Origin of the sequence: Actinoplanes teichomyceticus ATCC 31121 (assembly GCF_003711105.1) — a bacterium.
Lineage (GTDB): Bacteria > Actinomycetota > Actinomycetes > Mycobacteriales > Micromonosporaceae > Actinoplanes > Actinoplanes teichomyceticus.
Map to the genome: position 1 here is coordinate 8093665 of NZ_CP023865.1, position 111973 is coordinate 8205637.

Annotated in this window: 110 protein-coding genes, 3 tRNA genes and 2 pseudogenes (2 of these 115 running past the window's edge); 57 read left to right on the forward strand and 58 right to left on the reverse strand. The window is 71.6% G+C overall.

All coding sequences use genetic code 11. From position 1 onward, the window contains the following. Window positions 1-2, reverse strand: partial view of a hypothetical protein gene (locus ACTEI_RS35715; RefSeq protein WP_145830774.1) — a 2-nt sliver only. Its footprint begins 715 nt before the window's first position; only 2 of the gene's 717 nt are visible here; its start codon straddles the left edge of the window (only 2 of its three bases are visible, at window positions 1-2); the stop codon falls past the left edge of the window. Window positions 3-89: 87 nt separating this feature from the next. Continuing rightward, entirely contained in the window at window positions 90-1358 is a 1269-nt protein-coding gene (locus ACTEI_RS35720; protein ID WP_122981672.1) for a glycoside hydrolase family protein, read from the reverse strand. A 239-nt stretch (window positions 1359-1597) separates the two neighbouring features. Here ACTEI_RS35720 and ACTEI_RS35725 point away from each other — a divergent pair, with 239 nt between their 5' ends. Continuing rightward, on the forward strand, window positions 1598-3139 hold the full coding sequence (locus tag ACTEI_RS35725; RefSeq protein WP_122981673.1) for a serine/threonine-protein kinase: 1542 nt from the start codon (window positions 1598-1600) through the stop codon (window positions 3137-3139). A gap of 272 nt (window positions 3140-3411) precedes the next feature. Next, entirely contained in the window at window positions 3412-5910 is a 2499-nt protein-coding gene (locus tag ACTEI_RS35730; RefSeq protein ID WP_145830776.1) for an Ig-like domain-containing protein, read from the forward strand. 149 nt (window positions 5911-6059) lie between these two features. Here the strand turns inward: ACTEI_RS35730 and ACTEI_RS35735 are convergent, their stop codons facing one another. Further along, window positions 6060-7094, reverse strand: a complete 1035-nt coding sequence (locus ACTEI_RS35735; RefSeq protein ID WP_122981675.1) for a zinc-binding dehydrogenase — start codon at window positions 7092-7094, stop codon at window positions 6060-6062. 217 nt (window positions 7095-7311) lie between these two features. Here ACTEI_RS35735 and ACTEI_RS35740 point away from each other — a divergent pair, with 217 nt between their 5' ends. Then, complete coding sequence (locus tag ACTEI_RS35740) at window positions 7312-7878, forward strand: hemerythrin domain-containing protein (protein ID WP_122981676.1); 567 nt, start codon at window positions 7312-7314, stop codon at window positions 7876-7878. Between the two features lie 245 nt (window positions 7879-8123). Here ACTEI_RS35740 and ACTEI_RS35745 read toward each other — a convergent pair whose 3' ends face one another. Next, complete coding sequence (locus tag ACTEI_RS35745; protein WP_244940659.1) at window positions 8124-8711, reverse strand: class I SAM-dependent methyltransferase; 588 nt, start codon at window positions 8709-8711, stop codon at window positions 8124-8126. Window positions 8712-9099: 388 nt separating this feature from the next. On the opposite strand from ACTEI_RS35745, the gene ACTEI_RS35750 reads away from it, so the two are divergent. From ACTEI_RS35750 to ACTEI_RS35760, 3 genes are all read left to right on the forward strand, one after another. Further along, window positions 9100-10134 (forward strand): alpha/beta hydrolase, encoded by a 1035-nt coding sequence (locus ACTEI_RS35750; protein WP_122981678.1) that lies wholly within the window; start codon window positions 9100-9102, stop codon window positions 10132-10134. After that, on the forward strand, window positions 10131-11264 hold the full coding sequence (locus ACTEI_RS35755) for an acyltransferase family protein (protein WP_122981679.1): 1134 nt from the start codon (window positions 10131-10133) through the stop codon (window positions 11262-11264). The genes ACTEI_RS35750 and ACTEI_RS35755 overlap by 4 nt, the downstream gene beginning before the upstream one ends. A 313-nt stretch (window positions 11265-11577) precedes the next feature. Beyond that, complete coding sequence (locus tag ACTEI_RS35760) at window positions 11578-12912, forward strand: Rieske 2Fe-2S domain-containing protein (protein ID WP_164466245.1); 1335 nt, start codon at window positions 11578-11580, stop codon at window positions 12910-12912. Window positions 12913-13008: 96 nt separating this feature from the next. On the opposite strand, the pseudogene ACTEI_RS39495 reads toward ACTEI_RS35760, so the two are convergent. The 14 genes and pseudogenes from ACTEI_RS39495 to ACTEI_RS35830 all read right to left on the reverse strand — a co-directional run. Beyond that, a pseudogene (locus ACTEI_RS39495) lies at window positions 13009-13602 on the reverse strand (AfsR/SARP family transcriptional regulator); the annotation flags it as partial. 117 nt (window positions 13603-13719) lie between these two features. After that, entirely contained in the window at window positions 13720-14970 is a 1251-nt protein-coding gene (locus ACTEI_RS35770) for a cation:proton antiporter (RefSeq protein WP_122981681.1), read from the reverse strand. A 78-nt stretch (window positions 14971-15048) separates the two neighbouring features. Continuing rightward, a complete protein-coding gene (locus ACTEI_RS35775; protein WP_122981682.1) occupies window positions 15049-15825 on the reverse strand; it encodes a HalD/BesD family halogenase in 777 nt (258 codons plus the stop codon). A gap of 13 nt (window positions 15826-15838) precedes the next feature. Further along, window positions 15839-17080, reverse strand: coding sequence for an MFS transporter (locus ACTEI_RS35780; protein ID WP_122981683.1), 1242 nt, complete (start codon window positions 17078-17080; stop codon window positions 15839-15841). After that, a complete protein-coding gene (locus tag ACTEI_RS35785; RefSeq protein WP_122981684.1) occupies window positions 17067-18317 on the reverse strand; it encodes an ATP-grasp domain-containing protein in 1251 nt (416 codons plus the stop codon). Before ACTEI_RS35785 ends, ACTEI_RS35780 begins: the two co-directional genes overlap by 14 nt. Before the next feature lie 51 nt (window positions 18318-18368). Then, on the reverse strand, window positions 18369-19376 hold the full coding sequence (locus ACTEI_RS35790) for an isopenicillin N synthase family dioxygenase (protein ID WP_122981685.1): 1008 nt from the start codon (window positions 19374-19376) through the stop codon (window positions 18369-18371). A 59-nt stretch (window positions 19377-19435) separates the two neighbouring features. Beyond that, window positions 19436-20734, reverse strand: a complete 1299-nt coding sequence (locus ACTEI_RS35795; RefSeq protein ID WP_372443210.1) for a methylaspartate mutase — start codon at window positions 20732-20734, stop codon at window positions 19436-19438. An 8-nt stretch (window positions 20735-20742) separates the two neighbouring features. Then, window positions 20743-21219, reverse strand: a complete 477-nt coding sequence (locus ACTEI_RS35800) for a cobalamin B12-binding domain-containing protein (protein ID WP_239082194.1) — start codon at window positions 21217-21219, stop codon at window positions 20743-20745. A gap of 64 nt (window positions 21220-21283) precedes the next feature. After that, window positions 21284-21883 carry a GTP cyclohydrolase I gene (folE, locus tag ACTEI_RS35805; protein ID WP_122981687.1) on the reverse strand — a complete coding sequence of 200 codons (600 nt, stop codon included), beginning with the start codon at window positions 21881-21883 and terminating at the stop codon, window positions 21284-21286. 1 nt (window position 21884) lies between these two features. Next, window positions 21885-22514, reverse strand: a complete 630-nt coding sequence (locus ACTEI_RS35810) for a 7-carboxy-7-deazaguanine synthase QueE (protein WP_170206152.1) — start codon at window positions 22512-22514, stop codon at window positions 21885-21887. 145 nt (window positions 22515-22659) lie between these two features. Beyond that, window positions 22660-23022: a 6-pyruvoyl trahydropterin synthase family protein gene (locus ACTEI_RS35815; protein WP_122981688.1), complete on the reverse strand. Its 363-nt coding sequence runs from the start codon at window positions 23020-23022 to the stop codon at window positions 22660-22662. After that, entirely contained in the window at window positions 23019-23699 is a 681-nt protein-coding gene (locus ACTEI_RS35820; protein WP_122981689.1) for a 7-cyano-7-deazaguanine synthase, read from the reverse strand. The genes ACTEI_RS35815 and ACTEI_RS35820 overlap by 4 nt, the downstream gene beginning before the upstream one ends. An 80-nt stretch (window positions 23700-23779) precedes the next feature. Continuing rightward, entirely contained in the window at window positions 23780-25027 is a 1248-nt protein-coding gene (locus tag ACTEI_RS35825; RefSeq protein ID WP_122981690.1) for an ATP-grasp domain-containing protein, read from the reverse strand. Window positions 25028-25089: 62 nt separating this feature from the next. Then, window positions 25090-26322, reverse strand: a complete 1233-nt coding sequence (locus ACTEI_RS35830) for an ATP-grasp domain-containing protein (protein ID WP_203723557.1) — start codon at window positions 26320-26322, stop codon at window positions 25090-25092. Between the two features lie 350 nt (window positions 26323-26672). Between ACTEI_RS35830 and ACTEI_RS39500 the strand changes: the two are divergent. The 6 genes and pseudogenes from ACTEI_RS39500 to ACTEI_RS35850 form a co-directional block, all read left to right on the forward strand. Next, window positions 26673-26819, forward strand: a pseudogene (locus ACTEI_RS39500) (helix-turn-helix transcriptional regulator); the annotation flags it as partial. 270 nt (window positions 26820-27089) lie between these two features. Next, window positions 27090-30122 carry an AfsR/SARP family transcriptional regulator gene (locus ACTEI_RS35835; protein ID WP_239082195.1) on the forward strand — a complete coding sequence of 1011 codons (3033 nt, stop codon included), beginning with the start codon at window positions 27090-27092 and terminating at the stop codon, window positions 30120-30122. A gap of 104 nt (window positions 30123-30226) precedes the next feature. Then, the gene (locus ACTEI_RS39105; protein ID WP_262384556.1) at window positions 30227-30358 is read left to right on the forward strand and encodes a hypothetical protein; all 132 of its coding nucleotides are present in this window, start codon (window positions 30227-30229) and stop codon (window positions 30356-30358) included. 50 nt (window positions 30359-30408) lie between these two features. After that, the gene (locus ACTEI_RS35840) at window positions 30409-30984 is read left to right on the forward strand and encodes an SdpA family antimicrobial peptide system protein (RefSeq protein ID WP_122982626.1); all 576 of its coding nucleotides are present in this window, start codon (window positions 30409-30411) and stop codon (window positions 30982-30984) included. Window positions 30985-30986: 2 nt separating this feature from the next. Continuing rightward, window positions 30987-31910, forward strand: a complete 924-nt coding sequence (locus ACTEI_RS35845) for a sporulation-delaying protein SdpB family protein (RefSeq protein WP_164466247.1) — start codon at window positions 30987-30989, stop codon at window positions 31908-31910. Next, complete coding sequence (locus ACTEI_RS35850; protein WP_239082198.1) at window positions 31882-32877, forward strand: GNAT family N-acetyltransferase; 996 nt, start codon at window positions 31882-31884, stop codon at window positions 32875-32877. Before ACTEI_RS35845 ends, ACTEI_RS35850 begins: the two co-directional genes overlap by 29 nt. 228 nt (window positions 32878-33105) lie before the next feature. On the opposite strand, the gene ACTEI_RS35855 is transcribed toward ACTEI_RS35850, so the two are convergent. From ACTEI_RS35855 to ACTEI_RS35920, 14 genes are all read right to left on the reverse strand, one after another. After that, window positions 33106-34392, reverse strand: coding sequence for a hypothetical protein (locus ACTEI_RS35855; RefSeq protein WP_145830777.1), 1287 nt, complete (start codon window positions 34390-34392; stop codon window positions 33106-33108). A gap of 128 nt (window positions 34393-34520) precedes the next feature. After that, window positions 34521-34763, reverse strand: coding sequence for a hypothetical protein (locus ACTEI_RS35860; protein WP_145830778.1), 243 nt, complete (start codon window positions 34761-34763; stop codon window positions 34521-34523). 347 nt (window positions 34764-35110) lie between these two features. Further along, window positions 35111-35212 (reverse strand): hypothetical protein, encoded by a 102-nt coding sequence (locus tag ACTEI_RS39505; protein WP_203723558.1) that lies wholly within the window; start codon window positions 35210-35212, stop codon window positions 35111-35113. Window positions 35213-35354: 142 nt separating this feature from the next. Next, on the reverse strand, window positions 35355-36158 hold the full coding sequence (locus ACTEI_RS35870; RefSeq protein WP_122981698.1) for an alpha/beta fold hydrolase: 804 nt from the start codon (window positions 36156-36158) through the stop codon (window positions 35355-35357). A gap of 45 nt (window positions 36159-36203) precedes the next feature. Then, window positions 36204-36908 carry an alpha/beta fold hydrolase gene (locus ACTEI_RS35875; protein WP_122981699.1) on the reverse strand — a complete coding sequence of 235 codons (705 nt, stop codon included), beginning with the start codon at window positions 36906-36908 and terminating at the stop codon, window positions 36204-36206. A 12-nt stretch (window positions 36909-36920) separates the two neighbouring features. After that, entirely contained in the window at window positions 36921-37874 is a 954-nt protein-coding gene (locus ACTEI_RS35880; RefSeq protein WP_122981700.1) for an alpha/beta hydrolase, read from the reverse strand. A 27-nt stretch (window positions 37875-37901) separates the two neighbouring features. Beyond that, window positions 37902-38363, reverse strand: a complete 462-nt coding sequence (locus ACTEI_RS35885) for a RidA family protein (RefSeq protein ID WP_122981701.1) — start codon at window positions 38361-38363, stop codon at window positions 37902-37904. 219 nt (window positions 38364-38582) lie between these two features. Next, on the reverse strand, window positions 38583-39056 hold the full coding sequence (locus tag ACTEI_RS35890; RefSeq protein ID WP_122981702.1) for a hypothetical protein: 474 nt from the start codon (window positions 39054-39056) through the stop codon (window positions 38583-38585). Between the two features lie 72 nt (window positions 39057-39128). Further along, the gene (locus tag ACTEI_RS35895; RefSeq protein ID WP_122981703.1) at window positions 39129-39779 is read right to left on the reverse strand and encodes a response regulator; all 651 of its coding nucleotides are present in this window, start codon (window positions 39777-39779) and stop codon (window positions 39129-39131) included. Further along, complete coding sequence (locus ACTEI_RS35900) at window positions 39772-40911, reverse strand: sensor histidine kinase (RefSeq protein WP_122981704.1); 1140 nt, start codon at window positions 40909-40911, stop codon at window positions 39772-39774. The genes ACTEI_RS35895 and ACTEI_RS35900 overlap by 8 nt, the downstream gene beginning before the upstream one ends. A gap of 3 nt (window positions 40912-40914) precedes the next feature. Beyond that, window positions 40915-41652 carry an ABC transporter permease gene (locus tag ACTEI_RS35905; RefSeq protein ID WP_122981705.1) on the reverse strand — a complete coding sequence of 246 codons (738 nt, stop codon included), beginning with the start codon at window positions 41650-41652 and terminating at the stop codon, window positions 40915-40917. Next, window positions 41649-42563, reverse strand: a complete 915-nt coding sequence (locus ACTEI_RS35910) for an ATP-binding cassette domain-containing protein (protein WP_122981706.1) — start codon at window positions 42561-42563, stop codon at window positions 41649-41651. Before ACTEI_RS35910 ends, ACTEI_RS35905 begins: the two co-directional genes overlap by 4 nt. Window positions 42564-42618: 55 nt before the next feature. After that, window positions 42619-43431: a MerR family transcriptional regulator gene (locus ACTEI_RS35915; RefSeq protein WP_122981707.1), complete on the reverse strand. Its 813-nt coding sequence runs from the start codon at window positions 43429-43431 to the stop codon at window positions 42619-42621. A gap of 33 nt (window positions 43432-43464) precedes the next feature. Further along, on the reverse strand, window positions 43465-44745 hold the full coding sequence (locus ACTEI_RS35920; RefSeq protein WP_203723560.1) for a serine hydrolase domain-containing protein: 1281 nt from the start codon (window positions 44743-44745) through the stop codon (window positions 43465-43467). Window positions 44746-44844: 99 nt separating this feature from the next. Between ACTEI_RS35920 and ACTEI_RS35925 the strand changes: the two genes are divergently transcribed. After that, entirely contained in the window at window positions 44845-45639 is a 795-nt protein-coding gene (locus ACTEI_RS35925) for a helix-turn-helix transcriptional regulator (protein ID WP_122981709.1), read from the forward strand. A gap of 178 nt (window positions 45640-45817) precedes the next feature. On the opposite strand, the gene ACTEI_RS35930 is transcribed toward ACTEI_RS35925, so the two are convergent. Together ACTEI_RS35930 and ACTEI_RS35935 are read right to left on the reverse strand one after the other, a co-directional pair. Continuing rightward, window positions 45818-46957, reverse strand: coding sequence for a hypothetical protein (locus tag ACTEI_RS35930; protein ID WP_145830779.1), 1140 nt, complete (start codon window positions 46955-46957; stop codon window positions 45818-45820). After that, window positions 46954-47526: an RNA polymerase sigma factor gene (locus ACTEI_RS35935; RefSeq protein WP_122981711.1), complete on the reverse strand. Its 573-nt coding sequence runs from the start codon at window positions 47524-47526 to the stop codon at window positions 46954-46956. Before ACTEI_RS35935 ends, ACTEI_RS35930 begins: the two co-directional genes overlap by 4 nt. 546 nt (window positions 47527-48072) lie before the next feature. On the opposite strand from ACTEI_RS35935, the gene ACTEI_RS35940 reads away from it, so the two are divergent. From ACTEI_RS35940 to ACTEI_RS35950, 3 genes are all read left to right on the forward strand, one after another. Further along, entirely contained in the window at window positions 48073-48651 is a 579-nt protein-coding gene (locus ACTEI_RS35940; protein ID WP_307837875.1) for a SigE family RNA polymerase sigma factor, read from the forward strand. Then, window positions 48651-49403 (forward strand): hypothetical protein, encoded by a 753-nt coding sequence (locus tag ACTEI_RS35945; RefSeq protein WP_122981713.1) that lies wholly within the window; start codon window positions 48651-48653, stop codon window positions 49401-49403. The genes ACTEI_RS35940 and ACTEI_RS35945 overlap by 1 nt, the downstream gene beginning before the upstream one ends. Before the next feature lie 154 nt (window positions 49404-49557). Beyond that, complete coding sequence (locus ACTEI_RS35950) at window positions 49558-50376, forward strand: NAD(P)H-dependent oxidoreductase (protein ID WP_122981714.1); 819 nt, start codon at window positions 49558-49560, stop codon at window positions 50374-50376. A 479-nt stretch (window positions 50377-50855) separates the two neighbouring features. Here ACTEI_RS35950 and ACTEI_RS35955 read toward each other — a convergent pair. Further along, window positions 50856-50928, reverse strand: a tRNA-Arg gene (locus ACTEI_RS35955). Window positions 50929-50967: 39 nt separating this feature from the next. After that, window positions 50968-51058: transfer RNA gene (locus ACTEI_RS35960), tRNA-Ser, on the reverse strand. Window positions 51059-51883: 825 nt separating this feature from the next. Between ACTEI_RS35960 and ACTEI_RS35970 the strand changes: the two genes are divergently transcribed. Continuing rightward, window positions 51884-52639, forward strand: a complete 756-nt coding sequence (locus ACTEI_RS35970; RefSeq protein ID WP_145830781.1) for a hypothetical protein — start codon at window positions 51884-51886, stop codon at window positions 52637-52639. On the opposite strand, the gene ACTEI_RS35975 is transcribed toward ACTEI_RS35970, so the two are convergent. After that, on the reverse strand, window positions 52588-53367 hold the full coding sequence (locus ACTEI_RS35975) for a CPBP family intramembrane glutamic endopeptidase (RefSeq protein ID WP_122981717.1): 780 nt from the start codon (window positions 53365-53367) through the stop codon (window positions 52588-52590). The two genes, ACTEI_RS35970 and ACTEI_RS35975, sit on opposite strands and share 52 nt — an antisense overlap. A 117-nt stretch (window positions 53368-53484) precedes the next feature. Here ACTEI_RS35975 and ACTEI_RS35980 point away from each other — a divergent pair, with 117 nt between their 5' ends. Next, window positions 53485-54594 carry a globin domain-containing protein gene (locus ACTEI_RS35980; RefSeq protein WP_122981718.1) on the forward strand — a complete coding sequence of 370 codons (1110 nt, stop codon included), beginning with the start codon at window positions 53485-53487 and terminating at the stop codon, window positions 54592-54594. Between the two features lie 4 nt (window positions 54595-54598). Here ACTEI_RS35980 and ACTEI_RS35985 read toward each other — a convergent pair whose 3' ends face one another. After that, window positions 54599-56131 carry a peptide deformylase gene (locus ACTEI_RS35985; protein ID WP_122981719.1) on the reverse strand — a complete coding sequence of 511 codons (1533 nt, stop codon included), beginning with the start codon at window positions 56129-56131 and terminating at the stop codon, window positions 54599-54601. A gap of 315 nt (window positions 56132-56446) precedes the next feature. Between ACTEI_RS35985 and ACTEI_RS35990 the strand changes: the two genes are divergently transcribed. Beyond that, window positions 56447-57163, forward strand: coding sequence for a hypothetical protein (locus tag ACTEI_RS35990; protein WP_122982627.1), 717 nt, complete (start codon window positions 56447-56449; stop codon window positions 57161-57163). A 132-nt stretch (window positions 57164-57295) separates the two neighbouring features. On the opposite strand, the gene ACTEI_RS35995 is transcribed toward ACTEI_RS35990, so the two are convergent. Continuing rightward, on the reverse strand, window positions 57296-59152 hold the full coding sequence (locus ACTEI_RS35995; RefSeq protein ID WP_164466337.1) for a DUF6311 domain-containing protein: 1857 nt from the start codon (window positions 59150-59152) through the stop codon (window positions 57296-57298). A 395-nt stretch (window positions 59153-59547) separates the two neighbouring features. On the opposite strand from ACTEI_RS35995, the gene ACTEI_RS36000 reads away from it, so the two are divergent. After that, the gene (locus ACTEI_RS36000) at window positions 59548-60261 is read left to right on the forward strand and encodes a class I SAM-dependent methyltransferase (RefSeq protein WP_122981721.1); all 714 of its coding nucleotides are present in this window, start codon (window positions 59548-59550) and stop codon (window positions 60259-60261) included. Window positions 60262-60327: 66 nt separating this feature from the next. On the opposite strand, the gene ACTEI_RS36005 is transcribed toward ACTEI_RS36000, so the two are convergent. The 4 genes from ACTEI_RS36005 to ACTEI_RS36020 form a co-directional block, all read right to left on the reverse strand. Then, entirely contained in the window at window positions 60328-60858 is a 531-nt protein-coding gene (locus ACTEI_RS36005; RefSeq protein WP_122981722.1) for a YbhB/YbcL family Raf kinase inhibitor-like protein, read from the reverse strand. 450 nt (window positions 60859-61308) lie between these two features. Further along, complete coding sequence (locus ACTEI_RS36010) at window positions 61309-61791, reverse strand: C40 family peptidase (protein WP_239082199.1); 483 nt, start codon at window positions 61789-61791, stop codon at window positions 61309-61311. A gap of 665 nt (window positions 61792-62456) precedes the next feature. Then, window positions 62457-63068 carry a DUF4352 domain-containing protein gene (locus tag ACTEI_RS36015; protein WP_239082200.1) on the reverse strand — a complete coding sequence of 204 codons (612 nt, stop codon included), beginning with the start codon at window positions 63066-63068 and terminating at the stop codon, window positions 62457-62459. Between the two features lie 153 nt (window positions 63069-63221). After that, window positions 63222-64184 (reverse strand): NAD(P)H-quinone oxidoreductase, encoded by a 963-nt coding sequence (locus tag ACTEI_RS36020; protein WP_122981723.1) that lies wholly within the window; start codon window positions 64182-64184, stop codon window positions 63222-63224. Between the two features lie 76 nt (window positions 64185-64260). Here ACTEI_RS36020 and ACTEI_RS36025 point away from each other — a divergent pair. Beyond that, a tRNA-Ser gene (locus ACTEI_RS36025) sits at window positions 64261-64345 on the forward strand. A 73-nt stretch (window positions 64346-64418) separates the two neighbouring features. Here ACTEI_RS36025 and ACTEI_RS36030 read toward each other — a convergent pair. The 3 genes from ACTEI_RS36030 to soxR form a co-directional block, all read right to left on the reverse strand. Beyond that, the gene (locus tag ACTEI_RS36030) at window positions 64419-65420 is read right to left on the reverse strand and encodes a PKD domain-containing protein (protein WP_122981724.1); all 1002 of its coding nucleotides are present in this window, start codon (window positions 65418-65420) and stop codon (window positions 64419-64421) included. A gap of 109 nt (window positions 65421-65529) precedes the next feature. Beyond that, the gene (locus ACTEI_RS36035) at window positions 65530-66534 is read right to left on the reverse strand and encodes a PKD domain-containing protein (RefSeq protein ID WP_122981725.1); all 1005 of its coding nucleotides are present in this window, start codon (window positions 66532-66534) and stop codon (window positions 65530-65532) included. A gap of 48 nt (window positions 66535-66582) precedes the next feature. Further along, a complete protein-coding gene (gene soxR, locus ACTEI_RS36040) occupies window positions 66583-67026 on the reverse strand; it encodes a redox-sensitive transcriptional activator SoxR (RefSeq protein ID WP_122981726.1) in 444 nt (147 codons plus the stop codon). Window positions 67027-67074: 48 nt separating this feature from the next. On the opposite strand from soxR, the gene ACTEI_RS36045 reads away from it, so the two are divergent. Together ACTEI_RS36045 and ACTEI_RS36050 are read left to right on the forward strand one after the other, a co-directional pair. Then, window positions 67075-67728 (forward strand): thiamine pyrophosphate-dependent enzyme, encoded by a 654-nt coding sequence (locus ACTEI_RS36045; protein WP_122981727.1) that lies wholly within the window; start codon window positions 67075-67077, stop codon window positions 67726-67728. Between the two features lie 2 nt (window positions 67729-67730). Next, window positions 67731-68633: a transketolase family protein gene (locus ACTEI_RS36050; protein ID WP_122981728.1), complete on the forward strand. Its 903-nt coding sequence runs from the start codon at window positions 67731-67733 to the stop codon at window positions 68631-68633. On the opposite strand, the gene ACTEI_RS36055 is transcribed toward ACTEI_RS36050, so the two are convergent. Further along, window positions 68592-69023 (reverse strand): hypothetical protein, encoded by a 432-nt coding sequence (locus ACTEI_RS36055; protein WP_122981729.1) that lies wholly within the window; start codon window positions 69021-69023, stop codon window positions 68592-68594. The genes ACTEI_RS36050 and ACTEI_RS36055 overlap by 42 nt on opposite strands. 88 nt (window positions 69024-69111) lie before the next feature. Here ACTEI_RS36055 and ACTEI_RS36060 point away from each other — a divergent pair, with 88 nt between their 5' ends. Further along, complete coding sequence (locus tag ACTEI_RS36060; protein WP_122981730.1) at window positions 69112-69513, forward strand: PH domain-containing protein; 402 nt, start codon at window positions 69112-69114, stop codon at window positions 69511-69513. Between the two features lie 221 nt (window positions 69514-69734). Here the strand turns inward: ACTEI_RS36060 and ACTEI_RS36065 are convergent, their stop codons facing one another. The 3 genes from ACTEI_RS36065 to ACTEI_RS36075 all read right to left on the reverse strand — a co-directional run bounded on the left by ACTEI_RS36065 (window position 69735) and on the right by ACTEI_RS36075 (window position 72251). Further along, window positions 69735-70055 (reverse strand): beta/gamma crystallin domain-containing protein, encoded by a 321-nt coding sequence (locus ACTEI_RS36065; RefSeq protein WP_164466249.1) that lies wholly within the window; start codon window positions 70053-70055, stop codon window positions 69735-69737. A 736-nt stretch (window positions 70056-70791) separates the two neighbouring features. Next, window positions 70792-71703, reverse strand: a complete 912-nt coding sequence (locus tag ACTEI_RS36070) for a rhomboid family intramembrane serine protease (protein WP_122981732.1) — start codon at window positions 71701-71703, stop codon at window positions 70792-70794. Window positions 71704-71726: 23 nt separating this feature from the next. Continuing rightward, window positions 71727-72251: a peptidylprolyl isomerase gene (locus ACTEI_RS36075; protein WP_122981733.1), complete on the reverse strand. Its 525-nt coding sequence runs from the start codon at window positions 72249-72251 to the stop codon at window positions 71727-71729. Window positions 72252-72422: 171 nt separating this feature from the next. On the opposite strand from ACTEI_RS36075, the gene ACTEI_RS36080 reads away from it, so the two are divergent. Then, a complete protein-coding gene (locus ACTEI_RS36080; protein ID WP_164466251.1) occupies window positions 72423-73016 on the forward strand; it encodes a hypothetical protein in 594 nt (197 codons plus the stop codon). Window positions 73017-73018: 2 nt separating this feature from the next. Here the strand turns inward: ACTEI_RS36080 and eccB are convergent, their stop codons facing one another. From eccB to ACTEI_RS36095, 3 genes are all read right to left on the reverse strand, one after another. Then, window positions 73019-74305 (reverse strand): type VII secretion protein EccB, encoded by a 1287-nt coding sequence (gene eccB / locus ACTEI_RS36085; RefSeq protein ID WP_122981734.1) that lies wholly within the window; start codon window positions 74303-74305, stop codon window positions 73019-73021. Between the two features lie 31 nt (window positions 74306-74336). Then, the gene (corA, locus tag ACTEI_RS36090) at window positions 74337-75461 is read right to left on the reverse strand and encodes a magnesium/cobalt transporter CorA (protein ID WP_122981735.1); all 1125 of its coding nucleotides are present in this window, start codon (window positions 75459-75461) and stop codon (window positions 74337-74339) included. Between the two features lie 166 nt (window positions 75462-75627). Then, the gene (locus ACTEI_RS36095; protein ID WP_122981736.1) at window positions 75628-76722 is read right to left on the reverse strand and encodes an aminotransferase-like domain-containing protein; all 1095 of its coding nucleotides are present in this window, start codon (window positions 76720-76722) and stop codon (window positions 75628-75630) included. A 144-nt stretch (window positions 76723-76866) separates the two neighbouring features. On the opposite strand from ACTEI_RS36095, the gene ACTEI_RS36100 reads away from it, so the two are divergent. Genes ACTEI_RS36100 through ACTEI_RS36110 form a run of 3 tightly spaced genes read left to right on the forward strand, consistent with a single transcriptional unit; the run spans window position 76867 to window position 79353 of the window. Next, entirely contained in the window at window positions 76867-77598 is a 732-nt protein-coding gene (locus ACTEI_RS36100) for a phosphocholine cytidylyltransferase family protein (RefSeq protein WP_122981737.1), read from the forward strand. After that, complete coding sequence (locus tag ACTEI_RS36105) at window positions 77586-78647, forward strand: iron-containing alcohol dehydrogenase family protein (RefSeq protein WP_122981738.1); 1062 nt, start codon at window positions 77586-77588, stop codon at window positions 78645-78647. Before ACTEI_RS36100 ends, ACTEI_RS36105 begins: the two co-directional genes overlap by 13 nt. Then, complete coding sequence (locus tag ACTEI_RS36110; RefSeq protein ID WP_122981739.1) at window positions 78622-79353, forward strand: CDP-alcohol phosphatidyltransferase family protein; 732 nt, start codon at window positions 78622-78624, stop codon at window positions 79351-79353. Before ACTEI_RS36105 ends, ACTEI_RS36110 begins: the two co-directional genes overlap by 26 nt. A 140-nt stretch (window positions 79354-79493) precedes the next feature. Here the strand turns inward: ACTEI_RS36110 and ACTEI_RS36115 are convergent, their stop codons facing one another. Next, window positions 79494-80678 (reverse strand): glycosyltransferase, encoded by a 1185-nt coding sequence (locus ACTEI_RS36115; protein WP_122981740.1) that lies wholly within the window; start codon window positions 80676-80678, stop codon window positions 79494-79496. Between the two features lie 24 nt (window positions 80679-80702). On the opposite strand from ACTEI_RS36115, the gene ACTEI_RS36120 reads away from it, so the two are divergent. From ACTEI_RS36120 to ACTEI_RS36165, 10 genes are all read left to right on the forward strand, one after another. Then, window positions 80703-81566: an Fpg/Nei family DNA glycosylase gene (locus ACTEI_RS36120; RefSeq protein WP_122981741.1), complete on the forward strand. Its 864-nt coding sequence runs from the start codon at window positions 80703-80705 to the stop codon at window positions 81564-81566. Between the two features lie 178 nt (window positions 81567-81744). Beyond that, window positions 81745-83340 (forward strand): sugar transferase, encoded by a 1596-nt coding sequence (locus tag ACTEI_RS36125; RefSeq protein WP_122981742.1) that lies wholly within the window; start codon window positions 81745-81747, stop codon window positions 83338-83340. Window positions 83341-83597: 257 nt separating this feature from the next. After that, a complete protein-coding gene (locus tag ACTEI_RS36130) occupies window positions 83598-84791 on the forward strand; it encodes a sensor histidine kinase (RefSeq protein WP_122981743.1) in 1194 nt (397 codons plus the stop codon). Then, complete coding sequence (locus ACTEI_RS36135; protein WP_122981744.1) at window positions 84788-85525, forward strand: LytR/AlgR family response regulator transcription factor; 738 nt, start codon at window positions 84788-84790, stop codon at window positions 85523-85525. The genes ACTEI_RS36130 and ACTEI_RS36135 overlap by 4 nt, the downstream gene beginning before the upstream one ends. A 386-nt stretch (window positions 85526-85911) precedes the next feature. Then, window positions 85912-86616: a response regulator transcription factor gene (locus ACTEI_RS36140; RefSeq protein ID WP_122981745.1), complete on the forward strand. Its 705-nt coding sequence runs from the start codon at window positions 85912-85914 to the stop codon at window positions 86614-86616. Then, the gene (locus ACTEI_RS36145; RefSeq protein WP_239082201.1) at window positions 86613-87665 is read left to right on the forward strand and encodes a HAMP domain-containing sensor histidine kinase; all 1053 of its coding nucleotides are present in this window, start codon (window positions 86613-86615) and stop codon (window positions 87663-87665) included. The genes ACTEI_RS36140 and ACTEI_RS36145 overlap by 4 nt, the downstream gene beginning before the upstream one ends. Window positions 87666-87721: 56 nt before the next feature. Beyond that, window positions 87722-89281, forward strand: a complete 1560-nt coding sequence (locus ACTEI_RS36150) for a DUF4153 domain-containing protein (RefSeq protein ID WP_122981747.1) — start codon at window positions 87722-87724, stop codon at window positions 89279-89281. A gap of 31 nt (window positions 89282-89312) precedes the next feature. Next, complete coding sequence (locus tag ACTEI_RS36155) at window positions 89313-89696, forward strand: hypothetical protein (protein ID WP_122981748.1); 384 nt, start codon at window positions 89313-89315, stop codon at window positions 89694-89696. Next, on the forward strand, window positions 89693-91318 hold the full coding sequence (locus ACTEI_RS36160) for a sodium/solute symporter (RefSeq protein WP_122981749.1): 1626 nt from the start codon (window positions 89693-89695) through the stop codon (window positions 91316-91318). The genes ACTEI_RS36155 and ACTEI_RS36160 overlap by 4 nt, the downstream gene beginning before the upstream one ends. A gap of 65 nt (window positions 91319-91383) precedes the next feature. Then, entirely contained in the window at window positions 91384-92070 is a 687-nt protein-coding gene (locus ACTEI_RS36165; RefSeq protein WP_122981750.1) for an RlpA-like double-psi beta-barrel domain-containing protein, read from the forward strand. A 541-nt stretch (window positions 92071-92611) separates the two neighbouring features. On the opposite strand, the gene ACTEI_RS36170 is transcribed toward ACTEI_RS36165, so the two are convergent. Then, entirely contained in the window at window positions 92612-92890 is a 279-nt protein-coding gene (locus ACTEI_RS36170; protein ID WP_122981751.1) for a hypothetical protein, read from the reverse strand. A 99-nt stretch (window positions 92891-92989) separates the two neighbouring features. Here ACTEI_RS36170 and ACTEI_RS36175 point away from each other — a divergent pair, with 99 nt between their 5' ends. From ACTEI_RS36175 to ACTEI_RS36215, 9 genes are all read left to right on the forward strand, one after another. Next, a complete protein-coding gene (locus ACTEI_RS36175; RefSeq protein ID WP_122981752.1) occupies window positions 92990-93505 on the forward strand; it encodes a flavin reductase family protein in 516 nt (171 codons plus the stop codon). Between the two features lie 108 nt (window positions 93506-93613). Continuing rightward, a complete protein-coding gene (locus ACTEI_RS36180) occupies window positions 93614-93967 on the forward strand; it encodes a DUF485 domain-containing protein (RefSeq protein ID WP_122981753.1) in 354 nt (117 codons plus the stop codon). Further along, complete coding sequence (locus tag ACTEI_RS36185; protein ID WP_122981754.1) at window positions 93967-95640, forward strand: solute symporter family protein; 1674 nt, start codon at window positions 93967-93969, stop codon at window positions 95638-95640. The genes ACTEI_RS36180 and ACTEI_RS36185 overlap by 1 nt, the downstream gene beginning before the upstream one ends. Window positions 95641-95795: 155 nt before the next feature. After that, complete coding sequence (locus ACTEI_RS36190; protein WP_122981755.1) at window positions 95796-96956, forward strand: LCP family protein; 1161 nt, start codon at window positions 95796-95798, stop codon at window positions 96954-96956. A 139-nt stretch (window positions 96957-97095) separates the two neighbouring features. Further along, window positions 97096-98283 carry an LCP family protein gene (locus ACTEI_RS36195; RefSeq protein WP_122981756.1) on the forward strand — a complete coding sequence of 396 codons (1188 nt, stop codon included), beginning with the start codon at window positions 97096-97098 and terminating at the stop codon, window positions 98281-98283. A gap of 20 nt (window positions 98284-98303) precedes the next feature. Further along, entirely contained in the window at window positions 98304-98639 is a 336-nt protein-coding gene (locus ACTEI_RS36200) for a rhodanese-like domain-containing protein (protein ID WP_122981757.1), read from the forward strand. After that, window positions 98636-99424 (forward strand): glycerophosphodiester phosphodiesterase, encoded by a 789-nt coding sequence (locus tag ACTEI_RS36205; RefSeq protein WP_122981758.1) that lies wholly within the window; start codon window positions 98636-98638, stop codon window positions 99422-99424. The genes ACTEI_RS36200 and ACTEI_RS36205 overlap by 4 nt, the downstream gene beginning before the upstream one ends. A 49-nt stretch (window positions 99425-99473) precedes the next feature. Further along, window positions 99474-100673 carry a sensor histidine kinase gene (locus ACTEI_RS36210; protein ID WP_122981759.1) on the forward strand — a complete coding sequence of 400 codons (1200 nt, stop codon included), beginning with the start codon at window positions 99474-99476 and terminating at the stop codon, window positions 100671-100673. Between the two features lie 82 nt (window positions 100674-100755). After that, window positions 100756-101631 carry a DUF5926 family protein gene (locus ACTEI_RS36215; protein ID WP_122981760.1) on the forward strand — a complete coding sequence of 292 codons (876 nt, stop codon included), beginning with the start codon at window positions 100756-100758 and terminating at the stop codon, window positions 101629-101631. Window positions 101632-102005: 374 nt separating this feature from the next. Here ACTEI_RS36215 and ACTEI_RS36220 read toward each other — a convergent pair whose 3' ends face one another. Further along, window positions 102006-103226, reverse strand: a complete 1221-nt coding sequence (locus ACTEI_RS36220; RefSeq protein WP_122981761.1) for an arginine deiminase — start codon at window positions 103224-103226, stop codon at window positions 102006-102008. Window positions 103227-103517: 291 nt separating this feature from the next. Here ACTEI_RS36220 and ACTEI_RS36225 point away from each other — a divergent pair, with 291 nt between their 5' ends. The 6 genes from ACTEI_RS36225 (at window position 103518) to ACTEI_RS39110 (ending at window position 107303) form a co-directional block, all read left to right on the forward strand. Further along, the gene (locus tag ACTEI_RS36225) at window positions 103518-104258 is read left to right on the forward strand and encodes a hypothetical protein (RefSeq protein WP_122981762.1); all 741 of its coding nucleotides are present in this window, start codon (window positions 103518-103520) and stop codon (window positions 104256-104258) included. Between the two features lie 83 nt (window positions 104259-104341). Further along, window positions 104342-104803, forward strand: a complete 462-nt coding sequence (locus tag ACTEI_RS36230) for a PAS domain-containing protein (protein ID WP_122981763.1) — start codon at window positions 104342-104344, stop codon at window positions 104801-104803. A gap of 83 nt (window positions 104804-104886) precedes the next feature. Beyond that, the gene (locus ACTEI_RS36235) at window positions 104887-105273 is read left to right on the forward strand and encodes an ACT domain-containing protein (protein ID WP_122981764.1); all 387 of its coding nucleotides are present in this window, start codon (window positions 104887-104889) and stop codon (window positions 105271-105273) included. Between the two features lie 40 nt (window positions 105274-105313). Beyond that, entirely contained in the window at window positions 105314-105967 is a 654-nt protein-coding gene (locus ACTEI_RS36240; RefSeq protein ID WP_122981765.1) for a hypothetical protein, read from the forward strand. Window positions 105968-106016: 49 nt separating this feature from the next. Continuing rightward, window positions 106017-106967: a prephenate dehydratase gene (pheA, locus tag ACTEI_RS36245; protein ID WP_122981766.1), complete on the forward strand. Its 951-nt coding sequence runs from the start codon at window positions 106017-106019 to the stop codon at window positions 106965-106967. A 207-nt stretch (window positions 106968-107174) separates the two neighbouring features. Beyond that, window positions 107175-107303 carry a hypothetical protein gene (locus ACTEI_RS39110; protein WP_262384557.1) on the forward strand — a complete coding sequence of 43 codons (129 nt, stop codon included), beginning with the start codon at window positions 107175-107177 and terminating at the stop codon, window positions 107301-107303. Window positions 107304-107327: 24 nt separating this feature from the next. Here the strand turns inward: ACTEI_RS39110 and ACTEI_RS36250 are convergent, their stop codons facing one another. Beyond that, entirely contained in the window at window positions 107328-107675 is a 348-nt protein-coding gene (locus ACTEI_RS36250) for a metallopeptidase family protein (protein WP_187645870.1), read from the reverse strand. Window positions 107676-107869: 194 nt separating this feature from the next. After that, on the reverse strand, window positions 107870-108298 hold the full coding sequence (locus ACTEI_RS36255; protein WP_122981767.1) for an OsmC family protein: 429 nt from the start codon (window positions 108296-108298) through the stop codon (window positions 107870-107872). 66 nt (window positions 108299-108364) lie between these two features. Here ACTEI_RS36255 and ACTEI_RS36260 point away from each other — a divergent pair, with 66 nt between their 5' ends. From ACTEI_RS36260 to ACTEI_RS36275, 4 genes are all read left to right on the forward strand, one after another. After that, window positions 108365-109060 carry a hypothetical protein gene (locus ACTEI_RS36260; RefSeq protein ID WP_122981768.1) on the forward strand — a complete coding sequence of 232 codons (696 nt, stop codon included), beginning with the start codon at window positions 108365-108367 and terminating at the stop codon, window positions 109058-109060. A gap of 52 nt (window positions 109061-109112) precedes the next feature. Further along, a complete protein-coding gene (gene serS, locus ACTEI_RS36265; RefSeq protein WP_122981769.1) occupies window positions 109113-110369 on the forward strand; it encodes a serine--tRNA ligase in 1257 nt (418 codons plus the stop codon). A gap of 108 nt (window positions 110370-110477) precedes the next feature. Next, window positions 110478-111290 carry an HAD family hydrolase gene (locus ACTEI_RS36270; protein ID WP_122981770.1) on the forward strand — a complete coding sequence of 271 codons (813 nt, stop codon included), beginning with the start codon at window positions 110478-110480 and terminating at the stop codon, window positions 111288-111290. Further along, a protein-coding gene (locus ACTEI_RS36275; RefSeq protein WP_122981771.1) for an HAD family hydrolase crosses the window boundary here: on the forward strand, window positions 111290-111973 show its 5' portion. The gene runs 135 nt beyond the window's last position; the window shows 684 of its 819 coding nt (coding positions 1-684); its start codon is at window positions 111290-111292; its stop codon lies off the right edge, out of view. The genes ACTEI_RS36270 and ACTEI_RS36275 overlap by 1 nt, the downstream gene beginning before the upstream one ends.

Consider the following 111973-nt stretch of genomic DNA (forward strand, 5'->3'; position numbering starts at 1 on the left):
ATCGCCCCACCGTAAGGATCCCGGGGGGATGAACCACGCAGATCGCTATAAGTCCGACTTAGCCGGTGACAAGTCGGTTCGGCCGCCGGTCAGCCGCCCGCGGCCCGGTACGCCTTGCCGGCCTCGGTCGGCGTGGTGGCGTCGCGGTACAGGCCGTAGTCCACCGAGTCACCGACCGCCGGCAGCGAGAACCAGGCGTAGCGCTCGACATACGAGGCGCTCTCCAGCTGCGCGGTGGCGTTGCGGATGAACGCGGTGATCTGCGCGGTGCTCGGGTACTTCGGGGCGCCGGAGAAGTTCATCAGGCCGAACTCGGTGATCCAGATCGGCAGCCGGTAGCGGTCGTGCACCGCCTTGACGTAGCCCATGAACTGGCTGACCGCGGCGTCGCTGAAGTCCGAGCCGTACCAGTGCAGGGTGATGAAGTCGACCCGCAGATTGCGCTGCCGGGCCCCGGTCATGAACCGGTCCAGCCACCCGCCCGCGGTGTTCCCGCCGAACGCCACCGCCGGGCTGCCCAGCCGCATCCCGGTGGCCTGCAACTGCGGCCACAGGTCGAGCGCCTGCTCGACGGTCATCTCCGCCTGGCCGGCCAGGTCCGGCTCGTTGAAGCCGAGCAGCGTGCTGCCCTCGGTCCTGACCTTGGCGAGGTTCGCGGCGGTGACGACGTTCTCGTCCCAGATCATCGGGACGAACTCCGCGTTCGCCGGCATGCTGTCGTTGTTGGTGCCCCAGTTGTAGTACCACTTGGCGCCGACGTCCTGGACCGCGCCGGCCAGGCCGGTGAACTGCCAGGTGCTGACGCCCTTCTTGGCGCCGGCCGGCGGTCTGGCGGTGGGCGCCGTGGTGGTGGGCGCCGTGGTGGTGGGCGCCGTCGTGGCGCCGGGCAGCTGCCACGCCTGGTTGGCGGCGCCGGTGCACGTCCAGATCTGCAACCGGGCGCCGTTCGCCGGACTCTGCCCGGTCGCGTCGAGGCACTTGCCGGAACCGGTGTTCACCAGCCGGCCGCCCTGCGCGGACCACTTCTGCGCGCCGGTGCCGTTGCAGTCGTACAGCTGGACCTTCGCACCGTCGGTGGTGGACGCCGCCGTGACGTCGAGGCACTTGCCGAGCGCCTGGATCCGGTCGCCGTCCACGGTCCAGCGCTGCGCCCCCGTGCCGTTGCAGTCGTAGAGCTGCACGGCCGTGCCGTTGGCCGGGTTGGCGCCGGCCACGTCGACGCACTTGCCGCCGATGCCTGTGATCGGGCCGGCGTCCGCGGCCATCGCGGTGGTGACGCCGAGGACGCCGAGACCGGCGACCACGGTGCAGGAGAGGGTGACGGCCAGGATTCGCCGCCGGGAACGAGCTGCTGACATGGGCCGAAACTAATCGGACGCGCGGCCGGCCGGCGGGCCGCCACAGCGGACTTAATCGGCTGCTAAGGACATCCGGCCGAACGGCCGGTTCTCGCTTCCGGTACCGGAAAACGGTTATCGCCGGCAGCGCCCCGGCACGTGAATTGATGCCGCTGTCCGGCAGCGCCCGGGCCGGGCCGGGCGCGGGTAAACTCCGCAGGTCGCGGCGACCGGTGCCGGCGGAGGGGGAACGGGTCGACATGAGCATGCCGCTACGCCCGGGCGACCGGACCCGGCTCGGCCGGTATCAGCTGACCGGGCGGCTCGGTGAGGGTGGCATGGGCACCGTCTTCCAGGGTCGTGACCCGGACGGGCGGCTCGTCGCGATCAAGATGGTCCGGCCCGAGTTCGCGCACGAGAGCGAGTTCCGGGCACGCTTCCGCAGCGAGGTGAACCGGGCCAAGCAGGTGCCGCCGTTCTCCACCGCGGAGGTGCTCGACGCCGACCCGGACCACGAGCCGCCCTACCTGGTGGTCGAGTACGTCGACGGCCCCAGCCTGGCCACCGAGATCCGGGACCGGGGCCCGCTGCCGGAGACCGCGCTGCACGGCGTCGCGGTCGGCATGGCCACCGCGCTGACCGCGATCCACGGCGCCGGGGTGATCCACCGCGACCTCAAACCGAGCAACGTGCTGTTCGCCCGGGGCGGCATCAAGGTCATCGACTTCGGCATCGCCCGCGCGTTCGAGGCGACCAGCCAGCACACGCGCACCGACCAGCTGGTCGGCACGGTGGCCTACATGGCGCCGGAACGCTTCGATCCGGCCGGCGGACGGCCGGTCACCTCGGCCGCGGACATCTTCGCCTGGGGCGCGGTCGTCGCGTACGCCGCGACCGGGCGCACGCCGTTCGCGGCCGAGTCGACGGCCGCCACCGCGATGCGCATCCTCACCCAGCCGCCGGAGCTGTCCGGGCTGCCGGAGTCGCTGCGCCGGCCGGTCGAGCGGGCGCTGGCCAAGGACCCCGCGGCCCGCCCGACCGCGCGTGAGCTGCTGGACCTGCTGCTGGCCGGCGACGCCCGGCCGCCCGAGCCGGTGGCGGCGGACCCGGCGCCACAGCGGGCCGCGCGCCGGCGCCCCGGGCTGCTCGCGCTCACCACGGCCGGGGTCGTGCTGCTGACCGCCGCCGGGGTCGCCGTGGCCCGCTACCTGCCGCGGGGCACCGATGCCGGGGCCGATCCGGGCGCCGCCGCGAGTTCCGACACCAGCCCGGGCGCGACGCCCGGCTCACCCGCGCAAGCGACGGCATCCCTGAGCGCCGCCGAACGGTTCGCGTCCATCATGCGGGGCACCCGCCGTACCCTCATCCACATCGCCGAAGCGGACCGGGACCTCGCCCTGGACTCGGACTACACCGAGGTCACCGCGGGCAACGGCACCGGCGCCAAGTCCGAGTTCGCCCTCGTCCCGGTGGGTGTCGACTTCCTGATCCGGTCGCTGCACGACCCGGCCGCCGAGCGGGAGACCTGCCTCGGCGTGAAGATCATTCCGGACGAGTCGGCGCGGCTGGTCGCGGCCGAGTGCGCCACCACCAAGGCCACGGTCTTCTCGCTGCTGCGCGCCCCGGAGACCGACGACAAGAAGCGGCCGACCTACTGGATCTACAACGAGGCGTACGGATACGTGCAGTGGAGCCCGGCCGACCGGGTCCTGTTCGTGGAGGAGGTCGGTGACGCCCCGCCGCTGTCCACCTTCAGCTTCGTCGACCGCGGCCCGCTGCCGTCCCCGTCACCCGGTCGCTGACCGCGCCCGGCCACCGCAGCGGCGCGCCGGCGGCGCGCGGACCACCCAGGAGGCCGCGGACGACCTGTCCCGCCTGGCCGGAGAACTCACCGCCCTGGTCAACGGATTCCGCCACTGACCCGGTCGTGGCCCGCGGCGCCGGCCCGGGCACCGCGAGGTCACGACGATGCGCGGGCGGCTCGTCCTTTCGCATGATCCATTCCCGGCGTTTCGGCAGGTACCGTCGCGCACGGATCTCGACGCGTGCACGCGTCTCGCCCACGGGGGAAACCATGCGAAACAGAAGGATCGGTGCGGCGACCGTCGCCGTGCTGACCGGCACCGCCGCGCTGGCGGTCGGCGCCGCCGCGCCGGCGCTGGCCGACTCCGGCGAAGTCGTCTCCATCACATCGGTCGGCGACGTGCTCATCGACGGCGCGCACCAGCGCGTCTTCGTCAGCGACCCGGCCGGTGGCAAGGTCGTCGTCACCGATTACCGCGGCGCCCAGATCGGCAGCGCGCCGGTGAACGACGCCACCAACCTGGAACTCTCCGCCGACTCGTCCCAGCTCTACGTGACCTCGCCGAACGGCCTGGCGATCTTCGCGCTGGACACCACCACGCTGGCCCCGACCGCGAAGTACGCCACCGGCGGCTTCCCGCCGAAGGACGTCGCCGTGGCCGGGGGCCGGCTCTGGTTCTCCTACGCCGACGGCTCCAGCGGCAACCTCGGCACGATCGACCCGGCCGCCGAGACCCCGGTGCCCCGGCTGAACCGGCTCGTCACCGGCTGGACCGGCGTCGCCGAACTCGCCGCCGCCTCCGGCGCCCCGAACCGGCTGGGCGTGGCCAGCCACGGGCTGAGCGCGATCCTCGACGTGTCCGGCGACTCGATCACGACGGTGGGGTCGGTCACGACCAACCAGGAGGTCACCGACCTGGCGATCGCCCCGGACGGCACCCGGATCGCCACGGTCTTCCCGGGCGACTACGTGGTCACCCTGCGCGACGCCGACGATCTGGCCGCCGCACGGCGGCTGCCGGTCGAGCCGTACCCGACCGCCGTGGACATCGCGACCGACGGCACCGTCGTCAGCGGCAGCTCCTCCACGTACGGCGATCCGAACGTGCACGTCTTCACGCCGGCCGGCGACCTGATCAAGCAGTTCACGCTCCCCGACCTCGGCGACATGCAGCGGCACGCGGTGGCCTGGGAGCCGAACGGCGACCGCCTGTTCACCGTCTCGAAGAGCGGCGTGGACACGTTCACGCTGCGCACCCACACGGACCCGAAGCACGCGCCGTCGCGCCTGAGCCTGTCCGGCCCCGGATCGGCGCCGGTGCCGGGCGCGGCGATCACGATCCGCGGCACGCTGACCTCGTCGGTGCCGCTGCCCGCCGGCACCTCGGTCACCGTCTCGCGGGCCGGCACCGCCCTGGGCGCCAGCCCGGTCGGACCGGACGGCGCGTTCACCTTCACCGACACCCCACCGGCCGCCGACACGGTGACCTACCAGGTGTCGTACGCCGGGGACGGCAACCACTCCCCGGTCACCGAGACCATCCTGGTGGGGATCGCCCGCGCCGCGTCGGCGCTGACCGTCTCCGGCCCGTCGGCGACGGTCCCGGGCGCGGCGATCACCCTCACCGGCACCCTCACGTCGCCGGAGCCGCTGCCCGCCGGCACCTCGGTCACCCTCTCCCGGGCCGGCACCGCCCTGGGCACCGGCCCGGTCGGACCGGACGGCGCGTTCACCTTCACCGACACCCCACCGGTGACCGGCACGGTGACCTACCAGGTGTCGTACCCCGGGGACGACACCCACCTGCCGGCCAGCACGACCGTGTCGGTCCAGGTCTCCCGGACCGCCTCCACCCTGACGCTGACCGGGCCGTCCGCGGCGACCCGGGCCAAGCCGCTCACCCTCACCGGCAAGCTGTCCTCGCAGCAGCCGCTGGCCGCCGGCACGACCGTCTCGGTCAGCCGGACCGATCTCGATCACCCCGCCGGGACGTCGCTGGGCACCAGGACGGTCGGCGCCGACGGCTCGTTCACGGTCACCGACACCCCGGCGGCCGGCGGCACGGTGACCTACCGGGTGTCCTACGCCGGCGACACCACGCACACCCCGGCGACGGCGACCAGGGCGGTCGCGGTCTCCCGGAGCACGCCGGCCCTGACGCTCACCAACCACGGCAAGGTCTACGCCTACGGCCAGACGGTCTCCTTCACCGCGCACCTGGGCTCCACCTACCGGAACCGGACCGTGGAGATCTGGGCCGACCCGAGCGGCGGCGACCAGGCCCGGCGGCTGCTCAAGCGCGGCGTCGTGAACAGCGCCGGCAACCTCACGGCAAGCCTCAAGCTGACCCGCGACACCACCCTGAGCGCGGTGTTCACCGGCGACTCGCGGACCGCGCCGCGGACCGTGACCGCGACGGTCGGCGCGAAGGTCAGCCTCTCGCTGAAGCTGTCGAGGTACTACAAGACCGCGAAGATCAGCGGTACGACCTACCGCTACTACCACGCCAAGACGGACGCGCGTTTCAGCACGTCGATGACCGCCGGCGCCACGCGCAAGGTGTACATCACGCTCCAGCGCTACTCCGGCGGCAAGTGGCGGGACCTGGACAACGGCTACTTCGAGGCCACCGACCAGCTCCTGCTGAGCAGCTCCGGCCTGACCGGGGTCAAGCTGCGCGTCCGCACCGCGTACGTCAAGGGCGGCTCCGGCGACAGCCTGAACTCCACCACCTGGACGCCGTACCAGTACCTCTACTTCACCAAGTAGCACCCGGGCGCCACGCGGCCGGGCCTGCCACCGCGGGCCCGGCCGCGCGCCGTTGAACGGGGCCGCCCTGCCGCGCGCCGTTGAACGGGGCCGCCCTGCCGCGCGCCGTTGAACGGGGTCGCCCGGACCGGCGCGGCCCCGGTTGCCGGTCACGGGCGGATCAGCACCTTCAGCACCTGGCGCCGGTCCATCGCCCGGTACGCCTCCGGCGTCTCGTCGAGGCCGACGGTGCGGTCGAAGACCCGGCCGGGTTCGAGCGTGCCGTCGAGGATGTCGGGCATCAGCTCCTCGATGTAGTTGCGCACCGGCGCCGGCCCGCCGGTGAGGGTGAGGTTGCGGCCGAACATGGTCCAGCCGATCGGCGCGTCGTCGTACTGCGGGACCCCGACCCGGCTGATCACCCCGCCGGCCCGGACCGCGCCGAGGGCCTGTTCCCAGGCGGGCAGGTGCCCGACGCACTCCAGCACGGCGTGCGTGCCGTCGCCGCCGGTGAGCTCACGCACCTTCGCGATGCCCTCGGCCCCGCGTTCGGCCACGACGGCGGTGGCGCCGAACTCGCGGCCCAGGTCGGTGCGGTCCCGGTGCCGCCCCATCAGGATGATCTGCTCGGCGCCGAGCCGCTTGGCGGCCATCACGGCGAGCAGGCCGACCGCGCCGTCGCCGATCACCGTGACCGTGGTGCGCGCGTCGACGGCGGCCCGGACCGCGGCGTGGTGGCCGGTGGCGAACACGTCGGAGAGGGTGAGCAGCGAGGGCAGCAGGGCGGAGTCCCGCGGGACCGGCAGCTTCACCAGGGTGCCGTCGGCGAGCGGCACCCGTACGGCCTCGGCCTGGCCGCCGCCGACCCCGGGGGCGTTCCAGAAGCCGCCGTTGCGGCAGGAGGTCTGCACGCCTTCGCGGCAGAAGTCGCAGGTGTTGTCCTGCCAGGCGAACGGGGCGACGACCAGGTCACCCGGCCGGACCGTGGACACGTCCGCGCCGACCTGGTCGACCACGCCGAGGAACTCGTGGCCCATCGACGAGCCGTTCTCGGAGGCCGGCATGTTGTGGTACGGGTGCAGGTCGCTGCCGCAGACACAGGCCTGCACGACCCGCACCAGGGCGTCGCCGGATTCGTGCAGGACCGGATCCGGCACGTCGATCACGCGTACGTCGCCGGCGCCGAACATGTAGGTGGCACGCATCGCCGAGTTCCGCTTTCCTGCTCGCCGGACGGGTCCCGGGCGCTCGCCGTGCCGGCGAGCCGAGCCCTCCTACCAGCTAACCCTGTGCTGAACGGGAAGGGGCGGGACTGGCGGAATCGGCGGCAGCGTCCGCGCAGCCGGGCGTACGCCCAGGAATACGCGGGCGTACGCCGGGTATCCGGCCGGGGTCTCGTCGACGAGAACGTGGAGGTTCGCCATGACGACGACACAGCAGGACCAGGACGTGATCGACCTGCTCCTCACCCAGCACCGCCAGATCAGGGACCTGTTCGCCGAGGTGCGCAACGCCACCGGCGAACCCCGCCAGCGGGCCTTCCACCGGCTGGTACGCCTGCTCGCCGTGCACGAGAGCGCGGAGGAGCTGGTCGTGCACCCGGCGTCCCGGCACGACGCCACCAACACCGTGGTCGACGCGTGCCTGCGCGAGGAGAACGACGCGAAGCGGGAGTTGACCAACCTGTACGCGCTGGGCACCGACGCGCCCGGCTTCGACGAGAGGTTCGCCCGGTTCGAGCGGGCCGTGCTCGCCCACGCCGCGCACGAGGAGCAGCAGGAGTTCCCGATGCTGCGGCGCCGGACGGACCCGGCGAAGCTGCGCCGCATGGCGGGCGCCGTACGCGCCGCCGAGGCGGTCTCGCCCACCCGCCCGCACGCCGGAGTCGGCGAGAGCGCGACGACGATGATGCTGGCCGGGCCGCCGATGGCGCTCTTCGACCGGATGCGCGACGCCATCCGGGACTGGCACCGGACGGACAACGACTGAGCGCATCGCCCGCGCCGCCGGTCGCCGGCCCGGCGGGCAGCACCTGCCGCGCGAGCCCGCGCCGCCGATCGCCGGCCCGGCGGGCAGCACCTGCGCGCGAGCCCGCGCCGCCGTCGACCGCACGGCGGCGCCGGTCGCGCCCATCGGCCGCTATGTTGTCTGCCGTCCGATAGTGGCCGGCCCGGGAGGGGCACCCGTACCTGCCGATCGATCCGGCCCGGGCCCGTGCGTACCCGGACGCGCGATCAGGGCATCCGGAAGAACAGCATCGGATCGTCGCGCCCGTCGTGGACCGGCTCCAGCAGGCCCAGGTGCCGCTTGAGCTCCCTGAGCTCCCGGTTGACCGGCGCGGCGGCGAGCCGGGACGGGGTGAAGTGCCCGGCGCCGTGGTCGGCCAGCCAGGACAGCACCACCCGGCCCTCGCTGACCGGCCAGGGCCGCCGCCCGTGGAAGACGTCGTGCACGCTGACCGTGGCCCCGGCCGGGACCGTCGGGAAGAGGTCGCCGACGAACCAGCGGGCGAAGGACGCGGTGTGCGCGGCGTCGATGAAGAGGTGGTCGATGCCGTGCCGGTGGCCGCGCAGCGTCTCCCGGGCGTCACCCGGCACGAACGTCCAGCGCCCTTCGGCGAGCTCGGCGGGCACGTTGCGCCGGGCGTTGTCGATCAGGTCGTGGGTGATCAGCGCGCCGGCCCGGTTGTCGCGCAGCGCCCGCAGGATCCACGTGGTGGACCAGCCGTGCAGCGACCCGATCTCCACCACGGTCGCGGGCCGTTCCTGACGGATCAGCAGGTAGGTGATCTCCGCCTCCAGGTCGTCGAGCTGGGTGCGCATCCCCGGACACGTGGCCCGCAACTCGCGCTGTTCCGTTCTGACCGCATCCAGATCGTCGCGGTATCTGCGGTACAGATCAGAGACGTACCGCAGGGTTATCTCCGTACGTGACGATCGCTCGGCCGCCGATGAATGGGTCAACGTTTCCTCCGTGGCAAGAATGGCTCGGATGCCGAATCTAGGCAGCGCCCGATCCACTGTCGTCACCCCTCGGTACGATCCCCGTCCTGTTCCATATGCGCTGTTCAGAGCACGTTGGAGCGATTAGGCGAGCAATCCCGTAGCTCTGCGGTACTACGGGCCTCCCCCCTCTGTGGAGGGACGACGCCGGGCCATTCCCGCACCTACCTTCGCCCCCATGTGGAAAGAGGGCGGAGGAATTGATCCGATGACTGTGAAGCGGTTCATCACCGCACTGCTCGCCGTGGTTCTGGCAGTGCCCGCCGGGTATGTTTTCGGCCCCGCCCTGCCGAGTCCGGCGCCGGCGCCCGCGGGCTGGGCCGCGTGGCTGGCCGACCCGGCGCACCTGCCGGATCCGGGCGCCGCGCCGGTGGCGACGGTGTCCGCGTTCTTCGCCGGCCTGCCGCACCGGCGGGCCGCGGAGCTGGCGCGCGCCTACCCGGACGTCGTCGGCAACCTCGACGGCGCGCCGATCGAGCTGCGCTACGCGGCGAACCGGCGGCAGAGCCCGCGGTGGGCCGGCCGGCAGATCCTGGCGCTGGACATGCGCGGCGACGGCCGGATCGCCGAGGTGCTCGGTGACCTGCGCGGCGCCACCCGGGTCACCGTCCTCGTCCCGGGCGTCGACGACACCCTGGGCAACTTCGACACCGGCCACGGCGGCGTGCTCCGGCGCTCACCGGCCTGGCAGGCCCGCCGGCTCTACGAGCGGATGCGCGCCGATCAGCCGGACGCGCACGTCGCGGTCGTCGCCTGGCTGGGCTACGACCCGCCCGAGGGGGTACGCCGGGAGGCGTTGCGCGAGGAGCGCGCCACGGCCGGCGCGCGAGCACTGGACCGGTTCGTCGACGGGCTCGTCACCGGCCGTCCCGGACTCGCGGTCACGGTGGTCGGCCACAGCTACGGCTCGACGGTGGCCGGGATCGCCGCCCCCGGCCTGACCGGCCAGGTCACCGACATCGTGGCGATCGGCAGCCCGGGCATGGGCGCCGACCGTGCCGCGGATCTGAACACGTCGGCCCGGGTCTGGGCGGGCACCGCGCCCGGCGACTGGACCCGGCGGCTGCCGGGCCTGCGCGTCCTCGGCGTCGGGCACGGGCGGCTGCCGATCGATCCGGCGTTCGGCGCGCTGCCGCTGCCGTGCGGGAACGTCGACGGTCACGACGGCTACTTCGAGCCCGGCTCGGTGGCCTTGCGGGCGATGGCGTCGATCGGTGCCGGCCCGGCGGGTGATCCGCGGTGACCGCGGCAGCGTGGGCCGGCCGGATCGCCACCGCCACACCGCCGGACCGGGAGCGGGCGGTCGACGGGCTCCGCACGATCGCCATGCTGGGGGTGGTGGCCGGGCACTGGCTCGTCACCGGCCTGACCATCGGCTCCGGCGGGGATCTGCATCAGGCCAGCCCGCTCACCGGCCGGCCCGGTCTCACCCCGCTGACCTGGGCCCTGCAGACGCTCGGGCTGTTCTTCTTCGTGTCCGGCTACGCCGCGGCCCGGGGCCTGGGCCGGGCCCGCCGGCGCGGCGTAGGGGCCGGGTCCTGGCTGGCCGGCCGGGCGCGCCGGCTGCTGACGCCGGTCGCCGTGTTCCTGGGCATGTGGCTGCTGGTCCTCACCGCGTTGCGGCACGCCGGCGCGGGCCGGTGGACGCTGCACACGGCCGGCACGATCGCGCTCAGCCCGCTGTGGTTCGTTCTGGTGCTCGCCCTGCTGCTGGCCCTCACCGCGCCGGTGCTCAGCGCGGTCGGCCGCTTCGGCGCCGCGGCGGCCCTGCTCCCGCTCGGCGCGCTGGCCGCGATGGACACGCTGCGCTACCTGCTGTGGCCCGGGATGCCCGGCTGGCCCGCCTACCTCAACTGCGTGACCGCCTGGCTGGTGCCGTACACGCTGGGGGTGGCCGCCGCGCGGGGCCGCCTCGCCGGACCCCGCTCCGGCCGGGGCCTGTTGCTGGCCGGCGTGACCGGCGGCGCGCTGCTGATCCTGGCCGGCTACCCGGCGAGTCTGGTCGGTGTGCCGGGCCACGGCCGCTCGAACCTCGACCCGCCGTCGCTGCTGACCGCAGCGCTGTCGGCGGCACAGATCGGCCTGGCCCTGCTCCTGTGGGCACGTCTGGACCGGCGGCTGCGCCGCCCCGGCTGGTGGGCGGTCGTCGCCGGGCTCAACCTGACAGCGATGACGATCTTCCTGTGGCACCAGAGCGCCCTGCTCGGCGTCGCGGTGTTCGGCCGCACGCTGGCCGGCGCTCCCACCGGCCTGATCGGGCCGCCCGATCAGGCCGGCTGGATCGCGCACCGGCTGCTCTGGCTGCCCGCGGTCGCCGCCGCCCTGGCCGCCCTGTGCCTGCTGTTCCGGCGAGCCGAGTGGCGTGGCCGGTAGCCGCCGTTGCGCGGATGCTCCGGCGCCGGCCGCAGGCCCGTCCACGACGGTGCCCGCCCGCTGGACTCCCGTCGGGCACGCGGGCACGAACGCGCCGTGATCACCCTGCGTAGTCTCGCCGCGGTCGCGTTCTTCATCGCGCCACCCCGAGGATCCGACGTAGATCAGACGTAGATCGGGCGTAGATCCGACGTAGATCGGGCGTAGATCGCAGCGCCGGAAGATCGGGGGCGGAAGCAGTCAGGACAGTCGGACCTGCCGATGGCGGATGGATGTCCGAGTGGCCGGGCGGGAATGCGAAGGAGGCTCCAGGATGCTCTCGCCAGAGAAGAATCGGATGCTGACCCAGGTGGGCGCCGGTACCCCGATGGGCGAACTGCTGCGCAGGTACTGGCACCCGATCGCACCGGCCATGGAACTCCGCGAGCGGCGGGTCAAGCCGATCAGGCTGTTGGGCGAGGACCTGGTCCTGTTCCGCAAGCCGAGCGGCGGGCACGGGCTGCTCTCCCGGCACTGTCCGCACCGGCTGACCGATCTCAGCCTGGGCTGGGTGGACGGCGACCTGATGCGGTGTGCCTACCACGGGTGGGGGTTCGACTCCGACGGGCGGTGCGTGGAGCAGCCGTTCGAGGAGGCCGGGCCGGCCGGCGGGTTCCACGACAAGGCCGGGGTGAAGTCCTACCCCACCGCGACCCTGGCCGGGCTGGTGTGGGCGTACCTGGGCCCGGGGCCCGCCCCGCTGCTGCCCGACTTCGAGACGTTCAGCTGGGAGCACGGCTTCGTCGAGCTGATCCTCACCGAGCTGCCGTGCAACTGGTTCCAGTGCCACGAGAACGGCATGGACCCGGTCCACTTCGAGTGGCTGCACTCAAACGGCAACGCGGTGCGGCTCAACCCCGAGGCGCCGCTCTACGCGCCCCGGCACACGGAGATCGACTTCTTGGAGTTCGAGCACGGCTTCGTCAACGGCCGCGAGGTCGAGACCGAGAACGCGCCGGAGGGGCCCTTCGCCCGGTCCAGCAGCACGGCCGAGGGCGGCATCCTCTGCCTGTGGCCGTACACCCTCGCCTCGGGCAACACGGTCGAGTTCCGGGTGCCGGTGGACGACCACCGGACCCTCAACATCACGTGGCAGTACTCGGTGCTCCCCGACGACGTCCGGACCGGCGTGCCGGAGTCGGAGGAGGTGCCGTACTGGTACGGCCCGCTCACCGAGCCCGGGAGCGACCGAATCATCACCTCGCACACCGGCAACCAGGACTTCGCGGTCTGGATCGGCCAGGGCACGGTCACCGACCGGAGCGCCGAGCGGCTGGGGCGCAGCGACAAGGGCATCACCCTGCTGCGGCGCCGCTACCTGGAGGCGATCGAGCAGGTCGCCAGGGGCGAGGACCCGCCGGGCACGGTGCGTGACCCCGCCGCGAACGTGCGGATCCCGCTCCCGCTCCCCCGGAAGTTCATCTACACCGAGGGCGTGCCCCGCGTGGTGTTCGAGGAGAAGCTCGCCGCCCGGAAGAAGAGCGGGCTGTACGGCATCGGTGGCTTCCTGGCGGTCCAGGCCGGACGGCCGGATCACATCCAGACGATGTACGAGAAGGCCGCCGGCATCACGGACGGGTCGGCTCTCGGCTCCGGCGGGGCCGGGTAGCCGGCGCGCCGGCGCGGCCGGCGGGTCCTGGCCGTTGAGGATCGCGCGGTGCACCTCGGACAGGTGGGCGCCCGGGTCGATGCCGAGCTCCTGGGCCAGCCGGCGGTGCATGCGCCGGTATACCTGGAGCGCGTCGGCCCGCATGCCGCACCGGTAGAGGGCGGTCATCCAGGCCGCGTGCAGGTCCTCCGCGAACGGTGCCGCCTGGCAGCTGGCCGAGATCTCGGCCAGCAGTGATCCGTGGTTTCCCAGGGCCAGTTCGCACTCGTACCGGGCCAGCAGAGCGGCTTCCCGCTGCTGGGCCAGCGACTCGCGCCGGCCGTGGCAGAGCGGCCCGGGAAGCCCGGCGAGCGCGGTGGTGCCACCCCACAGACCGAGCGCGGTCCCGAGCCGTGCGGCGTCCGCGCGGTCGTCGCCGGTGCGGCGGGCGGCGGCGAGATCGGCGAATTGCAGGGCGTCGACGGCCGACCTCGGGACGTCCAGCGCGTAGCCGCCGCCGGAGCGGACGATCAGCCCGGGGTCCAGACCCTTGCGCAGCCGCAGGACGTAGTTGGCGATCATCGACACCGCGCTGGCCGGCGGCCGTTCCCCGAACAGCCCGTCGACCAGCTCATCCGTGCTGACCGGGGTGCCGGCGCGCAGCGCGAGCGCCGCCAGCACCGCCGCCTGCTGGGGCGGCATCCGCGGCATCCGGGTCGGCGGGGCGCCCTCGCGCAGGACCGCCGGGGCACCGAGAAGTACGAACCTGAACACTGAATTCCTCCACGGATCGGGCGTTCCTCCGAACGCGGTGGTGCCGCGGCCCCGTCAAACCTGCTGGAGCCGCGACTCGCGGGTGGTGTCATCCGAGGCGGAGCCCGCCCGCTTCGGCCGCCCCTGCAAGCGGTTGAGGATCGGGCCGGTGGAGAGCGTGGTCAGGACGGCCATCGCCACCAGCAGGCTGTAGGAGGAGTCGTTCAGCAGGCCTGCCTGACGTCCGGCGGTGAGCACGATCAGCTCGGTGAGCCCGCGGGTGTTCATCAGGGCGCCCAGGATCGCGGCTTCGCGCGGCCGCAGGCCGGACACCCGGGCCGCCACCATGGTGCCGGCGACCTTCCCCACCACGGCGATCGCGAGCAGCACCAGCAGTTGCACCAGCTGGGTGGCCCGCAGGACGGAAAGGTCCACCTGCCAGCCGGCCACCACGAAGTAGACCGGCATGAGCAGGCCCAGGCCGAGCCCTTCGGCGCTCTCCCGCACCGGCTTCAGCGCGCGCTCCCCCGCCGGGCCGCGCAGGCCGGACAGGACGATGCCGAAGAGGAAGGCGCCGAGCACGAAGTGCAGGCCCATCCATTCGGTGGAGGCGGCCGAGGCCAGCAAGCCGGCCAGGGCGACGACCGGGTTCAGCCGGCCGGCGCGCCGCTGCACCAGGCGGCGCAGCAGGACGGTGCAGGCGGCCATCACCGCGACGTACGGGAGCAACCACAGCAGGCGCCACGGCTGGTGGCCGCCGGCGCCGAGGGCCAGCACACCGGCCAGCAGCACCCAGGCCAGCAGATCGCAGAAGGCCGCTCCGGCCAGGGCCAGCCGGCCCAGCGGTTGCCGGGTCATGCCGCGGTCGTCCAGGATCCGGGCCAGCACCGGGAAGGCCGTGACGGAGAGGGCCAAACCCATGAACAGGTGGGCCCCGAGCGGGGTGGCGTCCGGCGTCGCGGTGTCCCACCAGGCGCCGAGAGAGGTTCCCATGGCGAAGGGCAGGACGATCGAGCCGAGCCCGATGCCGATGGCGGCCCGCCGGGGCGCGTGGCCGTCCCCCCGGCGGAACTCCAGGCCGGTGACGAACATGAACAGGGCGATCCCCACGTTCGCGAACGCGATCAGGTAGCCGCGCACCTGCCCGGGGAACAGCGTCTCCGCGACGACGCCGTGCAGCACGGTGGGGCCGAGCAGGATCCCCATCACGACCTCGCCGATGACCGCCGGCTGGCCGAACCGGCGGGCGAGCGCGCCCGCCGCCCGGGCCAGGATCGCGATCAGGGCCAGGTCGAGCAGAAGAATGACGATGGTGTTGCTGTCCATGCGCTCCGGCTTCCTCGTACGCGTCGGCGGCCGTGCCCCCGGCAGGGCGCCCGGGGGCACGGCCGGGCCACGGGTCGGTCAGGCGTTGTCCACCGCGCGGGCCGCCTCGGCCTCCGGGTTCTCCCACCAGCGGTCGTTACCCACCAGGTCCTTCTCCAGGTCGCGCTTGGCGGCCCAGGTCATGTTGAGGATGGTGCGGGTCGAGTCCTCGCTCAGCGGCACGGTGCGGTGCAGGGTGGTGTCGGTGCGCAGCAGGTACAGGTCACCGGACTCCAGCCCGTGGGTGTTGATCTCGCGCTCGCAGAGCGTCTGGTTGATCCGCGGGTTGCTCTTGTCCCAGTGGGTGTGCGGCACCGCCTGCAGCATCCCGCCGTGCTCGATGGGCGGCATCCGCAGCGCCCAGATCAGCGCGAAGCTGTAGTCGCCCCAGTGCCAGCCGTGGGTGTCCGACTTGAACTCCTGGTGGGTGATCAGGTAGCGCTCGTCGCTGGAGACCTCCGGGATGATCTCCTCCCGGGTGATGCCGGCCAGGAATCCGAGCAGCACCTCGGAGCGGGACAGCGTACTGATGAGTTCGCTCTTCTCGATCTCCTCGCTCTTGACCACGCTCATCCGGCGGGGCGTGTTGCCGGTGGTGCTGAGCAGCAGGTTGCGGCGCTCCTTGTGCTGCTCGATCAGCAGGTCGCACTCCTCGCGGACCGCGGTCTGCAGCTCGTCCGGCACGAGCCGGTTGGCGGCGTCGAACTTGACGAAGCCGAAGCGGTGGAAGCGGTCGGCAAGCTGCGCCACGGACTCGGGGGTGTAGCGCTCGGCCAGGAACTTGGCCAGGTTCTCGTCGATCTGCTCGACATTCATGCGGGTGTCTCCTTCAACTGGTGGTGGGAAGGTCTCCGGCGGGCCGAGGGCCCCGGACGTTCCAGGTGAGGACCGCGGACAGGACCGCGATCACGGGGATGGCGCAGAGCGCCGTCACATTGCCGACCTCGGTTGCGGCCCAGGCGCCGACGGCCGCGCCGGCCTGCGTGAGGCTGCTCAGCCAGGCCTGGGTCTCGGCGGCGGTCCCCTCCGGGGCGAGGTCACCGCCCGCGGTGAACAGCGCGCCGAAGGTCGAGCCGTAGGCCAGGCCGGTGATCGGACAGGCCAGCGTCATGGCCAGGGCGGACATCTGGGAGGTGACGGCCAGCAGCACGACGCCCGACGCGAAGACCCCGATCAGCACCGAGAGCTTGGGGCCCCTGGCCAGCAGGCCGGGGACGGCGCCCAGGGCGAGGCTGCCGACGATGCTGCCGACCGAGAGGGCGCCGATCTGGATGCCGATGTACCCGGTGGTGCCCCGCTCGGCGTTGAGCACCGAGATGACCACGTCGATCGCGGTGATCATCGCGCTGAACGCGGCGTTGGCGATCAGTACCCGGCGCAGCGGAGCCGAGCGCAGCGGGCCCGCCCAGTGCCCGCCGCCGCGACGGCGGACCGGCGGCGGGACGTTCGGGAAGCTGAGCACCAGCAGGACCGCGACCATCGTCAGCGCTCCGTACAGACCGAACGCCACCTCGCCGGACACGCTGAGGCAGAGCCACGCGGCCAGGGCCGGCCCGGTGATCTGCACGACGTCGCTGGTCGCGGCGTCGAGCGCCATCGCTGTGACCAGCCGCTGTTCGCCGGCCAGCACCCGCCACAGGGTGCGCATGATGATGCCTACCGGTGGTGCGGTGACGCCGCTGACCGCGGCCAGGGCCAGCACCAGCGGGGCCGGGCCCCGGTCGGCGGCCACCGCGGTCAGCGAGCCGAGCGCGACCACGTAGAACAGCAGGCAGACGACCAGGATCAGCCGGTACGGGTAGCGGTCCATCAGCCGGCCGCGGATCGGGGCGGACAGCCCCTGGCCGATCGCCATGCAGCTCACCGCCAGGCCGCCCGTCGCGTAGGAGTAGCGGGGCCCGAGGTAGAGCAGCAGGCTCAGCGAAACCATGGTGACCGGCAGCTTCGACACCAGAGCGGCGATCAGCATGCGGCTGACCCCGGGAACCGCCAGCAGCTCCCGGTAGCCGGCGGGCAGCCGCAGCCGCTTCCGCCGGCCCGGGCGCGCCGCCTGGGTCTCAGGCGGAGGCATCGAATGCGATCTCCAGCGAGACCAGCGCGCGGATCTCGGCCAGCGCCCGGACCACCGCGTCCTGGTCCGGACCGGAGACCCAGGCCCCGACCGGGATGGTCTTGGTGTCGCGGGTGACCGGCACGTGGTCGCCCGGCCGGTAGGAGACCAGGACCTTGTCCACGCTCGGGTGGCTCTCCAGCTCCGCCAGCCCGTGTACCGCGACCAGCGTGCCGGGCGCGTCGTCGTTGCGGATGGCGATCGCTCCGAACATCGCCCGGACGTCCAGGTCCTGGTCCATGATCGCCGGACGTCGGCCGAGGTAGCAGGTGAGCGCGTCGTGGAAGGGCCGGATCGCGGTGTAGTCGGCCCACTGGTCGGTGGCCGGTCCGCCCGGAAGCCGGGCGCCGATCTCCATCAGATAGACGCCGTCCGGAGTGCACTTGACCTCGGTGTGGCTGGGGCCGCGGCGCACGCCGAACGCGGTGAGAACCTGGTGGACGTACTCCTCGACGCGGGCCCAGTCGGGGTCGTCACGGGTCGCCTGGACGTTGTTCCACAGCGGGAAGTCGTAGTCCCGGTCGTCCGGCTGCCGGTACTCCCACATGTCCATCACCCGGTGCTGGCCGTCGCTGCTGAAGCAGTTGACGGCGAACTCGCGTCCGCGGACGTACTGCTCGACCAGCCACTCCCTGACCGGCCATCCGAACAGGTCGTTCTCCTCGGGGATCCGCAGGCTCTTGGCCTCCTCGGCGTCGCGGACCAGGGTGACGCCGTGCGAGCCGGCGCCCATGGTGGGTTTGACGATGACCGGGAAGCCGATCTCCTCGGCCGCCGCCGGCACCTCGGCCATGTCGTGCACCAGCCGGAACGCCGGGATCCGCACCCCGGCCTGCGAGGCGTGCGAGCGCATGGCGGCCTTGTTGCGCCGGGCCCAGGCCAGCTCGACGTCGTTACCGGCCAGCCCGAGCTCGTGGGCCAGCACATCGGTCAGGTGGACGGCGGACTCCATCGCCGGCACCACCGCCTTGACTTCGAAGTCGGTGTCCGCCAGGGCGGCGAGCACGTCGGGGGCGGTGGAGGCGTACAGCGACGCGTCGTCGTCCCGGGTGTGCTCGGGCCACCGGGAGTTCAGCTCGGTGGGTTCCACCGTGTAGAGGGAGACCACGTGGAGCCCGAAATCACGGGCCGCCTTCTTGTAGCCTTCGCCGGTCTTGACCGGGTCGATGAGGAGTACGGCGGGCTTGCGGCTGCTCAAGGGATCGTTCCTTCTCGGACGGAGTGGGGTGCCGGGGCCGGTCGGCCGCCGTCAGGCGGTGGGCAGCAGTTCGGGGTGGTGGCGCTCGATGACCTGCGGGAAGGCCCGGATCATCCCCTTCATGACGTTCTCTCCGTAGCCGGCGAAGAGCGGGTTGGCGGGGTCGGGTACGACGCCCCCGGCCGCCTCGACGTACGGGCCGGGCAGCGGCTGCATCGACGCGTCGAGGCGGGGGTTGTAGAAGAACGGGGCGGAGTAGCGGTCCACCCCGGGGGCCGGCCGCACCACCCGGTGCGTGGTGGCACGCAGGTAGCCGCGGGTGGCCACCTCCAGCAGCTCACCGAGGTTCACCACGAACGCCCCCGGCACCACCGGCACGTCGGCGAACACGCCGTCCTCGACCGCGACCTGGAGTCCGCCCTTGTCGTCCTGCAGCAGCAGGGTGAGGATGCCGTAGTCCTTGTGGATGCCCACGCCCTGGTCTCCGTCGCCGGTCTCGCCGTGCTCCGGGCCGGGGTAGTGCAGCAGCTTGAAGTGGACGTGCGGGTCCGGGGTCACCACGTCGTCCAGGAAGTCGGCCGGGACCTCCAGGGATTCGAGGATCAGTCCGAGCAGCCGGTGCGCGACACCGGTCAGCTCGCCCGTCCAGCGGTGGACCGCGTCGGCCAGTTCCGGCATGGCGGGCGGCCACTGGTTGGGGCCGGCCAGCCACCGGTAGGCGGGCTCGCCGGGGCCCGGCGCGACGGACGGGCGCTCCGGGCCGATGTCCAGCTGGCGCCGCTGGTCCGGGATGCCCTGGGTCAACTCCCGGCCGATCTCCGAATAGCCGCGGAAGTGCGGGGAGTTGAGGATGCTCAGGGCGGCCCGCTCCGGCTCGGGCAGCGCGAAGAATCTGCGAGCGAGCTCCAGCAGCGCGTCGCCGCCGGTCACGCCATGACCCACCAGCTGGAAGAAGCCGATGTCATGGACCGCGGAACGCAGCCGGTCGAGGAACTCGGCACGGGCCTGCGGCCCGCGCTCGGCGTCGCGCAGATCGATGACAGGGAACAGCTCGGACAAGGTAGGTCCTCCATCGGGAGTCAGGACGGGAGGGGGTTGGGCGAGCCGGCTGGCACGCCTCAGCCGGTCACGCTCCGCGGCGGCCGGGCCGGACCCGGCAGCACGCCGTCGCAGCGTCGTTCGATGTAGCGGAGCTGATCGAGCAGCTCGAAGGCGGGTGAGCCGGTGGCGGTCGACACCGAGGCGGCCGCGATCGGCATCCGGCCGGTCCGCCGCCACCGCAGCCGCCCGGTCTCGTCGATCAGGGTCCGGGCCTGGTTGGCGTTGTCGGGGTGCAGGCAGTACGGGACGTCCAGCAGGCCCTGCCGGACGGCTCGCACCAGCGCCTCACCGACGTCCTGGTGCAGGGCGAGCGTCGCCTCGATCAGGGTCCGCGCCTCCAGATGGAGGGCCGCCTCCTCGGCGGCGCTCGCCGACAGTCCGGCGGCGGCGTCCGGCCGCCCCGCGACCTCGCCGGCCAGCTCCAGCGCCTCGATGTTCTCCTCGATCGTGGGGATCCGCAGCGCCTCGACCGCGGTCTTGGTCACCAGCCGCTCGGCCCCGGTGGCCCGGGCCAGCCGGACGCTGTCCGCCAGCAGCCGGAGCGCTCCCGCCCTGGTCCGCGGGAAGACCCCCATGTAGGTGTAGATGACGACATGCCAGCGCACCGCGCCGAGGTACTCGGCGGCCAGCCGCCGCATGGCCCGCACCGCGGCCAGGTCCTGGGCCGGATTGGTCTGCTGCGCGTAGCTGAGCGAGACGCTGCCGATCCCGTGCTGGACGAAGAACAGGCACTCCAGCACGCTGAGCGCCACCAGCAGTCCCGGGGGGCAGAGCTGGCCCAGCATGCAGCCGCCGAAGCTCTCCAGGTGGACCGGCCGGCCGGCCGGGGCGCGGTCGGCCAGCAGCTCGCAGCCGTCGGCCCAGGCCCGGGCGGCCTCGGCCAGCGGGGTCCGGCTGTAGGGCAGGCAGTACGACACCGGCCCGCCCTCGGTCGCGGTCAGGCCGGCGGCCAGCATGGCCTCGAACAGCCGCTGCGGCAGGGCCGAGCCGTGCCGCAGCTGGACCGGGAAGTCCGGTCCGGCCAGACCGGCCAGCAGCCGATGGTTGGTCTCGGGGCCGTGTTCCACCAGCGGATACCCGTTGAGCGGCGTCCCGGTGCGCAGCGCCTCCCGGACCGAACCGTGGTCACCCACCCTGGTGTAACTGTCCACGGTGATGGTGCCGACGGTGGTGGCGCGGGCGGCGCGCACGGCTTGCAGGCCGGCCCGCATCCGCTCGGGAGCGGAGAATCCCATCCGGGGCTGGACCACCAGCTCGCCCGCCCGGGAACGCTCGTGGACGAAGTCGCTGAAGTCGTTCCCGGCGGGCCGAGGCAGGGTGCCGCTCATCCGTTCCCTCCCGGGGCCGGCCCGGCGAGCGCCGGCCGGGCCGGCGACGCCGCGCCGAGACGGGCGAGGAACTCGGCCACCTCGGGGCCGGAGCCGGCCTCGAAGACCGCGTCGAATCCGGCGGCGATCAGCTCGGCCTGCGAGGCCGCGTCGGCGGTCCCCTGCAGGCCGAGCTTCCCGCCGATCATCATCGGGATCCCGGCGAGCGCCGGCTCCGCGCGCAGCCGGCGCGCCAGCCGGATGCCGTCCAGCCGGCCGTGCCCGTTGACCGTGCTGATCACCACCGCGTCCGGGATCCTGGCCAGGCAGACCTCCACCAGGAGGTCGTCGGGGACGCAGGCGCCCAGGTTCTCCACCTGGTAGCCGTGCTCCTCCAGCAGCAGCTGGAGAAAGACCAGGTTCCAGGTGTGCGAGTCGGAGGAGACGCTGGACAGCACGACGCATCGCCTGCGGCGCGCGGGCGGGCTGATCACGGGGGACTCCTTCGGGCTCGGCAGGTCGGTGCGCGGACGGCGGCGCGCCGGCCGCGGCGCGGGGTCAGCGGGCGGTCTGCAGGTGGGTGAGCAGCTCGGACCGGAGCAGGCCCTCCTCGGCGAACGCCCCGAGCAGGGAGCTGGAGGTCATCCGGGCGCTGGTCTTGATGCCCCGCATGGTCATGCACAGGTGCTCACCGGTGCCGATCACCCCGACGTCCTCGGTGCCGGCGATCCGCGCCACGTCGGCGGCGATGTCGGCGACCAGGCGTTCCTGCACCTGCAGCCGGTGCGCCCGGTGGTGCGCGATCCGGGCGAACTTCGACAGCCCCAGCAGTCGGTCCGCGGCGCGGTAGCCGATGGTCAGCGAGCAGTTGAAGGGGAGCAGGTGGTGCTCGCACAGCGACCAGACCTCGATGCCGGAGACCAGCACCAGCTGGCCCGCGGAGGTGGCCTCGAAGACCGTGTCCACCGTGCCGGGGTCGTACTCGATGAACTCGCGCCACCAGCGGGCGTAACGGGCCGGGGTGTCCCGGAGACCGTCCCGCGAGGGGTCCTCGCCGATTTCCTTCAGCAGCAGGCGCGCCAGGTCCTCGAGGGGGTCCGCACCGAGCCCGTCCATCATGGCGAGAGGGCCCTTGTCCACGTCCAGGTCGGTACTCATCTCAAACGCCTCTCTTGTGTCCCCAGACCAACGTGTGCAGCCTGGTCGTGATGTTCCAGCCACGGTCGACGACCTCGTCGGCCAACTGCCGGATGTGCCGGTCGATGTCCGTGCCGTTCTGGCCCTCGGGCATCACCCAGACCGAGGTGATGCCCGCCGCCGCCACCACCCCGGAGACCTCGTCGAGGTCGGCGCTGTCCCGGCAGACGAACTTGAAGGTGCTGGACGGCATGGCGGCCAGGCGCTCCAGCGCGGCGGGCACGATCCGCTTCTCGACGGAGTCGCCGGCGTGCGAGAGCTTCGGCGAGACGTTGAAGCGGACGCCGGCCGCGATCAGCCGGGGGTCCGGGATCCGGGTCCCGTTGGTCTCGATCTCGATCTCGACGCCGTGTCCGGCCAGTGCCTCCACGAGCGGGACCAGGCGCTTCTGCTGGTTGAGCGGTTCACCGCCGGAGATCACCACCAGCCCGACCTGGAGGGCGAGCAGGCGCTCCAGCACGGTGGAGACGGGCATGCGGTGCAGCTCCGTCTTCGGATCGAACGCGATGCCGGTGTCGCTGACCCCTTCCCAGTCCCAGGTGTAGGGGGTGTCGCACCAGCGGCATGAAAGATTGCAGCCACCCAGCCTCAGGAAAGCGCAGCGGCGGCCGAGTGATCGTCCTTCTCCCTGGAAGGACTCAAGTGGGGCCGAAGATCTCGTTGACGACGAGTTCCGGTTCCACTGGGCACCACCTCCTCAAACAGACGGGCCGGGGTGTCCCCCGCCGTCCTGCGGCTCAGGGGCGGTACTCCGCCCAGGTCTTGGGGGTCTCGGAGACCCGTACGGCGGTCAGCTCCGGGAGCTCCGGGTTCCACTGCTCGTAGATCCAGATCGCCAGGTTCTCCGCGGTCGGGTTTTCCTTGACCACGTCGTTGAGGTGCTGGTGGTCCAGCCACTCGTCGACCCAGCCCTTGAAGCCGGACAGCTCGCCGTAGTCGCGGACGAAGCCGGGGGCGGTCAGCTGTTCCCGGCCGGCGCTGAGCTCGATCTCGACGAGGTAGTTGTGGCCGTGCAGGCGGCCGCACTGGTGGTTCGCGGGCAGCCCGTCGAGCTGGTGGCTGGCGGAGAAGGAGAACTGCTTGGAGATGCGTAGCGTCATGACTGGTGCTCCTGGTAAATGGTGGGGTCTTGGACACCGGCCGCGGTGAACGCCTCCTGGCGCTCCCAGCACGCGGCGCAGCGGGCGCAGTGGTCGTCCTGCCCGCGCAAGCAGGTCCAGGTCTCGGTCCACGGGACGCCGAGCCGCTCGCCCAGCGTGACGACGTCCTTCTTGCCCAGGCCGGACAGCGGCGCGAGCAGATCGAGGTCGGGGTGGGCGTACCCGGCGGTCGCGATGCGCTCCATGGCGATGAAGGACTCCAGGAACGCCGGAGTGCTGTCGGGGACGGACACGGTGTCGTCCGCCATGATCCCGATGGCGACGGCCTGGGCCTTCTCGGCCACCGCCACCGCAAACGCCACCGACAGCAGCAGGGCGTTGCGGTTGGGGACGATGTTCGGGCTCTCGCCGTACCCGGTCCAGGTCTGCTCCGGGACGTCGACGGTCGGGTCGGTGAGCGAGGAGCCGCGCAGCAGGGCGCCCATCGCGCTCAGGTCGGCCACCTGATGGACCGCGCCGAGCCGCTCGGCCGCGGCGGCCGCGAATCGGTGCTCCTTGCGGTGGCGCTGCCCGTAGTCGACGGAGAGCAGGTGCAAGTCGTGGCCCTGCTCCTTGAGCTGGTGCGCCATCGTGACGGAGTCCATGCCTCCGGAGACGATGGCGACGATCTTCGGCACAGCGTTTCCCCCGTTGTGTCGGTGCTGATTGCTTCGGTGGCCGCGGCCGGTGGTCCGGCCGCGGCGGTTCCGGCTCCCGCTCAGGCGAGCGGGGTGCCGCGTACGACGACCGCCGCCGCGGCGCGGTCCAGGGCCGCTTCGCACTCCTGTTCAGTGGCGGCGACGGCCACCACCAGGGCGTACCGGCAGCGGACGTGGTCGACCGGCGGCAGCCGGAGCTCCCGGCCGGGACCGGCCAGGACCTGTACGTCGTGGATCTCGGCGGGCAGCCGTTCCCGGTCGATCTCCACCGACTCGACCGTCAGGTCGTGCTCGGGGTACAGGAAGCGGATGGCCGCCACCTGCTGCCGGGAGGCCGTGGTCCCGGGGACCGCGCCGGCCGCCAGGTCGGCGGCGACCAGCCCGACCTCGATACCGGTGGCGAGCCCGCCCAGATACGGGATCCGGTCACCGCCGACCCGGGCGTTGATCTCCACCACCCGGGGGCCGGACCCGGTGAGCCGTAGTTCGGTGTGGGTGACCGTGTCGGTGAGGCCGACGGCGGTGTGCGCGGCCTGGATGACCCGCAGCAGCTCCGGGTCGGTGAGCAGCGGGTCGTCCGCCCGGACCAGGTGGCCGACCTCCTCGAACCCCGGCGCGAACCCGATCCGCTTCCGGGCCACGAACAGCACCGTCACCCGGCCGTCCCGGCAGACCGCGTCCACGCTGATCTCCGGCCCGTCGAGGTACTCCTCGACCAGCACCGGACGGTCGTAGGTCGGGACCTCGTCGAACCAGATCGCGGTGGCCTTGCGGTATCCCTCGGCCAGGTTCTGCGGCGCCGGGACCAGCGACACGCCGTTGCTCGCGGACAGCGCCCGCGGCTTGAGCACCACGGGGTAGCCGAGCCGCTCGGCGGCCTGCCGGGCCTCGTCGAGGTCGCCGACCGCGACCGACTCGGCCTGCGGCACGCCGGCGGCCTTCAGCGCCTGCCGGCCCGTGAACTTGTCGCGGCAGGCGTGCACCGCCTCCACCGAGCTGGTCCGCAGCCCGAGGGCGGTGGCCACCGCGGCGGCCGACTCGACGCGGGTCTCCTCGTACGTGAGCACCCCGGCGTAGTCCTCCGGGCTCTCCTTGGCGATCGCGACCATCGCGTCGGGGTCCAGAGTGTCCGCCGCCGAGTGCGCCGTGATGTAGGGCGACTGCCAGGTGGGAGCCGCCGGGGATACCAGGTGCAGCCGGTACCGGGTGGCCATGGCGCGCAGCATGTACTCGCGCCAGACCTGGCCCCCGCTGCCGATGAGCAGAAGCAGGGGCTTGGATCCGTCGGCCGGGTGGTCGTTGGTCATACGGGTCACCGTTCAGTGTGCGGAGGACGGGTGGTGTCACCGGGCGGGACGCCCGGTGGGCGTCAGACCGATGCGGTGGACGGCACGACCTCGACCTGGATCCGGCCGACCGCCTGCTGTGCCAGCTGCAGCGCCGTGTCCGGGTCCGGTCCGATCGCGAGCGCCTCGCCCTGGCGGTCCCAGGAGTTGCGCAGTGGCGGGATCAGGTCGCCGACGGCCGCGGTGAGCACGGCCAACTCCACCCCTTCGGCGGCGCGCGCCTGGTCCAGGCCGCCGACCGCGGTCACCTCGCCCTCCGGAAGGGTGAGGAACCAGATCGCGGCCGCGGCCGCCTGCGGCCGCGGGGTCAGGTCCAGGGGCTTGCCCGCCAGCCAGGTGAAGGTCAGCTCCTGGATGTCGAAGCCGGCGGCCAGCCGGACGAGTTCGACGATCGCGTCACCGCCGGGCCGGGTGTGCGTCTCGATGACGCGCGGGCCGCGATCGGTGAGGATGAGTTCGGTGTGGGCCGGGCCCTCCCGCACGCCGAGCGCGGTCAGCACTCGCCGCACCTCGGCGCCGATCAGGTCCCGCTGCTCAGCGGTGATCCGGGCCGGCACCAGGTGGCCGATCTCCACGAAGTTCGGCGTCTTGAACTTCTCGGTCACGGCCAGCAGGTGGTGCTCACCGGCCGCGCTGAAGGTCTCCACGCTGAATTCCTGGCCGACCAGGTACTCCTCGGCCAGCCACGGCGCCGAGGTCTGCTGACCGGGGAGCGAGAAGTCCAGCTCCCCGGCCAGTTCCCGCAGCCGGGCCTCGTCGTGCACGGCGTGGATGTCCCGGCTCCCCGTGCCCTGGGTGGGCTTGAGGATCAGTGGAAAACCGAGGGTGCCGGCCAGTGCGAGGAGGTCCTGCGCACTGCGCACCTCGGCGGAGGCGACCTGGCCGACCTCGTCGCCACGCAGCACCTCACGCATGAACGCCTTGTCGTTGACCGCCGTGACGGTCTCCAACGGGTTGGTGGTGAGCCCCAGCTCGTGATTGATCTGCGCCACCGCCTGCAGGTACGTGTCGTTCATGGTGATCGCGAGGTCGTACGGCTGGACGCCGTACAACGCCACTGCCGCCCGGACCATCCGGTCCGGTGAGACGTCGGGCAGCAGCAGGACGATCTCGGCCAGCTCCTGGTGCCGTCCGGACAGAGCGTCCTTGGGCCCCAGGTAGCCGATCGTCATTCCCACGCTGTGCGCCGCATCCATCGCCTCTGTGCGCTTACCCCCGACGAACAACACGGTGGCGACGGCCGATGGCCTGGTCACCCTGTTCTCCTCTGGCTCGGCACTGAGCCAGCCTTGGGTCCTCGCATTCACAGGACGATGCCCCCCGATCACATGTGCAGCTCACAGCGCGCCTCGGCGCTGACGAGATCAACCATCGCGACCGGGGCAGCCTGCGTCGAGGAGGATCGGCCGGAGACTTCGCGAGGGGCGGAGGAAGAGCCTGAGGTTTCACCGGCAGTAGGACACGGATAGTTCACATCTGCCAACTTCGTGGCCACTGTGACGCGTTGGATAGGCTGTCGTCGTTGGCCGGTCCTCGGACAGATGCTCAGGTGGCGGTGGTCTGCCTGCGGTAATGCGGGCGGGAGGGGCAGTTGACAGGGAGCCACATGGATGACCAGCGCACTATCGGCCAACTACTTCGGGAGTTCCGGATATCAGCCCGGCTCACCCAGGAAGCCCTGGCGGAACGTGCGGCCGTCAGTGCCCGCACGGTGCGCGACATCGAACGGGGCGCCGTGATCGGACCCCGCCACAGCACCGCGAGATCACTCGCGGACGCGCTCGGGCTGACGGGCGCCGACCGGGATCACTTCCTGGCCGTCGCCTCCGCCGCCTCGTGGGAGAGCTCGCAAGCACAGGACGGGTACGTCGATCCCCCGGCGGCACCGATGTCGGAGGAATGGCCCGCCGACGCTGCGGTCTTCTCCGCGGATCCGGCCGTGCCACCTTTCCGCATCCTCGGCCCCGTCGAGGTCGGCGCCCCGGGTAGGCCGATATCCCTGCCGGGAACGCGGCAGAGGAAGTTGCTCGCGGCCCTTCTGCTCAACGCGGGCACCGCGATCCAGCACGAGCGCCTTGTGGACATGTTGTGGGAGGAACCACCCCGGTCCGCCCGGCAACAGATCCACAACGCGGTGGCCAGCCTGCGGCGGAGTCTCGCCGCGACGCCCGGGAGCTGGAACATCACCACCACGGAGGCCGGCTATCTCCTCCAGGTGCCGCCGGACCTGGTGGATGTTTCGCTGTTCCGCACGATGGTCGCGGAAAGTGAACAGCTGGAACGGCTCGAACGGGTGCCGGCGGCGCTGGAGTCGCTCGAGCGGGCGTTGAAGCTGTGGCGCGGCCCCGCTCTGGCCGGCCTGACCGGCGAGTGGCTGGAGGAGGCCGCCGTCCAGCTCAATGAGCAACATATCGCGGCGGTCGAACGGACCATGGCCCTCCGGCTCCGGCTGGGTCAGGCGAGTTCCGTGGTCAGCGCCTTGACCGGCCTCGTTGCCCGGCACCCGTACCGCGAGACGCAGCGCGCGCTGCTCATCGAGGCGCTGCACCGCAGCGGCCGTCAGGCCGAGGCGCTGACGGTGTACGAGGACGGCCGTCAGTTGCTGGCCGATGAGTTCGGCATCGATCCGGGGCCGGCCCTGCGCCGGGTACACCTCCAGGTCCTCCGCAGCAGCCCGGTCACCGATCCGGACGACGCCGGGGCAGCCGCGCCGGATGCCGGCGTGACCGCGCACGTGACCGAAACCCGGTCCGGAGGGGCGGTACTGCGGAACTTCCTTCCCCACAGCACCAAGGAGTTCACCGGCCGCAGGACGGAGCTCGACAGGTTGAGCGACACCGCGCTGTCGTCGTCGTCGCAAGCGCTGGTCATCTCGGCGCTCGACGGGATGGGAGGGGTCGGCAAGACCGCTCTGGCGGTTCGCCTCGCGCACGAGCTCACCGAGAAGTACAGCGACGGACAGTACTTCGTGGACCTGCATGGCTTCAGCCCCGGCCGCGACCCGCTCACCCCTGATCAGGCGCTCGACCACCTCCTGCGGCAAGCCGGCACGGCGATCGAGAAGGTTCCGCCGGATCTGGCCGGACGCAGCGCGCTCTGGCGCGGCCTGTTGGCCGGCAGGCGGGCGCTCGTGCTGCTGGACAACGCCGTGGACGTCGCACAGGTGCGGCCACTCATCCCCGGAGCGACCCACAGCCTCGTGATCGTGACGAGCCGGCGCCGTTTGGCGGCGCTCGAAGACGCTGTCCCGCTCTCCCTCAACGTGCTGCCGCCGGACGACGCCGAGCAGCTCTTCATCCAGATCGCCGGGGAGGAGCGGACGAGGGCTGCCGCTGCCGGTGTCGCCGAGGTCATCGAATTGTGCGGGCGGCTGCCGCTGGCCATCCGGATCGCCGCCGCCAGGTTCCGGGACCGGCCCAGCTGGAGCATCGACGACCTGGTCAAGCAGCTGCGCAGCCAGCGCAGCCGGGCCCAGTTCCTCTCCGCCGGCGACCGCGACGTGATGGCCGTTCTGCGGCTGTCCTACCGACACCTGACGCCCGCGCAGAAGCGGATGTTCTGCCTGCTCAGCCTTCACCCGGGGGAGGACTTCGACGCGTACGCGGCGGCCGCGCTGGCGGATCTGCCCGTGGCCCGCGCGGAGCAGGTCCTCGAGGGTCTGTTCGACGACAACCTGCTGCTGCAGCAGGCTGCCGGTCGCTACCAGTTCCACGACCTGGTCCGGGACTGTTCGAGGTTGTTGCTGGCCGCTGAGATCGACGATCGGGAGCGGACCGCCGCGACCGGCCGCCTGCTGGACTACTACCTCCTGATCGCCAACGAGTGGTGCCGGCCGGTGGCCAAGGGACCCTTCCGGTTCCATGCCGAGATCCAGCACACGCTGTCTCGCCCGGAGGCGGAGAACCCGGCCGAGGCGACGCAGCTGCTGCACACCGAGTACCACAACATCACCGCCGCGGCGGAGTACGCCCGCGAGCACGGGTGGCACTCGCACGCCTGGCAGATCCCGTGCGCGATGCAACCCCTGCTGGCCGGGATGAACTACGGCGAGCGGGCGTACGTGCTCTTCGAGGGCGCCGTGTCCGCCGCCACCGCGGCGGGGCACGCCGACGGGCGATCCATGGCCCTGACCGGCATGGCGTCGGTCTGCCGGGAAGCCGGTGACAATGACCAGGCCCGAGCGCTGTTCGAGGAGGCGATCGCGATCAGCCGGGCGACCGGCAACGGCCGCCATGAGGTCTTCCAGCTGGCGGGCCTCGGGATCACCCTCCTGAACGACGGCGACCTTCCGGCCGCCGAGAAGGTGTTCGCAACCGGTTACCGGGCGGCGCGCGAGCTGCACGACCGCGCGACCGCGGCCCTCCTCGCGAACAACCTCGGCGTAGTGGCGAAGGACCTGGGCAACTACGCCGACGCCCTCCGGTACTTCACCGAGTCGGCCGAGCACGGCAACGGCTTCTCGACCGAGGACATCGCCATCCTGACCGCGCTGAACATCGGCATCGTGCACCAGCTGCGCGACAATCCGGAAGCCGCTACCCGGCAGTACGAGGAGTGCCGGCGGCGTAGTCGCGCCATCAAGTTCGACGTCGGGGAGGCGGTCGCCCTGGTCGGTCTGGCGACGGTGAATCGCTCGCTCGGCAATTTCGCGGCCGCGTTGGAGGACGGCCGCGATGCCCTCGCCATCGCGCGTCGGACCGCGCTGCGGGAGGTCGAGTGCGACGCACTCAATGCCCTCGGCGACATCTTCCTCTCGACCGGAGAAGCGAGTAGCGCGGAAACGCTCTTCGCCCAATCCGAACAGCTCGCCGTCAGGCACAACCTTCCGCGCAACGCGGCACGCTCGCGTGAGGGGATCGCGCACGTCCGCTTCGCCGAAGGTGACCTGGCCGCCGCACGACGGGACTGGGAGGAGGCCGTCCGTCTCTTCCCGGCCGGTGTCGCGGACGCGGAGAACTCGCGGCGGCACCTGACATCCGACACCGTCCTGCAGCCGCGATGCCAGCGCTGCGTCGTGGTCGCGCGTACGGCCGCCCCGTCCTTCCGGTCCGAGTAGCCGGCGAGTAGGGCACCGATACCGATATCTGCCACCATGATCGAAGTCCGTGCAATACCTATCGATATGATGCGGTTCGCCGCGTCGAAGGAGAGTCACCAGTAATGAAGCGGAATGTCTTTCTCGCGATCCTGGGCGCCGGCGTGCTGCTGGCCCTCATCCCCGGCGTGAGCGGGAGCGAGGCGCCCGTGGCGAAGCGGGCCAGCATGATGGTCACCTGCGGGAGCTGCCCCTGACGCCGGGCGCCTCGGCGCGGGATCCGTGGTAGCGATCAGGGAGGCAGCAGATGGGCCATGAGCCCGGCGAAGACAGGCGAGCTTTCGCGTTCACCGCAACCGTGCTCGCCGTGCTCCTCCTGGCGGCCCTCCTGGCCCAGCTGCCGCCCGGATCCATGCCGCACACCCTCAGCCGCCGAGCGGCTTCGTACGAGTTGCTGTGGCCACAGGGGTGGTCCTTCTTCTCCGCGGCACCCCGCCAGGACCGGACCGTCGCGTACCGGGTCCAGCCGGACGGCAGCCTCTCCACCGAGGATTCCGTGCAGGCAAGGCCCGGGTCCTGGTGGGGGCTGCGCCGGACCACGTACTTCCGCCTGGTCGAAACCGAGTACGTGGCATCCCGGATCCCCCCGTCCTCGTGGATCACGTGTGATGCCCCGACGGCCGCGTCCTGTCTGCAGCGGGCAGGCCGGCCCGCATGGCCCGTGACGAACAATCCGTTCCACGCCTCCGCGCTGTGCGGACGGGTCCTCTTCGCGGTGGAGCGGCCGGACCTCGGCAACGATCGGCTCCGGCGAGGAGCCGTCCCGCGGCGGGTGGTCGCCATCGCGCCGACCTCGCTGCAGTGCGCCCCCGACCGGAAGTAGCGATGATCGACCCTCTGCGGCACCTGCCGGCCTACGACCCGAGAGGGCTCTGGCTGGCGTGCGCACGAAGCATGTTCGCGGCGGCGACGCTGTCCATCATCGTCTGCAACCCGGACGACGTGCTGTTCCTTCGCGTGGGCGACCAGTCCGCCGTCAGATGCGGGGGTGTCCAGGGCTTGTCGCTCTGGTGCCTCGGACAGGTCGGCGACGGCGACCTGAGCCTGGCCCGCATCGTCTCGGTACTCGTGCTCGGGCTGGTCGTTGTCGGCTTCCGTCCACGCTGGACCTGCATCCCGCACTGGTACGTCACCTACAGCCTCTGCGTCAGCATGACGCTGCCCAACGGGGGCGAGCACGTCGCACAGATCGCCACCATGCTGCTGATCCCGCTGTGCCTCGGCGACCACCGCACATGGCAGTGGCAATCTCCGGTGACCGCCCTGCACGCCAGCTGGCGAGGCGCGAGTCTCGCCGCGATGTACGTGTTCCGGGTGCAGGTCTGCATCATCTACGCCCACGCGGCGTGGTCGAAGCTCATGGAGCAGAGCTGGCGGGACGGCACCGCCGAGTACGTCATCTTCTTCGATCCGCACTACGGGCCCTATCCACCCGTGCGCGAGGCGCTCCTGCCCGTCCTCTCCTCACCATCGGTGATCGTGGGGCTGACCTGGTCCACCATCGGGATGGAGATCGCCATCGCCGTCCTCGCCCTGGGCACGCGGCGGATGAGACTCGCTGCTCTCGGCCTCGCGGTACTCCTCCACGGGGGCATCATCGCCCTGATGGGTATGCCCAGCTTCGGGCTCATCATGATCGCGCTGCTCACCACGAACGCCGTCGCCGGCGCGAATCAGGCCGGCCCGGCACCCACTCACTCGAAGGGATCCCCGGTTGACCGTGACAACGTCGCCGTTCACCCCGGATGACGCCGCCGAGAACGAGCTCGCCGATTACTACCAGCTCGCGCTCGCCGACGCGCGGACGGAGCGTCCGGACGACCCCGAGCCGACGTACGAGGCGGCGATCGGACGCTTGCGTACGCCTCTCACCGCCCTCGGCCGATGCGTGCACCGAGCAGCGTACGCCGACGGCCGGCTGGTCGGATTGATCAGCGCCGGCCTGCCCGAGGACGAGAACGTCGAGCAGGCCGTCGTGGACGTGAAGGTCCACCCCGATCACCGCCGCCGGGGCATCGGCACCACGCTCCTGCGTACGCTGCTGCCCACCCTGGCATCCGAACGCCGGACGCTGCTGGCCGGTTGGGGCCTGATCGAGGGCAAGTCCGGTGCGAGCTGGGCGAAGCGCCGTGGGTTCCGTGTCGTCTACCGCCAGGTCCTGCAGGGGCTCGACGTCGTGGCCACCGACCGGGAGCTCTGGCGCGTGGCCGCGCCAGAGGGCTACCGGACGGTGCAGTGGGTCGGCACCGCGCCCGCCGAGCTGCTCGCCTCCTACGCTGAGGCGCGCAGTGCCATCCATGACATGCCCAGCGCCGACTGGAGCTACCGTCCCCCGACGTGGACGCCGGAGCGGATCCGGCGCGCGGAAGCCGAGCTCCGCGAGCGCAACGTGGAGCAGCGGGTCGTCGCGGCGGTCCACGAGGAGACCGGCACGGCGGTCGGCTTGACCGAGCTGGAGTTCTACCCGCACCGCCCGGACTTCGGCTATCAGCAGGAGACCGCGGTGCTCGCGGGGCATCGCGGCCGTGGCCTGGGCCGGTTGATGAAGGCGCGGATGATGGACTGGGTGGTCCAGGAGCGACCCGGGACAACGCACGTCTGGACGACGACGGCCGACGACAACGTGCACATGAGGCGCGTGAATGAGCAGATCGGTTACGCCACGATCCGCGTCATGGTCAACGTCGAGGTCGAGACCGACGCCGTCCAGCTCTGAACCGGCGGACGCCGCATCGGCTCACGCCGGGCCGCACACCGCGTATCTCGACCCGCACATGACGATCAAGGACGATGACCACCCGTGCGGCGACGATCACGCGTACCCCGAGTGGAAGCGCGACTCGAAGCTCACCGTGTATTTGCCCACCGCCCGATCGACGTGCTCGCCGGGCGTACCGCCGAGACGTTCGCTGCGTGGCTGCGCGCACATCCCGGCATGGCGGTGCTATGCGAGTTCCGGGAAGCACCAGCCGGCCAGATGCCGCAGGTCCTTGGCGTTGCCGATCGGCACCCGGTCCGGCGCCGGGCGGTCGTCGGGCGGCGTGGGCACGTCACGCGCGACGCGTCGTACGCGCGGTGTCCGGTCCAGGTGTGAGGTCCACTGCTGCCAGCGTCCCTCGTGACGGCCCCGGAACCCGCGGCCCTCGACGTCGTCCGCCGTGGGTGGACGGGCGAAGAGGCCGTCGAGGTACTCGACGAGGCCGTACCACCGGCCGTCGCGGTCCTGCATCTCATGGCAGAAGGCCAGGATCCAGGCGTCCTCACGGCACTGCACGGCGTAGATGTCGCCGGCTCGGGGTTCGCCGCGCAGCGCGGGCGGCAGCGGAGCGGCGCGTTCGACCGCGGTGCGGCGCGGTGAAACCGGGGGCGGTGGGTGCGGGCGCTCGTCCGGCCGGGCGAGATGGCCGAACAGCCGGTCCACGAGGGATTCGGTGACGCCGTGCGCGGCGCTCCAGAACGACAGCGGGGCGCTCACCTCCACCCGGACGCTGGGACGTTCGTCGCGCTGGCGAGCCGTGGTGAAGGCCGTGAACATGCCTGGATGATCGGGAGTCTGGAGGATGCCGAGGAATGCCAGATCCTCCAACAGGGCCGTGTACGCGTACGTCGACCGGCTCGCGAGCAGGCTGCGGTCTCGTAACGCCTGCGCGGCCCTCCCTGGCCGGGTGGCCGGTGGCAGCGACCGGATCACATCGAGGATCGCGTGCAGTGTCCACACGTCGGCCGGATCGGGCGTCGGCCACGGTCGCGCCGCAGCCTCCAGCGCCAGGACGTACTGGCACACATCGCCCGGCAGCGGCGATCCAGACCGGGCGCGGTGCCACCACGCCAACGTTGTGTCGACCGTGGTGGTGCGGTCCAGGAAGCAGACACCGCAGGTCCGCGCACCCGCATCGGCGGGGAACGTATGGGCGGGCATCGCGGTGCCCAGCGCCAAGGCGGGCAGCAACGCCCGCCACCGCAGCCCAGCGTGTCCGAAGCCGGCCACGAAGGCGTCCGCGGCGGCGCGCTCGTCCACCGCCGCGGCGAGCCGGCGCAGCGCCGTCACCGCCTCGTCGTGCTCGACATGGCGGAACGAGTTGGGCGTCAGGCCGCGCTCCGCGAGCGCCCGCAGCTCCTCCGGCGGGATCGTCGCGGGCACGTGATGGGCATGCCGACCAGCCGCGTCGACATAGGCGTTCTCGTTCGCATAGATGCGGTCGAGCAGCGCCAACGCCGCTACGTCATCCACGGCGCTGAGCATAACCATGCCCCGCCATCGGTCTCCCTCGTCGGGCTCTTCCGCACCGGTCGGATCACCGGCAGCCTTGCCCCCACGCGGCCTCGACCCCGTACGCCGGTCAGTCTTACCAGAGGTGGCTAACGCGTGACCGCGAACCACAGCCACCCGGCGACGCACAGGACAACGAAGCCGATGACGATCACCGTGTCCCTGACCGTGACCAACATCGCCCGCCGTCCCTCCCTCGAGTCACGACGCCACTCCGGACGAACGACCGCCTCGCCGCTGGCCAACCGAGGCGCGAGACGCGAGACGCCCTCGGGGTCGAACGACGTGTACGTCGAGGTACCCCAGGTGCCGTGACTCTGCTGGCGACTCACGCCCACTCCGTTCGCCTTCGCCACCGGATCCAGGCACGACCGCCGGATCATCGGCCAGGCACGGGCCACCTCCCCGCGCCGCATCCATCGGTCCGGCGTCTCGTCACGCTCCATACTTCTCCATCCATCATCACCGGCCCCGCCCGAACGCCCGGTGCGCCGGTACGACGTCGAGGGGTGAAGCACCAACGGCGCCGTTCGCCGTCGAACCCGCGACATCCTGAGCGCCACGTACAGGATGGTCCGCTCCCGCAAGCCGGGGCAAGGCGCTGGTACCGGGCTGAAGACATCCGCATCTGCCGCAGGCAACGCGCGCTCGCCCGGTGCGCCGCGGACGAGCGAGGCGCTCAGCGGGCCGCGGAGGCGTCCGTCCCGGCCAGCAGCCGGGCCATTTCCGTACGGTTGCGCACGCCCAGCTTCCGGTACACGTGGCCGAGGTGGGTCTCCACGGTCTTTCGGGGTGACGTGCAGCTGGTGGGCGATCTGGTGGTTGGTGTGCCCGCCGGCCGCCGGCCGGGACGTCTGTTCCCGGGGGACAAGAGGGCCGTGACCCGTTTCCACGGGTCACGGCCCTGACCTCGAACGATCAGATCATCGTGTGGTTGCGGCGCGGTCGATCAGGTCCGCCACGGGGCGCGGGTTCGACACACCGACCGCGTGCGACGCCTTGCGGATCTCGATCGTTGCCCGCGCGCCGGCACGGTCGGCCATCCAGCGCTGCGCCTCGGCCGGGATGTTGCGGTCCGCGCCGGCGACGAGGAACCAGGAGGGGATCGTCTTCCATGCCGGGTCCCCGGAGCCCTCGCTGAGTGCCGCATCGCGGATCGGCCGCTGCGTGACGGCCATCAACGAGGCCTGCTTCTCGGACACGTCGGCGGCGAACTGCTGCCGGAACAGGTCCTGCCGGATCAAGAGGTCGGCGGTGCCGTCACCGAGCGGCGCCGGAACGAGGGTGTCGCCGAGAGTGCTGCCGGGGAACTTGCCGGACAGTTCCAGCGCGCTCTCGCCCTTGTCGGGAGCGAAGGCCGCGATGTAGACGAGCGCTTTGACGTCCGGGTCGCCGGCCGCGGCGTTGGTCATCACCGCGCCGCCGTACGAGTGGCCGGCCAGCACGATCGGGCCCGGCACCGAGTTGAGGACGGTGCGCACGTAGGTGGCGTCGGAGCTGAGCCCGCGCAGCGGGTTGGCGGCGGCGACGACCGGATAGCCGCGCTGCTGGAGCCGCTCGATGACACCGGACCAGCTCGTGGAGTCGGCAAAGGCGCCATGCACCAGCACGATGGTCGGTCTGGTCGTGGCGTGCGTACCGGCGGCGGCGGCACCCGAGACCGACGCGGCGCCGGTGAGAACGATGGCGACGGCGAGCGCCGCCAATGTGGAGATGCGGACGCGCATGATGCTCTTTTCGATCAGGTACGACGATGGGCTCGGTGCGGGATGTCAGCCGACCGCAGCGGCGGCCTGGAGGATGATTCCGGCGACCGCGGCGGGCTCGGAGGCGGGGATGGCGTGCGAGGCGCCGGGCAGTTCCACGCGTTCGCGGGCGCCGGCACGCTCGGCCATGAAGCGGTGGGCTTCGAGGGGGATGTTGTGGTCCAGCTCGGGGTACACGAACCAGGACGGCACGGTCTTCCAGGCCGGCTCGCCGGATCCCTCGTTGAGCGCCGTGGTGTTCAGCGGGCGCTGGGCGACGGCGTCGAGGGCGGCCCGCTCGGCCGGGACGTCGGCGATGAACTGCTGGTGGTACCGGTCCTGCCGGATGTACAGGTCGACGGTGCCGTCCGGGAGCGGAACCTCCGTGAGGGTCTCGCCGAGGGTTCCGCCGGGGAACTTGCCGGACAGTTCGCCGATGCTCTCGCCGGCCTCGGGTGCGAAGGCGGCGACGTAGACGAGGGCCTTGACGTGGTCGTGGCCGACCGCGGCGTTCGACATGACCGCCCCGCCGTACGAGTGGCCGACGAGCACGACCGGTCCGTCAACGGTGGCCAGGATGCTGGAGACGACGGCCGCGTCGCCGGACAGGCTGCGCAGCGGGTTGGGCGCGGCGATCACCGGATAGCCGTCGGTGAGCAGCCGCCGGGTCACCTCGTTCCAGCTCGCGGACTCGGCGAACGCGCCGTGGACGAGGACGATCGTGGGTTTCATGGCGGGTCCCTTTCAGCGGGTCGACAGGACGGTGGACAGGAAGTCGGCGGCCTGGCGGATCGCGCCTTCGGCCGCCCGGGTCTCGCGCAGCGCGTTGAGCATCACGAAGTCGTGGATGATGCCCTGGTAACGCACCGCGGTGACGGGCACGCCGGCTTGACGCAGCTTGTCGGCGTACGCCTCGCCTTCGTCGCGCAGGACGTCGGCCTCGGCGACGATGACCAGGGCCGGCGGCAACCCGGTCAGCTGCTCGACGGTGGCGCGCAGCGGCGAGGCGGTGATCTCGGCCCGCTGAGCGGGGTCGGTGGTGTACTGGTCCCAGAACCACCGCATGGCGTCGCGGCGCAGGAAGTAGCCCTCGGCGAACCGCTCGTACGAGCCGGTGCCGAAATTCGCGTCGGTGACCGGGTAGAACAGCACCTGCCCGGCCAGCGGCACGTCACCGTGCTGCTTGGCGGTCAGGGTCAGCGCGATGGCCATGTTGCCGCCGACGGAGTCCCCGGCCACGGCGATGCGCGCCGGGTCGAGCCCGTGGGTGGCGCCGTGAGCGACGACCCACTGCGCGGCGGCGTAATTCTCCTGGACGGCGATCGGGTACGCGGCCTCGGGCGCGAGGCTGTAGTTGGGGAACACCACGGCGGCGCCGACCCGAACGGCGAGTTCCCGGGCGAGGCGGTCATGGGTGTGGTCGTTGCCGAACACCCACCCCGCGCCGTGGATGTAGAACACGACCGGCAACGGGCCGGTCACGCCGGTGGGCCGGAAGACGGTCACCGACACCGACCCGGAGGGGCCCCCGGGAACGGTGAGCGTCTCCCTGTCGGTGCCCGGCACCTCGACCGCGGGGTTCTGCACCGCGTCGACGGCCTTGCGGCCCTCGGCGGGCGGGATCTGGAACAGGTACGGCGGGTCGGCGGTCGCCTCGACGAAGGCCTGCGCGGCCGGTTCCAGTACGGGCTTGTTCATGTGGTCACTCCGGTTCGATACGGAAGGTCAGGACGCGATCTCTACTTGCAGCTCCACCTCGACCGGGCTGTCCAGTGGCAGCACCGCCAGGCCGACGGCGGAGCGGGCATGGATCCCGGCCGGGCCGAAGACGTCGTGCAGAAAGCTGGAGGCGCCGTTGAGGACGTGCGCCTGACCGGTGAAGGACGGCAGTGAGGCGACGAACCCGGTCACCTTGACGATCCGGACCACCGCGTCGATGCCGACCAGCGCGTCCACCGCCGCGAGGGCGTTCAGTGCGGCGGTGCGGGCCAGGTCGGCTGCCTGGGCGACGTCGATGCTGTCGCCGACCTTGCCGGTGACCGGCAGTGTCCCGCCGACGAAGGGCAACTGCCCCGAGGTGTGGACGTACATGCCGGAACGGACCGCCGGCGCGTATCCCCCGACCGGTGCGGCGACGTGCGGCAACGTGATGCCCAGCTCGACGAGCCGGTCGTTCCAGATCCTCATGGCGTGCGCCTCTCGTGTGGCGGGCCGCTGTGCTGCGCCCGTAGTCGATCTCATCCGGTCGAAGCGTCACGGACCATGCGGAAGCGCATGCGGAAGTACTTCTGCATGCGCGGCTGCTGTTCTTCCTCGACGAGCTGCTCCCGGGCGAACAGGCGGATCAGATCGTGGAGGCGGTGCAGCGCGGGTGGTCATACACGCATGTCAGAAGGCATGACGAGGTCAGCTGGCGGGAGTGGCGACGGCCGGGGCGGCGACGGCGACGATGCCGACCGGCTCGCCGTCGACCACGAGGAGCGCCCTTGCCGGCGGCCGCGTGCCACCTGCGTCAGCGGCCCACGCCGTGATCGCCTTCTGCGCGTCGGCGGGCAATTCGATCCGCTGGCCGGTGCGGTTGACGGTGACGGTTCCCATCCGCTCGCCGAGGGTGGCGCAGACGGCGGTACCGGCCGACTCGACGTACCACGAATCGAAGTCGCACGGCGTCGACAGGCTGCCGAACCAGCCGTCCTTCTCGCCGGTGGGTGCCGGTGTCGTCAGTTCGTCGTCGATGAAGTGGACCTCCACCTCGCTGGCGCCGGCGGGCAGCCCGGCACCCTCGGCCGGCCAGCCGAGCCACAGCACGAACGCGGTGATCAGTACGGTGACGGCGGCGATCCCCCAAGTCAGGACGGGGCTGAGCCGGAATGTGGTCATCAGATCACTCCTTTTATTGATGTTTACCAATGCAATGAGGCCGGGTGCTGCCCGTTACGGTGCTGACAGCGCTCAGACCAGGCCGTGGTTGTGGGCCCAGATCACCGCTTGGACACGGTCACGGGCGCCCAGCTTGGCCAGGACCCGGCCCACATGGGTCTTGACCGTCGACTCGGACAGGAACAACTCGCCGGCGATCTCCTGATTGGAGAGACCTCGGCCGATCGCGACGAGGACCTCGCGTTCCCTGCTGGTCAGGTCGTCGAGCGAACTCGTGCCGGCCACCGCCGCAACACGGCTGCTCTGGTAGTGGTCGAGCAGGGTGCGGGTGATCCGGGGCGAGACGACCGCCTCCCCGCCGGCGATCGTCCGGACGGCCTTGACCAGCTCGGCCGACGGGGCGTCCTTGAGCAGGAAACCGCTGGCTCCCGCCCGCAGGCCGTTGAAGGCGTATTCGTCGAGGTCGAAGGTGGTGAGGATGAGTACCCGGGTGCCGGGGCAGTGGGCGACGATGTCGCGGGTCGCCTCGATACCGTCCATGATCGGCATGCGGACGTCCATCAGGACGACGTCGGGGCGCAGGTCGCGGGCCAGCAGCGCCCCGGCGCGGCCGTCACCCGCCTCGCCGATGATGCGCAGGCCGGGTGTGGCGCCAAGGACCATGGCCATGCCTTCGCGGAGCAGTTCCTGGTCGTCCACGAGCAGCAGGGTGATCTCAGTCATCGATGTCCTCGGTGGGGTGGGGCAGGCTGACACGGACGGCCCAGCCGACCGGCTGAGGGCCGGCTTCGACGGTGCCGCCGTAGAGAGCGGCTCGTTCCCGCAACGCGATCAAGCCTTGTTCACTACCGACCGACGCCACCGGAGCGGTGCCGCGGCCGTCGTCGACGATCGCGATCCGGAGCGGATCGCCGCTGTAGTCGAGATCGACGAGGACCTCGGTCGGGTGATCGGCGTACCGCAGCGCGTTGGTCAGCGCCTCCTGGACGATGCGGAACACCACCCGTTGCAGGCCCGGCGACGCGGGATCCGGTCCTCGGCGGCGCAGGGTCACCGGTAGGCCGGCGATCCGGAACGTCTCGATCAGGGTCTCCAGGTCGCCGGGAACGTCGGGGCTGCCGTCGTGCAGCACCCCGAGCAGCCGGCGCATGTCCTTCATCGCCTCCCGGCCCAGCTCGGCGGCGCGTTCCACGGCTTTACGGGAACGCTGCGGGTCGGTGTCGGCGACCGCGGTCGCGCCGTCGGCCAGCCGGACCATGATGGTCAGGTTGTGGGCGACGATGTCGTGCAGGTCGTGGGCGATCCGGGCGCGTTCCCGGGCCGCGGCCAGCAGCCCCTCCTGTTCCTTCTCCCGGGCGAGCCGGGCCGCCCGGTCGAGCAGGGCCTGCACGTACCGGCGGCGGGTGGCGACGGTCGCGCCGATCAACACCGCGCACACCACGGTGACGCCGTAGAAGAAGAGGAAGGTGCCCAGACCGTCACGGCCCGACCGGTGCACCGTCTCGGCGCCCAGAACGGCGAGAGATCCGAGGGTGCCCGCCGTCGCCTCGTTCAGCGAACGGTGCGCCGCCAGGGAGTACATCGCCACCGCGAACGCCGTCACCAGGAGTCCCTCGGTCAGGACGTCCCCGGCCACCGTCACCGCCAGCACGAGCCACGGCCACGACCGCCGCCAGATCAACGACAGGGCCACGACCGCGTCGACGGTCAGACGCCACCAGCCGGACCGGTCGGGACCCCACAACAGCACATCGCTGCCGAGGCCGGTGATGAAGCAGAACGCGACGATGACGCCGGTACCCCATCGGGGGTGACGTGCCCAGAAGGCTCGCACCGTGCCCGCCCCGGTCTCCATCTCTCACGCGTCCCGGCGGACCACGGCAAGGGCGCCGAGCACGGCCGGAACCGCCAGCCAGACGACCACGACAGGCAGGGCACGCGAGAACGGATCGGTCATCACCTGGGACGCGGCGGCGGAGAACGCGAGGCCGGTCAGGTCGGACCGCACCCAGATGTCGAGCACGGCCAGCACCAATCTCACCAGCAGAAGGACGCCCAGCGTGACAGCGATGCCGGCCGCGGTGTTGCGCACCAGCAGCGTGACGGCGTACGCGAAAAGCCCCACGAGCACGCAGTATCCGATCCCGCCGCCCAGCAGGCTCAGCACTGTGCCGAACGGCACGTCGGTCAGCGCTGCCCGGTGCAGCAGGGGGACGGCAACCGCGTACCCCAGTCCCAGCGACAGTGTCGCCAGCAGGGCGGCAACCACCGCGACCACCAGGGCCTTCGCGATCATCACCCGCAGCCGGCGGGGTACGGCGACGAACGTCACCCGGATCGCGCCCCCGCTGTATTCCGAACCGAGCACGAGCACCGCCAGGACGAGAACGGGGAACTGGAGGACGGCCGAGGACCAGGAGATGACGTCGGTCGCGGCGTCGAGTGCGGTGAGGCCTTCGGCGAAGGCCGGGTCGGTGTAGGCGGCGCCTGCCAGTGCCGCGCCCCCGATGGCGAGGATCACCGCCGCGACAGCGCAGGCCCGGAAGGAGCGCAGCGTACGCACCTTCAGCCATTCGGCCGCGAGAACAGTGCTCATTGCGGCAGCCTTTCCCCGAGGTGGCGGGCGTGGTTCTGGGTCAGTGCGCGGTATGCGTCTTCGAGCGAGGCGGGGACGGTGACGTTCTCCAGCAACAGGATGCCGGTGCGCTGTGCCAGTACGGCGACGTCGCCGACGGTCATCCCGGTGATCTCCAGGGTGCCGTCCGGGCGCCGGACGACCGCGGAGTCGTGCTCACGCAGCACCCTCTCCAGTTCCTCCGGCCGGTCGGCACGGGTGTGCACCGTCCGGGTCGCGTTACGCGAGATCAACTCGACGACCGGCGCATCCGCGAGCACCCGGCCCCGGCCCAGCACGATGAGCCGGTCAGCGGTCTGCGCCAGCTCACCCATCAGATGGCTGGACACCAGGACCGCACGTCCTTCGCGAGCCAGCGACCGCAGCAACGACCGGATCCAGATGATGCCGTCGGGGTCCATCCCGTTCGCCGGCTCGTCGAGCAGCAACGCCGCCGGATCACCCAGCAGCGCCGCTGCCAGGCCCAGCCGCTGGCGCATGCCCAGCGAGTACCCGCCGACACGCCGCCCGCCCACGTCCCCCAGCCCGACCATCTCAAGCAGCTCGTCGGCGCGGCGGTCCGCGATGCCGTGCGTACGGGCCAGGACCCGCAGGTGGTTGCGCCCGCTGCGACCCGGATGGATCGTCTCCACGTCGAGCAGCGCACCGACCGACCGCAACGGCGCGTCCAGATCCGGATACGGCCGGCCGTCGATCAGGCACCGCCCGGACGTCGGCCGGTGCAGGCCGACCATCATGCGCATCGTCGTGGACTTGCCCGCACCGTTCGGGCCGACGAACCCGTTGATGACCCCCGGTTCCAGCCGGAACGACACGTTGTCGACCGCGGCGACGGCGCCGTACATCTTGGTCAGTTCATGCACTTCGATCACGCCAATGACGCTACGGACGCCGCGGCCCGCGGCCATCCGACCACGGTGCCCTCCGCTACTGGTACCGCGGTACCACGCGACCCCGTTCGATCGGCGCGCTGAACTCCACGCCGTCCTCGTGGACCAGGTGGCGCAGCCGCCCGATGTCCAGGAAGGCCCCGTCGATGGGGTGGGCGAGCAACCGGCTGATCGCCGTGCAGTACTTCGCCATCGAGCTGCGACCGGGCATGGTGATCGACAACTCCTCGCCGGCAGCGTGTTCCCGCACCTCCATGTCGGCAGGCAAGAGCACCTCGCCGAGGACGGCCACCCGCACCGACCAGGAGGGGCCTTCGCCGGCCGAAGCGGCCCCGGGAGCAAGAACCCGCCACGGCGTACCCACCGGCGTCGCACCGCCCGACTCCACCGCCTTGACCAGCTCGTCGATCGCGGCGGTCAGGACCGCCTCGGTCAGGTCCCACTCATGCCGGTCGTGACCGAGCGGAGTGATCGGCGCCGGCTTCGACACCACGGTCATCGCCGGCACGTGACGCAGGCACGGCTCCGGCCGCGCCGCCAGCAGTTCCCCGGCGGTCCGCAGCGCCTCGTCCTGTTCCGCGCGTTGCCGCTGGACGCGAGCGGTGTGCTCACGCAGCAGAGCGGGTGCGACGTCCGGTTCGCCGAGCGCCCGCCGGACCTGCTGCACGCCCAGGCCGGCCTGCCGCAGGACGGTGATCAGCATGGCCTGCTCGACCTGGTCGAAGGTGTACGACCGGTAGCCGGTCTGCTCGTCGACCCGGGCGGGGACGAGCAGACCCTGGGCGTGGTAGTACCGCAGCGTCTGCGCGGAGAGGTGCACCACCTCGCTGAAGTCTCTGATCGACAACATGGTTCCAGCCTGCCCCTTGCAGCGGCTACAAGGTCAAGCCCGGCGCCGCCGGGCGGCCGGGCGGGTCCGTGCCCGCGCGGTGTCGGGTCGCTGCGGCATCTCACCGAGCACGCGGGCGAACAACGCGTCGCGGAGCGCGACCTCGCGGGGGTCGTCCCACAGGTGGAAGCCGAGCCGGTTCATGGCGTAGGCGAAGCCGATACCCGTGTCCGGGTCGGCGAAGCCGAACGAGCCGCCGAGGCCCATCGTGCCGAACGCCGTACCGGAGGCGGATCCGAACCGGAACGCCGGGAACGGCTTGACGTACCCCAGCGAGTACTGGGTGGGCAGCCGCAGCACCTGGTCGTCGAGCCCTCGCGACGGCGGGTGCGCCGGATTCTTCAGCGCGTCCAGCGTCGCCGCGGTCAGCCCGAGCCCGGCGCCGCCGGCCGCGGCGTCGCCGTAGAGCCGCGCGACCGATCGCACCTGGCCGATGCCGTTGACGGCCGGGATCTCCGCGGCCTGCACGTCGGGCCGGTTGATGTTCTCCGGCACGCCGAGCACCCGCGGGTTCTGGAACGCGCGGGCGCTCAGGCTCCGCGGGTTCGCGAACGCCCACGCGAACGCCGGCGGCATCGCGGTGACGTGCAGCATCATCTCCCAGGTCCGGAAGCCGTGAATGCGGGCGATGCGGCTGCGGTCGGCGCCGTCCGGCAGGCCGATGTGAAAGTCGAGGTCCAGTGGCGCGGCCACCTCCTCGGCGAAGAACCGCCCCAGGTGTCGGCCCTGCGGGTCGACCCGGCTGACGAGCTCGCTCTCGTACCAGCCGAGGGTCTGGCCGTGATAGCCGTGCCGCTCCCCGGGTGTCCAGGCCGGCCGCTGCTGCGCCAGCGCCGCTGCCAGCGTCGCCGAGCCGGACAGGTCGGCCAGTTCGAGCGGGTGGTCGATCACCGGCAGACCGGCCTGGTGGGAGAGCAGTTGACGTACCGTCACCTCCGCCTTGCCGGCGGCGGCGAACTCGGGCCAGTAGGCGGCCACACGCTCGTCGTAATCCAGCAGACCCCGTGCGTGCAGCACCGCGACCGCCATCGACGACACACCCTTGCTCGTCGAGAAGACCGGCACCATCGTGTCGCGCCTCCACGGCTCGCGTGCCACGCCGTCGCGATAGCCGCCCCACAGGTCGACCACCTTCCGGCCGTCGCGATAGACCACGCAGGCGGCGCCGACCTCCCTCCCCTGCTCGAAGTTGCGCCGGAACGCATCGGCGACAGGTCCGTAGCCCTGCTCCACATCACCGTGGACCATGGCCGGCGGCACGTGAACTGTGAGCACCAACTCGATCTCTCCTCATCCGCGGGACACCGAACGGTGGCATGGGGATGCGGGGTCGTGCCAGGGACCGGCGATCCCTGGCAGGGGTAAGATCACCAGGTGAAGCGCGAGGAACTGGCAGATTTTCTGCGACATCGCCGGGCAGCTCTCACCCCCGCTCACCACACGGCCCGCCGGACCCGCGGCTTACGGCGCGAAGAGATCGCCGAGCGCGCGAACATCTCGATCGACTACTACACCCGGCTCGAACAGCGGCGCGGCCCACGACCGTCACCCGAGGTGGCGTGGGCGCTCTCCCGGGCGCTGGACCTCACCATCGACGAACGCGACCACCTGTTCCACCTGATCGGCCACAATCCACCCCAGCAGACCGAGGACCTCGACCGGGTCGACCCGGGGCTACGCCGCGTGCTGCACGCGCTCGACGGCAATCCCGCGATGGTCATGTCGAACCTGGCCCACACCCTGCTACAGAACCGCCTGGCCCTCGCATTGTTCGGCGACCAGACGCACTACACGGGCCTGGCCCGCAGCGGCTACTTCCGCTGGTTTCTGACGCCGCAGGAACGCAGCATCTACCCCGCGGACATCCACGCCGCCCAGAGCGCCACCTACGCCGCCGCCGTCCGGGCAGCGGCGGACCTGGAACCCGATCCCGCCGAAGCCGAGCAGATGATCGCGACACTGCTGGCCGAGAGCGCCGAGTTCCGCCGCCTGTGGGACAACCATGAGGTACGGCTCTGCCGCCAGGAGACCACGTCGCTGCTGCACCCGACGGCCGGCCGGGTGGACCTCGACTGTGAGGTCGTCTTCAGCCACGACCGCCGACAACGCATGCTCGTCTTCACTGCCCGCAACGGCAAGGACCTGCGCGACCTGATCACCTCCGGATGACGCCTCCCGCGGATGATTTCCGTTGACCTGGGCGGCGAGCTCTCCGCCGCGTTCGGGCCTCGTCCACCACCGGCTCGGCGACATTGACGCCCCTGTGCCGCCCACCCGCCACAGAGACCCAGCAACGATAAAGGCCCGAACCGCGTTACCGCAGCCCAGGCCTCTGTCGATCAAGCGCCTACAAGTCGGCCTCCGCCACCCGGGAGGATTCATACGTCGTGGAGGCCCGGGGAAGGCCCGGCACGGTGGTGACACTCTTGACCAGCATGCCGGTCGTGGCGTCGACGGTCAGCACCTGGCCGCCCTCGCCACCGAACACCTGTGGGCCGGCGGTGATGGTCAGCGTGGCCTTGTCGTCGGTGGTCGACTTCGTGACGTCGACCGCGGAGATGGTGGACAGCAGACGCAGCACACCGGCGCGGACCTGCGTGTTGCCGTCGCCGGCGGACAGCGCTTGGGTGCTGTACGTCCACAGGGCGTTGTCGAGGTGCTGCTGGACGGCCTGAGGGCTGTACGGCTTCGGCGCTGCGTTGCCACCCTTCTGCTTGATGATCTCCTGGGCGGCCGCCTGCTGTTTGTCCCACTCCGCCTTCTGCGCTGCGGGGTCGAGGCCGACCAGCGGATCTTTCGCTGCCTTGAGCATCTGGGTCCGGCCGTCAGCCGGGCTGCTGTCCGCCGCGGCGACCGCCGCCTTGAGGAGGGGGGCGTATCCGCCGGCCTTCATCTGATCCTGATGACGGGTGATCGCAAGCTTGATGTCCTTCACGCTGTTGCCGGTGTAGATCGCGTGATCGTCGGTGTACAGCGTGTAGACGACCTGCATGGTCTTCTTGCCGTCGACCTGAGTCGCCTTCACCAGCCATGCGTCGCCCGCCGAAGGGGTGACGGTCTTGATGGACCCGGCCAGAGTCATCAGCGGCGCGCGGTCGGCGGATCCGTCGACGGCGACCGGCCCCGCGGCGGCGGCCGACGCATCCTTGCCGGGCGCCGCGCCGCCGGTCGCCGATGAGTTGAGCGCCACCGCGACCACGGCCGCAGCGGCGGCGACCCCCACCCCGGCGCCGATGCCGAGCCGGCCCGCGAGGCCCAGCCGCCGGCGGCGCCGCATCGCCGGGCTGAATTCGTGATCCCGTGTGGTTGTCGTCTTTGTCATGGTCGAATTCGTCTCCATAATCGTGTGCTCCTCTGATGTCGCGCTCAGCACGGTTCCGGGGTCGGCCATCGCTGCCCGCAGCACACCCCGCGCCCGCTGATACGCCTCCGGGCGAAGTGGTTCGACGCTGCCCAACTCACCGACCAGATCGAGCTCGTCGGTCATCGGTGTTTCTCCTTCGCGCTGTTGCGATCCTTCAGAAGCGCGGACACCCCGGGTGCCTCGCGCAGAGCCGCCCTGGCCTGGCTCAGCAGCCGCCGCGCGGTGCCGGCCGGCATGCCGAGCGCCCGCGCGGCGTCGGCGGCGGTGAGGTCCTCCCAGGCGACGAGCCTCAGGACTTCCCGCTCTTCCGGTTTGAGCCGCATCAGGGCCGACTCGAGAACAGCCCGGGCGTCCATGCCGAGGTCCACCGCCGACCACGGATCCCATCCGGTAGCCAGCCCCGTAACGTCCTCGACGAGGTCCTCGGGCGGCCGGGACCGCCAGAAGCGACGCAGGCGATTCAACGCCACCCCGTACAGCCACGGCCGCGCGTCGTCGTACGACAGGTCGTACGATCGCCGCGACTCGAACGCTGCGACCCAGACCTCGCCCAGCAGGTCCTCAGCCGCGTCGCGCCCCACCCGGCGAACGAGGTACGAACCGACGGCGGCCTCATGACGACCGACCACCTCCACGAAGGCGTCGACATCGCCATTCAGCGACCGGCCTATCAAATCCGCATCCGATGCCATGGCCCTCCTCGGCGAGATCCGCGCTTCCAACCTGTCATTGCCGATCCGCCTGGGATGTGTTCAGGCTTCGAGGCTCCGAGGTCCGCAGACACGCAATGGTGTGGTCGCGCGTGGTGCGCAGATCGCCGACGAGGCCGCTCCCGGGCCGGCCCTGGTCTCCATCGCCGCGGCGCCCGACATGACCTTCCACGCCGTGCTCGGCCGGCCGAGCTGCCTGGATCTTGCGCAGACGACACCACACCGGGAGCGACACGGGGCTCCCGGCGGGGATCGTCATCGCTGTCCGCCGTGCTGCTCGGTGACCTCCGGCTTGCGCAGGCCATGTTGCTCGTCAGGCTGCCGATGAGCAGGCCGACCCCGTGCCATGACGAGGACCGCTGTACTGGTGTCAGCATCCTGGCGGGCGTCCGAGGATGGCGCGGCAGATTCGGCGACACGGGCAGCCGGTAGCCCGGAGCCGCGGACAGCGGTGCGGCCGATGTTCCGCTGATCTTTTTCCGGCAGGTCCCGGCCTCATGCAACCTTGGGCGGTGCGAAGGGGTCAGGGTGGGTGTGAAAGAGGACAGCAGTTCGGACAGGTCCGAGCGCGACGAGCAGTTCCACGAATTCGTGGCCGATCGGCGTAAGTGGCTGCTGCAGACCGCACGGCTGCTGACGGCCGGCGATCCGCACCTGGCAGAAGATCTCGTGCAGACGGCGCTGACCAAGCTCTACGTCTCCTGGGCGGCGTTCCGGCGGGCGGACAACCCGGACGGCTACCTGCGCCGGGTGATGGTCAACGCTTTCCTCAGGGAGCGCCGTCGATCGTGGTGGCGATTCGAGCGTCCGTCCGATCGGCTGCCGGACCGCGCCGACGCGCAATCGGCGCCGGTCGACCTGGATCCGGAGCTGTCCCGCGCGCTGGGTCAGTTGCCGCGGCGGATGCGCGCCGCGATCATCCTGCGCTTTTTCCACGAGCTGGACGTCGCGGAAACAGCGGCGGCTCTGGGCTGCTCGACCGGAACGGTCAAGAGCCAGACCGCGCGAGCTCTCGACAAGCTACGGGTGGCGCTGGACCAGCCCGCAGCACCGCGTAACACGCCTGCCCCGAACGCCCGATTCAAGGAACAGGAACTCATCCGATGATGGATCTTCACAGCCGCCTGCAGCACTTGGCCGGTCCCGCCGACGAGACACCGGCCGGCGTCATCGAGGACGACCTGGCTCGCGGACGCCACGCCGTCCGGCGCAACCGGATCTTCCGGGTGGCCGCCGGCTCGGCGTTCAGCGTCGCGGCCGTCGCGGCCGCGCTGTCGCTGGGGCCCGGGCTGGTCGCCGGCCCCGCCGGGAACCCGCCCGCCGCGGCACAGAGCTCGAGCGGCGCGACCGCGGGTATCAAGCTCGTCAGTTACACCGGGAAGCAGCCCCACCTGTTCACCATCGACACGGTGCCGGAGGGATTCTTCATCCAGGGCCAGAACGAGTACGACCTGGTCATCGCGCCGGAGCAGGCCAAGACCCCCGACCCGGCCAAGCCGTACCTGTCCGATCCCAAGGTCTACACCGGCAAGATCGCGGTCTATCTGCAGAACAAGGACTTCACGGTCGAGCCCGACGGTGACGAAAAGTTCGCGATCAACGGCAAGCCGGCCGCGCTGCGTTACATCCACACCGACGAGGGCACCCCGGACGAGGGGACCACCGTGGAAGCGACCCAGATCTTCGTGGTTCAGTCGCCCCACGTCTACCTCACCATCCAGTTCGACGCCAGCACCGGCCTGACCGAAGAACAGATGATCAAGGTCGCCGGTGGCATCAACCTCACTGCTGAGGCCGTCGCCAAGGCCGAGAAGGGGTACGCCGCACAGACCGAGAACCCCAAGACCGGTAAGGACTGACAGTCACCGCATCCATCCGGCCGCGTCGACGATGCGTCGACGCGGCCGGAAGCGCGGGCACGGCTCGGATCAGCCCCGCCGAGCGCGGCGTCCTTACCCTCGTCATCATTGCCCTCGCCGATGACGGCGGCACCGACACGAGGGAGCCGAACCCATGACCATCCACCAGCCCCCGAAGCCCGGGACCGCCCTCTGGGTGTATGCGCACCCACGCCGCGGGTCTCTCAACGATCGCCTCTTCACCGCCGGGGTGGAGGCTCTGTCGCAGCGCTACCAGGTCCTGACGTCCGACCTGCACGACCAACGGTTCGACCCGGTTCTCAGCGACCGTGACCTCGGCGATTCGGCCGGCAAGCCCGGCAACATCGCCGAACTGGTGGGCGAGGCGTACACCCGGGGTCAGACACCTGAGGATGTGCGCACGGAGCAGGCAAAGATCGCCGCCGCCGAGTTGCTGATCGTGCAGTTTCCCCTGTGGTGGTACGGACCGCCCGCGATCCTGAAAGGCTGGTTCGACCGCGTGTTCACCAGCGGGTTCGCCTACGGAGACATCGACCCTGAACTCGGGCTGCCCAGGCGCTACGGCGACGGCGGACTCGCTGGGCGTAAGGCGCTGATCGTCGTGACTGCCGGCGAGGACGCGAAGTCGATAGGCCCGCGCGGCATCAGCGGCGACCTTGACTCCCTGCTGTTCCCGCTGACCCACGGCGTCTTGTGGTACGTGGGTATCGAGACTCTGGACCTGCACGTGATTCACGACGCCGACAGTCTGGACGGCTCCGGCGTTGATCATGAGATCGAACGGTTGCGCCAACGGGTCCGCACGGTCGGCTCGGAACCGGCCCGGCGCTATCGGCGCCTCCGTGACGGCGACTATCACGGCACACGGGCGCTGCGCGAAGACCTCCTACCCGGCCGCACTGATCTGGGCATCCACCTTGCTGCTGGTCGTGATCGGCGCCCGACGACCTGAGTCATCGGCGCCGTCGCTTCGTCCTGGCACCGAGTGCCGGGCAGAGGGTATCGGTAGCGCGGACGGACAGGTCGGCTGACACCAGGACCATGAGCGGCGTTCGGGCCGGGCCACCACCCGGGTGGTGGCCCGGCCCGTCGCCTAGGTCGTCTCCGCATCCGATGCGGGGCAGCGGTAAAGCGGGCCTGCGATCCGCTACCCCGAGGCACCGCGCGCCCCGGAAGCCCGGCCCTGCAGGGTCTTGTCCGAACCCACCGTGCCGCGGTCACGGCAAGTAACCGCGCTATCCAGCTGACCCGGCACATTCGCGGCCACGAAAGTCGAGCTCAGAACCCGCATCCACGGTAGAAATCCTGGCCGAACGACACAGGATCACCCACCGGGCACCCGCGTCCCATATAACAGGACAGAGCAGACCAAAATCGGATCGAAAAAGGCCGTGACCCGCGTTTCCGCAGGTCACGGCCTTGATCATGAAGCGCGCCCGAAGGGACTCGAACCCCTAACCTTCTGATCCGTAGTCAGATGCTCTATCCATTGAGCTACGGGCGCTCTCTCAGTGCTCAGTCAGCATACACACTGACTTTTGCGCGGAGACTCCGGGATTCGAACCCGGGAGGGGCTTTAAAACCCCAACCGCATTAGCAGTGCGGCGCCATAGACCAGACTAGGCGAAGTCTCCCCGGCAGCCCGTGAGAGCCACCGAGGCTTGAGAATACCGGACCGCCTCAGCGCCGCACAAAGAGGTCCGCCGGAAACCTCCCGAAGATCTCCCAGGAGGGCCGCCAACAGGCAAAACAGGGCGCTTGCGACTAGGCTTCGGAGGATGGAGGAGAAGCAGACGCCGCGCGCCCGCGATCCACGGGCGCCCTTCGACGCGCCCCGGCCGGAGGAACCGGCCGCCCGGCCGACGCGGCGCGGGACGCCGCCGGCGGTGACCTTCCAACCCCCGCGACCCGGGCAGAGTGCTGAAGGTCACCCTTCCGAGAGCCTTTCCGGTACGCCGGAGGCCCCGGCCGCCGCCCCGGCCGCGCGCCGCCCCGAGGCGAAAGTGTCCGAGACCACAGGCGCGACAGCGCCCCGCCCCACGGCTCCGGCCGATGCCGAGCCGACGCAGCCGGTCGGCCCGGCGAAGAAAGCGGCCCCACGGGCTCGCACCGCGGCGAAGACCACCCGAGCGCGAGCCACGGCCCCCGCCGCGGACCCCAAGCCGCCCGCCCCGGCCAGACGCCCGCGCAGGCCCGCCGCCGCGCCGCCGGAAGCCCCCGAGCCACCGAAAGCGGCCGAGCCGGCGAGAACCGCCGAGCCACCGAAAGCCGCCGAGCCGGCGAGAACCGCCGAGCCACCGAAAGCCGCCGAGCCGGCAAGAACCGCCGAGCCACCGAAAGCCGCCGAGCCGGCAAGAACCGCCGAGCCACCGAAAGCCGCCGAGCCGGCAAAAGCTCCGGAGCCGGTCAAGGCCCCGGAACCCGTCAAAGCCCCCGAACCGGTGAAGGCGCCGGAGCCGGTGAAGGCGCCCGAACCGGTCACGGCGCCCGAGCCCGTCGCGGCCCCGGAACCGGAGAAGACGGCCGAGCCGGAGCAGGGCACCGAGCCGGAGAAGGTCCCGCCGATGAGCGGCCCCGCACCCGCGGTCCCGGCCGGGCGTGCGGAGCCGAAGGCCCGGGCCGCGATCGTCCCGGTGCCGCCGCATCGCGCCGCGGCGGCCGGAAGCGCCGTGGAGCAGCTGGTGGCCGACCTCTGGCCCCGGCTCGTGGCCGACCCCGGGAACGCCCCGCGGGTCCTGGCCGAAGCCGCCGTCCGGACCCTCGGCCCCCGCGCCGCCGCCTGGGCCGCGCACGCCCGGGCCACCTACCCGGCCGCGACCCCGCGGGCGCTGGCTCGGCTGGCGACCGCCGAGCTGACCCGCTCGGCGCAGCGCCGGGGGCTGTTCAGCGCCCTCGCCGGTACGTACGCTCCGTTCGCTGTCGTGGCGACCGCCGCGCTCACGCACGCGGACCTGGTGCTGCGCGTCGCCGCGGCGTACGGTCTCGATCCCACCGACCCGGAACGGGTGGCGGAGATCCTCGCCCTCCTGCCGGACTACCGCGGTGGCGCGGCCTGGACCGCGCTGCGGCTGGCCGACCGGGTCCTGCCCGGCGCCAGCCTGCTCGGCGCCGTGCTGGGTGGCCGCAATGTGGCCGCGGCGGTGGCCACCCGGGCGGAACGGCGTTACGGCCGATACCGCAGCCAGTCCAACCAGGAGTCCGGCAGCAGCTCGTAACCGACGAACGCGGTGATGTCGAGCAGGCTGTGCGCCACGATCAACGGCATCACCCGTTTCGTCCGCAGGTAGAACAGCGCGAAGACGACGCCCATCACCACGTTCCCGACGAAGCCGCCGAAACCCTGGTAGAGGTGGTACGACCCGCGCAGCACGGCGGAGGCGGCGATGATCCACCGGGTGGACACCCCGATCTGCCGCAGCCGGGTGATCAGGTAACCGATCACCAGCACCTCCTCCAGGACCGCGTTCTGGATCGCGGAGAGGATCAGCACCGGCACCGCCCACCAGTACGGCTGCAGGGCCGAGGGCACGATCTGGGCGCTGACCCCGAGCTGGATGGCCGCGTACACCAGCAGCAGGCCGGGCAGGCCGATGGCGGCCGCCAGACCGGCGCCCCAGCCGGCGTCGGCGGCCGGGCGCCGGAGGTCGATGCCGAGATCGCGGCCGGGTCGCATGTCGTCGCGGCGCAGCAGGTGCCACGCCAGCGCGACCGGCACCAGGTCGAAGAAGATGTTCAGCAGCTGGTAGGTCAGGTCGAGGTACGGCCGGGGGGAGAGCGGCGCGTTGAGCGTCGCGGTGTGACTGGCCAGCGGCCGGCCGTCGGTGAGGTTGGCGACCAGCCGCACCAGGGACCAGATCGCGGACTGCCCGAGCGACAGCAGCAGGACGATGACGATCTCGGCGGGGTACGCCGTTCGGGTGGACCGCTGGCCTTCGAGAGTCACGGCACCAACTGTAGGGCGCGGCGAATTCGGCCCTTTTCGGCAAGCGACGCGCCGGAGCGGTGACGAGTCGCACCTCGGGTGCGTCGTGTTCCCGACTGTGCTGACCACCCTGAATGCATGGGAGACCTCGCACGCTTGCTCAAGGAGAGCTGGAGCCTCGTCGAGGAACATCAGGACAAGGTCGCCGGATACTTCTACGCGCGCATGTTCCTGTCGCACCCGGACCTGCGCGATCTCTTCCCGGTCCACATGGATCTGCAGCGCACCCGGCTGCTGAACGCGATCGTGACCGCGGTGCAGACCATGGAGGACCCCGAGCGGTTCGACGACTATCTGCGCGCGCTCGGCCGGGACCACCGGAAGTTCCACGTGGTCCCGGAGCACTACGAGGTGGTGGGCGGGGCGCTGATCGAGGCGATGCGGGCGTTCGCGGGCGAGCAGTGGGGGGTGGAGTACGACCAGGCGTGGGCGGACGCGTACGCGGTGATCGCCGCCCGGATGCTGGCCGGCGCGGACGCTGATCAGAACCCGCCGTACTGGTACGGCGAGGTGCTCACGCACGAGCGCCGCTCGCCGGACATCGCGGTCTTCACCGTGCTGCCGTTGCAGCCGCTGGAGTACCGCGCCGGGCAGTACCTCAGCATCGAGGCCACCCGGTACCAGCCCCGGCTGTGGCGCACCTACTCCCCGGCGAACGCCCCGCGCCGGGACAACACGCTGGAGTTCCACGTCCGCGCGCTGGGCGCCGGCTGGGTGTCCAGCGCCCTGGTCCGCAAGCTGCGGGTGGGCGACATGATCAAGCTGGCCGCGCCGATGGGCTCGATGACCCTGGACCGAAGATCGACCCGGGACGCCGTGTTCGTGGCCGGCGGCACCGGGCTGGCCCCGGTGAAGTCCCTGCTCGAGGAGCTCACCCGATACAACCGGACCCGCTGGGTGCACGTCTTCTTCGGCGCGCGGACCCGCGAGGACCTGTACGACCTGGCCGACCTGAACCGGCTGGCCGCCCGCTACCCGTGGCTGTCCGTGGTGACCGCGTGCAGCGACGATCCCACGTTCCCCGGCGAGCGGGGCGCCATCGCCGACGTCGTGGCCCGGTACGGCCCGTGGAACGAGCACGACTTCTTCGTCTCCGGCTCCGGCGGCATGGTCAAGGCCACCCTGAAGACACTCGCCGAGCTGCAGGTCCCCTCGGTACGGGTGAAGTACGACAGCTTCGGCGACTGACGCGTCAGTAGTCCCAGGGCTGCCCGCTCTGTTCGTACTGGGCGATCGGGACCAGTGCGGCGTCCGGCGCCATCCGGTCCACGTACAACCGGCCCTCCAGGTGGTCGATCTCGTGGCTGACCAGCCGGGCCAGCGCCCGTTCGAAGACGGTCACCACCCGGGTGCCGTCGAACCGGGCGTGCTCCACCTCGACGCGCAGCGGCCGGCGGACCCGGCCGCGGTAGTCGAAGAAGGACAGACAGCCCTCGTACTGCTCGTCGCACTCCATCGACTCGCCGACCACCCGCGGGTTGAGCAGCACCACCGGCTCCACCTCGCGCTCCGGCGCGCGGACCACGGCGGCCGCCACCGGCAGTCCGATCTGTGGCGCGGCCAGGCCCACCCCCTTGTTGAATTCGTGCAGGTCCTCCAGCTGAGCGAGCGAGGTGAGCAGGCGGGTGACCGTCTCCTGGGCGGCCGGCCCCTCCCGGGGCAGCTGGAAGTGCCGGGCCCGCTGGCGGAGCAGGTCCGAGCCGCGCTGCACGATGCCGATGCCGCGCATCCGGTGCGAGGCGCGGGGCAGGGTGGGCGGCTCGGGGGGGCCGAGTTCGTCGTACCTCGGCGCGTCCGGGCCACGGAACCGCCACTCCAGGCGGTACCGGGCGTTCAACAGGGGCTGATCGGTGGACCACTCGAAAATGGCGCGACCTCCCTCGTTGCGGCGTTCCAGTGGGCTGCGCACCGGAACCTCGGCGGCGAGCGACACCTCGACCCCCCAGACCTGGGGCTCGAAGCGCTCCGGAAAGTTCAGGCGTACGGTCAGCGAGCGGGTGGGCAGCCGGACGGCGCGCTGGAACCACTGGCCCCACTTCTGTTCGCCGACCGTGTAGGCGTACTCGATCGTGGTGCGCTCGCCGGGGTAGAGCGGGAACTGGCCGCGCTCGTTGGCGAACAGCAGCCAGATCTCCTTGGCCGCGTCCCGGTCCAGCTTGACCCGCCACCGCATGGGCTCGGCCGCGTCGCCCTCGCCGGCCCGGGCCTGCACGTCCATCTCGTCGAAGGTGAGCGGGTGCTCCCGGTGGTGCCGGTTCGAGCCGGCCGGGTCGTTCGGGTACCGGTCGACGGCTACCTTCACGAGGTAGCGGGTCACCGGCTCGACGCCGGCGTTGTAGAGCGACCGCCGCACCCGGCAGCGGTAGGCGGCGCCGACGTACGCCAGCTCGGCGATCTCGCGTTCGACGACCAGGCCGGCGCCCGGGGGCAGCCACTGGACCGGCACCGGCGGATCGCGGTGCGGGGCCGAGCCGCGCGCGTGGCGCAGCTCGTCGTACTCCTGGAAGCGCTGCCAGATCGCGCCGCCGGCGCCGAGCACCGCCTCGGCGCGGCGGGCGAAGTCCTCGGTCGGTTTGTGCCGGCGCCCCTCGACGTGGCTGACGTACGAGGGATCGAATCCCATGCGCGCGGCCAGCTGCTTCTTGGTCATTCCGCGCTCGACCCGCCATTGCGCAAGCGCCGTGACGAACTGATCTGCGGCCCGTTCGATGGGCGAGGTGGTCATCACGGATGTCCCCTTCGCGACGGCAGTCTCAGTGTCGCTGGCGCCGGGTATCCGAACGGGGCTAGTAGCGCGTTGCCGACAGGCATCTTGACAGATCCGGCATACCGCCACCCTGCGTCAGATGATCAACGCTTAAGGTGTTCGCCCGAAAGATCCTGTCGATGTGTTGGTTAGGCTAACCTTAACCGGGTACTCTCGATCTCCTCGGAACGGTGCCGAAGCGGCCAGGCGGAGAAGGCGGTGAACCCCGTGAGCGTCACCCTGGAGATCACCGATTCCCGCCCGCTGGCGCCGATCACCGCCACCCTGCGGACGATGTTCGGCGGCGTCGACGTGCCCGCCCTCGCGTCCGGGCTGACCGTGCACGACCGGTCCGGATGGGTCTCCGCGGCACGCCTGGCCGGGCCCGATCTGACCACCCTGCTGGAGTCCGCCGGCCGCCGGTGGGGCGCCCAGCCGCACGCCGCCGCCGCGCTCGCCTGGAAGACGTACACCTACTGGCTGGCCCTGCCCGCGGTGCTCGGCTGGGCCTCCGCCCGCCGGGTCCCGCTGGTCACCGCCGACAACGTGGTGATGAACTTCGACAACCCCGCCGTGATGATCACGCTGGGGTTGCGCCCGGGGACCCCGGTCGCCGTCCTGCCCACCGACCCGCTGGCGCTGGGCCGCCACCCCGACGCGCACGTCGTCCCGGACGAGGAGACGCTGCTCGCCGAGTTCCGCCGGGCCCTCGTCGACGAGCACCTGGCGCCGCTGCTGGACAGCATCCACAACCGGGTCCGCCTGGGGAAGCGGCCGCTGCTCGGCTCGCTGGCCTCCGGGATCGCGTACGGCATCCTCCGCTCCGCGGACATCACGCCGGGCTCCTCGGCCGAGTCGATCGACCGGCTCCTCGGCGCACTGGACATCCGCGACCTGATCGACCTGGCCCCGGCCGCGAACGGCACGCTCGACGTCCGCCGCAAGACCTGCTGCCTGGCCTTCACCCTCCCGAAGCCGAAGCTCTGCCCCGGCTGCTGCATCAAACCCTGATCCACCCCGCCGCCGGCCGCCGCTGGGATTTATCGAATTAGGGCCGCACGCCCCGGTAATCCCGAATTCCCGAACGACCGAGCCCGCCAGAACCCCTGAGCCAGGTCACCCTGGCCCCCGGAAAGACCGGCCTCACCCGTTGGGCTCGACCTCGGCATCGACCAGCGCCCGGACATCCCACACCCAGACCCCCCCACGCCACACCGGCCGGAACCCCACCAGATCCGACATGGTGCGGAGCATCTCGATGTCCCGGGTCTGCGGGGTGAGCACCACCACCGCGGCTTTCCAGTACCGCAGGTCGGCGAGGGTCATCTCGCGCCGCTCGGGGGTGACCTCCGGGGTCGGGTTGCCCTGGCGGATGGAGGTCATCAGGCCGCTGGTCGGCCGCCACGGCGGGGCGAACGCCGCGGTGTGGTCGGCCGGGTCCTGCGGGTTCTGGTTGGGCAGCAGCGCGTACGCCCCGGCGATCCGCATGTCCTGCCCGGTGTAGGCGCTCCAGCGCAGCGGGTCCGGGTAGTTGCTGTCCGGCAGCGGCAGGGTGACCACGGTGTGCTCGTCGTCGACGTACCGTTTCCACTGCCCGGACGTGACGAACGCCGGGACCGGGTCCATCGGGACCGTCACGAGCTGCACCGGCAGCAGCGGGACCAGCGCCATCGCCACCGCGGTGATCATCGCGATGCGGACCGGGCCGCGGGTGTGCGGCTGGTTGCGGACCAGATCGGCGGCGCGCTGGCAGCCGAGGGCGAGGACGATCCCGACGACCGGGGCGATCGCCATCGCCCACCGGGTCGGCACCGCCGAGTTCAGCACCGGCAGGTGGTGCAGGAAGGCCCAGATTCCCGGTACGCCGGTGTCGACCCCGTTCAGGAGAACGATCGGCCCCAGCGACATCGCCGCGAACAGCACGGCCAGGACGCCCAGGGTGAGCACCGCCGCGCTGCGCCGCAGCCAGAGGATCAGCCCGAAGAACAGGACCACCAGGCCCCAGCCGAAGAACGCGTTCTGCTCGGACGGGTTCTGCGCCAGCCGCAGCGGCACCTCGGCGTCGCCCGCGACCGAGTGCGTCGAATACGCGGTGAACGACCCCAGGTCAGCCCCGAAGCTCCGAACATATTCGGACAGGCCCCGGTACGACTGCGGGCCGAAGAACTGCACGCTGAGCGGGTACGCCAGCGCCGCCAGGGTGACCCCGCCGGCCACACCGAGCCCGCGCAGGAACGCGAGCACCTCGCCGCGATGCCGGTTGCGCCGGACCAGCCCCATCACCACGCAGAAGACCCCGAGCCCGACCGCGGTCATGAAGAGGATCTCGAGGTTGATGAACGCCTGCCAGATCAGCAGGCCGCCGAGCAGCAGCCCGTTGCGCGCGGCCCGGCCGGGCACGCGGAGTTCCAGGGTGCGCCAGATGATCAGCGGGACCAGGAACTGCGAGACGATGTTCGGGTGGCCGGCGGCGTGCGCGATCATGCTGGGCGCGAAGGTGCTGAACAGCGCGCCGACCCAGGCGGCGGCCCGAGAGGCCACGAGCCGGCGGGAGAGCACTAAATACCATGAGGCGCCGGTTAATGCCAATGCACCGGTGAGAAATACGTTGAACGCCACATGCGGACCGAACAGGAGAGTGACGGGCGTCAGTGGCAGCGAAACGGCCAACACCGAGGTGTTGGCCATCATGTTCACCCCATCGGGGTAATTCATGCGATCGGAGAAGAAGGGATATACGCCATCCGTGAGCACGCGGGCACCGTGCGCCAGCATCCACTCGAAGAAAGCCTGATCCTGCGGATCGTCCCGCAACTCATGATCAAGATTGAGCCACAACGGGGCCGTGACGAAGAGCGCAACAGCCAGGAAACTTGCCAATGCCGCGACGTCGTGCCAGGTGAGCACCCGCCACACAGGACGTCGCCGCGCAGGCCCCGTGGCCTGCTGTTCGGTGTTTTCCCGGACAGGCGCGGCGGAGATCGGCTCGGCCGCCGTGATGCCGTCCTCGAGTGCGCGCAGCTCGGCGTCCAGGTCGTCGGCTGCGGTCACTCGCCCGGGCGGCAGAACGTTCTCACCGGCCGACTGGCCCGTCGAGTCAAAACCCGTAATCGTCATAGCATCGGCGAGCCTAACCGAGGTTGGGAAGAGTTCCGCGGCGAGCGCCCGCAGCGTGATAGAGACGATATGTACGCGTGTTTTCCACGTGGCCGGGGATCACTCGCACGGGAACCGGCGACGACCGGCAACCGAACGAAGTGCCCCGACCGCCTATGTCTCGATCAGGCCAAAAAATCGGCGCGCCCCGGTGGTCAACTTTCGGATAGCGCCCCCAGATGGTTAACTTCACCGGTCCCGCTGTCAGCTCGGATCGGCAAGATGAGGGAACCTCACCCATGGCAGACATCACTGGAGACCAGCGGATCCAGTCCGAAGTGCTGGAAGGCCTCGCCACGGCCGTGAACCACCGCCGGTGGTTCGTCGAGCTCGCTCTCCCATACCTCGGGGACAACCCCATCGAGATCGGCAGCGGCCTCGGCGACTACGCCATCGAGTGGGCGGAGCACCTGCCGCGGTTCACCGCGACGGAGGCCGACCCGGACCGGCTGGTGCTGCTCAAGGAACGGATGGCGGCGTACCCGAACATCGAGGTGCGGCAGATGCTGCTGCCCGCGCAGGATGCCGCCGGGGAGTACAGCGCCGCCGTGTCGTACAACGTGCTGGAGCACATCGAGGACCACGTCGGCGCGCTGCGCAGCATGGCGGACCTGGTGCGCCCGGGCGGCCGCGTGATCATCATCGTGCCGGCGTTCATGTTCGCGATGAGCCAGGTCGACATCGCCACCGGACACATCCGGCGGTACACGAAGAAGACCCTGGGCGCCGCCTTCGCCGAGGCCGGCCTGCAGATGGAGAAGATCCACTACGCGAACGCCCTGGGCCTGATCGGCTACTACGGCGCGACCAGCATCTTCAAGCTGGCCCCGAAGGAGGGGCCGATGGTGAAGGTCTACGACTCGCTGGTGCTGCCGGTCACCAAGGCAGCCGAGCGCCTGGTCAAGCCGCCGTTCGGCCAGTCGGTGTTCGCGGTGGCCCGCACGCCCCGCTAGGGCGGGACCGCAGCGACATCCGAGGCGACGGCCGGGCGGCCGTCGCCTCGCTGTTTGCGCCGCGGATCAGCCCCGGACCTGGAAGGTCGGGCGCAGCGTGGCCCGGGCCAGGGTGTGGAAGGCCAGGTTGAAGCCGACGTACGCCGGAGTCACGTCCGGCGTGACGTCGAGCCGGTCCACGTCGATCGCGTGCACCGCGAAGACGTACCGGTGCGGGCGGTCGCCGGGCGGCGGGGCGGCCCCGCCGTAGTTGCGCTCGCCGTAGTCGTTGCGGACGCAGAAGGCGCCCTCCGGCAGCGGGTCGACACCCCGATCCAAAGCGGTCACCGACACGGGCAGGTTGACGAGCACCCAGTGCCAGAACCCGCTGCCCGTGGGCGCGTCCGGGTCGAAGCAGGTGACCACGAAGCCCCGGGTCTCGTCGGGGAAGCCCGACCAGGACAGCTGGGGCGACAGGTTCTTCCCGCCGACGCTGGTGTGCGCGTACAACTCGTCGAGCGGCTGCCCGTCCGTCACGTCCGCGCTGGTCACCGTGAATGACGGGACCTGCGGCAGGAGGTCGTACGGATCTGGGGCCAGAGCTCGGTCAAGACTCATGGGGTCCTCCGGCGAAAGTGGCTTAACTGATCTGGCATTCCCACGATGAGCCGAGAGTAACCGCCGCAGGTGTCGCCCGCCTTTCGCCAGTGTTGCCGGCGCCGGTCACTCGTGCGGGTAAACGCACAGGTGGTGCGCGTCGTCATCGCGGGGATCGGTGATGCTCTGTCAGACATCCGACCGGGTGCGTACGGCTGAGACCCCCGTGCCCGGTGGCGATCGGTACGCGACAGCGGCCAAGCAAGCCGGCACCCGTCAGCACGGCGGGTGCCTGCTGCTGTGCGGGGGATCACGGCGCGTGCCGGCCGTTGTCCGCGGGAACACCGCGCGTGCCGGCCGCTGTCCGCGGGAACACCGCGCGTGCCGGCCGCTGTCCGCGAGAACACCACGCGTGCCGGCCGCTGTCCGCGAGAACACCGCGCGTGCCGGCCGCTGTCCGCGGAAGCAGCCTCAGCGGCCCGGGATCCGTTCCACCCGCAGCCCCCGGTAGAGCTTGCGGTAGACCACCCCGGTCCGGTGGTTGCCCGCGTCGATCATCATCCCGCGGCCCATGTAGATGCCCACGTGTCCATGCCCCACCACCAGGTCGCCGGGCCGTGCCTGCGAGCGCGGGATCCGCCGGGCGCGCGCCGCCTGCCCGCCGGACGAGTGCGGCAGCCGCATACCGGCCCGCGCGTACGCCTGCCGGGTCAGACCCGAGCAGTCGAATCCGCCACGTCCCTCACCGCCCCGGACGTACCGCCTGCCGAGCTGCGACCGGGCGTACGCGATCACCGCGCGCATCCGGGCGTGTCCCGAGCCGTACACCCGCCGCTCGGCGGTGCGCCGCACCGACTTGCGCACCATGCCGCGGTGCGACACCGTGGTCCGCCGCTGGGCGACCATCACGCGCCGCTGGGCCGCCCGGTGCCGCGGCGCCGCGCTGTGCTCCACGCGGGAACTGTGCTCCACACGCGTGCCGCGCTCCGGGCGCTGTGCCTCCCGGGACACCCGGGCGACCGGCCGCCGGGGCGGCTGTGCGGCGCTCGGGCGTACCCGCGGCGGGGCCAGCGGCGCGGGTCGTACGGTCGCCGCGCGACGCTGTATCGCCCGGCCGGCGCGGGCGGCTGCCGTCTCGCGCTGCTGATACAGACTCTCGTCGAATCCGCTCGGGACCCCGGGCAGGGCGGCGCCCACCCGGTTCCCGGCGGACGGACCCGCCCGGGACGCAGCCAATGGCTCCAGGTCGGCCGATCGGGACGTGGCCGGTGGCTCCAGATCGGCCGGCCGGGCCGGCGGAGCTTGGACAGCCTCCGCGGCGTGTTCGGCAGGGTCTACGCCGGGTGCGATGACGGCCAGCGCGAGAGCGCTCGCGGTCAGCACGCGGCGTGTGGACGTACCGTGCAGTGTTGCCTCCGAAATAGGCCCAGGGCACTCACGCGCATCCCATCCACAGCGCGGCCGATGCTGCGGCGCCACGCTTTTGCCGCCGTCGAAGGAGGGCAATGGGAACCCGGACAACTTTGTGTATTCCGTGGACCATGCCAACACACCTTGTATTACGGCGTGGCTGGATTCAGATAATTAATCCCTCGACCTCGAACGGATAAAGGGCCGCGTCACTCAGCGGCCGGCAGCGACATCCGGATGCCCGGAGTGGACATCGAACCGTGCATGGACACCTCGCTGAGCTGCGCGTCCTTCGGCACGTCAAAGGGCAGGACACCGTTCACCGAAGCCCCCGGACGGATCGTTCCCAGCAATGTCGGGTTGTCATCGTTGAGAAAGACCGCGGCCTCGTCGGCGACGGCGTAAGCTGCACCGTTGGAGTCGTAGACGCGCTGCGCGGAGCTGTCGAACAGTTCCGGCTCGACTCCGTTGTTGGTGACCCGTACGTCCAGCAGACAGAACTGGCCGTGCGCGCGCTGTTCCAGCCCGTCCGGACCGACCGCGGAAACACCGCACCGCACCCGATTGACCCGGACGCTGAAACCACCCGGCGCGACCTCGGCGGGATCGGCCGCCGGCAGCCCGCGGATCACCGCCGGGCCGCCGGCCGGGCGGTCGGCGGTCGCCACCGCCCAGATGCCGAAGACGATCAGCGACGCGACGGCGAGAAGGCCACCGCCCACCCAAATCCGCGCCCGCCAGCGCAGCGTCCACTCGTCCGCACCGTCGTCATCCGGATCGATCGCCGCAATGGTCGCGGAACGGTGCGGTGTGTACGTCACGGTGTCCCCCAGCGAACGGATCCGGGGCGCACCCGGGGATCGGACGCGCTGTCCGTCCATGCTGGGTTCGCCGCGGCCACGCATAGCCACGACTCGCCGCAAAACCGACTTTATCGGTCATACCTCGGATGGCATATTCCCCCGATCGGATGATCAGCGCAGCAGCAGGATCTTCCCCAGGTGGTCGCTGGACTCCATCAGCCGCTGCGCCTGCGCCGCCTCGGCCAGCGGGAACGTGGTGTGGATGATCGGCTTCACCAGCCCCGCAGCGACCAGCGGCCACACCTGCTCCCGGACCCCGGCGACGATCCGCGACTTCTCCGGAACCGGGCGGGCCCGCAGCGAGGTGGAGGAGACGGTGCCGCGCTTGGCCATCAGCGCGCCGAGGTCCAGCTCGGCCCGGGCGCCACCCTGGAAACCGATCACCGAGATCCGTCCGCCCGGGGCGAGCGCCTCGATGTTGCGGGCCAGGTACTTCGCTCCGATGATGTCGAGCACCACGTCGGCGCCACGGCCGCCGGTGGCGTCGCGCACCGCCCGTACGAAATCCTGCTCCTGATAGTCGATCGTCACGTCGGCGCCGAGCGCACGCAGCCGCTCGTGTTTCGCCGCCCGCGCGGTGACCAGCACCGTCGCGCCCAGCGCCTTGCCCAGCTGCACCGCGAACGTGCCGATCCCGCTGCCGCCACCGTGCACCAGGAACGTCTCGCCGGCGCGCAGCCGGTCGTGCGACACCACGTTGGACCACACCGTGCAGGCCACCTCGGGCAGCGCGGCCGCCTCGACCAGCGACAGCCCGGCCGGCACCGGAAGCAGCTGACCGGCCGGCACCGCGACGCGCTCCGCATAGCCCCCGCCGGCCAGCAGCGCACAGACCCGCTCGCCGACGTGGTGACCCTCGACACCCGGCCCGAGCGCGCTGATCACCCCCGAGCACTCCAGACCCGGATAGTCCGGCGCGCCCGGCGGCGGCGGATAGTGTCCCTCGCGTTGCAGCAGGTCAGCGCGGTTCACCGCGGCGGCGGTGACGTCCACGATCACCTCGTTGTCGCCCGGCTCCGGCTCCGGAACCTCGGTCCACCGCAGCTGCTTGTCCTCGATCACGATCGCGTGCATGGCTTCGACTGTGCCCCATGGGTACGACACCGACACAGCGGGCCGCGAACGTCTGGCAGACTGGAGCGGCACTACGGGAGGGCTCGCCTAGTGGCCGATGGCGCCGGTCTTGAAAACCGGTATGGGGTAACTCATCGTGGGTTCGAATCCCACGCCCTCCGCTCGTACCCCCGAACAGCAGAAACGCCCGGCCCCGGCCGAAGCCGGGAGCCGGGCGTCAGCGACGCCGGAGCGTCAGCGGGTCAGCTTGACCTGCTTGCTCTTGCCGTACGACGAGTTGCCCACCTTGTCCACGGCGGCGTACCCGATGATCAGGTAGCCCTTCTTCGGCGTGGCGATCTTCACCGACCACTTGCCGCCCTTGACGGTGGCGTAGCGGACCTTGGACTTGCTGACGCTGCCCTTGACCCACTTCTTGCCGTTGAAGTAGTACTGCGTCGACCCGCGGACCTGGCCGACCACGATCGCCACCTGGCGGGCCCCGGCGCCGCTGTCGGCCGAGGTGCCGCGGATGGTCTTCCAGGAGGTGCCCCGGTTCGACTTCGACGGCGTCGTGATCTTGATGGTCGGGTTGGTGTAGTCGAGCTTGACGTTCACCGTGCCGACGGTCAGTGGGGCGGACAGGCCCGCGCTGTTGAACAGCTGGACGGTCACCTTGTGGGCGCCGCTGTAGGCGAACTTGTGCGCCACCGTGCGGGTGGTGCGGGTCACCAGGCTCTGGGTGCCGTCGTCCCAGCCGATCCGGACCCGGCTGACGTTCGCCGGGACGCCGGCGAGCGACACGCTGACCGGCAGCGTGCCGGACGGGCCGCGCCAGGTGGTGCGGGTGCTGAGGCGGTAGGTGCCGGCGACCTTGGCCACCGTGACCCGGCTGGCGCCGGTGAAGGTGCCGGTCGCGTTGCCGTCGAGGTCGTTGAGCTGGACCGAGACCTGGTACGAACCGGGCGACGCGTAGTTGTGCTGCCTCGACGCCTCGGTGGCGGACAGGTAGCTGCTGCTGCCGTCGCCCCAGTTGACGAGCTGGCCGAGCAGCCGGTCGTCCTCGTTGCCGGTCAGCGAGACCCGCTTGATCGTCACCGCCTGTCCGGCGTAGACGTTGGTGAAGTTGAGCTGGTAAGCGCCCTGCGCCGGAGCGTCGGCGGCCTGCGCCGGCTGCGCCAGCAGGCCGGCCGACAGGACGGCGCCGAGGCCGGCGGCGAGCAGGGTGGACAGCCTGCGAGGCTGGGTGAGAGGCATGGGTCCCCCGGAAGGCGGGCCGGGCGAGTGGTCAGCCCGACGCGGAAGTCGATCAATCTGGCGATCAACTTACTCATCGCGCGCAAGCCCGCCAACCGGAATTAGGACCTCAACTGGTGAGCTTCACAACCTTGCCGTCCGGGGCGTAGATGTTGCCGACCCGGTCACCAGCGGCGGTCCAGACGATCAGGTACCCCTTGGTCGGCGCAACGGCGGGCTTGAATGACCATTTGCCGTTGGATCCCGACCGTACGGCGAAGGCCTTGGCGTTACGGGCGTCGCCCTTCACCCACTTCTTGCCGTCGTAGTAGTACTCCGTGGTGCCGCGCACCTGGGCCAGTCCGATGACCGCGAGGTCCAGGCCGGACGCCTTGTCACCGGCGGTGCCGCGGATGGTGCGCCAGGACGACGCCCGGGACGGCTTCGACGGCGTGGTGATCGTGACGTACGGCTGCGCGGTGTCGGACCGGACCACCACACTGCCCACCGCGAGCGGCGACGAGTCACCGTTCTCGTCGGCCAGGGTGACCGTCACCTTGCGCGTGCCGGCCGCCTGGTAGGTGTGCACCACCCGCGTGGTGGTCCGGGCCACCTCGCTGACCGTGCCGTCGCCCCAGCCGATCTTCACGGTGTCGGCGGCCGCCGGGACGCCGCTCAGCGACAACGCGGTGGGCTGGGTGCCGTCCGGTCCGCGCCACACGGCCGGCACCAGCACCCGGTACGTGCCGGAGACCTTCGCCACCGTCACGGTGTCGCTGCCGGGGAACGTGCCGGCGCTGTCGCCGTCCAGGTCGGTGATGGCGACCCGGACGCGGTAGGCGCCCGGGGTCGCGTACCGGTGGTCGAGGGCGGTGCCGTCACCCATCGGGTCGACGGTGCCGTCACCCCAGTCGACCTGCCGGTTCTGCACCGAGCCGTCCTCGTTGCCGGTGAGCGAGAGCTGGGTGAGGGTGACCCGCTGCCCGGCGAGGACGCTGGTCGCGGCGAGCTGGTAGGCGCCCTGTGCCGGGTCGCCGGCGGCTTGCGCCGGCTGCGCCGCCAGGCCGGCGGCGAGCAGGCCGGTCAACCCGGCGGCGACCACGGCGGCGGGGCGGCGGGATCGGATGGCGAGCATGGATCTCCCTGACGGGTACGACAGTGGGGGGTCGCCGTCAGAGATCGGTCAGTCACGCGGCGGGTTGAGGATCATCTGCGGGCCGGTGCCGCGGGTCGCCAGCCGGTCCCGCGGGTTGATCAGATGGCACCGCTGCAGCGACAGGCACCCGCACCCGATGCAGCCGGTCAGCTGGTCACGCAGACGCTCCATCATCGCGATCCGCTCGTTGAGCCGGTGCCGCCAGCGGCTGGAGAGCCGGGCCCAGTCGGCCCTGGTCGGTGTCCGGTTCTCCGGCAGCTCGGCGAGCGCCTCGCGGATCTCGTCGAGCGACACCCCGACCTGCTGGGCGATCTTGATGAAGGCGATCCGGCGCAGATCGGCCCGTTCGTAACGCCGCTGGTTGCCGCCGGTGCGGGCGGCGTGCAGCAGGCCCTCCCGCTCGTAGTAGCGCAGCGCCGAGGCGGCCACCCCGCTGCGGGCCGCCATCTCCCCGATGGTGAGGGTCTCCATCCGTGCCCCCTTGAGTTGAAGTTCACTTCAACTTGCAGTCTATCCGACATGACGGTGACCACGCTGCGCCGATTGACCGGCGACGAGAAACACGCACCGAGCGCGCACTCCACCCTGGACGTTCTCCGGGTGCTCTACGAACGGGTGCTCCGGATCAGCCCATCGACGGTCGACGCGCCGGACCGGGACCGTTTCCTGCTCTCCAAGGGGCACGGGCCGGCCGCGTACTACGCGGTGCTGGCCGACCGCGGATTCATCCCGGATGACTGGCTGGACCGGATGGGCCAGTGGCACAGCCCGCTCGGCACCCACCCGGACCGGGTGCTGATCCCGGGCGTCGAGGTGGGCACCGGGTCGCTCGGGCACGGGCTGGGGCTCGCGGTCGGGGTGGCGCTCGGCCTGCGCGCCCAGGGCTTCGCCCGGACCCGGACCTTCGTGCTGCTCGGCGACGCGGAACTGGACGAGGGGTCGAACCACGAGGCGATCGCGTACGCCGCGGCGATCCGGCTGCCGCTGACCGCGATCGTGATCGACAACCGGTCGGCCACCCACGGCTGGCCGGGCGGGATCCCGGCGCGCTTCCCGAACTGGTCGGTCGCGCTGGTCGACGGGCACGACCACGACGAGATCGAGCGGGGCCTGCTGGCCCGCGGCGACCGGCCGCACCTGGTCGTCGCCACCGTCGAACCGAAGGGAGCCTGATCATGCGGGACACGTTCGTCGCCACCACCACCGCGCTGCTCGACGAGGACCCGCGGACCGCGCTGGTGCTCGCCGACATCTCGGCCGACGCGTTCGCCCCGGCGCTGCGCCGGCATCCGGACCGGGCGCTCAACGTCGGCATCCGGGAGCAGCTGATGGTCGGCGTCGGCGGTGGGCTCGCGCTCACCGGGATGCGGCCCTACCTGCACTCGTACGCCCCGTTCCTGATCGACCGGGCCTACGAGCAGATCAAGCTGGACCTGGGTCACCAGGACGCCGGCGCGGTGCTGGTCAGCATCGGCGCCTCGTACGACGCGGCGGCCGCCGGCTACACCCACCAGTCCCCCGGCGACGTCGCCCTGCTGGACACCCTGGACGGCTGGACCGTGCAGGTCCCCGGGCACCGCGACGAGGTGCCGGCGATGCTGCGCGAGGCGGCCCGGCACGACGATCGGGTGTACATCCGGCTCTCCGCACAGGAGAACGACCGGGCGCACCCGGACGGCGGGCGGCTGCGGGTGCTGCGGCGCGGCGGGCCGCTGGTGCTGGCGGTCGGACCGATGCTCGATGCGGTGCTGGCCGCGACCCGCGGCATGGACGTCACCGTGGCGTACACCAACACGCCGCGGCCGCTGGACGTCGAAGGGCTGCGGCTGCTCACCGAGGCCGAGGTGATCGTGGTCGAGCCGTACCTGGCCGGCACGTCGGCGCGACTGGTCGGCGAGGCGCTCAGCGGCGTGCCGCACCGCGCGCTGCACCTGGGCGTCGCCCGCACCGAGATCCGCGACTACGGCACCTGGCACGACCACGCCCGGGCGCACGGCGTGGACGCGGCGGGCCTGCGCCGGTCGATCGCGGACTTCCTAGGCGAGGGTGGCCCGCTCGCCCAGGAACACCTCGCGTAGCACCGACTCGAACCGCCACACCGACTCGGTGTCCGAGAACCGCATCCGGAAGCGCTCGCGTACGCCGTCCACCGCGGTCGCGGCCATCTCCAGCGCCGGCCGGGTCAGATCGGGCCGCCAGGTGACGTTGCTCAGGTGCCGCAGGTTCACGTTCAGGTGCAGCCGGAGCCGGTGCAGCACCGGCGTCTCCCGGATCACCACGAGACGGCGGCGGGTCAGCAGCAGCAGGTAGTCGCCGGCGAGCGGAGCCTCCGGCCGCTGACAGCGGGTCACCAGGACGGCGTCGTCGTCGGCGTCGACGCAACGCTCCACGATCGGGAGATGCCGGCTGGGGATGACCGCGCCGGCATCGATGACGGCGGGGAGGAACGTACGCGAGATCACGTCCATGCGCTGTTCAACGGGCTGTCAGCCGCGAAGGCAGCGGCTTGAGCTGCTGAATAAGGAATTACAGCGGCCGGGCTGCCATAGTGTTCCCATGCAGTGGCGCGTCAAGCCGGTCCTGCCGGTCACCAAGCTGATCGCCGCCGTCGCCGTGGCCGCGCTGGCCGCCGTGTTCGCCGGCGCCGACCCGGTCCGCTGGGCGCTCGCCGGGGTCACCGGCTGCGGTCTGGTGGTGTGGGCGCTGCGCGATGTGCTGGTGCCGGTCCGCCTGACGGCGGACGCGGACGGCGTCACGGTGGTCACCGGCTTCGCCCGCCGGCGGCACCTGCGCTGGTCCGAGGTCGAACGCCTGCGCGTGGACCGGACCGCCCGGCGCGGCCTGCGCAGCGAACTGCTGGAGATCGACGCCGGTGACGCCATCTACCTGTTCAGCGCGCACGAGCTGGGCGCCGCACCGGAGGACGTCCGCACAGCTCTCGCCAGCCTGCGCGCCTGACCGAGATCCGCGGCCCCCACCGCCCGCCCAACACCGCTGAACCCGAGATGGTCGACCCGAAACACCTCGGCCACCTGGTCGCCGCGGTCCGCAAGGTGGGCGGTGTGTTCGGCGCGTACCGGGTCACGTCCGGCGCCTGATCCCTCGTTCCTTCCGCACAGACGAGATCGGCGGACCTACCGCAGGTGCGGTGGGTCCGCCGACCGAGCGGGATCAGCCGATCAGTAGATGGTGATCCTGGTGACCGTCTTGGTGGGCGAGAAGGGCGGCCACTGGACGTTGGGGGTGAGGGTGAGGGCGTTGCCGTCGCTGAAGGAGAACTTGACGGTGTTGTTGCCCGACCGGAAGACCTTCGCGTCGTTGATGGTGACGCTCATGACGCCCGCGTTGGCGAAGCAGTGGTGGTAGTTGAGACTCGTGGTCACCTGGACGAAGTCCGAGCGAGGACACGGCGTCGCGCGGTTGATGGCGAGTGCGGCGGTGGCCGGCACAGCCATCGTGGCGACGCCGCCCACAGCGGCGGCGAGAACGATGCGCTTCAATCCCGGTAGCATATAAAAGCCCTTTCACCAGGTCGAACCGACGGGGGCGGCGCACTTCTTGCGCTCGTCACCCCCATCGATGCCGACGCTATCAAGAAGATCGACTCAGCGGATCTTCCACTGTGGACGGCTGCCCCGCCGTTCCGGCCGGATCGCCGGTGTTCAGGTGCGGAAATGTGGCGCAGACCACGTCGATGTGACATGGGTAATTGACAGGTACCTCTGCGTCAACTAAATGGCCCGCCGGGAACACGAAGAGCCCGAGGGGATCCCCGGGCTCTTCGGCGCGCCGGTGGGCGCCGGCGACGGAGGTGCGCCAGGCAGCCGTCATCGTGAGCGTCGTGATGTCGACCTCCCGCTGGGGGCGCGGACCGGCACAGGTCGCACACCGGGCGACACAGCACCGCCGGAGCGGAGGCCGCCAGCGGCACGCGCAACGGGGCGCCACAGCACCGCCCGAGCGGCGGCGACACAGGGGTGTCGGTGGCAGCGCGGGTGACATGGCGCTACGGGGCACGACGCGACACAGGGGTGTCGGCGGCAGCGCGGGTGACATGGCGCTACGGGGCACGACGCGACACAGGAGTGTCGGCGGCAGCGCGCGTGACATGGCGCTACGGGGCACGACGCGACACAGGAGTGTCAGACCCGGCGGCACGGGTCCTCGCGCACGGGTGACACCGGCCCGCCGTTGGAGACACCGGGCGCGCCGGCTGTCGCCGTCCGCAGCGGACCGTCAGGTCAGAAGCTGCACGGTACGGGCGACCGCCGCCGCGATCAGCACCGCGAACAGCAGGGCGCATCCGGCGATCTGCTTGGCGGTGCGGTGCGGCAGTTTCGCGTACGCCAGGACGAACGCCGCCGCGGCGCCGGCCGCGAGCCCGCCGAGGTGCCCCTCGATCGAGATGCCCGGCACGCCGAACGTGAAGATCAGGTTGGTGACCAGCAGGGGGACCAGCGTGCTGGTGTCCAGCGACAACCGCCGGTTCACGATGATCATTGCGATGACCAGGCCGAACGTGGCGGTCGAGGCGCCCGCCGCGGCCTGGGCGGGCGGCTGCAACGCGTACGCCGCGACGTTGCCGCCGAGGCCGGAGAGCAGGTAGAGCGCGACGAAGCGGGCCGGCCCCAACCGGCTTTCCAGGTACGTCCCGAGCTGCAGCAGCAGTGACATGTTGAGCAGCAGGTGCACCAGGCCGTAGTGCAGGAACATCGCGGTGACCAGGCGGTACCACTCACCCTCGGCGATGCCGTGCACGGTCCCGTCGGTGTAGAGCACGCGGCCGATCACCTCGCCCGCGTCGGTGACCGGGGTGCTCGCGCCCAGCACGTTGAAGATGCCGCCGGCGCCGGCCAGCGCACGGGGGCCGCCGAGGACCGCGGAGAGCGCCATGACCGCGATGTTCAGCCCGATGATGGTCTTGACGGCGTACCCGGCACGGCCAGCGGCGACGCTCCCGCCGAACGCGGTGAGCGCCTGCCGCTGGCTACGCCGTCCGTCCTTGACGCAGTCCGGGCACTGGAAGCCGACCGCCGCGTCGTTCATGCACGACGTGCAGATCGACCGGTCGCACCGGCTGCATCGGAGCAAGGTCTCCCGGGACGGGTGTCGATAGCACACCGGCGCGGTGGAGGGAGCCTCGCTCATGGCACCAAAGGTACCGTGAGCGCTCAGGCGCGCTCGATCTCCACCCGCTCGATCACGACGTCCTCGCGGGGGCGGTCGCCGGGGCCGGTCGGGGTGTTCGCGATCGAGTCGACGACCTTGGCCGACTGCTCGTCCGCGACCTGGCCGAAGATGGTGTGCCGGCGGTTCAGGTGCGGGGTCGGCGCGACCGTGATGAAGAACTGCGAGCCGTTGGTGCCGGGGCCCGCGTTCGCCATCGCCAGCAGGTACGGGCGGTCGAACGACAGCTCCGGGTGGAACTCGTCGCCGAACTGGAAGCCCGGGCCGCCACGGCCGGTGCCGGTCGGGTCGCCCATCTGGATCATGAAGCCGGCGATCACCCGGTGCGAGATGGTGCCGTCGTAGTACGGACCGGTGCCCTGCTGACCGGTACGCGGGTCGGTGTACGCCTTCGTGCCCTCGGCCAGCTCCACGAAGTTGCGGACGGTCTGCGGGGCGTGGTCCGGGAACAGCTGGAGCCGGATCGGACCATGGTTGGTGTGCAGGGTGGCGTAAATCGTCTCGGCCACGGGTACTCCCGTCTGCGGTGTTTGGGAACAGTTCTCGTCAAGTCGGATCCTCCCCCATGTGTCTGATCCGGCCGCGCGGGGGTACCCGAGAAGGCAACATGAGCTGGGAATAGACCACAGGAGGTGGCACTGGTGTTCGCAACGATGCGCCGTAAGCGCCGGACTGCGCGGATGCGTGACGAGCTCGGTCAGGGCATGGACCACTTCAAGCGCGCCGCTACGATCGCCGCCCAGGAGACCAGCGCGACCGTCGGGCCCCGGTTCAACGCCGCGGTCGGGCGCGTCCAGCCGGCCGCGGAGCGGGCCAAGGGCGCGGCGACGCAGGGCTGGGACAGCGCGCTGGCGACGCTGACCCCGCTGGTCGCCGCGGCGGCCGACAACGTGCGGCAGGCCGGCAAGACCGGCAAGGACAACGTGCGGCAGGCCGGCAAGGCGGGCAAGAAGGTCTCCAAGCGCGAGCTCAAGGCCGAGCGCAAGCGTGCCGACAGGATGCAGCGCAAGGCCGAGAAGGCGCTCAGCCGCAAGCGCGGCCGGGGCAGCAAGCTCGCCGGGTACGCCCTGCTGGGCACCGCCCTCGGCGTCGGCGCCGCGTGGTACGCCAAGCGCCGTGACCAGGCGCAGTGGGAGGAGTACGACGCCGCGCCCAACCCGACGCCGGCCGCCGGCGCCGACGACGCGGCGTTCGAGCCGCTGGAGCCCACCGTCTACACCACGTCCAACGGCACCTCGACCGAGCAGGCCGGGAAGGTCAACCCGCCGATGTAGCGCTACCGGCCGGCCCGCCGCGGATCCAGGAGCGGGCCGGCCGGCAGCAGCGCGATCAGCTCGGCCGGCACCGGGACCGGTCGCACGTCCGGGTAGCCGAGCTTGCCCAGCAGGTCCCGGCTCGCCAGCGGGTACGCCCACCCGGCGTCGGTGACCACCTGGACCGCCCCGCCCGGCGACGTCACCACGGCGCCCCGGCCACGGGCCACGTGCACCGCGTCGGCGCGGCTGTCGGCGGCCGGTGCGCTCCCGGACGGGTACACCGGGTCGAGCCGTACGCTCGCCGGCCCGTCCGCCGGGCGGGTGACGCACGCCCGTACCGGGGAATCGGCGATCCGGGGCACCGCGGGCGGCAACCCGGCGGCGAAGCCCGGACCGCGCCCGGCCGGCGGCAGCCGGAGGAACTCCGCGCCCACCGGGCTGGCCGGACCCAGCAGCCGGGCCTGCATCTCGGTGACCGCGGCGATCCCGTCCGCCATCACCACCGCGAACTGCGCGCCCGAGTCGGTCAGCACCTCACCCACCCGGTGGCCGGGCGCCGCGGACGGGCTGCCCGCGCCGGGCACCACCGGCGCGATCAGGTCCGGACCGGCCGGCACCGCGTCGATCCAGGCGGCCGCGACCGGCCACGGCGTGCGCCCGTACCAGCCCAGCGCCCGCATCGTGGGGTCCGTGCGGCCGGCCGGGAGCTGGAAGCGGCGGCCGTCGTGGACCAGGAAGGTGCGGTCGGCCGGATCGCGGACCAGCAGTGCCCGGTCGGTGACCGGCGCGTCCGGGGTCGTCCCGACCAGCAGCGTGCCGCGCGGGGCGCCGGTCGCCGCGTCGGTGCAGACCGTCCAGGCCCCGCCGAGCAGACTGTCCGCGGGTGGCAGCCAGTCCGGGGCGTCCGGGATGCCGAGCGGCGCGCCCAGCGGCACACCGGCCAGCTTCCCGGCCGTGACCGCCGCGACCCGCGGGCTCTCGCCGGTGGCCAGCAGCAGGCCGGACGTGTAGTTGAGCACCGGGTGCAGGCGGCGGTCCGTCTCCAGGTAGACGTAGCGGGCGCCGGAGCGGCGGTCCAGCAGCACCACGGACGGATCGGTGGGCTCGGCCCGCCCGGCGCCGGTCAGCATCCCGTACCCGGCCAGGACCCCGGCCGCCAGCGCGGCGATCAGCACGCCGGCCAGCACGGCCGCCCCGGAGCGGCGCAGCGGCGGCCGGCGCGGGTCGGCGTCGTGCGCGATCAGCGCCCCGACCAGCCGCTCCACCGCGAACTGCTGGGACCGCAGCTCATCCTGACGCGACGACACCCCGCCACCTTAACGGCGGATGTCGATATCTTCAGAGCCAGCCGTTACGGCGGAACGCCCGGTACAGCACCACGGTGACCACCGCGAGCAGGGCCATCAGGCCGGGATAGCCGTACCGCCAGTGGGTCTCCGGCATGTACTCGAAGTTCATGCCGTACACGCCGGCCGCGGCGGTCCACGCGGTGGCGATGCCGGCCCAGGCGGCGATCTTGCGCATGTCGTTGTTCTGGTCCACCGTGACCTGGGCCAGGCGCGCCTGCAGGATCGAGTTGAGCAGGTCGTCGTAGGAGGAGACCTGCTCGACCGTACGGGTCAGGTGGTCCTGCACGTCGCGGAAGTAACGCCGGATCTCCTTGGGCACCACACCCTGGCTGGCGATGATCCCGGCGAGCGGCCGCTGCAACGGCACCACCGCCCGGCGGAACTCCACCAGCTCCCGCTTGAGCTGGTAGACCTGCTGGATCGGGGCGCTGCGGTCCCGGGAGAACACGCCCTCCTCGATGAGGTCCAGATCCGCCTCGACCTGCTCGGCCACCTCCAGGTAGTGGTCGACCACGCGGTCGGTCACGGCGTACGCGACCGCCCACGGCCCCTGCTCCAGCAGGGCCGCGCGCTGCTGCTCCAGGTCGGCCCGGACCGGCGACATCCCGGAGGCGTCACCGTGCCGGACGGTGATCACGAAGCGGTCACCGATGAAGATCATCATCTGCCCGGTCTCGACCACCTGGGAGCTCTCGGTCAGCTCCTGGTGCGGTACGTACCGCGCGGTCCGCAGCACCAGGAAGTGCACGTCGCCGAACTGCTCCAGCTTGGGCCGCTGCTGGGCCTTGACCGCGTCCTCCACGGTCAGCTCGTGCAGCCCGTAGGTGCGCGCGATGTCGGTCATCTCCCGCTCGGACGGCTGGTGCAGGCCGAGCCAGACGAACGCGTCGTCACGCCGGCGTACCTCGTCGAACGCCCGGTCCGGGGTGAACTCGCCGGGAATCCGCCGGCCGGCCACGTAGACCCCGCAGTCGACCACCGCGCTGCCATCCGGGCCGGTGTCACCGTGGCTGCGAGTGGTGTCGGTCGCGCCGAGGAGCCGGTTCACCGCGCCGGCCCAGGCCTTGGACAGCGGCCGGCCGCGGTTCCACGCACCGTTCTCGCGTTCGCTCATGCCAGCCTCCCCCGGTGGACCCCGACAAACCAGTCGAGGCTACGCCGTCAGGCCGGGCAGAAGTACGGCCGGGCGGGCCGCCGTGAGGTCGGCGGGGGGTCGGACGCACGGGGCCCACCCGGACAGGCCCTTGGTTCCCCGACCGGCCCGGGTGGAAACCCGTTTCTCAGGCGCGCACCTCGTCGATGGCCGCGGCGAGCCGGCGGACACCCTCGTCGATCTGGTCCACGGTGACCGCCGAGTACGCCAGGCGCACCGAGTGGTGGCCGCCCTCGAGCAGGAAGTCGCTGCCCTTGACGATCGCGACGCCCTTCTTCATGGCCGCCGGGAACAGCTTGTCCACATGCACATCGGCGGGCAGGTCGACCCAGAGGAAGTAGCCGCCGTCCGGCTCGGTGAAGGTGGCGCCGGGGATGTGCTCGCGGATCGACGCGGCCAGCACCCGGGCCCGCTCGCTCAGCGCCGCGCTGACCGTCCGGATCGACCTGTCGATGTCGCCGGAGACGCAGAACTGGTGCACGATCGCCTCGGAGACCATGCCCGGGGAGATGTAGAGGTTGGTCGCCTTCTTCGCGATCGCGTCGATCAGCGCGGCCGGGCCGACCAGGTACCCGACGCGGACGCCGGGGCAGACCGTCTTGGTGAAGCTGGACGCGTGCACCACCACGTTGTTGGTGTCCATCGACAGCATCGAGGGCAGCGGCTCGCCGCGGAACCGGATGTCCACGTACGGGTCGTCCTCGAAGATGATGAACTCGTACTGCTCGGCGAGGGCGAGCAGGGCGCGCCGCTTCTCCTCGGAGAGCGTCAGACCGGCCGGGTTCTGGTAGTTCGGGATGATGTGCGCCAGCTTCGGACGGACCCCGGACTCCAGCAGGCCGCGCAGCTCGTCGACGTCGATGCCGTCCGGCCGCAGCGTCACCTGGTGCACCTTGGCGCCGAGGTTCTGCAGGTTGAGCAGGGTGCGGTCGTAGGTCGGCCGCTCCACGACCACGTCGTCGCCGGGATGCACCAGGTGGCCGAAGAGGAACGCGTCGGCCTGCAGCGAGCCGTTGGTGACGATGACCTGGTCCGGCGACACGCCGTGCTTGTCGGCGATCCACTGGCGCAGCGGGACGTAACCGACGGACGTGCCGTAGGCGGTCACACCGGCCGGATCGGCGTCGAAAGCGCGCGCTGCGGCGGCCTTCAAGCCTTCCACGTCGACGATGTCCAGCGACGGAGCACCACGGGCGAACGAGATGAGCTGCTCAGCGGTCATGGTGCCAGCTTAGAAGCACGCTCTGTACCATTTTCCCGGCGGCCCGCCGAAGTCCATCCGGCGGTGACCGCGCGCGGTCCGGCGGAGGTGAACGGTAGGTATCCTTCCGGGGCACACCCCTTTTCCGTTGGAAGGAACCACCCCATGATCGGTCTGGTGCTTGCCGCCGGCGCCGGGCGCCGCCTGCGCCCGTACACGGACACGCTGCCCAAGGCGCTGGTCCCGGTGGACGGGGAGACCACGATCATGGACATCTCCCTGCGCAACCTCGCCGCGGCCGGGATGACCGACGTGACCGTCGTCATCGGCTACTGCGCGAACGCGGTCCAGGAGCGCAAGGAGCGCTTCGAGGAGAAGTACGGTGTGAAGATCTCCCTGGTGCACAACGACAAGGCCGAGGAGTGGAACAACGCCTACTCGCTGTGGCTGGCGCGGGACCACTTCGCGCAGGGCGCGCTGATGGTGAACGGGGACACCGTGCACCCGATCAGCGTGGAGCACACCCTTCTCGCCAACCGGGGCCCGAGCATCCTGCTCGCCGTGGACACCGTGAAGCAGCTGGCCGACGAGGAGATGAAGACCGTCTTCAATGAAGATGGCCAGCTGACGAAAATCACGAAGCTGATGGACCCGGCGCAGGCGTACGGCGAGTACATCGGCGCCAACATCATCGAGGCGTCCGCCGCGTCCGCGCTGGCCGACGCGCTCAAGGCGACCTGGGAGCGCAATCCCGACCTGTACTACGAGGACGGCTTCCAGGAGTACGCGAACCGTGGCGGCGAGGTCCGGGCGGCCGAGATCGGGCGGGTCGACTGGGTCGAGGTGGACAACCACGACGACCTGGCCAAGGCCCGGGACATCGCATGCCGCTACTAGCCCGTAGCGTCCAGACCCCGCTGCACATCGACGTGCGGCGGGGCGCCGTCGCGGACCTCGGCCGGATCCTCGCGGACGGCCGGATCTCCGCGGGCGGCGACGTGGCCGTGGTCGTCGGCCCGGGGATCGGCGAACAGATCGTCGACCTGCTGCGCCCCTCGCTGCAGTCGGCGAGCGTCTACGTCACCGCCGGCGGCACCCTGGACGCCGCGCTGGAGCTGGCCGACAAGCTGCGCTCCGGGCACTTCGACGCGGTGGTCGGCATCGGCGGCGGCAAGACCGTGGACACCGCGAAGTACGCCGCCAGCCGCTGGGGCCTGCCGATGGTCTCGGTCGCCACCAGCCTGGCCAACGACGGCATCGCCTCGCCGGTGGCCAGCCTGATCAACGACGGGATCAAGGGATCGTACGGGGTGCACATCCCGTTCGGCGTGATCGTCGACCTGGACTTCGTGGAGAACGGGCCGGAGCGGGTCAACCGGGCCGGCATCGGCGACGTGATCAGCAACATCAGCGCGCTGGCCGACTGGGAGCTGGGCCGCCAGGTCCGCGGCGAGCCGGTCGACGGCATCGCCGCCTCGCTGGCCCGGATGGGCGCCGAGGCGATCCTCGCCATGCCCGGCGACATGAGCGACGACGCGTTCGTCACCGTGCTGGCCGAGGCGCTGATCTCCAGCGGGCTGGCGATGGCGGTCAGCGGGAGCAGCCGGCCGTGCAGCGGCGGCTGCCACGAGATCATCCACGCCACCGATTCGCTCTTCCCGAACACCGCCTCGCACGGCGAGCTGGCCGGTCTCGGCGCGCTGTTCTGCACGTTCCTGCGCGGGGACGAGCGCCGCTTCGGCCAGATGGCCGACTGCCTGGCCCGGCACCAGCTGCCCCGGACGCCGGGGGACGTCGGGCTGGACGCCGAGCAGTTCACCCGGATCATCGAGTTCGCCCCGCGGACCCGCCCGGACCGCTACACCATCCTGGAGCATCTGGCGATGACGCCGGACGAGACCCGTCGAAGGCTGGCCGACTATGAGTTCGCCCTCGCGTCCCGCTGAGCCGGGACACCGGCCCACCGCCGCCGACTACTACGCGGTCAACCGCGGCGGCGGGCTGTTCAGCGAGGCGGTCAGCCAGCGGATCGGGGCGCAGCTCGCCGTCTTCGCGTACCGCAACCGGCTCAGCCCGACCGTGATGACCATCGGCAACCTGGGCATCGGCTGTCTCACCTCGTTCGTGGTGATCGCGGCGGCCGGCCCGGTCGCCGCGGGCAGCGGGTTCGGCTGGCTGGTCGGTCTGCTGGCGCTGCTCGGCTGGCAGCTGGCGTACGCGTTCGACTGCTCCGACGGCCAGCTGGCCCGGGTGACCGGCCAGACCAGCGCGGCCGGCGGCCGGCTCGATGTGCTCTGCGACGTGGCCGTGCAGTCCGCCCTGGTCGCCGCCCTCTCGGCGACGGCCAAGGCGCAGGAGCCGGACACCCCGGCCTGGCTGCTCGCCGCGTTCGCGGCGACCTGGATGGTCAACCTGGTCACCTCGGTGATGCAGCACGGTGAGCAGGCGTCCAGCATGGTGACCAGCCGGTCGCTGCCGGTCCGGGCGGTGAAGCTGGTCCGCGACTACGGCGCGGTGATCGCCGTGGCCGGCGTGCTGCTGACCGTGGCGCCGCAGTGGACGGTCTGGTTCGTCGCGCTGTTCACCCTGGTCAACGGCGGCTTCCTGGCCGCCAGCATCGCGTTCGCCGGCCGCGCCGCGCTGCGCGGTTAGACCCGGACCGGGATCGCCGACGAGGCGCCGAGGAGCTTTCCGTCCGCGGACAGCGCCTCGGCCACCACGTACTCCACGGTGCCCGCGACGGTCAGCGTGGTCGAAGGCGGGGGCACGCGAGCGTTCCCCCTCCGCCGGAATCACCTCTCCGTGCGCTGTGCGTCCGCGATCGTCGCGGCATAGACCTCGATCAACCGCCGGGTGAGCACGTCCGGGTGGAAGTGGCGCAGGTACCGCTCCCGGGAGGCGGCCGCCGCCGCGGCGGCGCCGTCGCGGGCGGCCGGCAGCGCGGCGGCGAGCGCCGCCGGATCCGGTGCGGCCAGCCAGCCGGCCGCGTCCGGGCCGTTCCCGATCAGGTACGGCACCCCGCCCACCGCCGTCCCGAGCACCGCCCGCCCCGCGGCCATCGCCTCGAGGATCACCGTGGGCAGCACGTCCTCCCAGGTGGGCACGGCCACCACGACCGCCGCCGCGCGCCGCGCCGCGGTCATCCCGGCCCGGTCCAGCGGGCCCAGGTAGGTGATGTCCGAGCGCTCCGCGGCGGCCCGCTCGGCCAGGTGACGCAACTCCCCGTCGCCGGCGATGCGCAGCGGTCCCAGCGCTCCCTCCGGGTGCCGCCGCCAGGCGTCCAGCAGCAGGCCGAGGCCCTTCTCCGGGGAGAGCCGGGCGCCGTAGAGGAAGCCCTCGCCGAGCGGTTCGGGCCGCCCCGGGTCGGGCAGGCCGTTCGGCTTGATCACGATCCGGTCGGCCGGGATGCCGTAGTCGGCCAGGTGCGCGGCGATCTTGTCGGTGAGCGCGATGTAGCGGTCCACCGAGCGCCAGGTCGGCCGGTGCACGGCCAGCGTGGTCGCCATGATCGCGCTCTGCGCCGCCGAGCCGCGGTAGCACCGGTTCCGGATCGCCGGCCAGCCGAGCAGCTTGCCCCGGCAGTCCCGGCAGTTGTGCCCGTCCCGGAAATACAGCCCGGAGGAGCAGACCTGCCGGTAGTTGTGGACCGTCTGGATCACCGGGACGCCGTGCTGGTGCGCGGTCCGGATCACCCACGGCGACAGCAGCGGATACGGGTTGTGCAGGTGCAGCACGTCCGGTCGCTCCACCGCGATCAGCCGCTCCAACGCCTGCTGGGCCTCCGCGCCGTAGATCGGGCTGATCGGCAGCAGCGCCTTGCGCGCCGCCGACAGCGAGCCGATCGAGTCCGAGCTGCGCTGGAACGGCACGACCTGCAGACCGGCCGCGCGCAACTGCTCGATCTCGGTGTCGACGATGACGTTCTCCCCGGACGGGATCGCCTCGCGGTACCGGTTGTGTGCTACCACCACCTTCACGGTCGCAAACGCTACCGTGAGGGTGTGCCCGAACTCCCCGAGGTCGAGGCGCTCGCTGCTTACCTGCGTGAGCGTGCGGTCGGCCATACCGTGCAGCGCTTCGAGGTCTCCTCGTTCAGCGCCCTGAAGACGTACGATCCGGCGCCCGCCACGATGACCGGCCTGCCGATCACCTCGGCCGGCCGGCACGGCAAGTTCCTGGACATCGGCATCGGCCCCGACGTGCACCTGGTCGTGCACCTGGCCCGGGCCGGCTGGCTGCACTACCGCGACGCGTTCAAGTCGCCCGCCCCGCTCAAACCGGGCAGCGGGCCGATCGCGATCCGGGTCCGGCTCGACGACGGCTCCGGATTCGACCTGACCGAGGCCGGGACGCAGAAGTCGCTGGCGGCGTACCTGGTCCGCGATCCGGTGACCGAGGTGCCCGGCGTGTCACGGCTCGGGCCGGACGCGCTGGCGGTCACCCGCGACGAGTTCGCCACCCTGATCAGGTCACGCAACGGGCAGGTCAAGGGGGTGCTCACCGACCAGGAGGTGATCGCCGGGATCGGCAACGCGTACTCCGACGAGATCCTGCACGTCGCGCGGATGTCGCCGTTCGCCCTCACCGGGAAGCTCACCGACGAGCAGGTCACCTCGTTGTACCAGGCGATGCGCGAGGTGGAGAGCGACGCCGTGCAGCGGTCGGTCGGGCAGCGGGCGGCCGAGCTCAAGGGCGAGAAGCGGGCCGGGATGCGGGTGCACGCCCGCACCGGCCTGCCCTGCCCGGCCTGCGGGGACACCGTGCGTGAGGTCTCCTTCGCCGACAAGAGCCTGCAATATTGCGCTACCTGTCAGACCGGCGGGAAACCGCTCGCCGATCGCCGCCTGTCCAAGTTGGTCCGGTGAAGGCCGCCACCATTCGGTTACGGAAAGTGCCGGTAAGGATTGCTACCACAACGTCACCTTCTCTCCGGCCGATCCATCGGTATAGTGGCCCGGTCCCTGGACACCGTTGTGACGCGAACGGGTATCGGCGGACCCGCCGACGGTCGCGAGGTCGTGGCGGTGCGTAATCTTTTTCCGGATGCGGGAGGACGTAGGCGAAGTGACGACTAGCCTGCATCGCCCAACGACCGACAGCAGCCGGAGTAAACCCGTGCGGTACGACAGCTTCGAGTGGCCGCAGCAGCAACAGCAGCCACCGAGCAACGGTGTCCCCCGGTCGGCGTGGAACCGGCAGCACCGCCGACTCTCCCGCTGGCACCGGCCGTACACCGCCGTACTGGTCATTCTCGACCTGCTCTCCACCCTCGCGGCCAGCAAGATCGCCGACGTGTTCATCGAGAAGTCCAAGAGCGGCTTCCTCGGCAAGAGCTGGTGGTTCCTGCAGGGCACCGACCTCTTCAGCTTCTTCGCCTACCTGGTGCTGCCGCTCGGCTGGCTGCTGCTGCTGTGGGGCAACGGCAGCTACGACCGCCGCTACCTGGGCCTGGGCAGCGAGGAGTTCAAGCGGATCGTGCGCACCTCGGTCACCGTGGTGGCCGCGGTGTCGCTGCTCGCCTTCGCCACCAAGACCGACCTGTCCCGGGCCACGGTCGGCGTGGTGTCGCTGCTCGCCCTGGTGCTGATCCTGCTCTGCCGGGTCACCGCGCGGCAGATCCTGCACGTCGCCCGGCGCCGCACCGGGCACGGTGCACACCGGATGATCCTGGTCGGCACGCTGCCCGAGGCGCTCGAGGTGTACACGGCCGTCACCCGCAGCCCGGCCGCCGGCCTGATCCCGGTCGCCATCCACATCACCGACGGTTACGCCTCGGCCCGCGGGATCGAGACCCCGGTGCCGGTCTACGCCGGCCGTGACGTGCTCTCGCTGGTCCGTGAGGTCGGCGCGGACACCATCGCGGTCTGCGGCTCGGCCAGCGCCGAGCCCGGCGAGCTGCGCCGCCTGGCCTGGCAGCTGGAGGGCACCGGCGTCGACCTGGTGGTCGCCCCGCAGCTCACCGACATCGCCGGCCCGCGCGTGCACATCCGCCCGATCGAGGGCCTGCCGCTGCTGCACGTCGAGGAGCCGACCCTCTCCGGCCCCGGCTGGCTGGTCAAGAATCTGCTCGACCGGGTCGCCGCCGGTATCGGCCTGATCCTGATCAGCCCGATCCTGCTGTTCATCGCGCTGGGCATCCGGCTCTCCGACCCCGGGCCGGTGTTCTTCCGGCAGACCCGGGTCGGCCACGACGGCCGGACCTTCCAGGTCTGGAAGTTCCGGACGATGTATGTGGACGCCGAGGAGCGCAAGGCCACGCTGGAGGAGCTCAACGAGTCCGACGGCATGCTCTTCAAGATGAAGCACGACCCGCGGATCTTCTCCTTCGGCGCGAAGCTGCGGGCCACCTCGCTGGACGAGCTGCCCCAGCTGATCAATGTGCTCAAGGGCGAGATGTCGCTGGTCGGCCCGCGTCCGCTGCCCGCCGACGACGGCGACTACCTCGGCGACGTCCGGCGGCGGCTGCTGGTCCGCCCGGGCATCACCGGCCTGTGGCAGGTGTCCGGCCGCTCCGACCTGTCCTGGGACGAGGCGGTCCGGCTGGACCTGTACTACGTCGACAACTGGTCGCTGACCTACGACCTGAGCATCCTCTGGCGCACCATCTGGGTCGTGCTGAAGCGCAAGGGCGCGTACTGAGCGGTCCGCCCCGTCCGCACGGCCCCTTCGCGCTGAACGCGGCCCGGCACGCTGAACGGGGTCCGGTGCGCGGGCCCCGGTCCGGTGCGCTGAACCTGGTCCGGCACGCTGAACGCGGTTTGCCGCGCTGAACCCCCGTCCGCCGCGCTGAGCGTGGTCCGGCGCCCGGACGCGCCCGCCGCCTGCCGACCGGCGGTTTTCCACAGGACGCCACGGGGGCATGGCGCCGCGGCGCCGGAGGCGTCAGGATCTGTGCCGTGGCCGGGCAGATCGGAAGTGTGCTGGCGGTGGCCGCCGTGCTCGCGGCGCTGGCCGCCGCGGTCGTGGCGGTGCTGCGGCTGCGGGCCCGGCGCGGGATCGCCACGACCATGCAGCGCGCCACCTACGACGTGCTGCACACCGCGTCGCTGGCCGCCGAGCCGCTGCGGGCCGGGCTCACCCCGGCCACCGCGACCAAGGCCGCGCGGCCGCTGCGCACCCTGGTCGGCGCGGTCGGGCTCAGCATCGCGGACGACGAGCGCTGCCTGGCCTTCGACGGGCGCGGCGGCCACCACACCGACCAGCTGACGGCCGCGGCCCGGCGGGCGCTGAGTGCCCGCCGGTCGATCGTGCTCACCGCCGCGGATCTGCCCTGCGACCGGGTCGACTGCGTGGTCCGCGGCGCGGTCGTGGCGCCGCTTCCGGACGCCGACGGCGCCGCCACCGCGGCCCTGGTGGCGGTGGCCGACGAACCGCCGGCCCCGGGCCTGGTCCAGGCGACCCTGGAGACCGCCCGCTGGGCCGGTTCGCAGCTCGCCCTCGCCGAGCTCGACTCGTCCCGGGAACGACTGGCCCGGGCCGAGGTGCGGGCGCTGCGCGCGCAGATCAGCCCGCACTTCATCTACAACGCGCTGACCGCGATCGCCTCGTTCGTGCGCACCGACCCGGAGCGGGCGCGCGAGCTGATCCTGGAGTTCGCCGAGTTCACCAGGTACTCGTTCCGGGCCCACGGCGAGTTCACCACGCTCGCCGAGGAGCTGCGCTCGATCGATCGCTACCTGACCATCGAGCGCGCCCGGTTCGGCGACCGCCTGCAGGTCCGGCTGCAGATCGCGCCCGAGGTGCTCCCGGTCGGCCTGCCGTTCCTCTGCCTGCAGCCGCTGGTGGAGAACGCGGTCCGGCACGGCCTGTCCCGCAAGCCCGGCGTCGGTATGGTGCACATCGAGGCCCGTGATGCCGGCGCCGAGTGCCACATCACGGTGGAGGACGACGGGGTCGGCATGGACCCGTCGGTCTTCGGCCGGGACAGCCCGGACGGCGAGGACGGCCAGCACGTCGGCCTGGTCAATGTGGACGAGCGCCTCCGATCGGTGTTCGGCGACCATCACGGCCTGGTCGTCGAGACCGCCCCCGGCGCGGGTACGAAGGTGAGTATGCGAGTGCCGAAGTTCCACCCCCAGGTGCGGGCATGAGTCTCGTCGTGCTCGCGGTCGACGACGAGCCCCCCGCCCTGGACGAGCTGGCCTACCTGCTGAACGCGGACGATCGGGTGGCCCACGTGCACCGGGCCGGGGACGCCACCGAGGCGCTGCGCGTGCTGCGCGACACCGAGGTGGACGCGGTCTTCCTGGACATCCGGATGCCCGGCCTGGACGGCATGGAGCTGGCCCGGATCCTGCGCCGCTTCGCGCATCCACCGGCGATCGTGTTCGTCACCGCCTACGACGACGGCGCGGTGGACGCGTTCGACCTGGGCGTGACCGATTACGTGCGGAAACCGGTGCGGGCCGAGCGGCTGGGCGAGTCGCTGCGCCGGGTGGCCGGGCTGCGGACGGTTCCGGCTCCGCCCGTCGTGCCGGACGAGCCGGCCATCCCGGTCGAGCTGGCCGGCACCACCCGGATGCTCCCGCGCTCCTCGGTGCGGTGGGTGGAGGCGCAGGGCGACTATGCCCGGCTGCACACCTCGGACGCCTCCCATCTGGTCCGGGTCTCGCTCGCCACGCTGGCCGAGCGCTGGGCGGATGCCGGTTTCGCGCGGATCCACCGGTCCTACCTCGTCCAGTTGCGGCTGGTCACCGAGTTGCGGCTGACCGGGTCGGGTTACGTGGTCGCGGTCGACGGCGTGGAGCTCCCGGTCAGCCGCCGCCACACGCGCGAGCTCAAGGACCGGCTGATCCGCGCCGTCAAGCACGACTGGACACGCTGATCCACAGGATTATCCACAGCTCCACAGGCTTCTCCACAGAGTTATCCACAGGCCGTCGGGGATAATTCAGCACTCTGCGTGCCCGGGCGGCAGCGCATTGCCAGGCCGCGCGGGTCAGCCGGAGCGTCCACGAAGGGCGGTGCGCCGCCCGGCTCCCGGATGACGGGCCCCATCTCCACACTTCGTTCACAACTCCATCGCCGGCTCTCCGCGACCGGTCAATAGGCTGCTGCCACGCGGCTCGGCCGGTGGGTCACGGGGACGCACCGGCCGTGGCCCGCGACACCGCGAGGAGCCGTGCGTGCACGGGCGGCTCGACCGCGAGCCATCCGTGCACGCGCGGGTGGCGGCCTGGGACCGGCGGGAGCACATCGAGGAGGCACGGCGTGGAGACGACCGAACGGCGCGTACTCGTCGTCGAGGACGAGCGGGCCATCGCCGACGCGGTGGCCGCCCGCCTGCGCGCCGAGGGCCTGCGGGTGCAGATCGTCGGGGACGGTCCGAGCGCGGTCGAGGCGGCCCGGCACAACCCGCCGGACGTGATCGTCCTGGACGTGATGCTGCCCGGCTTCGACGGTCTCGAGGTGTGCCGCCGGATCCAGGCCGAACGCCCGGTCCCGGTGCTGATGCTGACCGCCCGCGGCGAGGAGACCGATCTGCTGGTCGGCCTCGCGGTCGGCGCCGACGACTACATGGCCAAGCCGTTCTCCATGCGGGAACTGGCGGCCCGGGTGCACGCCCTGCTGCGCCGGGCGAACAAGGCCGCGATGATCGGTCACCCGGCGCCGCGGCCCGGTCCGCCCACGTTGCGGTTCGGCGATCTGGAGATCAACCAGTCCGAGCGCCGGGTGCTGCGGGCCGGCGCCGAGGCGCACCTGACCCCCACCGAGTTCGACCTGCTGGTGCACCTGGCGCGGACGCCGCGCACGGTACTGCCCCGGGAGCGGCTCCTGGCCGAGGTGTGGGGCTGGGCGGACGTCTCCGGCACGCGCACCGTCGACAGCCACATCAAGGGTCTGCGCCGCAAGCTGGGCGCGGACCTGATCCGTACGGTGCACGGTGTCGGCTACGCCCTGGAGGTCGACCGATGACGGCTCCGGTGATGCAGGTCGTGCACGACGTGGCGGCCCGGCTGTTGCGCTGGCTGCCGCGACCGCTGGACCCGGTGCGCTCGATCAAGGCCAAGCTGTCGCTCGCGCTGGGCTTCGCCGGCGGTGTCGGCCTGCTGGTGTTCCTGTGGAGCATCGACTTCTACCGGGTGGACCTGCTCTGGGTCGGCATCGCGGCCGCGCTGGGCCTGGCCACCCTGCAGGTGATGGCGCACGGCGCGACCATCCCGCTGCGCGAGATGACGGTCGCGGCCCGCGCGATGGCGCGCGGCGACTACACCCGCCGGATCCGGACCCGGTCGCAGGACGAGGTGGGCGAGCTCGCCGACGCCTTCAACCAGATGGCCGCGGATCTGGCGGCCGCGGATCGGCAGCGGCGCGAGCTGATCGCGAACGTCTCGCACGAATTGCGTACGCCGATCACCGCGCTCCGCGGCGTTCTCGAGAACGTCGTGGACGGCGTGGCCGGCACCGACCCGGAGACCATGCGCACCGCCCTGGCGCAGACCGAGCGGCTCAGTCGCCTGGTCGGTGACCTGCTCGACCTGTCCCGCCTGGACGCCGGTGTGGTGCCGTTGCGCCGCGATCTGATCAACGTGCCGGAGTTCCTGGACGAGGTGGTCCGCGAGGCGAAGGTCAACGCCGACGGCACCGGGCAGGACGTGCGTTACCGGGTGGCCGCTCCGGCGCTGGTGCTGCCCGGCGACCGGGAGCGGCTGCACCAGGTCTTCGCCAACCTGCTCGACAACGCGGCCCGGCACAGCCCGCCCGCCGGTCTGGTCACGCTGCGCGCCGAGCGGCACGGCGAGCACGTGCTGTTCGCGGTCACCGATCAGGGCGCCGGCATCCCGGTCGCCGACCGGGAGCGGGTCTTCGAACGCTTCACCCGCGGTGAGCGGCCGAGCGGGGGCGGCACCGGACTGGGGCTGGCCATCGCCCGCTGGGTGGTGCAGCTCCACAGCGGAACGATCGCCGTGGTCGAGCCGACCGAACAGCGGGGTTGTCACATCCAGGTTCGCCTACCGCTCTAGGGCGCCGCGCCGCGCGGAGAACCCGAGAGCGAGAGACCCGAGAGGCGGGAGACGCCATGTCCACGGCACCACCAGCCGCACCGCAGGAACAAAACATTACAAAAGGTCAGACGCGCGGGCCGGGCGCCCGGCGCTGGGGCGGCCGGCTGCCGGGGCCGCCGCGACCGGCCACTCCCGGCACCGTCGCCGCGGTCGCCGCGGCCACCCTGGTCGCCGCCCTCAGCCTGCCACTGGACGAACCGGGCGTGGGCTGGCTGATCACCGCGGGCGCCGCCGCGCTCGCCGTGCTGGTGGCCCGGCCGGTGGCGTCCGCCGGCCCGCCGCCGACGCCGGTGGCCCGGGCGCGCTGGGACCGGCTGGCGTGGGGTACGGCCACGGTCGCGCTGGCCGGGGTCGGCACCCTCCGGGCCGCCGGCTGGCTGTTCGCCCTGTGCCTGCTCACCGCCACGCTCACCGGCGCGCTGGCGATCGGGGCCGCGCGGTCGATGCGGGCGGTCGTCGTGACGTACCTGATGGCTCCGGCGGCCGTGCTGCGCGCCGCGCCCTGGCTGGTGCTCGGCCTGACGCGGATGCGGCGGGCCGGACGCGGCCCGGCGCCGGCCCGGATGATCGCCACCACGATGGTCTCGGTCGCCCTGCTCGCGGTGTTCGGCATGCTGTTCGTCTCGGCCGACGCCGCCTTCGCGAAGCTGTTCGCGGCGGTGCTGCCGGACCTGCGGGTGGACAGCGTGGTCCGCTGGGTGTTCATCTGCTGCCTGGCCGCCCCGGCGCTGGGCGGAGCGGCCTATCTGCGGGCCGCCCCGCCGGACCTGTCCGATCTCGACCGCACGCAGGGCCGCGCGGTGGGCCGGTGGGAGTGGGCCGTACCGCTGGGCCTGCTGGCGGCGCTGTTCGCGGCGTTCGTCGCGGTGCAGCTGGCCGTGCTCTTCGGCGGCGAGCGGCACGTGCTGACCACGGCCGGGCTGACCTACGCCGAGTACGCCCGCGGCGGCTTCTGGCAGCTCTGCGCCGTCATCGGGCTGACCCTGGTGGTGCTGGCCGGGGCGGCCCGCTGGGCGCCGCGGCAGACGACCGGCGACCGGGCGGTCTTCCGCGCCGTCCTCGGCTCGCTGACCCTGCTCGCCCTGGTCATCGTCGCCTCCGCGCTGGTCCGCATGCAGGTGTACATCGACACCTACGGCCTGACCCGGCTGCGCCTGCTGGTCGCCTGCTGCGAGGTGTGGTTCGGGGTGGTCCTGATCCTGGTCCTGCTGGCCGGGATCCGGACCCGGGCGCCGTGGCTGCCCCGGGCCGCGATCGCAGCCGGGGTGCTGGCCCTGCTCGGCCTGGCCGTGGCGAACCCGGACGCCCTGATCGCCCGCGATCAGGTGCACCGGCCGGCCGGCCGGATCGACGTCGCGTACCTGTCCGGCCTGTCGGCCGACGCGGTGCCGGAGATCGCCGAGCTGGCCGACGCGCAGGACCGCACCTGCGTGCTGTACCGGCTCGGCCTGCGCCTGGGCGAGGGGGAGTGGCGGTCCTGGAATCTGGGCCGCTCGGCCGCCCGGGACGTGATCGGCGACGACCCGCACCCGATCAACCCCGGTGAATGCTCGACATCGCGGTACGGCTATTGACATTCCGCCCGGGGCGGCGAGACTGCCGGACATGTCCGACGAACCGCCGCCCCCGCGCATCCGGGTGGTGCTGGGCGACGCCGCGGCTCGCCGCCGGGCCGCCGACCCGGCGCGCACCGATCTCGCCGAGCAGACCCCGGTCGGCGAGGCCCTGGTACGCGGTCTGGTCCGCGCCCAGCTGGCCCTGGCGCTGCGGCTGTCACTGGTGGTGGTGACCGGGCTGGGCGCGCTGCCGCTGCTGTTCGTGGCGGCGCCCGCGCTGGGCCGGCTGGAGGTCTTCGGGATGCACCTGCCGTGGCTGCTGCTGGGCCTGCTGTCCTTCCCGTTCCTGGTGCTGGTCGGCGTGGCGTACGTACGCTGGGCGGAACGCAACGAGCAGGATTTCACCGCGCTGATCCGGCGGCCGGAACGGTGAATCCCTACCTGATTCCGGGCCTGGTCGTGGTCGTCCTGGTGACCGTGTCGATCGGCGCGTACGGCCTGCGCTTCGCCCGCACCACATCGGACTTCCTGGTCGCCTCCCGCTCGGTCAGCCCGTCCTGGAACGCCGCCGCGATCAGTGGCGAGTACCTCTCCGCCGCCTCCTTCCTCGGCGTGGCCGGCCTGGTCCTGCGCTACGGCGTCGAGGTGCTCTGGTACCCGGTCGGGTTCGCCGCCGGCTATCTGGCGCTGCTGCTGTTCGTGGCGGCTCCGCTGCGCCGCTCCGGAGCCTTCACGCTGCCGGACTTCTGCGAGGTCCGGCTGGGCTCCACCCGGTTGCGCCGGCTGGCCACCGCGTTCGTGCTGTTCATCGGCTGCCTCTACCTGCTTCCCCAGCTGCAGGGCGCGGGCCTGACCTTCGCCACCGTCACCGGCGGCTCGTACGCCTGGGGCGCGTTGCTGATCGGCGTGGTGGTCACCGGGAACGTGGCGTTCGGCGGGATGCGCGCGATCACCTTCGTGCAGGCCTTCCAGTACTGGTTGAAGCTGACCGCGCTGGCCGTGCCGATCATCTTCCTGATCCTGCACTGGCAGAGCGACGGGCGGCCGGCGGTGACGCCACCGGCCGGCGCGGTCTTCCCGGCCGCGACCAGCGTGACGATCGAACGGGACGCGGTGCTGGGCGGGGTCGGCCCGGTCACCGCGGGGCAGACGCTGCACTTCGCGGCCGGCGACCCGGTGCCGCGGGTGAGCACGGTGGATGCCCGGTTCGGTGCCGACTGGCTGCTGCCCGGTGGCGAGGGCGGGCTGTTCGGCACGTACTCGCTGATCCTGGCGACGTTCCTGGGCACGATGGGGTTGCCGCACGTGCTGGTGCGGTTCTACACGAACCCGGACGGCGCCTCGGCCCGGCGCACCACGCTGGTCGTGCTGGCCATGGTCGGGCTGTTCTACCTGCTGCCCACCCTCTACGGCGTGCTGGGCCGGATCTACACCCCGCAGCTGCTGATGACCGGGCGCACCGACGCGGTGGTGCTGCTGCTGCCGGAAGCGGCGCTGGGCGGCGGCCATCTGGGACGGCTGCTCGGCGCGCTGGTCACCGCGGGCGCCCTGGCGGCGTTCCTGTCGACCTCCTCGGGGCTGCTGACCAGCGTCGCCGGGGTGATCTTCACGGACGTGCTGCGGCCCGGGCGGTCCGGCTCGGTGCGCGACTTCCGGCTGGCCACGCTGCTGGCCGCGGTCGTACCGATGACCATGGCGGTGTTCGTGTCCGGGTTGGACGTCTCACGTGTGGTGGGCCTGGCGTTCGCGGTGGCCGCGTCGAGCTTCTGTCCGCTGCTGGTGCTGGGCATCTGGTGGCGGGGGCTGACCGCCGCCGGGGCGACCGCGGGCATCCTGGTCGGTGGCGGGGCGGCGGTGGTGGCGGTGCTGGTCACCGTGCTCGGCGCGGAGCTGCCCAGCGGGCTCGCCGAGTTCATCGGGCAGCCGGCGGCCTGGACCGTGCCGCTGGCGTTCCTGGTGATGGTCGTGGTCTCGCTGCTGACCGCCCGCCGGGTGCCCCCGGACGTGGGGGCGACGATGTTGCGCCTGCACGCGCCCGAGTCGCTGCGGAGCTGACACATTTAAGGATCTTTAAGGTACGTCCCTCGGCCGCCGGCCGTCCGGCGCGCGTAGTTACCGGCATGAGACCACGCAGAAGTGCATACAGGCGGCCGGGCAGCGGACTGACCGGGCGCAACCGCAAGGTCGTCATCGCGCTGGCGGCAGCCGCCCTGGCCGGCGGCGCGCTGGCCGTCGGCACCGGGATGAGCAACGCCTCCACCACCTGTGACGGCCTGGACCGGTCGCTGCGGGAGAACCAGGCGTTCATGGCCGAGCAGCGCGCGCACCGTACCGCGCAGACCGACGCGATCCTGCGGAACCGCCAGGCCGTGGTCGATCTGATCAACGTGCAACGCCGGCAGGCCGGCTGCGGTGGCGACATCGCCGCCCCGGCCGCTCCGGCGACCACCGCTCCGACGGCGGAACCGGGCGGCACCGCGCCCACCGGGAAGCCGACCACCGCCCCGACGCGGCAGCCCACCGGCGCGCCGGCCGGGGGCACGGCCGGGACCGGCGCCGGCGAGGTGGTCTGCAAGGGCTCGACCGTGACCCTCTCCGGCGAGGCCGGCGCGCCGTTCGCCTCCAGCGGCACCTTCCCGGTCGGCACCCGCCTCAGGGTGACGAACCTGGACAACAACAAGAGCATCACGGTGACCGTGCAGACCACGTCGGGCAGTTGCGTGCTGCTCAACAACGCGGCCTTCGAGCAGGTTCGCGAGCCGGGCAAATTCCTGATCCGGAAGGCGGTGATCGAACGCGTGGGCTGACCGGGCCGGGTGTTCCGCGTTTCCCCCGTTTCGCCGCGGAACACCCGGGCCCGATCGGGCGCGGAAATGCGCGCCGTATTTCTGTGACGCAGCAAAGATCCGGCGGTGCACCCCCCTTTTTCGCAGCGCCGGCGCCTTCCCGATCGCGGCAGATCTTGCGCCGTTCGCGAGCGGCCGGGCAAGCCGAACCGGACGCCTGTGACAAGCGTGACAACCGGCCCGGAATGTCAATCAACTGAACTAATTGCGGTCCGGCCCTCCCTCGCAGAGGCCGGTGCACGTGGCCGGACCGGCACGTAGCCGCGTCCGCCCGGGCGGCGACATCGACCGGCCGGTCCACGGTCCGCCCGGACGATTCCAGCACGTATCCGCTGATCCACGAAAATTCGGCACAGACGATTCGCGTAATGTCGCGAAACTCCGCGGATCGTCCAATTTCGAGACCCCACAATTCGGCATGATCCGCACCGATGCTCGCCGGGCAGCGGGCGGCCCGGGCCCCGCGGTCAGCCGGGAGCGACCGGTCCCGGTGACGAAACCGTCAGGACCGGCCGGCGGTCCGAGATCCGCCCCGGGGCGCCGGTCCCCGATTGCCCCGGAGCCGCCGCAACCCCTCCCGCCGGACGAAGATGCGCCGCCGCTGCAACGCGTTACCGGCCGGGCCGACCACATAGCCGTCCAGCCAGATCCAGCCGTCGTAGGTCACCCTGGGGTCGATCCGGATGATCCGTAAGGTCAGGGCCCGGTCGCCGGAGAACTGCACACTCGCGTCGGCCCCGACGTGAACGACGTCGCCCGGCCGTAACACCACCTGGGGCATGCGCCGTCCCCTTCCGCCGGAGGTCCCCAGAGGAAAATAGCCGTTGATCAATTAATTGCGGTAGCGGCGTGCAGGATCTGGAATCGGGAGAATGATCGGATGACCATCCACTCCACCGACCCGTTCGCCGTGCCGGACGAGGAGAAATCCCCGGTACGCCGGTTCCGTGGCCGGCTGGCCGCGCCGGTCACGCTCTGGACCGCCCCCGGCCCGGCCGGGCTGACCGTCTCCTCCACCCTGGTCGCCGACGGCGAGCCGGGCCGGATGCTCGGCCTGATCGACGAGGAGAGCGAGTTCTGGGACGCGGCGTCGCGGGCCGGCCGGTTCGCGGTCACCCCGCTCACCCCGGCCGACCGGCAGCTCGCCGACCGCTTCGCCGGCCTGATGCCGGCGCCGGGCGGGCTGTTCGCCGCCGGGGACTGGCACCGGACCGAGTACGGGCCGGTGCCCGCGCACGCCGGGGCGTGGGCCGCCTGCCGGCTGGACGGCTCCCGGCCGTGCGGGTGGTCGCTGCTCGTCGAGGCGAGCATCGAATCGGTCCAGGTCGGCGCGGCCACCCCGCCGCTGGCGCACTACCGCGGGCGGTACGCCGAACTGGCGCGGCCCGACCGCTGAGCGCAGTCAGACCACCACTGGGCGCAGACGCCGACCGGCTGCCGGGGCGCGGCCACTTTCCTTCGTACGGTGCCGGAAAGTCAACCTCCAGACGAAGGTGGTGACCCCGTGCCGGCCTCGCCCGAGAGATATATCGAGGTGCAGAACTCCGAGGAATTCGCTCGGCTGCGCCAGACCCTTCGCACGTTCATCTTCCCGACGACGATCGCGTTCATCCTCTGGTATGCGCTGTACGTGCTGCTCTCCGCGTACGCGCGGGACTTCATGGCCATCAAGCTGGCCGGCAACATCAACGTCGCCCTGCTGCTGGGCCTGCTGCAGTTCGTGTCGACGTTCCTGATCGCCTGGTACTACTCGCGCTTCGCCGCGCGGCGGGTCGATCCGCTCGCGGACGACATCTACCACCAGGTCGAGGGCGGCCGGTCGACGGCGGACAGCACCGGTGAGGGGGGTGTGCGCTGATGCCGATCCTGCTCGCGGCCGAGGCCTCGTCCAGCACCTCGCGGACGTTGACCATCACGCTGTTCCTGATCTTCGTGGCCATCACGCTGGGCATCACCATCTGGGCGAGCCGGCAGACCAAGACCGCCACCGACTTCTACGCCGGGGGCCGGCAGTTCACCGGTTTCCAGAACGGCATGGCGATCGGCGGCGACTACATGTCGGCCGCCTCGTTCCTCGGCATCGCCGGCCTGATCGCGCTCTACGGTTACGACGGCTTCCTCTACTCGATCGGCTTCCTGGTCGCCTGGCTGGTGGCGCTGCTGCTGGTCGCCGAGTTCCTGCGCAACTCCGGCCGGTACACGATGGCCGACGTGCTGGCCTTCCGGATGCGCCAGCGACCGGTGCGCACCGCCGCCTCGGTCTCCACCGTCGTGGTGTCGGTCTTCTACCTGATCGCCCAGATGGTCGGCGCCGGCGCGCTGGTCTCCCTGCTGCTCGGCATCACCGCCGACCAGACCTTCCTGGGCATGGACGCGAGCACCGCCAAGGTCTTCACGATCATCCTGGTCGGCGCCCTGATGATCGTGTACGTCGTGGTCGGCGGCATGAAGGGCACCACGTACGTGCAGATCGTCAAGGCGTTCATGCTGATGACCGGCGCCCTGGTGATGACCGTGATGGTGCTGGCGCACTACCGGTTCAACCTCTCCGCCCTGCTCGGCGACGCCGCCGCGCAGTCCGGCAAGGGTGACGCCTTCCTCGGGCCGGGCCTGCGCTACGGCGTGGAGAAGGCGGGCGATGCGCTGGGCACCTTCTACAGCAAGATGGACCTGCTGTCGCTCGGTCTCGCGCTGGTGCTCGGCACGGCCGGCCTGCCGCACATCCTGACCCGGTTCTACACCGTGCCGACGGCCCGGGTGGCCCGCAAGAGCGTGCTCTGGGCGATCGGCATCATCGGCGTCTTCTACCTGTTCACCCTGGCCCTCGGCTTCGGCGCGGCGGCCCTGGTGGGCGGCAAGGCGATCACCGCCCAGGACAAGGCCGGCAACACCGCCGCGCCGCAGCTGGCACAGAAGCTCGGCATCGACTACCTGGGCGGGGAGACCGGCGGCGCGGTGCTGCTGGCGATCATCGCGGCGGTCGCGTTCGCCACCATCCTGGCCGTGGTGGCCGGCCTGACCCTGGCCTCGTCGTCGAGCACCGCGCACGACTTCTACGCCAACGTGATCAAGCGGGGTACCGCGTCCGAGCGCAACGAGGTCAACGTCGCCCGGATCGCCGCCCTGGTGATCGGCGCGATCTCGATCGCCCTGTCGATCTTCGCGCAGAACCTGAACGTGGCCTTCCTGGTCGCCCTGGCGTTCGCGGTGGCCGCGTCGGCGAACCTGCCGGCGATCCTGTACAGCCTGTTCTGGCGCCGGTTCAACACCTCCGGCGCGGTCTGGTCGATCTACGGCGGTCTGCTCGCCGCGGTCGTCCTGGTGTTCTTCTCGCCGGTGGTCTCCGGCTCGCCCACCGCGATGTTCCCGGACCAGGACTGGCACTGGTTCCCGCTGTCCAACCCGGGCATCATCTCGATCCCGCTGGGTTTCTTCTTCGGCTGGCTGGGCACCGTGCTCAGCGCGGAGAAAGACACCGAGAAATACGCCGAGCTGGAGGTCCGGTCGCTGACCGGACACGGCGCGCACTGATCCTTACCGCACCGCCCGGGCCGGCGTCGTCGCCGCGCCGGCCCGGGTCCGGATCATCGTGCCTGGTCAGGGCCGGTTCGGAGGAACTCCCACGTTCGTGCCGAACCACGTCGAGCGACCGGGGTCACTGGCGGATCCGACATAACCTGGTTTCCATGTCTGCGACCACCTCTCCCAGCGGCAACCCCTCCGGACGGGCCTCCGTCCCGCCGTACGGGCCGGCCGGCGCCCGCCCCACCGGACGCCCGGTGGCTCCGGGCGGCCCCGGCAGGCCGGGCGGGCCGGGTGATCGGGGACGTTCCTACCGGGGCGGCCGGCCGCGCCCGCGCTGGGGCCGGATCGCCCTGGTCGCCGGCGGCGTGGTGCTGCTGCTGGCCCTGATCGGCGGCATCTACGCGGTCAACTACGTGAACGGGATCGACAACGACCTCAAGCGCACCGACGCCTTCGCCGGGATCAGCTCGGGCCGGCCGGCCAAGACGGTCGACGGGGCGTTCAACATCCTGCTGGTCGGCAGCGACTCCCGGGACCCGGACGCCAAGGAGGACCAGGCCAACGCCTGGCGGGCGGACACGCTGATGATCATGCACGTGCCGGCCGACCACAAGAGCGCACAGCTCGTCTCGATCCCCCGGGACCTGTGGGTGGTCGTCCCGAGCGGCAACAACGCGCCGTGCTCCTCGGGCTCCCGAGCCAAGATCAACGCCTCCTTCGCGTTCGGTGGCCTGCCCCGCGCGGTCCGCACCGTGGAGTGCCTGACCGGGGTGCGGCTGGACCACGTGATGGCGATCGACTTCGGCGGCTTCAAGGAGGTCACCGACGCGCTCGGCGGCGTCGACCTCAGGGTCGACCAGACCATCACGTCGATCCACAAGCCGCACCGGGTGTTCAAGAAGGGCATGATGCACATGAACGGCGCCCAGGCGCTGGACTGGGTGCGTCAGCGCAAGCAGTTCGCCCGCGGCGACTTCGCCCGCATGCAGCACCAGCAGGAGTTCCTCAAGGCGCTGATGGACAAGGCGGCCAGCACCGGCACCCTGACCAGCCCGGGCAAGCTCGACGACTTCCTCACCGCGGTCGCCGCCGCGGTCACCGTCGACCAGGACTTCTCGCTCAAGGACATGGTGCTGCAGTTCCGCAGCCTGCGCGGCGACAATCTGACGTTCCTCACCAGTCCGAACAAGGGCAGCGAGACGATCTCCGGGCAGTCCGTGGTGGTCTCCGACCGGGAGAAGGCGCTCGCGCTGTACCAGGCGATGGCCGCGGACCGGATGGACGAGTGGATGGCCGCCAACCCGGTGAAGAAGAACACCTGACCCCGGTCCGTGCGGGGAGCCGTGCCGCCGGCGGACTGCTCCCCGCATGACTTCGACATGAAACCCGAGTGACCTTCAGGCGGTTGGAAACCGTCCGTACAGTGATGCAGCCCCGCACCCGACCCGCTTGGAGCGCTGCATGACGGTCACGATGCCGCCACCGGTCCCCACCCAGGATCGCGGCGCGTCGAGCGCCCCGGACGCACCCGCGGCCCCGGCCGCGAGCAAGCGCAGGCGGCCCCGGTCGCCGCTGTGGGCCAAACTCACCGCCGGCCTCGGCGTCCTGCTCGTGCTCACCAGCGGCGGTGGCATCGCCGCCGGCCGGGTGCTGATCAGCCAGACCACCGGGACGATCGCCAAGGGGGACCTGACCGGCGACGCGGCGAAGACGGTCGCCGAGGGCGCGGACACCGGTACCCTGCGCGGACCGATCGACATGCTGCTGATGGGCCTGGACGCCCGGGCCCGCTGGGCGGACGGCGAGCTGCACTCGGACACCATCATCATCCTGCACATCCCGGCCGGCCACGACCGGGCGTACCTGATCTCCATCCCCCGCGACACCGAGGTGCGGGTGCCGGCGTTCGAGCCGAGCGGCTATCCGGGTGGCACGGCCAAGGCGACCGAGGCGTTCTACTGGGGCGCGCAGAACGGCGGCGGCTGGACCGGCGGGGCCCAGCTGCTCGCCAAGACGCTGAAGGACCTGACCGGGATCAGCTTCGACGGCGCCGCGATCATCAACTTCGGCGGCTTCAAGAACGTCATCGACCGGCTCGGCGGCGTGCGGATGTGCGTCGACCAGCAGGTCACCTCGCGCCACATGGTCCGGGTCGACGGCACGGCGATGTACCTGGCCGACGCCCGCAGGACCGGCAAGGCCACCAAGCCGGTCGTGCACCGGGTCGGCTGCCGGGACATGGCCGGCTGGGAGGCGCTCGACTACGCCCGCCAGCGGTACGGCCTGAAGAACGGTGACTACGACCGGCAGCGGCACCAGCAGCAGCTGATCAAGGCGATGGCGAAGAAGGCCGCGTCCGGTGGCGTCCTGAGCAACCCGCTGAGGATCAGCGGTCTGATCAAGGCGGCCGGCAAGTCGCTGGTGCTCGACACCGGTGACGTCTCGATCCCGGACTTCGTGCTCGGCCTCAAGGGTGTCGCGGCCAACGACATGGTGCTGCTGCGCACCAACGACGGCACCTTCGCCGGCAACGCCAGCGGCCGGGAGACGATCACCGAGAAGAGCCGGGCGATGTACCGGGCGGTGCAGCAGGACCGGCTCGACGAGTTCCTCCTCGCGAACCCGGACGTCGTCGCGAACGAGAAGTGACCGCGCCGTAGGCTGGGACCGTGTTCGGACCTCAGGTACCCAGCGTCACCCCCGATCAGGTCGGCTCCGACGCCTACCTCCTCGACGTCCGCGAGCCGGACGAGTGGACCGCCGGCCACGCGCCGGGCGCCCACCACCTGCCCATGATGGAGGTGCCCGCCCGGATGGCCGAGGTGCCGTCGGACGGCGAGGTCGTGGTGATCTGCCGGGCCGGCGGGCGGTCCGGCCAGGTGGTCGCCTATCTGATGAACCAGGGCTGGGACAACGTGCGCAATCTCGACGGCGGGATGCAGTCCTGGGCGGCGTACGGCCGGGACATGGTCAGCGAGGACGGGCAGCCGGCCAGGGTGCTGTGAGCGCGTACCGTCCGCTCGTCTTCGCGCACCGTGGAGGCGCGGACGCGCTGCCCGAGCACACCCTCGGGGCATACCTGCGTGCCCTGGAGGACGGCGTCGACGGGCTGGAGTGCGACGTCCGGCTGACCCGGGACGGGCACCTGGTCTGCGTGCACGACCGGCGGCTCGACCGCACCAGCAACGGCCGGGGGCTGGTCAGCCGGCGCACCCTCGCCCAGCTCGACGAGTACAACTACGGCTCCTGGCACCCCGGCTACCCGGCCGACGAGGAGCTGCCCGACCTCAGCCGCCTGCTCACCCTGGAACGGCTGCTGGAGGCGGTGCGCGACTCCGGCCGACCGGTCCGCCTGCTGATCGAGACCAAGCACCCCTCCCGGTACGGCGCCGAGGTGGAGCGCCGGCTGGTCGGGATGCTGCGCCGGTTCGGGCTGGCCGAGCCGAAGCCGGACGATCCGGTACAGGTGACGGTGATGTCCTTCGCGGCGCTGGCGCTGCGTCGCATCCGCGCGCAGGCGCCCGGGGTGCCCACCGTCTACCTGCTGGAGCTGCTGCCGCCCGGGGTCGGCAAGGGCCGCCTGCCGTTCGGCGCGCGGATCGCCGGCCCGGGCATCGACCTGCTGCGCAGCCGGCCCGGCCTGCTGCCGGCGATGCGCGCCGCCGGCCACCAGACGTACGTCTGGACCGTCAACGAGCCGGACGACCTGGAGCTGGCGCTGCGCCACCGGGTGGACGGCGTGATCAGCGACCGGCCCCGGTTCGTGCTGGACCGCCTGGCCCAGATGTGACCGTGCACACAGCTGCCCAAAGGCTTCGTGGCGAGGCAGACTCGCAGACATGCCGGACCGTCCCGACTACCCAGCGCTGACCCGGGGTCAGATCGCGGTTCTCGACCGCGTCAACGCCGGGGAGACCGGCCTGCCCGTGCTCCAGCACCTGGTCCGGCTCGCCCAGGACGTGCTCGGCGCACGCGGGGCGGGCTTCGCGGAGTACGCGGACGGCCACGGCCGGATCATCGCGGCCACCGGGGTGTGCGAGCCGGCCGTCGGCCGCCGCGTGGAGCAGGCCGACCGGCTGCCCGGCCGGCGCGCCCTGCTGGTCCCGCTGGACTCGGTGAACGACGCCTTCGCCCGGCAGATCGAGGGTGGCGACCTGCGGCACATGCTCGGCGCCCGCTGCGAGACCGGCGACACGTCCGCCGGGTCGCTGCACGTCTACTTCGGCGAGGACGCCGGGGAGCCCGGGCCGGAGCATCACGCCGTACTGGAACTGCTGGCCGGCGAGATCGGGCGTCTCTACGGCCTCGGCCGCGGCCTGCCGGTGCATCCGGCGGCCGCGCCGGACCAGGCCGGCGCGCAGGCCGACCGCGACCTGTGGGTGGCGGTCACCAGCCACGAGCTGCGCACCCCGGTCACGGTGATCAAGGGGTACGCGGACACCCTGACCAACCACTGGCAGACGCTCGGCGAGCCGGGCCGCCGGGAGGCGGTCCGGGTGATCGGCAACCGGGCCGGCGAGCTGGCCCGGCTGCTCGACCGGCTGCTCTCCGCGGCGAGCGACGACCGGGGCGCCGGCGGCTCCCCGGCCGGCCCGTTCGACCTGGTCGAGGCGCTCCGCGAGGCGGTCCAGGAACTTCCGGCCGACCTGCGGCGCCGGGTGCGGCTCGCGCACCTGCCGGAGGGCCTGCCGAAGGCGTACGGCAACCGGGACTCGATCGCCACCATCCTCACCGAACTCACCACGAACGCGGAGAAATACTCCCCGCCGGACAGCCCGGTCGAACTGTGCGCCGGGACCGACGACGACACGTTGCGCTTCCGGGTCTCCGACCGGGGCGCCGGCATCGCGCCCGAGCACGTCGAGCGCGCCTTCGAGCGGTACTGGCAGGCCGACGGCGGCGACCGGCACCATCACCCCGGCGCCGGCCTGGGCCTCTACCTGGTCCGGCGGATGGTGGAACGCCAGCACGGCTGGGTGTCGCTGCGCCCCCGGGAGGGCGGCGGGACGGTCGCCGAGGTGCGCTTCCCGCGCGCCTGACACGCCTTTTCCGGCCCGGATTCATCAACACGGGTGGCCCACGTCACCGCTTTCCGGCGGACACCGCCTAGGCTGGTCCCTCGTGAGTAAGCGTCGTAAGACCCGCGAGTCCGCCCCCAAGACCAAGGTGCGCGACATCTTCGTCGCCCGCCCGTTCGAGGGCCTGGCCGACGAGCCCGAATGGGTCGCGCTGCGAGAGCTGGTCCCGGCCGCGTCGGCGAGGCTGACCCTCAAGCCGGAGATCATCGAGGAGTACGGTGACCGCCCGGTCACCCTGTCCACCGTGCTGCCGATGGCCTGGCCCGCCATGTCCCGCCGGGACGGCGAGGTCTTCATCGGGCTCCAGCGGCACGTGCAGTCCGGTGACGTCTCCCGCGACCTGGCGGTGGCCATCCTCTCCGCGCTGCGCACCGCCCCCGGCGACGCGGTGTCCGTCCCGGCGCTGCCCGGCGCGGGCCCGCGCCTGCAGGACGTGCTGGTCGACGAACCGCTCGAGATCACCATGCACGACGGCTTCGAGTACTGGCTGGACGCCGACCAACTGCAGGACGCCAGCGTCAAGGCGTCACTGGAGCGGGCCAACGCGTCGATCTACCCGACCGTGCGGCTGTCCGCCGCCAAGGCCGCCTACTGGTGCCGGATCGCACCGGACAAGGGCCACGTCCGCTGGGTGCTCGGCGATGCCGAGGACCACGCGCTGGACACCCTGGCCCGCCTCTCCGCGGCCGGTGAGCTGGTGCTCGGCGACGACACCAAGTTCGCCGGCATGTTCCGGGCGCACGGCCTGCTGGTCCCGGTGTGGGACATCCCGGGCGAGCCGGAGGCCGCCGACTGGGAGGCGCCGCTGGCCGATTTCGCCAAGCGGTACCAGGACATGCTGGCGATCACCGAGCCGCTCGACTCAGCCGGCCGCCGCGCCCGGCAGGGCCTGATCGGGCGGCAGCTGACGCTGCGCTGAGCTGGGCTGGGCTGGGCTGACCTGGCTTCGCTTCGCTCCGCGTGCAAACGCCTGGTGACCGGTGAGGAGGCAGGCGATCTCCCGCCACCCGCACACCCCGCGAGTGGCGGGAGATCGCTTGCCTCCTCACCGGCGGCGTTGTGCGGAGAGACGGGTTGGACTCAGCCGTCTTCGGGAGCCCCGGTCATGGCCGGTGGCGTTTGCGGGGCTTGGGCGGGGCGGCTCGGTCACTTCGGAGGGGCGGGGCGGGGCGAGCGGCGTTTGCGGGGCGCGGGTGGGGTGGCTCGGTCACTTCGGAGGGGCGGGGCGGGGCGAGCGGCGTTTGCGGGGCGCGGGTGGGGTGGCTCGGTCACCTCGGATTGGGGCGGGCGGGGTCAGTGGCTCGGCCGGGGTTGGTCCTGGCTGGTGGGGGCTTTGGCGCGTGCCACGGGGCAGCTCATGCATCTCGGGCCGCCGCGGCCGCTGCCCAGCTCGGAGCCCTGGATCCGGATGACCTCGATGCCGGCCCGCTCCAGCTGCGTGTTCGTCTCCACGTTGCGCTCGTAGGCGACGCAGAGCCGGGGCGCGATGGCCAGCGTGTTGTTGCCGTCGTCCCACTGCTCACGCTCCGCGGTCACCGGATCCAGCCCGGTGTCGATGACCCGCAGGTGGTCGATGCCCATCGCGTCGGCGGCCGCCTCCAGGAACGGGCGCGGCGGGCGGGTCACCAGCTCGCCCTCCGGACCGCCGGTGACGGTCCAGGCCTCGAGGGTGTCGGCGACGTTCGGATACATCACCACCAGGTCGGCGTCCACCATGGTGCAGACCGTGTCCAGGTGCATGGTGGCCCGCTCCTGGGCGATCGGCACGGCCAGCACGGTGTGCGCCAGGCCGGCCGTGAGCACCCGGCGGGCCAGCCGCTCGGCGCCGGCCGGAGTGGTGCGCTCGCCGACACCGATCGCGAGCACCTGCGGCGCCAGCACCAGCACGTCACCACCCTCGACGTGCTCCAGCGCCGGGTCGTAGAGCAACCGGGTCCCGGCGAAGCGCGGATGGTAGCGGTACACCGCGTGGGTCAGCGTGGTCTCCCGCCGCCGGGCCGGCATCGCCAGGCTGGTCACCGCCACCCGGTCGCGCACCCAGACCGACGAGTCCCGGGTGAAGAGCAGGTTGGGCAGCGGATCGATGACGAAGTCGTGGCGCTCGAGCATCTCGTAGACCAGGCTGCCGCCGCCCGGCTTGACCTCCTCGTGGGCCAGGCCGGCGGTCAGCACCTCGGCGAGCCGGTCCGGATCCTGGTCGGCCAGGTAGTCGGCCACCCCGGCACGCAGCCCGTCACCGAGCCGGGGGTCGGCGAGGACGCCGGCGGTCAGCTCGTCGCGGGCCTGCGGGATCGCCAGCGTCTCGGCGAGCAGCCGGTCCAGGTACAGCACCTCCACCCCGCGCGAACGCAGCGCCTCGGCGAACGCGTCATGCTCCTCCTGGGCCCGGCCGACCCAGGGGATGCCGTCGAACAGCAGCGAGCCGCTGTTGCGCGGGGTGAGTCTGGCCAGCTCCTTCCCGGGACGGTGGAGCAGGACGGTGCGCAGGCGGCTGACTTCACTGTCGACGTACACGATGCCGACGTTAACCCGTACCGAACGCTACCGCGCGGTGACGTTCTGACTAGATCTTGGGACGACCATGCACCGAACGGACGACAGCGATAACTTGTCAGAGTGCGACGAGACCGCGGACCGCAGGGGACGAGATGCACCATCCGCAAGAAGATGCTGTCCGTGAATGCGGTATTCATCCACACTCATTCGCCTTTCTTTCTCTGCCGTCACCCTGTTCCGTGAAGGTTCGAGCACGTACGGTAGTTGGAAAAGAGAGCCAGCCCGATTGACCTTTTGCCGGAGGTCGCAGTGACTGTCTTCCCCGCCCGCCCCGCTCTGCCCGTGCCGTCCACCGACAGAGCGCTGACCCCGATCGGTCATTCGCAACAGTCCACCGCCCTGGAGCAACAGCGCCTCAGCCCGGTGGAGTGGGCCCGGCGCCGTCGCGCCGAGCGCGAGGCCCGCCGCATGGAGGCGGCCGGAGCCCGCGCCCTGACCCGGCTCGACCGGCTCGGCTCCAGCTGGCACATCGTGGACTGGCCGCGGACCGACCTGTCCGAGGCGTATTACGAGCCGGACCCGGCCGACGACCGGGCCGGCTTCCTCGCCATCGGCCCCGGTGGCGTCTACGCGGTGACCGTGGCCGACCACGGCCGCTCCCGCGTGCTGATCGCCGGTGACGTCGTCCAGATCAACGGCAAGCGCCCGGCGTACGTCGCCGAGGCGCGCCGGGATGCCCGCCGGGCCGCCAAGGCGCTCTCCGCCGCGGTCGGGCTCAACGTGCCCGTCACCCCCGTGCTGACGTTCGTCGGCTCCGGCGTGATCAGCGTGCACGGGCTGCCGAAGGACTGCCTGGTCGCCACCGACAAACAGCTCGACCGGCTCCTCCTGGCCGGTGGCGCCCGCATCTCCGCGGCCACCGCGAGCAAACTCTCAGCCGTCGCCAGCAACCCTGCGACCTGGGCGAACGCGCCCTATCGGCCGGCCGGTGAGTACCGTTGGTACAGCAACGGACAGACGGCCGCTGACAAGCGGCCGACCCGCCGGTAACGTTCCTTGCGACGTCGCCGACCACGGCGCCCCGGGCTCACCGGGGTGCCACCGGCCGGCACGACGGAAGCGAGGAGGAGCGGGTGGCGCATGTTGAGCTCTCCCTCTCGGGAGCGTTCGTCCCCCAGGCACGCACACCGGCCGAGGCCGAGTTCATCACCGGCATCGAGCGCTGGGCGGGCACCGTGGCGGTGGCCGACGAGCCCTGCCTGATCCTCGACGCCGGCGGCGCGATCCTGGCCATCTCACCGTCCTGCAGCGAGCTGCTCGGGCTGGGCAAGCCGGCTGAGGCGCTGGGCAAACGGCTGACCGCGACGCTGCAGCTGATCGACTTCACGGCCGGCGCGGGCCCCCTCGAGGAGCCGGAGGCGGAGCTGATCCCGCCGCTGCTCGCGGTCCGCACCGAGCGGCTGGCGCGCGGCCTGATGCGGGTCGTGCCGGATGCCGGGAGGGCGCCGCTGACCGTCGACGCGATCTCCACACCCCTGCTGGCGGGCGATCGGGTGGCCGGTTCGATGACCTTTCTCTCCCCGGTGCATTACTGAAGTCCGGTTTGTCTATGGCGGTGTGGTGTTCACCGCATCCGGTAACCATTGGGTGTTACCGATCCGCAACGTAGTCTGCCGTCATGCTCGATCTAGACCTGTTACCAGGTGAGTACGCGGTGTGCCGCCTGCCGGCCGGATCCACCCTGCCCGCGTCCCTGACCGCAGGTCCGGCCGACAAGAGCGTCATCTCGGTCACCTGGGGCCTCGACGAGATCTCGATCATCTGCCCGTCGGACCGGGTGCCGGACGGCGCGGAGGCCGACACCGCCTGGCGCGCCCTGCGGGTGGCCGGGCTCGACCTCACGATGACCGGCGTGCTCGCCTCCCTCGTCGGGCCGCTGGCCGACGCCCGGGTCAACATCGTGACGTTCTCCACCTACGACACCGACTACCTGCTGGTGCCGACGGTCCGGCTGACCGAGGCGGTCAACACGCTCACCGCCGCCGGGCACCGGATAACCGGCTGACGACCTGGCTCCGGCCGGGCGCGGCTCCTACCATGAGCGCGTGTTCCCCCGCACACCCCACATCACCCTGGCCCTGGGCGCGCTGCTGCTGACCGCGGCCTGCGGGGCCCCGCCGAAGCCGCTGCCGACGAGTCCCCCGCTGTCCCCGCTGAGCCCACAGCCGTCCGGCGGGCAGCCGTCCGGCGCCGCGTCGGCGTACCTGCCGCCGCCGGTCTACCCCACCCTGGCGCCGACGGCCGCCGTGCCGGGCGGGGTGCCCACCACCTATCCGGGCGGGGTGCCCACCACCTATCCGGTCGCCGTGCCGACCTTCACCACCCCGGCGTATCCGCGCACCACGGCGCCGACCGCCGCGCCGCTGACCAAGTCCCCGACGCCCACCCCGGCGCACGCCCCGCGCTGCTCAGGGCAGCCGACCGGGGCGGAGATCCTGGCGCTGGTCAGGGAGAAGGCCAAGTCCGGGATCCCGGCCGCGACGCTGCGGGTGCAGGACGGGCCGCGGTGCTCCGGGACCTGGTCGTTCACCGCCCTGGAGCTCGCCGGGCAGGGCAGCGACGACCTGGAGCCGCTGATGGTCGTCGCCACCGGCAGAGGCAGCACGCTGCACCTGGTCGCGGCCGGCACCGACGTCTGCAACGCCGAGGTGCAGACCACCGCCCCGGCCGGCATCCGGGTGCTGGTCTGCGGCTTCTGAAGGCGGGACGGCCGGGCCGGGCGGCCACCTCCCGCCATAGACTGGCGCAATGCCCGGAACGCCGCCCACCCGCTTCACCTACCTCGGCCCGGAAGGCACCTTCACCGAGGCGGCCCTGCGCACCATCTCGGCCGCCGAGCACGGGCTGCGCACTCCCGCGCGCAGCGTGCCGGAAGCGCTCGAGGCCGTCCGCTGCGGCGAGGCCGACGCCGCGCTCGTCCCCCTGGAGAACTCGGTGGGCGGGGCGGTCCCGGTCACCCTGGACGAGCTGGTCACCGGCAGCCCGCTGATGATCACGCGGGAGGTGCTGCTGCCGGTCGAGTTCCTTCTCGGCGCGGACGCGCTGAAACCCCTCGCCGCGCTGCGCACCATCGCGGCGCACCCGCAGGCTTCCGCGCAGTGCCGGCGCTGGTTGCAGGCCAACGTGCCGGACGCGGTGGTGATCGACGTGCTGTCCAACGCCGCCGCGGCACTCAGCGCCGCCGCCGGGGAGTACGACGCCGCCCTCTGCGCCCCGATCGGCGTGGCCCGCAACCGGCTCACCGTGCTCGCCGAGAAGGTGGCCGACCGTTCCGAGGCGGTCACCCGGTTCGCGCTGCTCACCCGGCCTGCGCCGCCCCCGCCGCCGACCGGTGACGACGTCACCTCGCTGGCCGTCTCGATCCGGCACGACCAGGTCGGCGCGCTCCTCGCGGTGCTCACCGAGCTGGCGGTACGCGGGGTCAACCTGTCGCGGATCGAGTCCCGGCCGACCGGTGAGCAGCTGGGGACGTACTTCTTCTTCCTGGACTGCACCGGCCACGTCGCCGAGGCCCGCGTCGGCGAGGCCCTGCAGGGGCTGCGCCGGATCTGCGCGGAGGTCCGCTTCCTGGGCAGTTACGCCCGGCACCGGCTGCAGCCGGAGACGCCGGTACGGGCGCCGGCCGGGCTGTCCGACGCGGACTTCGCCGACTCCGCCGCGTGGCTGTCCCGGGTGCGCGCCGGCGAATCGGCTAGCTGACCGACCGGTTCGGCGCAGGGACCAGCGCCGAGCCGCTCACCGAGGCTTTCCGTGCCCTCCGGGAGGTGGCCGACGTGATCCGCCAGATCGGCAGTCACCAGACCACGATCGCCTCGGCGGTCGAGAGCAGACCGCCACCACGAACGAGATCAACGGTAACGTCGGCGAGGCCGCCGCCGGGTCCCGGCGGATCGGCGGATCGGCGCCGTGACCGCCGCGGCGCGGACCACCACCGAGCTGGTACAGCAGTCGGAGCAGGCAGCCGAGGAGCTCGCCCAGGTGACCGGCACTCTGCAGACGCTCGTCGGCGAGTTCACGCTCTGCGGGCGGCTCTGACCCCGGCCGGCTCGCGGAACGGCTTCACGCCCAGCCGAGCTCGTGCAACCGCTGGTCGTCGATGCCGAAGTGGTGGGCGATCTCGTGCACCACGGTGACCGCGACCTCGTCGACCACGTCCTCGTCGGTGTCGCAGACGCGCAGCGTGGGCAGGCGGTAGATGGTGATCCGGTCGGGCAGGGCGCCGGCGTAGTCCCAGCCGCGGTCGGTGAGCGCGGTGCCCTCGTAAAGCCCCAGGAGGTCCTCGCTGCCGTCCGGCGGGAGGTCCTCGACCAGGAACACCACGTTGTTCATCAGGGACAGCAGCTCGACGGGGACCTCGTCGAGGGCCTCCCCGACCAGTTCCTCGAAGCGTTCCCGACTCATGTCCACCGGCACAGGGGACATTGTGCCCGCTGTTGCTGAACCGATCCTGTGTTGCCGGCACGGTCTCACCCGGCCGCGCCACGGCGGCCCGCACCGTGGGGTCCGCCCAGCGGGGGCAGGACCGGCAGGCCCGGCGGGGCATGTGTGGGGTGGAAAGCCGGCGCGACCGAGGAGGCCGCGCCGGCACACCGGAGGAGCGGTCAGGCGAGCTTCGCGGAGAGGCTGATCGCCGCGCCCGGGCTGAGCAGCCGCGAGATCGGGCAGTTCTCCTTGGCGTCCGCGGCGATCTTCTGGAACGTGGCGTCGTCGATGCCGGGCACGTCCCCGACCGTCTCGAGGTCGATGCGGGAGACGCCGAAGCCGGCATCGGTCTTGTCCATGTGCACCTTGGCGACGGTCTCCACCGAATTGGGCGTGAAGCCCGCGTCGGCGAGGCCCTTCGAGAAGGCCATCGAGAAGCAGCCGGAGTGGGCCGCCGCGATCAGCTCCTCCGGGTTCGTCCCCTCACCCTCCTCGAACCGTGACTTGAAGGAGTAATTCCCCTGCAGGCCACCCTTACCGGTCTTGACCGTGCCGGAACCCTCGGTGAGGTTCCCTTCCCAACGAGCCGTGGCAGAACGAATAGGCATGAACGAAACGCTAGCCCATGCGAGGTTCCCTGGAAGGCCGACACCGCAGGGGCCATCATGGAGCGCATGTCGGAGACGGTGGTCGCATTCGGTCCTGCGGAGCCCGACGGGGCCCCGGGTGGGCGCTTCGCGGGCCGGTTGCGCGAGCTCGGGGCCGACCGCCGGCTCGCCCCGCTGGTCGCCGGGCTGGGCGCGGTCGCCGCGTTCGCGTCCCTGGTCTCGGAGTGGCAGGTGACCACGGTCGACGGCCTGGACCTGGGTGACGACGAGGTGGGGGCCGCCCGGATGCTGCCGGCCGACCTGCTCGACCTGGGCGCGCTCGGTGCGGCGTACGTGATGGGTCTGCTCCTGCTGACGATCGCGGTGCTGCTGGCGCTCTTCGGCCCGGCGGCCGGCCGCGGGTACGCGAGGCTGGCCGGTTCCGGCGCCGGTGGGGTGCTCGGCGCGCTGCTGCTGGCCCTGGTGCCGATGCTGGACGACCAGAGCCGGCTGGTCTCCCGCTTCTACACGGCCCAGCTGCAGGCGGAGAAGCTGGAGGTGGCGTACGGGCGGGGCCTGTGGTGTGCGCTGGCCGCGGTGGCCGCGGCCCTGATCGCGCTGCGGCTGGCCGGGCGGGAGTCCGGCCCGGCCGGCACGCCCCGGTGGCGTCACCGGGAGCCCGCCGAACCGGTGTCCGGCGCCCCGCTGGACCTGAGCATCACGCCGACCGCGCCGTTCGCGTCGCACACCGCCGACCTCGACCGTCCGCACCGATCCGGATGACGGGGGATATCCGGGTGATGATCGGACCGGGACGCCGGTAGGCTCGACAACCGTGATTGACCTGCGTCTGCTTCGTGACGACCCCGAACTGATCCGCGCCAGCCAGCGGCTGCGCGGTGAGTCCACCGAGCTCGTGGACGAGCTGCTGCGTGCCGACGAGGAGCGCCGGGCCGCGACCCAGCGGTTCGAGACGGTCCGCGCGGAGCAGAAGTCCATCGGCAAGGACGTCGCGAAGGCCTCCGGTGACGAGCGGGCCGCGCTGCTGGCCCGTACCAAGGAGCTGGCCGCCGAGGTGAAGGCCGCCGAGGCCGCCGCGACCGAGGCCGAGCAGGCGCTCAAGCGCGCGCATCTCGCCGTGCCCAACGTGGTCGAGGGCGCCCCGCCCGGCGGCGAGGACGATTTCGTGGTGCTGCGCACGGTCGGCGACATCCCGGACATCACGGCGCCGAAGGACCACCTGGAGATCGGTGAGGCGCTGCGCGCCATCGACACCGAGCGCGGCGCGAAGGTGTCCGGATCGCGGTTCTACTTCCTCACCGGCGTCGGCGCGCTGCTGCAGCTGGGCATGTTGCAGCTGGCCATCCAGCAGGCGGTGGAGCACGGGTTCATCCCGTCGATCACGCCGACCCTGGTCCGGCCCGAGTCGATGGAGGGCACCGGTTACCTCGGGGCGCACGCCAGCGAGGTCTACCGCCTGGAGGCCGACGACCTCTACCTGGTCGGCACCTCGGAGGTGGCGCTCGCCGCGTACCACTCGAACGAGATCATCGATCTCGACGAGCCGCGCCGGTACGCGGGCTGGTCGTCGTGCTACCGCCGGGAGGCCGGCTCGCACGGCAAGGACGTGCGCGGCATCCTGCGCGTCCACCAGTTCGACAAGGTGGAGATGTTCTCGTTCTGCCGCCCGGAACAGGCCGCCGACGAGCACCGGCGCCTGCTCGCCATGGAGGAGGAGATGCTGGCCAAGGTCGAAATCCCGTACCGGGTGATCGACGTGGCCGCCGGCGATCTCGGGTCCAGCGCGGTGCGCAAGTTCGACTGCGAGGCGTGGGTGCCGTCGCAGGGCCGCTACCGCGAGGTGACGTCGACGTCGAACACCACCACGTTCCAGGCGCGCCGGCTCAACATCCGGTACCGCGACGAGAACGGCAAACCGCAGATCGCCGCGACGCTCAACGGCACCCTGGCGACCACCCGGTGGCTGATCCCGATCCTGGAGAACCACCAGCAGCCGGACGGATCGGTGCGGGTGCCCAAGGCCCTGCAGCCGTTCCTGGGCGGCCGGGACGTACTCGAACCCGCCCGATAACGATCTCGACACCGCCCGGTCACCCGATGTCATGGTCGCTGGTGGCCGGGCGGGTGTACCGTTCTCCTTCCGCCCTCCGCGGGGGTCGCCGAACCCACGGAGGTATCCATGGTCAAGCCCGGGCTGCCGAAGCTGATCGCCACGGATCTCGACGGCACGCTGGTCCGCAGTGACGACACCGTCTCCGCCTACACGCACGAGGTGCTGGACCGGGTGCGGGCAGCCGGCATCCGGATCGTCGCCGCCACCGGCCGAGGTCCCCGGCTCACCTCGCTGACCCGCAACGACATCCGGGTCGCCGACTATCTGGTGCTCGCCCAGGGCGGCTGGGTGCTCGACCAGGCCGAGTCACGCTACCTGCGCCAGTCGCGGCTGCCCGGCTGGCGGCTGGCCGAGGTGCTGGCCCGGCTGGAGGCGGCGGCCGGCCCGCTGTCGGTGATGTTCGAGGCGCTGGAGCACGACGACTCCCCGCTCTGGGGCGACTACGACCCGACCTGGCGATACCCGGTCACCGTCGAGGCGCGCACCCGGGCCGAGTGCCTGACCGGCGACGTGATCAAGGCGTTCGCCCGGTCCTTCCGGCACGACGTGGACGAGTTGCTGGCGATCGCCCGCCGGACCGTGCCGCCGGAGGTGGCCACGGTGACCCAGGCCGGCCTGAACTACCTGGAGATCTGCCCGGCGAACGTGGACAAGGGCACCGGCCTGGCGGTGGTCGCCGAGACCGTCGGCGTCGACCCGGCGGACGTGCTGGTCTTCGGCGACATGCCCAACGACCTGCCGATGTTCGCCTGGGCCGGGTGGGGCCGGGTGGCCGTCGCGAACGCGCACCCCGACCTGCTCGCGGCCGCCGACGAGGTGACGCTCACCAATGACCAGGACGGCGTGGCGGTCTTTCTGGACGGGCTATTGTCGAGGTGATGGCAGCTTCCCCCAGCCGCGGCGCCGAACCGGATCTCCGACTGGTCGCGACCGACATCGACGGCACCCTCATCGACGACGACCGCCGGCTCAGTCCCCGGACCATCGAGGTGCTGGGCGCTCTGCCCGTGCCGGTGGTGCTGGTGACCGGCCGCCCGCTGCGCTGGCTCGAACAGCTCTACGACCAGCTGCCCGCGCCGCTCCCCGCGGTCTGCGCGAACGGTGCGGTGATCTACGACCCGCACACCGACGAGGTGCTGCGGACCGAGCCGCTCTCCAGCGAGCTGCTGGTCGATGTCACGCGCCGGCTGCGCGACGCGGTGCCGGACATGTCACTGGCGGTGGAGATCGACGACGGCCGCGCCTTCCGGCACGAGCCGACCTGGCCGCTGCGCTGGACCGACCCGCGCGTCCGGGTGATCGGCACCCCGGCGGATCTAACGTCGGCGCCGGCGGTGAAGTTGCTGGCCCGCTCGGCGACCGCCGATCCGGACGACTTCCTGGAGCTGGTCAGCAAGGCCCTCGGCGGCGTCGCCGAGGCGACCCGTTCGTCGTCGTCGGCGCTGGTGGAGATCTCCGCGGCCGGGGTGACGAAGGCGGCCGGCCTGGCCTGGTTCTGCGACCGTGAGCGGGTCACCGCGTCGCAGGTCATCGCGTTCGGCGACATGCCCAACGACATCCCG

Bases quoted from the DNA above. Each gene is read 5' to 3' on its own strand.
- ACTEI_RS35720 (WP_122981672.1), bottom strand. From the start codon at position 1,358: ATGTCAGCAGCTCGTTCCCGGCGGCGAATCCTGGCCGTCACCCTCTCC.
- ACTEI_RS35725 (WP_122981673.1), top strand. From the start codon at position 1,598: ATGAGCATGCCGCTACGCCCGGGCGACCGGACCCGGCTCGGCCGGTAT.
- ACTEI_RS35730 (WP_145830776.1), top strand. From the start codon at position 3,412: ATGCGAAACAGAAGGATCGGTGCGGCGACCGTCGCCGTGCTGACCGGC.
- ACTEI_RS35735 (WP_122981675.1), bottom strand. From the start codon at position 7,094: ATGCGTGCCACCTACATGTTCGGCGCCGGCGACGTACGCGTGATCGAC.
- ACTEI_RS35740 (WP_122981676.1), top strand. From the start codon at position 7,312: ATGACGACGACACAGCAGGACCAGGACGTGATCGACCTGCTCCTCACC.
- ACTEI_RS35745 (WP_244940659.1), bottom strand. From the start codon at position 8,711: ATGCGCACCCAGCTCGACGACCTGGAGGCGGAGATCACCTACCTGCTG.
- ACTEI_RS35750 (WP_122981678.1), top strand. From the start codon at position 9,100: ATGACTGTGAAGCGGTTCATCACCGCACTGCTCGCCGTGGTTCTGGCA.
- ACTEI_RS35760 (WP_164466245.1), top strand. From the start codon at position 11,578: ATGCTCTCGCCAGAGAAGAATCGGATGCTGACCCAGGTGGGCGCCGGT.
- ACTEI_RS35770 (WP_122981681.1), bottom strand. From the start codon at position 14,970: ATGGACAGCAACACCATCGTCATTCTTCTGCTCGACCTGGCCCTGATC.
- ACTEI_RS35775 (WP_122981682.1), bottom strand. From the start codon at position 15,825: ATGAATGTCGAGCAGATCGACGAGAACCTGGCCAAGTTCCTGGCCGAG.
- ACTEI_RS35780 (WP_122981683.1), bottom strand. From the start codon at position 17,080: ATGCCTCCGCCTGAGACCCAGGCGGCGCGCCCGGGCCGGCGGAAGCGG.
- folE (WP_122981687.1), bottom strand. From the start codon at position 21,883: ATGAGTACCGACCTGGACGTGGACAAGGGCCCTCTCGCCATGATGGAC.
- ACTEI_RS35815 (WP_122981688.1), bottom strand. From the start codon at position 23,022: ATGACGCTACGCATCTCCAAGCAGTTCTCCTTCTCCGCCAGCCACCAG.
- ACTEI_RS35825 (WP_122981690.1), bottom strand. From the start codon at position 25,027: ATGACCAACGACCACCCGGCCGACGGATCCAAGCCCCTGCTTCTGCTC.
- ACTEI_RS39105 (WP_262384556.1), top strand. From the start codon at position 30,227: ATGAAGCGGAATGTCTTTCTCGCGATCCTGGGCGCCGGCGTGCTGCTG.
- ACTEI_RS35840 (WP_122982626.1), top strand. From the start codon at position 30,409: ATGGGCCATGAGCCCGGCGAAGACAGGCGAGCTTTCGCGTTCACCGCA.
- ACTEI_RS35845 (WP_164466247.1), top strand. From the start codon at position 30,987: ATGATCGACCCTCTGCGGCACCTGCCGGCCTACGACCCGAGAGGGCTC.
- ACTEI_RS35870 (WP_122981698.1), bottom strand. From the start codon at position 36,158: ATGCGCGTCCGCATCTCCACATTGGCGGCGCTCGCCGTCGCCATCGTT.
- ACTEI_RS35875 (WP_122981699.1), bottom strand. From the start codon at position 36,908: ATGAAACCCACGATCGTCCTCGTCCACGGCGCGTTCGCCGAGTCCGCG.
- ACTEI_RS35880 (WP_122981700.1), bottom strand. From the start codon at position 37,874: ATGAACAAGCCCGTACTGGAACCGGCCGCGCAGGCCTTCGTCGAGGCG.
- ACTEI_RS35885 (WP_122981701.1), bottom strand. From the start codon at position 38,363: ATGAGGATCTGGAACGACCGGCTCGTCGAGCTGGGCATCACGTTGCCG.
- ACTEI_RS35890 (WP_122981702.1), bottom strand. From the start codon at position 39,056: ATGACCACATTCCGGCTCAGCCCCGTCCTGACTTGGGGGATCGCCGCC.
- ACTEI_RS35895 (WP_122981703.1), bottom strand. From the start codon at position 39,779: ATGACTGAGATCACCCTGCTGCTCGTGGACGACCAGGAACTGCTCCGC.
- ACTEI_RS35900 (WP_122981704.1), bottom strand. From the start codon at position 40,911: ATGGAGACCGGGGCGGGCACGGTGCGAGCCTTCTGGGCACGTCACCCC.
- ACTEI_RS35905 (WP_122981705.1), bottom strand. From the start codon at position 41,652: ATGAGCACTGTTCTCGCGGCCGAATGGCTGAAGGTGCGTACGCTGCGC.
- ACTEI_RS35915 (WP_122981707.1), bottom strand. From the start codon at position 43,431: ATGTTGTCGATCAGAGACTTCAGCGAGGTGGTGCACCTCTCCGCGCAG.
- ACTEI_RS35930 (WP_145830779.1), bottom strand. From the start codon at position 46,957: ATGACCGACGAGCTCGATCTGGTCGGTGAGTTGGGCAGCGTCGAACCA.
- ACTEI_RS35935 (WP_122981711.1), bottom strand. From the start codon at position 47,526: ATGGCATCGGATGCGGATTTGATAGGCCGGTCGCTGAATGGCGATGTC.
- ACTEI_RS35945 (WP_122981713.1), top strand. From the start codon at position 48,651: ATGGATCTTCACAGCCGCCTGCAGCACTTGGCCGGTCCCGCCGACGAG.
- ACTEI_RS35950 (WP_122981714.1), top strand. From the start codon at position 49,558: ATGACCATCCACCAGCCCCCGAAGCCCGGGACCGCCCTCTGGGTGTAT.
- ACTEI_RS35980 (WP_122981718.1), top strand. From the start codon at position 53,485: ATGGGAGACCTCGCACGCTTGCTCAAGGAGAGCTGGAGCCTCGTCGAG.
- ACTEI_RS35985 (WP_122981719.1), bottom strand. From the start codon at position 56,131: ATGACCACCTCGCCCATCGAACGGGCCGCAGATCAGTTCGTCACGGCG.
- ACTEI_RS35990 (WP_122982627.1), top strand. From the start codon at position 56,447: ATGTTCGGCGGCGTCGACGTGCCCGCCCTCGCGTCCGGGCTGACCGTG.
- ACTEI_RS36000 (WP_122981721.1), top strand. From the start codon at position 59,548: ATGGCAGACATCACTGGAGACCAGCGGATCCAGTCCGAAGTGCTGGAA.
- ACTEI_RS36005 (WP_122981722.1), bottom strand. From the start codon at position 60,858: ATGAGTCTTGACCGAGCTCTGGCCCCAGATCCGTACGACCTCCTGCCG.
- ACTEI_RS36020 (WP_122981723.1), bottom strand. From the start codon at position 64,184: ATGCACGCGATCGTGATCGAGGACAAGCAGCTGCGGTGGACCGAGGTT.
- ACTEI_RS36030 (WP_122981724.1), bottom strand. From the start codon at position 65,420: ATGCCTCTCACCCAGCCTCGCAGGCTGTCCACCCTGCTCGCCGCCGGC.
- ACTEI_RS36035 (WP_122981725.1), bottom strand. From the start codon at position 66,534: ATGCTCGCCATCCGATCCCGCCGCCCCGCCGCCGTGGTCGCCGCCGGG.
- soxR (WP_122981726.1), bottom strand. From the start codon at position 67,026: ATGGAGACCCTCACCATCGGGGAGATGGCGGCCCGCAGCGGGGTGGCC.
- ACTEI_RS36045 (WP_122981727.1), top strand. From the start codon at position 67,075: ATGACGGTGACCACGCTGCGCCGATTGACCGGCGACGAGAAACACGCA.
- ACTEI_RS36050 (WP_122981728.1), top strand. From the start codon at position 67,731: ATGCGGGACACGTTCGTCGCCACCACCACCGCGCTGCTCGACGAGGAC.
- ACTEI_RS36055 (WP_122981729.1), bottom strand. From the start codon at position 69,023: ATGGACGTGATCTCGCGTACGTTCCTCCCCGCCGTCATCGATGCCGGC.
- ACTEI_RS36060 (WP_122981730.1), top strand. From the start codon at position 69,112: ATGCAGTGGCGCGTCAAGCCGGTCCTGCCGGTCACCAAGCTGATCGCC.
- ACTEI_RS36070 (WP_122981732.1), bottom strand. From the start codon at position 71,703: ATGAGCGAGGCTCCCTCCACCGCGCCGGTGTGCTATCGACACCCGTCC.
- ACTEI_RS36080 (WP_164466251.1), top strand. From the start codon at position 72,423: ATGCGTGACGAGCTCGGTCAGGGCATGGACCACTTCAAGCGCGCCGCT.
- corA (WP_122981735.1), bottom strand. From the start codon at position 75,461: ATGAGCGAACGCGAGAACGGTGCGTGGAACCGCGGCCGGCCGCTGTCC.
- ACTEI_RS36095 (WP_122981736.1), bottom strand. From the start codon at position 76,722: ATGACCGCTGAGCAGCTCATCTCGTTCGCCCGTGGTGCTCCGTCGCTG.
- ACTEI_RS36100 (WP_122981737.1), top strand. From the start codon at position 76,867: ATGATCGGTCTGGTGCTTGCCGCCGGCGCCGGGCGCCGCCTGCGCCCG.
- ACTEI_RS36105 (WP_122981738.1), top strand. From the start codon at position 77,586: ATGCCGCTACTAGCCCGTAGCGTCCAGACCCCGCTGCACATCGACGTG.
- ACTEI_RS36110 (WP_122981739.1), top strand. From the start codon at position 78,622: ATGAGTTCGCCCTCGCGTCCCGCTGAGCCGGGACACCGGCCCACCGCC.
- ACTEI_RS36125 (WP_122981742.1), top strand. From the start codon at position 81,745: ATGCGGGAGGACGTAGGCGAAGTGACGACTAGCCTGCATCGCCCAACG.
- ACTEI_RS36135 (WP_122981744.1), top strand. From the start codon at position 84,788: ATGAGTCTCGTCGTGCTCGCGGTCGACGACGAGCCCCCCGCCCTGGAC.
- ACTEI_RS36145 (WP_239082201.1), top strand. From the start codon at position 86,613: ATGACGGCTCCGGTGATGCAGGTCGTGCACGACGTGGCGGCCCGGCTG.
- ACTEI_RS36150 (WP_122981747.1), top strand. From the start codon at position 87,722: ATGTCCACGGCACCACCAGCCGCACCGCAGGAACAAAACATTACAAAA.
- ACTEI_RS36155 (WP_122981748.1), top strand. From the start codon at position 89,313: ATGTCCGACGAACCGCCGCCCCCGCGCATCCGGGTGGTGCTGGGCGAC.
- ACTEI_RS36165 (WP_122981750.1), top strand. From the start codon at position 91,384: ATGAGACCACGCAGAAGTGCATACAGGCGGCCGGGCAGCGGACTGACC.
- ACTEI_RS36170 (WP_122981751.1), bottom strand. From the start codon at position 92,890: ATGCCCCAGGTGGTGTTACGGCCGGGCGACGTCGTTCACGTCGGGGCC.
- ACTEI_RS36175 (WP_122981752.1), top strand. From the start codon at position 92,990: ATGACCATCCACTCCACCGACCCGTTCGCCGTGCCGGACGAGGAGAAA.
- ACTEI_RS36185 (WP_122981754.1), top strand. From the start codon at position 93,967: ATGCCGATCCTGCTCGCGGCCGAGGCCTCGTCCAGCACCTCGCGGACG.
- ACTEI_RS36190 (WP_122981755.1), top strand. From the start codon at position 95,796: ATGTCTGCGACCACCTCTCCCAGCGGCAACCCCTCCGGACGGGCCTCC.
- ACTEI_RS36195 (WP_122981756.1), top strand. From the start codon at position 97,096: ATGACGGTCACGATGCCGCCACCGGTCCCCACCCAGGATCGCGGCGCG.
- ACTEI_RS36210 (WP_122981759.1), top strand. From the start codon at position 99,474: ATGCCGGACCGTCCCGACTACCCAGCGCTGACCCGGGGTCAGATCGCG.
- ACTEI_RS36235 (WP_122981764.1), top strand. From the start codon at position 104,887: ATGCTCGATCTAGACCTGTTACCAGGTGAGTACGCGGTGTGCCGCCTG.
- pheA (WP_122981766.1), top strand. From the start codon at position 106,017: ATGCCCGGAACGCCGCCCACCCGCTTCACCTACCTCGGCCCGGAAGGC.
- ACTEI_RS36255 (WP_122981767.1), bottom strand. From the start codon at position 108,298: ATGCCTATTCGTTCTGCCACGGCTCGTTGGGAAGGGAACCTCACCGAG.
- ACTEI_RS36260 (WP_122981768.1), top strand. From the start codon at position 108,365: ATGTCGGAGACGGTGGTCGCATTCGGTCCTGCGGAGCCCGACGGGGCC.
- ACTEI_RS36270 (WP_122981770.1), top strand. From the start codon at position 110,478: ATGGTCAAGCCCGGGCTGCCGAAGCTGATCGCCACGGATCTCGACGGC.